Origin of the sequence: Bradyrhizobium sp. Gha, from assembly GCF_900113735.1 — a bacterium.
Taxonomy (GTDB): Bacteria; Pseudomonadota; Alphaproteobacteria; order Rhizobiales; family Xanthobacteraceae; genus Bradyrhizobium.
Map to the genome: position 1 here is coordinate 1 of NZ_FOQM01000008.1, position 109,443 is coordinate 109,443.

The 109,443-nt window shown below is 63.4% G+C and carries 116 protein-coding genes and 1 tRNA gene (1 of these 117 only partly in view); 72 read left to right on the forward strand and 45 right to left on the reverse strand.

What is annotated here, in order from left to right:
• Positions 1-200 precede the first annotated feature (200 nt).
• Entirely contained in the window at positions 201-482 is a 282-nt protein-coding gene (locus BM222_RS13020; protein WP_092228656.1) for a DUF3551 domain-containing protein, read from the forward strand.
• A gap of 94 nt (positions 483-576) precedes the next feature.
• Here the strand turns inward: BM222_RS13020 and BM222_RS13025 are convergent, their stop codons facing one another.
• Entirely contained in the window at positions 577-2,937 is a 2,361-nt protein-coding gene (locus tag BM222_RS13025) for a lytic transglycosylase domain-containing protein (RefSeq protein WP_177243184.1), read from the reverse strand.
• A gap of 295 nt (positions 2,938-3,232) precedes the next feature.
• On the opposite strand from BM222_RS13025, the gene dapA reads away from it, so the two are divergent.
• The 4 genes from dapA to BM222_RS13045 all read left to right on the forward strand — a co-directional run bounded on the left by dapA (position 3,233) and on the right by BM222_RS13045 (position 5,821).
• Positions 3,233-4,123, forward strand: coding sequence for a 4-hydroxy-tetrahydrodipicolinate synthase (dapA, locus tag BM222_RS13030; protein WP_092228658.1), 891 nt, complete (start codon positions 3,233-3,235; stop codon positions 4,121-4,123).
• A gap of 50 nt (positions 4,124-4,173) precedes the next feature.
• On the forward strand, positions 4,174-4,587 hold the full coding sequence (gene mscL, locus BM222_RS13035; RefSeq protein WP_177243206.1) for a large conductance mechanosensitive channel protein MscL: 414 nt from the start codon (positions 4,174-4,176) through the stop codon (positions 4,585-4,587).
• Between the two features lie 70 nt (positions 4,588-4,657).
• Positions 4,658-5,131, forward strand: a complete 474-nt coding sequence (gene smpB / locus BM222_RS13040) for an SsrA-binding protein SmpB (protein ID WP_092228818.1) — start codon at positions 4,658-4,660, stop codon at positions 5,129-5,131.
• Between the two features lie 108 nt (positions 5,132-5,239).
• Positions 5,240-5,821 (forward strand): peroxiredoxin, encoded by a 582-nt coding sequence (locus BM222_RS13045; RefSeq protein WP_092228660.1) that lies wholly within the window; start codon positions 5,240-5,242, stop codon positions 5,819-5,821.
• Here the strand turns inward: BM222_RS13045 and BM222_RS13050 are convergent.
• Positions 5,818-6,492, reverse strand: coding sequence for a uracil-DNA glycosylase (locus BM222_RS13050; protein WP_092228661.1), 675 nt, complete (start codon positions 6,490-6,492; stop codon positions 5,818-5,820). The two genes, BM222_RS13045 and BM222_RS13050, sit on opposite strands and share 4 nt — an antisense overlap.
• Entirely contained in the window at positions 6,473-7,117 is a 645-nt protein-coding gene (locus tag BM222_RS13055; protein WP_045008001.1) for a LabA-like NYN domain-containing protein, read from the reverse strand. The genes BM222_RS13050 and BM222_RS13055 overlap by 20 nt, the downstream gene beginning before the upstream one ends.
• Before the next feature lie 325 nt (positions 7,118-7,442).
• Between BM222_RS13055 and rpoZ the strand changes: the two genes are divergently transcribed.
• The 12 genes from rpoZ to BM222_RS13115 all read left to right on the forward strand — a co-directional run bounded on the left by rpoZ (position 7,443) and on the right by BM222_RS13115 (position 20,148).
• On the forward strand, positions 7,443-7,835 hold the full coding sequence (rpoZ, locus tag BM222_RS13060; protein WP_027522935.1) for a DNA-directed RNA polymerase subunit omega: 393 nt from the start codon (positions 7,443-7,445) through the stop codon (positions 7,833-7,835).
• Positions 7,836-8,043: 208 nt separating this feature from the next.
• A complete protein-coding gene (locus BM222_RS13065; protein WP_092228662.1) occupies positions 8,044-10,329 on the forward strand; it encodes a RelA/SpoT family protein in 2,286 nt (761 codons plus the stop codon).
• Positions 10,330-10,374: 45 nt separating this feature from the next.
• Positions 10,375-11,127 carry a pyridoxine 5'-phosphate synthase gene (locus BM222_RS13070; protein WP_092228663.1) on the forward strand — a complete coding sequence of 251 codons (753 nt, stop codon included), beginning with the start codon at positions 10,375-10,377 and terminating at the stop codon, positions 11,125-11,127.
• Positions 11,124-11,543: a holo-ACP synthase gene (acpS, locus tag BM222_RS13075; protein ID WP_092228664.1), complete on the forward strand. Its 420-nt coding sequence runs from the start codon at positions 11,124-11,126 to the stop codon at positions 11,541-11,543. The genes BM222_RS13070 and acpS overlap by 4 nt, the downstream gene beginning before the upstream one ends.
• 248 nt (positions 11,544-11,791) lie before the next feature.
• A complete protein-coding gene (gene lepB / locus BM222_RS13080) occupies positions 11,792-12,556 on the forward strand; it encodes a signal peptidase I (protein WP_092228665.1) in 765 nt (254 codons plus the stop codon).
• The gene (rnc, locus tag BM222_RS13085; RefSeq protein ID WP_092228666.1) at positions 12,553-13,443 is read left to right on the forward strand and encodes a ribonuclease III; all 891 of its coding nucleotides are present in this window, start codon (positions 12,553-12,555) and stop codon (positions 13,441-13,443) included. Before lepB ends, rnc begins: the two co-directional genes overlap by 4 nt.
• Positions 13,433-14,359 (forward strand): GTPase Era, encoded by a 927-nt coding sequence (gene era / locus BM222_RS13090; protein ID WP_092228667.1) that lies wholly within the window; start codon positions 13,433-13,435, stop codon positions 14,357-14,359. The genes rnc and era overlap by 11 nt, the downstream gene beginning before the upstream one ends.
• Positions 14,360-14,380: 21 nt before the next feature.
• Positions 14,381-14,761, forward strand: a complete 381-nt coding sequence (locus BM222_RS13095; protein WP_092228668.1) for a hypothetical protein — start codon at positions 14,381-14,383, stop codon at positions 14,759-14,761.
• Between the two features lie 134 nt (positions 14,762-14,895).
• Entirely contained in the window at positions 14,896-15,648 is a 753-nt protein-coding gene (gene recO / locus BM222_RS13100) for a DNA repair protein RecO (protein ID WP_092228669.1), read from the forward strand.
• A gap of 96 nt (positions 15,649-15,744) precedes the next feature.
• On the forward strand, positions 15,745-16,023 hold the full coding sequence (locus BM222_RS13105; RefSeq protein ID WP_092228670.1) for a hypothetical protein: 279 nt from the start codon (positions 15,745-15,747) through the stop codon (positions 16,021-16,023).
• 60 nt (positions 16,024-16,083) lie between these two features.
• On the forward strand, positions 16,084-18,342 hold the full coding sequence (parC, locus tag BM222_RS13110) for a DNA topoisomerase IV subunit A (RefSeq protein ID WP_092228671.1): 2,259 nt from the start codon (positions 16,084-16,086) through the stop codon (positions 18,340-18,342).
• Between the two features lie 261 nt (positions 18,343-18,603).
• Entirely contained in the window at positions 18,604-20,148 is a 1,545-nt protein-coding gene (locus BM222_RS13115) for a GMC family oxidoreductase (RefSeq protein ID WP_092228672.1), read from the forward strand.
• A gap of 29 nt (positions 20,149-20,177) precedes the next feature.
• On the opposite strand, the gene BM222_RS13120 is transcribed toward BM222_RS13115, so the two are convergent.
• The 4 genes from BM222_RS13120 to BM222_RS13135 all read right to left on the reverse strand — a co-directional run bounded on the left by BM222_RS13120 (position 20,178) and on the right by BM222_RS13135 (position 23,603).
• Positions 20,178-21,392: a YeeE/YedE family protein gene (locus BM222_RS13120; RefSeq protein ID WP_092228673.1), complete on the reverse strand. Its 1,215-nt coding sequence runs from the start codon at positions 21,390-21,392 to the stop codon at positions 20,178-20,180.
• A 356-nt stretch (positions 21,393-21,748) separates the two neighbouring features.
• Positions 21,749-22,135 carry a DUF3551 domain-containing protein gene (locus BM222_RS43005; RefSeq protein ID WP_143105946.1) on the reverse strand — a complete coding sequence of 129 codons (387 nt, stop codon included), beginning with the start codon at positions 22,133-22,135 and terminating at the stop codon, positions 21,749-21,751.
• 60 nt (positions 22,136-22,195) lie between these two features.
• Positions 22,196-22,552, reverse strand: coding sequence for a hypothetical protein (locus BM222_RS39980; RefSeq protein ID WP_143105947.1), 357 nt, complete (start codon positions 22,550-22,552; stop codon positions 22,196-22,198).
• 232 nt (positions 22,553-22,784) lie between these two features.
• Positions 22,785-23,603: a chromate resistance protein ChrB domain-containing protein gene (locus BM222_RS13135; RefSeq protein ID WP_143105948.1), complete on the reverse strand. Its 819-nt coding sequence runs from the start codon at positions 23,601-23,603 to the stop codon at positions 22,785-22,787.
• Between the two features lie 247 nt (positions 23,604-23,850).
• On the opposite strand from BM222_RS13135, the gene BM222_RS43290 reads away from it, so the two are divergent.
• The 3 genes from BM222_RS43290 to BM222_RS13145 all read left to right on the forward strand — a co-directional run bounded on the left by BM222_RS43290 (position 23,851) and on the right by BM222_RS13145 (position 25,637).
• Complete coding sequence (locus BM222_RS43290) at positions 23,851-24,195, forward strand: hypothetical protein (RefSeq protein ID WP_502690889.1); 345 nt, start codon at positions 23,851-23,853, stop codon at positions 24,193-24,195.
• Positions 24,147-24,674 carry an N-acyl homoserine lactonase family protein gene (locus tag BM222_RS43295; protein ID WP_502690890.1) on the forward strand — a complete coding sequence of 176 codons (528 nt, stop codon included), beginning with the start codon at positions 24,147-24,149 and terminating at the stop codon, positions 24,672-24,674. The genes BM222_RS43290 and BM222_RS43295 overlap by 49 nt, the downstream gene beginning before the upstream one ends.
• Before the next feature lie 84 nt (positions 24,675-24,758).
• Positions 24,759-25,637: a DMT family transporter gene (locus BM222_RS13145; protein ID WP_092228676.1), complete on the forward strand. Its 879-nt coding sequence runs from the start codon at positions 24,759-24,761 to the stop codon at positions 25,635-25,637.
• Here BM222_RS13145 and BM222_RS13150 read toward each other — a convergent pair.
• Positions 25,634-25,825 carry a hypothetical protein gene (locus BM222_RS13150; RefSeq protein WP_092228677.1) on the reverse strand — a complete coding sequence of 64 codons (192 nt, stop codon included), beginning with the start codon at positions 25,823-25,825 and terminating at the stop codon, positions 25,634-25,636. The two genes, BM222_RS13145 and BM222_RS13150, sit on opposite strands and share 4 nt — an antisense overlap.
• 31 nt (positions 25,826-25,856) lie before the next feature.
• Positions 25,857-27,014: an MFS transporter gene (locus BM222_RS13155; protein ID WP_092228678.1), complete on the reverse strand. Its 1,158-nt coding sequence runs from the start codon at positions 27,012-27,014 to the stop codon at positions 25,857-25,859.
• A gap of 148 nt (positions 27,015-27,162) precedes the next feature.
• Here BM222_RS13155 and BM222_RS13160 point away from each other — a divergent pair, with 148 nt between their 5' ends.
• Complete coding sequence (locus BM222_RS13160; RefSeq protein WP_092228679.1) at positions 27,163-28,422, forward strand: adenylate/guanylate cyclase domain-containing protein; 1,260 nt, start codon at positions 27,163-27,165, stop codon at positions 28,420-28,422.
• Here BM222_RS13160 and BM222_RS13165 read toward each other — a convergent pair.
• A complete protein-coding gene (locus BM222_RS13165; protein WP_092228680.1) occupies positions 28,419-29,663 on the reverse strand; it encodes an MFS transporter in 1,245 nt (414 codons plus the stop codon). The genes BM222_RS13160 and BM222_RS13165 overlap by 4 nt on opposite strands.
• Before the next feature lie 169 nt (positions 29,664-29,832).
• Between BM222_RS13165 and BM222_RS13170 the strand changes: the two genes are divergently transcribed.
• Positions 29,833-31,185: an Nramp family divalent metal transporter gene (locus tag BM222_RS13170; RefSeq protein WP_092228681.1), complete on the forward strand. Its 1,353-nt coding sequence runs from the start codon at positions 29,833-29,835 to the stop codon at positions 31,183-31,185.
• 71 nt (positions 31,186-31,256) lie between these two features.
• Here the strand turns inward: BM222_RS13170 and BM222_RS13175 are convergent, their stop codons facing one another.
• The 3 genes from BM222_RS13175 to hemB form a co-directional block, all read right to left on the reverse strand.
• Positions 31,257-32,033 (reverse strand): arginyltransferase, encoded by a 777-nt coding sequence (locus BM222_RS13175; RefSeq protein WP_092228682.1) that lies wholly within the window; start codon positions 32,031-32,033, stop codon positions 31,257-31,259.
• 133 nt (positions 32,034-32,166) lie between these two features.
• Positions 32,167-32,715, reverse strand: a complete 549-nt coding sequence (locus BM222_RS13180) for an RDD family protein (protein WP_092228683.1) — start codon at positions 32,713-32,715, stop codon at positions 32,167-32,169.
• A gap of 206 nt (positions 32,716-32,921) precedes the next feature.
• A complete protein-coding gene (gene hemB, locus BM222_RS13185) occupies positions 32,922-33,983 on the reverse strand; it encodes a porphobilinogen synthase (protein WP_092228684.1) in 1,062 nt (353 codons plus the stop codon).
• A gap of 120 nt (positions 33,984-34,103) precedes the next feature.
• On the opposite strand from hemB, the gene BM222_RS13190 reads away from it, so the two are divergent.
• The 13 genes from BM222_RS13190 to BM222_RS13245 all read left to right on the forward strand — a co-directional run bounded on the left by BM222_RS13190 (position 34,104) and on the right by BM222_RS13245 (position 44,823).
• Positions 34,104-34,601 carry a DUF6163 family protein gene (locus BM222_RS13190; protein WP_092228685.1) on the forward strand — a complete coding sequence of 166 codons (498 nt, stop codon included), beginning with the start codon at positions 34,104-34,106 and terminating at the stop codon, positions 34,599-34,601.
• A gap of 509 nt (positions 34,602-35,110) precedes the next feature.
• Complete coding sequence (gene ldtR, locus BM222_RS13195) at positions 35,111-35,629, forward strand: transcriptional regulator LdtR (RefSeq protein ID WP_027529973.1); 519 nt, start codon at positions 35,111-35,113, stop codon at positions 35,627-35,629.
• Positions 35,630-35,825: 196 nt separating this feature from the next.
• Positions 35,826-36,062: a hypothetical protein gene (locus BM222_RS13200; RefSeq protein ID WP_092228686.1), complete on the forward strand. Its 237-nt coding sequence runs from the start codon at positions 35,826-35,828 to the stop codon at positions 36,060-36,062.
• Positions 36,063-36,099: 37 nt separating this feature from the next.
• Positions 36,100-36,321 carry a hypothetical protein gene (locus tag BM222_RS13205; RefSeq protein WP_092228687.1) on the forward strand — a complete coding sequence of 74 codons (222 nt, stop codon included), beginning with the start codon at positions 36,100-36,102 and terminating at the stop codon, positions 36,319-36,321.
• A gap of 254 nt (positions 36,322-36,575) precedes the next feature.
• On the forward strand, positions 36,576-37,886 hold the full coding sequence (glyA, locus tag BM222_RS13210) for a serine hydroxymethyltransferase (RefSeq protein ID WP_092228688.1): 1,311 nt from the start codon (positions 36,576-36,578) through the stop codon (positions 37,884-37,886).
• A gap of 43 nt (positions 37,887-37,929) precedes the next feature.
• The gene (nrdR, locus tag BM222_RS13215) at positions 37,930-38,412 is read left to right on the forward strand and encodes a transcriptional regulator NrdR (RefSeq protein WP_092228689.1); all 483 of its coding nucleotides are present in this window, start codon (positions 37,930-37,932) and stop codon (positions 38,410-38,412) included.
• Positions 38,409-39,557, forward strand: a complete 1,149-nt coding sequence (gene ribD, locus BM222_RS13220; protein ID WP_092228690.1) for a bifunctional diaminohydroxyphosphoribosylaminopyrimidine deaminase/5-amino-6-(5-phosphoribosylamino)uracil reductase RibD — start codon at positions 38,409-38,411, stop codon at positions 39,555-39,557. The genes nrdR and ribD overlap by 4 nt, the downstream gene beginning before the upstream one ends.
• Positions 39,557-40,168, forward strand: a complete 612-nt coding sequence (locus tag BM222_RS13225) for a riboflavin synthase (protein WP_092228691.1) — start codon at positions 39,557-39,559, stop codon at positions 40,166-40,168. The genes ribD and BM222_RS13225 overlap by 1 nt, the downstream gene beginning before the upstream one ends.
• 149 nt (positions 40,169-40,317) lie before the next feature.
• On the forward strand, positions 40,318-40,809 hold the full coding sequence (gene ribH, locus BM222_RS13230; protein ID WP_092228692.1) for a 6,7-dimethyl-8-ribityllumazine synthase: 492 nt from the start codon (positions 40,318-40,320) through the stop codon (positions 40,807-40,809).
• Positions 40,810-40,812: 3 nt separating this feature from the next.
• Positions 40,813-41,307 carry a transcription antitermination factor NusB gene (gene nusB / locus BM222_RS13235; RefSeq protein WP_092228693.1) on the forward strand — a complete coding sequence of 165 codons (495 nt, stop codon included), beginning with the start codon at positions 40,813-40,815 and terminating at the stop codon, positions 41,305-41,307.
• Positions 41,308-41,316: 9 nt separating this feature from the next.
• The gene (locus BM222_RS41020) at positions 41,317-41,466 is read left to right on the forward strand and encodes a hypothetical protein (protein WP_177243185.1); all 150 of its coding nucleotides are present in this window, start codon (positions 41,317-41,319) and stop codon (positions 41,464-41,466) included.
• Positions 41,463-42,464, forward strand: a complete 1,002-nt coding sequence (thiL, locus tag BM222_RS13240) for a thiamine-phosphate kinase (RefSeq protein WP_092228694.1) — start codon at positions 41,463-41,465, stop codon at positions 42,462-42,464. Before BM222_RS41020 ends, thiL begins: the two co-directional genes overlap by 4 nt.
• Positions 42,465-42,702: 238 nt before the next feature.
• Positions 42,703-44,823, forward strand: coding sequence for a sodium-translocating pyrophosphatase (locus BM222_RS13245; RefSeq protein ID WP_092228695.1), 2,121 nt, complete (start codon positions 42,703-42,705; stop codon positions 44,821-44,823).
• Positions 44,824-44,997: 174 nt separating this feature from the next.
• Here BM222_RS13245 and BM222_RS13255 read toward each other — a convergent pair whose 3' ends face one another.
• Positions 44,998-46,011 carry a Bug family tripartite tricarboxylate transporter substrate binding protein gene (locus BM222_RS13255; RefSeq protein ID WP_244547113.1) on the reverse strand — a complete coding sequence of 338 codons (1,014 nt, stop codon included), beginning with the start codon at positions 46,009-46,011 and terminating at the stop codon, positions 44,998-45,000.
• 131 nt (positions 46,012-46,142) lie between these two features.
• A complete protein-coding gene (locus BM222_RS13260) occupies positions 46,143-46,628 on the reverse strand; it encodes an outer membrane protein assembly factor BamE (protein WP_177243186.1) in 486 nt (161 codons plus the stop codon).
• Positions 46,629-46,726: 98 nt separating this feature from the next.
• On the opposite strand from BM222_RS13260, the gene BM222_RS13265 reads away from it, so the two are divergent.
• From BM222_RS13265 to BM222_RS13300, 8 genes are all read left to right on the forward strand, one after another.
• A complete protein-coding gene (locus tag BM222_RS13265; RefSeq protein ID WP_092228698.1) occupies positions 46,727-47,281 on the forward strand; it encodes a ubiquinol-cytochrome C chaperone family protein in 555 nt (184 codons plus the stop codon).
• Positions 47,278-47,859: a YceD family protein gene (locus tag BM222_RS13270; RefSeq protein WP_092228699.1), complete on the forward strand. Its 582-nt coding sequence runs from the start codon at positions 47,278-47,280 to the stop codon at positions 47,857-47,859. Before BM222_RS13265 ends, BM222_RS13270 begins: the two co-directional genes overlap by 4 nt.
• A gap of 295 nt (positions 47,860-48,154) precedes the next feature.
• Positions 48,155-49,216: a phosphate acyltransferase PlsX gene (gene plsX, locus BM222_RS13275; protein ID WP_092228700.1), complete on the forward strand. Its 1,062-nt coding sequence runs from the start codon at positions 48,155-48,157 to the stop codon at positions 49,214-49,216.
• Positions 49,213-50,193: a beta-ketoacyl-ACP synthase III gene (locus BM222_RS13280; protein ID WP_092228701.1), complete on the forward strand. Its 981-nt coding sequence runs from the start codon at positions 49,213-49,215 to the stop codon at positions 50,191-50,193. The genes plsX and BM222_RS13280 overlap by 4 nt, the downstream gene beginning before the upstream one ends.
• A gap of 132 nt (positions 50,194-50,325) precedes the next feature.
• Positions 50,326-50,667 (forward strand): integration host factor subunit alpha, encoded by a 342-nt coding sequence (locus BM222_RS13285; RefSeq protein ID WP_177243187.1) that lies wholly within the window; start codon positions 50,326-50,328, stop codon positions 50,665-50,667.
• Between the two features lie 26 nt (positions 50,668-50,693).
• Positions 50,694-51,278, forward strand: coding sequence for a MerR family transcriptional regulator (locus BM222_RS13290; RefSeq protein WP_092228702.1), 585 nt, complete (start codon positions 50,694-50,696; stop codon positions 51,276-51,278).
• Between the two features lie 110 nt (positions 51,279-51,388).
• Positions 51,389-51,466, forward strand: a tRNA-Pro gene (locus BM222_RS13295).
• 179 nt (positions 51,467-51,645) lie between these two features.
• Positions 51,646-52,002, forward strand: a complete 357-nt coding sequence (locus BM222_RS13300) for a hypothetical protein (protein WP_092228703.1) — start codon at positions 51,646-51,648, stop codon at positions 52,000-52,002.
• Between the two features lie 7 nt (positions 52,003-52,009).
• Here BM222_RS13300 and BM222_RS42020 read toward each other — a convergent pair whose 3' ends face one another.
• From BM222_RS42020 to BM222_RS13315, 3 genes are all read right to left on the reverse strand, one after another.
• Positions 52,010-52,723, reverse strand: a complete 714-nt coding sequence (locus BM222_RS42020) for a tyrosine-type recombinase/integrase (RefSeq protein ID WP_244547114.1) — start codon at positions 52,721-52,723, stop codon at positions 52,010-52,012.
• A gap of 366 nt (positions 52,724-53,089) precedes the next feature.
• Entirely contained in the window at positions 53,090-53,401 is a 312-nt protein-coding gene (locus BM222_RS13310) for a hypothetical protein (protein WP_177243188.1), read from the reverse strand.
• 120 nt (positions 53,402-53,521) lie between these two features.
• Entirely contained in the window at positions 53,522-54,286 is a 765-nt protein-coding gene (locus BM222_RS13315; protein WP_092228704.1) for a hypothetical protein, read from the reverse strand.
• Positions 54,287-54,627: 341 nt separating this feature from the next.
• On the opposite strand from BM222_RS13315, the gene BM222_RS13320 reads away from it, so the two are divergent.
• From BM222_RS13320 to BM222_RS13325, 3 genes are all read left to right on the forward strand, one after another.
• Positions 54,628-54,900, forward strand: a complete 273-nt coding sequence (locus BM222_RS13320) for a helix-turn-helix transcriptional regulator (RefSeq protein WP_143105949.1) — start codon at positions 54,628-54,630, stop codon at positions 54,898-54,900.
• Between the two features lie 214 nt (positions 54,901-55,114).
• Positions 55,115-55,612, forward strand: a complete 498-nt coding sequence (locus tag BM222_RS41025; protein WP_177243189.1) for a hypothetical protein — start codon at positions 55,115-55,117, stop codon at positions 55,610-55,612.
• Positions 55,609-58,323 (forward strand): DUF3987 domain-containing protein, encoded by a 2,715-nt coding sequence (locus BM222_RS13325; RefSeq protein WP_177243190.1) that lies wholly within the window; start codon positions 55,609-55,611, stop codon positions 58,321-58,323. Before BM222_RS41025 ends, BM222_RS13325 begins: the two co-directional genes overlap by 4 nt.
• Positions 58,324-58,353: 30 nt before the next feature.
• On the opposite strand, the gene BM222_RS13330 is transcribed toward BM222_RS13325, so the two are convergent.
• The 3 genes from BM222_RS13330 to BM222_RS13340 all read right to left on the reverse strand — a co-directional run bounded on the left by BM222_RS13330 (position 58,354) and on the right by BM222_RS13340 (position 59,861).
• Positions 58,354-58,812, reverse strand: a complete 459-nt coding sequence (locus tag BM222_RS13330) for a hypothetical protein (RefSeq protein ID WP_092228706.1) — start codon at positions 58,810-58,812, stop codon at positions 58,354-58,356.
• Positions 58,809-59,288 (reverse strand): hypothetical protein, encoded by a 480-nt coding sequence (locus tag BM222_RS13335; protein ID WP_092228707.1) that lies wholly within the window; start codon positions 59,286-59,288, stop codon positions 58,809-58,811. The genes BM222_RS13330 and BM222_RS13335 overlap by 4 nt, the downstream gene beginning before the upstream one ends.
• 306 nt (positions 59,289-59,594) lie before the next feature.
• Positions 59,595-59,861 carry a hypothetical protein gene (locus tag BM222_RS13340; RefSeq protein ID WP_092228708.1) on the reverse strand — a complete coding sequence of 89 codons (267 nt, stop codon included), beginning with the start codon at positions 59,859-59,861 and terminating at the stop codon, positions 59,595-59,597.
• 830 nt (positions 59,862-60,691) lie between these two features.
• Between BM222_RS13340 and BM222_RS13345 the strand changes: the two genes are divergently transcribed.
• The 5 genes from BM222_RS13345 (at position 60,692) to BM222_RS13365 (ending at position 66,081) form a co-directional block, all read left to right on the forward strand.
• Positions 60,692-61,276 (forward strand): recombinase family protein, encoded by a 585-nt coding sequence (locus BM222_RS13345; protein ID WP_092228709.1) that lies wholly within the window; start codon positions 60,692-60,694, stop codon positions 61,274-61,276.
• Positions 61,277-61,576: 300 nt separating this feature from the next.
• The gene (locus BM222_RS13350; RefSeq protein WP_092228710.1) at positions 61,577-62,104 is read left to right on the forward strand and encodes a hypothetical protein; all 528 of its coding nucleotides are present in this window, start codon (positions 61,577-61,579) and stop codon (positions 62,102-62,104) included.
• A 124-nt stretch (positions 62,105-62,228) separates the two neighbouring features.
• Positions 62,229-63,797 carry a hypothetical protein gene (locus tag BM222_RS13355; RefSeq protein WP_092228711.1) on the forward strand — a complete coding sequence of 523 codons (1,569 nt, stop codon included), beginning with the start codon at positions 62,229-62,231 and terminating at the stop codon, positions 63,795-63,797.
• Positions 63,798-63,809: 12 nt separating this feature from the next.
• Positions 63,810-64,277: a hypothetical protein gene (locus tag BM222_RS13360; protein ID WP_092228712.1), complete on the forward strand. Its 468-nt coding sequence runs from the start codon at positions 63,810-63,812 to the stop codon at positions 64,275-64,277.
• Between the two features lie 85 nt (positions 64,278-64,362).
• Positions 64,363-66,081 (forward strand): hypothetical protein, encoded by a 1,719-nt coding sequence (locus BM222_RS13365; RefSeq protein ID WP_092228713.1) that lies wholly within the window; start codon positions 64,363-64,365, stop codon positions 66,079-66,081.
• Between the two features lie 32 nt (positions 66,082-66,113).
• Here BM222_RS13365 and BM222_RS13370 read toward each other — a convergent pair whose 3' ends face one another.
• Together BM222_RS13370 and BM222_RS13375 are read right to left on the reverse strand one after the other, a co-directional pair.
• Positions 66,114-66,818 (reverse strand): hypothetical protein, encoded by a 705-nt coding sequence (locus BM222_RS13370; protein ID WP_092228714.1) that lies wholly within the window; start codon positions 66,816-66,818, stop codon positions 66,114-66,116.
• Between the two features lie 49 nt (positions 66,819-66,867).
• Entirely contained in the window at positions 66,868-67,785 is a 918-nt protein-coding gene (locus BM222_RS13375) for a DUF4238 domain-containing protein (protein ID WP_092228715.1), read from the reverse strand.
• A gap of 218 nt (positions 67,786-68,003) precedes the next feature.
• On the opposite strand from BM222_RS13375, the gene BM222_RS13380 reads away from it, so the two are divergent.
• Positions 68,004-68,468, forward strand: a complete 465-nt coding sequence (locus tag BM222_RS13380; RefSeq protein ID WP_143105950.1) for a hypothetical protein — start codon at positions 68,004-68,006, stop codon at positions 68,466-68,468.
• 55 nt (positions 68,469-68,523) lie between these two features.
• Here the strand turns inward: BM222_RS13380 and BM222_RS13385 are convergent, their stop codons facing one another.
• From BM222_RS13385 to BM222_RS39985, 4 genes are all read right to left on the reverse strand, one after another.
• Positions 68,524-69,063, reverse strand: coding sequence for a thermonuclease family protein (locus BM222_RS13385; RefSeq protein WP_244547116.1), 540 nt, complete (start codon positions 69,061-69,063; stop codon positions 68,524-68,526).
• Positions 69,064-69,166: 103 nt separating this feature from the next.
• Positions 69,167-69,757, reverse strand: a complete 591-nt coding sequence (locus tag BM222_RS13390) for an ATP-dependent DNA ligase (RefSeq protein WP_092228717.1) — start codon at positions 69,755-69,757, stop codon at positions 69,167-69,169.
• Between the two features lie 302 nt (positions 69,758-70,059).
• Positions 70,060-70,422 carry a hypothetical protein gene (locus BM222_RS13395; RefSeq protein WP_092228718.1) on the reverse strand — a complete coding sequence of 121 codons (363 nt, stop codon included), beginning with the start codon at positions 70,420-70,422 and terminating at the stop codon, positions 70,060-70,062.
• 974 nt (positions 70,423-71,396) lie between these two features.
• Positions 71,397-71,666: a hypothetical protein gene (locus tag BM222_RS39985; protein WP_143105952.1), complete on the reverse strand. Its 270-nt coding sequence runs from the start codon at positions 71,664-71,666 to the stop codon at positions 71,397-71,399.
• A gap of 460 nt (positions 71,667-72,126) precedes the next feature.
• Between BM222_RS39985 and BM222_RS13410 the strand changes: the two genes are divergently transcribed.
• Positions 72,127-73,728: an AAA family ATPase gene (locus tag BM222_RS13410; protein WP_092228721.1), complete on the forward strand. Its 1,602-nt coding sequence runs from the start codon at positions 72,127-72,129 to the stop codon at positions 73,726-73,728.
• On the opposite strand, the gene BM222_RS13415 is transcribed toward BM222_RS13410, so the two are convergent.
• The gene (locus tag BM222_RS13415) at positions 73,725-73,955 is read right to left on the reverse strand and encodes a hypothetical protein (protein ID WP_092228722.1); all 231 of its coding nucleotides are present in this window, start codon (positions 73,953-73,955) and stop codon (positions 73,725-73,727) included. The genes BM222_RS13410 and BM222_RS13415 overlap by 4 nt on opposite strands.
• Positions 73,956-74,882: 927 nt before the next feature.
• Positions 74,883-75,512, reverse strand: a complete 630-nt coding sequence (locus tag BM222_RS13425) for a TetR/AcrR family transcriptional regulator (RefSeq protein WP_177243191.1) — start codon at positions 75,510-75,512, stop codon at positions 74,883-74,885.
• A gap of 120 nt (positions 75,513-75,632) precedes the next feature.
• Between BM222_RS13425 and BM222_RS13430 the strand changes: the two genes are divergently transcribed.
• Positions 75,633-76,604, forward strand: a complete 972-nt coding sequence (locus BM222_RS13430) for an alpha/beta fold hydrolase (RefSeq protein ID WP_092228725.1) — start codon at positions 75,633-75,635, stop codon at positions 76,602-76,604.
• Positions 76,605-76,696: 92 nt separating this feature from the next.
• On the opposite strand, the gene BM222_RS13435 is transcribed toward BM222_RS13430, so the two are convergent.
• Positions 76,697-76,936, reverse strand: coding sequence for a hypothetical protein (locus BM222_RS13435; RefSeq protein ID WP_092228726.1), 240 nt, complete (start codon positions 76,934-76,936; stop codon positions 76,697-76,699).
• A 345-nt stretch (positions 76,937-77,281) separates the two neighbouring features.
• Here BM222_RS13435 and BM222_RS13440 point away from each other — a divergent pair, with 345 nt between their 5' ends.
• Both BM222_RS13440 and BM222_RS13445 read left to right on the forward strand, forming a co-directional pair.
• Positions 77,282-78,253 (forward strand): SDR family NAD(P)-dependent oxidoreductase, encoded by a 972-nt coding sequence (locus BM222_RS13440; RefSeq protein ID WP_092228727.1) that lies wholly within the window; start codon positions 77,282-77,284, stop codon positions 78,251-78,253.
• A gap of 270 nt (positions 78,254-78,523) precedes the next feature.
• Entirely contained in the window at positions 78,524-79,639 is a 1,116-nt protein-coding gene (locus tag BM222_RS13445) for an alpha/beta hydrolase family protein (RefSeq protein ID WP_092228728.1), read from the forward strand.
• A 33-nt stretch (positions 79,640-79,672) separates the two neighbouring features.
• Here the strand turns inward: BM222_RS13445 and BM222_RS13450 are convergent, their stop codons facing one another.
• Positions 79,673-80,179 carry a MarR family winged helix-turn-helix transcriptional regulator gene (locus tag BM222_RS13450; RefSeq protein WP_177243192.1) on the reverse strand — a complete coding sequence of 169 codons (507 nt, stop codon included), beginning with the start codon at positions 80,177-80,179 and terminating at the stop codon, positions 79,673-79,675.
• A gap of 407 nt (positions 80,180-80,586) precedes the next feature.
• Here BM222_RS13450 and BM222_RS13455 point away from each other — a divergent pair, with 407 nt between their 5' ends.
• Positions 80,587-82,071, forward strand: a complete 1,485-nt coding sequence (locus tag BM222_RS13455) for a porin (RefSeq protein WP_092228730.1) — start codon at positions 80,587-80,589, stop codon at positions 82,069-82,071.
• 280 nt (positions 82,072-82,351) lie between these two features.
• Here the strand turns inward: BM222_RS13455 and BM222_RS13460 are convergent, their stop codons facing one another.
• The 3 genes from BM222_RS13460 to BM222_RS13470 all read right to left on the reverse strand — a co-directional run bounded on the left by BM222_RS13460 (position 82,352) and on the right by BM222_RS13470 (position 84,251).
• Positions 82,352-82,840, reverse strand: a complete 489-nt coding sequence (locus BM222_RS13460; RefSeq protein WP_092228731.1) for a GcrA family cell cycle regulator — start codon at positions 82,838-82,840, stop codon at positions 82,352-82,354.
• 69 nt (positions 82,841-82,909) lie between these two features.
• A complete protein-coding gene (locus BM222_RS13465) occupies positions 82,910-83,107 on the reverse strand; it encodes a hypothetical protein (RefSeq protein WP_007603456.1) in 198 nt (65 codons plus the stop codon).
• Between the two features lie 202 nt (positions 83,108-83,309).
• Positions 83,310-84,251 (reverse strand): acetamidase/formamidase family protein, encoded by a 942-nt coding sequence (locus BM222_RS13470; protein ID WP_092228732.1) that lies wholly within the window; start codon positions 84,249-84,251, stop codon positions 83,310-83,312.
• A 155-nt stretch (positions 84,252-84,406) separates the two neighbouring features.
• On the opposite strand from BM222_RS13470, the gene BM222_RS13475 reads away from it, so the two are divergent.
• Genes BM222_RS13475 through BM222_RS13485 form a run of 3 tightly spaced genes read left to right on the forward strand, consistent with a single transcriptional unit; the run spans position 84,407 to position 87,223 of the window.
• Complete coding sequence (locus tag BM222_RS13475) at positions 84,407-85,210, forward strand: YdcF family protein (protein WP_244547121.1); 804 nt, start codon at positions 84,407-84,409, stop codon at positions 85,208-85,210.
• A 42-nt stretch (positions 85,211-85,252) separates the two neighbouring features.
• Positions 85,253-86,035 carry a DUF169 domain-containing protein gene (locus BM222_RS13480; protein WP_092228734.1) on the forward strand — a complete coding sequence of 261 codons (783 nt, stop codon included), beginning with the start codon at positions 85,253-85,255 and terminating at the stop codon, positions 86,033-86,035.
• 9 nt (positions 86,036-86,044) lie between these two features.
• Positions 86,045-87,223 carry a saccharopine dehydrogenase family protein gene (locus BM222_RS13485; RefSeq protein ID WP_092228735.1) on the forward strand — a complete coding sequence of 393 codons (1,179 nt, stop codon included), beginning with the start codon at positions 86,045-86,047 and terminating at the stop codon, positions 87,221-87,223.
• A gap of 141 nt (positions 87,224-87,364) precedes the next feature.
• On the opposite strand, the gene BM222_RS13490 is transcribed toward BM222_RS13485, so the two are convergent.
• Positions 87,365-88,561, reverse strand: coding sequence for an FAD-dependent monooxygenase (locus tag BM222_RS13490; RefSeq protein ID WP_092228736.1), 1,197 nt, complete (start codon positions 88,559-88,561; stop codon positions 87,365-87,367).
• 147 nt (positions 88,562-88,708) lie between these two features.
• On the opposite strand from BM222_RS13490, the gene BM222_RS13495 reads away from it, so the two are divergent.
• On the forward strand, positions 88,709-89,191 hold the full coding sequence (locus tag BM222_RS13495; protein WP_244547117.1) for a MarR family winged helix-turn-helix transcriptional regulator: 483 nt from the start codon (positions 88,709-88,711) through the stop codon (positions 89,189-89,191).
• On the opposite strand, the gene BM222_RS13500 is transcribed toward BM222_RS13495, so the two are convergent.
• The 3 genes from BM222_RS13500 to BM222_RS13510 form a co-directional block, all read right to left on the reverse strand.
• Complete coding sequence (locus BM222_RS13500; protein WP_177243193.1) at positions 89,160-90,416, reverse strand: O-antigen ligase family protein; 1,257 nt, start codon at positions 90,414-90,416, stop codon at positions 89,160-89,162. The genes BM222_RS13495 and BM222_RS13500 overlap by 32 nt on opposite strands.
• Before the next feature lie 154 nt (positions 90,417-90,570).
• On the reverse strand, positions 90,571-92,118 hold the full coding sequence (locus tag BM222_RS13505) for an undecaprenyl-phosphate glucose phosphotransferase (protein ID WP_177243194.1): 1,548 nt from the start codon (positions 92,116-92,118) through the stop codon (positions 90,571-90,573).
• Between the two features lie 117 nt (positions 92,119-92,235).
• Positions 92,236-93,369, reverse strand: coding sequence for a glycosyltransferase family 4 protein (locus BM222_RS13510; protein WP_092228823.1), 1,134 nt, complete (start codon positions 93,367-93,369; stop codon positions 92,236-92,238).
• A gap of 198 nt (positions 93,370-93,567) precedes the next feature.
• Here BM222_RS13510 and BM222_RS13515 point away from each other — a divergent pair, with 198 nt between their 5' ends.
• Entirely contained in the window at positions 93,568-95,799 is a 2,232-nt protein-coding gene (locus tag BM222_RS13515) for a GumC family protein (protein ID WP_092228740.1), read from the forward strand.
• A gap of 45 nt (positions 95,800-95,844) precedes the next feature.
• Here BM222_RS13515 and BM222_RS13520 read toward each other — a convergent pair whose 3' ends face one another.
• On the reverse strand, positions 95,845-97,026 hold the full coding sequence (locus BM222_RS13520; protein ID WP_092228741.1) for a GNAT family N-acetyltransferase: 1,182 nt from the start codon (positions 97,024-97,026) through the stop codon (positions 95,845-95,847).
• Positions 97,027-97,152: 126 nt separating this feature from the next.
• On the opposite strand from BM222_RS13520, the gene BM222_RS13525 reads away from it, so the two are divergent.
• Positions 97,153-98,202 carry a polysaccharide deacetylase family protein gene (locus BM222_RS13525; protein WP_092228742.1) on the forward strand — a complete coding sequence of 350 codons (1,050 nt, stop codon included), beginning with the start codon at positions 97,153-97,155 and terminating at the stop codon, positions 98,200-98,202.
• On the opposite strand, the gene BM222_RS13530 is transcribed toward BM222_RS13525, so the two are convergent.
• On the reverse strand, positions 98,186-98,407 hold the full coding sequence (locus BM222_RS13530; RefSeq protein WP_018320088.1) for a DUF2842 domain-containing protein: 222 nt from the start codon (positions 98,405-98,407) through the stop codon (positions 98,186-98,188). The genes BM222_RS13525 and BM222_RS13530 overlap by 17 nt on opposite strands.
• A gap of 110 nt (positions 98,408-98,517) precedes the next feature.
• Here BM222_RS13530 and BM222_RS13535 point away from each other — a divergent pair, with 110 nt between their 5' ends.
• The gene (locus BM222_RS13535) at positions 98,518-99,600 is read left to right on the forward strand and encodes a COX15/CtaA family protein (protein WP_092228743.1); all 1,083 of its coding nucleotides are present in this window, start codon (positions 98,518-98,520) and stop codon (positions 99,598-99,600) included.
• A gap of 19 nt (positions 99,601-99,619) precedes the next feature.
• Here BM222_RS13535 and BM222_RS13540 read toward each other — a convergent pair whose 3' ends face one another.
• The 4 genes from BM222_RS13540 to BM222_RS13555 form a co-directional block, all read right to left on the reverse strand.
• Entirely contained in the window at positions 99,620-99,961 is a 342-nt protein-coding gene (locus BM222_RS13540) for a hypothetical protein (protein ID WP_092228744.1), read from the reverse strand.
• A gap of 115 nt (positions 99,962-100,076) precedes the next feature.
• Positions 100,077-101,357, reverse strand: a complete 1,281-nt coding sequence (locus tag BM222_RS13545) for an O-acetylhomoserine aminocarboxypropyltransferase (RefSeq protein WP_092228745.1) — start codon at positions 101,355-101,357, stop codon at positions 100,077-100,079.
• 138 nt (positions 101,358-101,495) lie between these two features.
• Entirely contained in the window at positions 101,496-102,080 is a 585-nt protein-coding gene (locus BM222_RS13550) for a CoA-binding protein (protein ID WP_092228746.1), read from the reverse strand.
• A 107-nt stretch (positions 102,081-102,187) separates the two neighbouring features.
• Positions 102,188-103,012: an enoyl-CoA hydratase gene (locus BM222_RS13555; protein WP_177243195.1), complete on the reverse strand. Its 825-nt coding sequence runs from the start codon at positions 103,010-103,012 to the stop codon at positions 102,188-102,190.
• 86 nt (positions 103,013-103,098) lie between these two features.
• Here BM222_RS13555 and BM222_RS13560 point away from each other — a divergent pair, with 86 nt between their 5' ends.
• The 6 genes from BM222_RS13560 (at position 103,099) to BM222_RS13585 (ending at position 106,770) form a co-directional block, all read left to right on the forward strand.
• Positions 103,099-103,527, forward strand: a complete 429-nt coding sequence (locus BM222_RS13560; RefSeq protein ID WP_092228748.1) for a PaaI family thioesterase — start codon at positions 103,099-103,101, stop codon at positions 103,525-103,527.
• Positions 103,528-103,685: 158 nt separating this feature from the next.
• Entirely contained in the window at positions 103,686-104,150 is a 465-nt protein-coding gene (gene rplM / locus BM222_RS13565; protein WP_008137961.1) for a 50S ribosomal protein L13, read from the forward strand.
• 2 nt (positions 104,151-104,152) lie between these two features.
• On the forward strand, positions 104,153-104,632 hold the full coding sequence (gene rpsI, locus BM222_RS13570) for a 30S ribosomal protein S9 (protein ID WP_092228749.1): 480 nt from the start codon (positions 104,153-104,155) through the stop codon (positions 104,630-104,632).
• Between the two features lie 228 nt (positions 104,633-104,860).
• On the forward strand, positions 104,861-106,078 hold the full coding sequence (locus BM222_RS13575; protein WP_092228750.1) for a GGDEF domain-containing protein: 1,218 nt from the start codon (positions 104,861-104,863) through the stop codon (positions 106,076-106,078).
• Between the two features lie 58 nt (positions 106,079-106,136).
• Positions 106,137-106,373: a hypothetical protein gene (locus tag BM222_RS13580; RefSeq protein WP_092228751.1), complete on the forward strand. Its 237-nt coding sequence runs from the start codon at positions 106,137-106,139 to the stop codon at positions 106,371-106,373.
• 100 nt (positions 106,374-106,473) lie between these two features.
• A complete protein-coding gene (locus BM222_RS13585) occupies positions 106,474-106,770 on the forward strand; it encodes an antibiotic biosynthesis monooxygenase family protein (RefSeq protein WP_092228752.1) in 297 nt (98 codons plus the stop codon).
• 63 nt (positions 106,771-106,833) lie between these two features.
• Here BM222_RS13585 and BM222_RS13590 read toward each other — a convergent pair whose 3' ends face one another.
• Positions 106,834-107,970, reverse strand: coding sequence for an AI-2E family transporter (locus BM222_RS13590; RefSeq protein ID WP_177243196.1), 1,137 nt, complete (start codon positions 107,968-107,970; stop codon positions 106,834-106,836).
• Positions 107,971-108,217: 247 nt separating this feature from the next.
• On the opposite strand from BM222_RS13590, the gene BM222_RS13595 reads away from it, so the two are divergent.
• The gene (locus tag BM222_RS13595) at positions 108,218-108,991 is read left to right on the forward strand and encodes a gamma-glutamyl-gamma-aminobutyrate hydrolase family protein (RefSeq protein ID WP_177243197.1); all 774 of its coding nucleotides are present in this window, start codon (positions 108,218-108,220) and stop codon (positions 108,989-108,991) included.
• 288 nt (positions 108,992-109,279) lie between these two features.
• On the forward strand, positions 109,280-109,443 hold the start of the coding sequence (locus BM222_RS13600; RefSeq protein ID WP_092228755.1) for an REP-associated tyrosine transposase. It continues 370 nt past the right edge of the window; only the first 164 of its 534 coding nucleotides appear in the window; its start codon is at positions 109,280-109,282; its stop codon lies beyond the right edge, outside the window.

Consider the following 109,443-nt stretch of genomic DNA (forward strand, 5'->3'; position numbering starts at 1 on the left):
GACCATGATGCTCCGCGCTCAGCGCAACTTCTAAGATCAATCATCCGATTGATTGGAGAGCCCCGGCAGGAAACTGCCGGGGTTTTTCTTTGTTGGTGATCCGACGTATGCTGTCCTGAAAGAATGGGCTTCGCCTCCCGGAAGAGGCGGTGCGGGAGTATTCAATCGTGAACAGTCGGATATTTCGGAGGCGGGCGGCGATGGACGCGATTGGGGCCAGCATCATCGCTGGCGCTACAATCCTCGCTATCGCGCCAGCATCGGCCCAACGGTACGATCCCAATTACCCTGTATGCCTGCAAAGATGGGAGTGGGGCGGCAGCAGCACGATCTACTGCAGCTACGCTTCCTGGCAAGCATGTAAAGACGCTGCGGTCGGCTTGCCCGCAATGTGCATGGTCAACCCATATTGGTCCCAGCCGGGTTCAGCCGGCCCCGTCCGCGCACCTCGTGGCCGGGCCGCTCCGGCCAGCACGTGGTGAACATCGAAACCGTGTCCCTGATGGGGACCGGCGCTGCGGCTGTCGCGTAAGCTTATGCGCGCTTGGAGGGGAGCGACGCTTTCGTGGAGCGCCGCTATTCCACGCTGCCAGCACCACGGTGCAAATCGGCCTCGATCTGCAACCGCGTGCCGCCGCCGAAGCGGGCGCGGTAGACCTGGAGATTCTCCATGATCCGCTGCACGTAGTTGCGGGTTTCAGAGAAGGGAATCAGCTCGACCCAATCGACCGCGTCGACCCTGGCGTCACGCGGGTCACCGTAGCGGTCGATCCACTTCTTCACGCTGCCGCGCCCGGCATTGTAGGCGGCAAACGTCATGATGTAGGAGCCGCGATAGTCCTCAAGCAGGCCGCCGAGTTCGGCCGCACCGAGCGTGGCATTGTACGAGGAATCGTTCTTTAGCCGCGACAGGTCGTAAGTCGCGCCGTGCCGCTTGCAGACATAGCGCGCCGCGTCCGGTGTCACCTGCATCAAACCGTAGGCCTGGGCAGGGGAGACCACGGCGGGGTTGAACGCGCTCTCCTGCCGCGCGATCGCGTAGACGATGCTGCGTTCGACCTCGGGTCCAATCTGTGAAAACTGCGGAATGCCGTTGACGGGGTAGGCGTAGAAATCGAACGGCAGGCCACGATTGAGTGCGGCTTTCCCGACCAGCAGCATGCCGCGCGCGTCGCCATAGCGCTGGGCCAGCTCGCCGAGGCCGGCCAGAGCCTCGGGATCGCCGTTCTCGCCCATGTCGGCGAGCAGCGGCACCGTCAGCTCGCGTTCATCGAGCTCGTAGAGCAATTGCGCGGCCCGCACGATCTCGAGCCGACCGGCGCCGCGGCTGCGCGGCTGGCTGTTGAGCTCGATCTGCGGCAGGCCGAGCTTGGCGCGTGCCAGCTGGCCGTAATAGCTGGTCGATTGCTCGGCGGCGCGGGCATAGGCGTTGCGCGCTTCCTGCTGACGTCCGGCAGCCTCCGCCGCGCGGCCCTGCCAGTAACCGGCACGCGCCAGCGTGGTCGGATTGACGCTGCCGACGCCGATGCGGGCAAAGTGCTGGCTGGCCGCCGCGGGATCGTTGAGGAAGCGCAGTGCGATCCAGCCCGCCGTGAATTCCTGCTCGGTCTTGTAGATATCGCGCGAGGGCAGGGCCCCGTCGCGCGCGATCAGATAGGCGCTGCGGAAGTCCTCGGTGTCGATCATCTTGCGAGCCAGGAGGCGCCGCTCGATCCACCATTCATCGAGATTGTAGAGCCGGTTCGGATCCTTCGGCGCCGACAGCATCAGTTGAGCAGCTTCGGGAAACTTCTCCTCGCGGCGCAGCAGCTGGATCTTGCTGAAGATGAAGCCGGGATCGCTGTGCAGCTCGCGCGGCACCTCTTCGAGCAGCGCGCGCGTGTTCGGCGCCTTCTTGAAGGAGGCGATACGGGCCTTGGCGAGGGCGACATAGCCGGCGCCAAGCCGTTTTGCCGCGCGCAGCGCCGCCTCGTGCTCACTGCCGTAGAGCAGCGTGTCCATCCGCGCCTTCTGGTCGCCCGGCGTCAGCAGGGCGCCGAACTGATCGAGCGCGTTGTTCTCGGTCTCCTCCGACATCGGATCGCTGCGCCAGGCCTCGCGCACCAGCCGTTCGGCATTGGCTCGGTCGCCGCGCGCCAGCATGGCCTTGGCCAGCACGAAGCGGCCTTTGGCCGAAACGGGGGATTCGTTCTCAAACCACGACCAGCCAACGGAATCGTCGCGCTTGTCATCCCACATCGCGGCTTCGAGCCGCCGGCGCAGGAAGGTCTGCGACGGCCAGCTCGGATTGGCGGAGAGGAAGGCGCGGTAGCGCTCAACGCTGGCACCATTGTCCTCGCTGCGCAGGATGATCCATTCCGCGAGCTTTCGCGCGACCGGATCGGAGATCGAATCTGCGTAACTGGTGGCTTCGCCCGGCTTACGCCTGCGCACCAGCTCGATGACGTTCTCCAGCGTCTCCTTGTCGGCTTGCGACGTCGATGAGGTCGCAGCGACCGCGGCTGGCGTAACCGGCTTGCGGGGGGCGGCGTGTTGGCGGGTCGCAGGCGCCAGCACGGGCGTCGCGACAGGTCTGGCGGAGGCTGGGCCCGGCGCGGAGGGTCTGACGGTGGCTGTCACCGCCGGCGCGTCCGCGGCCGGTCGTGATTTTGGCGCCCCAGCGGCGGCGGCAGGTTTCGGCTTGTCCTTCGCCGCGTCCTTGCTGGCAGGCTTCTTCGCCGCGTTCTTGGCGGGAGCGGAAGCTGCTGGCTTGCTTCCGCCCTTGGCTGTCTCTTTGGCCGATCCCTTCGTCGTATCCTTCGCGGGCTGCTTGGCGGCCGGCTTCGCGGTTCCTTTGGCCGCTGGCTTCGCGGGTTCCCTAGCGGGTTCCTTGGCGGCGTCCTCCGTTGTCTCACTGGACTTGGCCAAGGCGACACACCCGATCGACAGGCTGGCCATCAGGCACATGGCCAGACCGGCAGATCGCCATGCAACACGAGGAAAGGAGGTCACGGCGGTTCGTCGCCCCGAATCAGTCAATTGGCTCAAGACCTATCTGTACAAGATCTGGCTGTATTTGATTGAATATGCGGACAAAATACCAACAGCCCCTTACCGTCGCCGGGTTTGCACCACCACCGCGGCAAAATCGCGGCTTAAACCGTGCGTCACGCGGATGCGGCCCTTTTACCGGCCGGGGAGACCCGATATGAAAGAGGCTTGCTCTAAATCTCGCCGCGTACGGAGGAAGTCCATGGCAGCCAAGACGAAATTCCGGGGGTCGTTCACCGCCTTGGTCACGCCGTTCAAAAATGGCTCGCTGGACGAGGCTGCGTTCCGCTCCCTGGTCAACTGGCAGATCTCCGAGGGCACCAACGGCCTGGTCCCGGTCGGCACCACCGGCGAGAGCCCGACGCTCTCCCACGATGAGCACAAGAAGGTCGTCGAATGGTGCATCGAGGAGGCCAAGGGCCGCGTGCCCGTCATCGCCGGCGCCGGCTCCAATTCCACCAAGGAAGCGGTCGAGCTTGCCCAGCATGCCGAAAAGGCGGGCGCCAACGCTGTCCTGGTGGTGACGCCCTACTACAACAAGCCGACCCAGGAAGGCATGTACCAGCACTTCAAGGCGATCAACGATGCGATCGGGATTCCGATCATCATCTACAACATCCCGCCGCGATCGGTGATCGACATGTCGGTCGACACCATGAAGCGGCTATGGGAGCTGAAGAACATTGCCGGCGTCAAGGACGCCACCGCCAGCATGGTGCGCGTATCGCAGCAGCGCGCGGCACTCGGCGAGGACTTCAACCAGCTCTCCGGCGAGGATGCCACCATCATCGGCTACATGGCGCATGGTGGCCATGGCTGCATCTCGGTGACCTCGAACGTTGCGCCGCGCCTGTGCGCCGAGTTCCATGCCGCCTGGGCCAAGGGCGACGCCAAGGCTGCGCTCGCGATCCACGACAAGCTGATGCCGCTGCACAACAACCTCTTCATCGAGAGCAATCCGGCGCCCGTCAAGTACGCGATGTCGCTGCTCGGCAAGTTCGACGAGACGCTGCGGTTGCCGATGGTTCCGGTCTCCGAGCCGACCCGCGCTGCGGTGCGCAGCGCCATGGTGCACGCCGGCTTGATCAACTGATTCAGCCAAACGGAGGGTCGTTCATGAGCGTCGACGAGAAGGGTAGGAAGATGCTCACGGAGTTCCGTGAGTTCGCCATGAAAGGCAACGTCGTCGACCTCGCAGTCGGCGTGATCATCGGCGCGGCCTTCGGCGCTATCGTCACCTCGCTGGTCGGTGACATCATCATGCCGGTCATCGGCGCCGCGACCGGCGGCCTCGACTTTTCGAACTACTACGTCCCCTTGTCGAAGGCGGTGACCGCCACCAACCTGGCGGATGCGAAAAAGCAAGGCGCCGTGCTTGCTTACGGCAACTTCCTGACGCTGACGATCAACTTCATCATCATCGCCTTCGTGCTTTTCCTGGTCATTCGCGCCATAAATACGTTGAAGCGCAAGGAAGCGACCAAGCCCGCGGAGCCGCCGAAGCCGTCGGAGGAGGTGGTTCTGCTCACCGAGATCCGCGATCTCCTCAAGAAGTGACGCGCGTGCTTCATCCGATTTGTTAGCGTCGCTGCGCATCTTTCTCAGGTTTGTTGTCCAGGTTTTCGTCATGGCCGATAAGAACGAACGTCCGATCAAGGTCATGGCGGAAAATCGCAAGGCCCGCTTCAACTACGCGATCGAGGATACGGTCGAGGCGGGCATCGCGCTGACCGGCACCGAGGTGAAGTCGATCCGCAACGGCAAGAGCACGATTGCGGAGTCCTATGCCGATTCCAAGGATGGCGAGATCTGGCTCATCAACGCCACCATCCCCGAATATCTCCAGGGCAACCGCTTCAACCACGAGCCCAAGCGACCGCGAAAGCTGCTGCTGCACCGCCGCCAGATCAACAAGCTGATGGGCGCGGTCGACCGCGAGGGCATGACGCTGATCCCGCTCAAGCTTTACTTCAACGAGCGGGGGCGCGCCAAATTGCAGCTCGCGATCGCAAAGGGCAAGAAGCTGCACGACAAGCGCGAGAGCGAGAAGAAGCGCGACTGGAGCCGGGAGAAGGGCCGGCTGATGCGGGCGAGGGGATGATTTCAGGGCGAGCAGGAAATGGCGAGTGGCGCATCGGGCGAAGCGCTTTTCAGCCCGTTAGCCAGTCGCTATTCGCCACTCGCTGTTCGCAGCCTCAGGGAGCGTGACATGGCTCAACCTAGCCTGACCGACGTCGATTGGAGCCAGATACCCGCACCCGCGGACGATGGCGGTGCCGCGCATTTGAAAGGCCTGATACTGCCTGCGATCAGCCTGCGTGCGACCGATGACAATTCGGTCGATCTATCCGCGCTATCGGGCCGCACCGTGGTGTTCGCCTATCCGCGCACCGGCGAGCCCGGCAAGATCGCCCTGGTCGACGACTGGGACATGATCCCGGGCGCGCGAGGATGTACCCCGCAGACATGCGCGTTTCGCGACTTGTTTGCCGAGCTGAAGGCCGCCGGCGCTGCCCAGGTGTTTGGCCTCTCGACCCAGAGCAACGAATACCAGACCGAGATGGCGTCGCGGCTGCATCTGCCGTTCCCGGTGCTCTCGGACGAGAAGCTGGCCTTCACGCGGGCCCTCAATCTGCCGACGATGGAGGTTGCGGGCCTGACGCTGATCAAGCGCCTCGCCCTGATCGTGGACGACGCAAAGATCACCCACGTGTTCTATCCGGTGTTCCCGCCCGACCGGAACGCCGGTGACGTGCTGGACTGGCTGAAGGCCCATCCCGCCAAAGCCTAGTCGAGGTCGGCCTTCACCCTAGCGAACACGCTGCGGAACATGTCCGGCGTCAGCACGCCTGTGTTCGTGTTGTAGCGGGAGCAGTGATAGCTGTCGTAGAGCTTGAATGCGCCCGCCTGATGCACTGCGCCATGGCCGAAGGGCGCCTGCGAGGCTTTCAGCTTCAGCGGCTTGAGCACGCTGTCGTGCGCAATCCGCCCGAGCGCGATGATCGCGCGCAGCTTCGGCATCGTGCCGAGATTGGCGACGAGAAACTGCCGGCAGGTGTTGATCTCCACCGGCAGCGGCTTGTTCTGCGGTGGAACGCAATGCACGGCATTGGCGATCCGGCAGTCGACCAGCTTGAGGCCGTCGTCGGGCCGGGCCTGATAACTGCCCTTGGCGAAGCCGTATTCGAGCAGCGTGGCGTAGAGCAGGTCGCCGGCATAGTCGCCAGTGAACGGCCGGCCGGTGCGGTTGGCGCCCTGCATGCCCGGCGCGAGGCCGACGATCAGCAAGCGCGCCTTGATGTCGCCGAAAGGTGGGACCGGGGCATTGTGCCACAACGGCTCCCGTGCGCGGTTCGCCTCGCGAAAAGCGACGAGGCGCGGGCAGAGCGGACAATCACGGTCGGGGACGAGGTTGGGGACCTGGAGGCTTGACCGGGCCGCCTCACTCCTCGAAGTCGTCATCGCCCCTCGGCGCCATCGTGGTCGCGCGCTGGAGGAACTGGGGGGCGTGATGGCGCGCCTCGCGCTCGCCGCGGTCGCGCGGGGCAGGACGCTCGGACGGATCGCGGCCAAGCTTGGACTGCAGCTCGACGAGGTCGGTAAAGACGTCGGCCTGGCGGCGCAGCTCGTCGGCGATCATGGGCGGCTGGCTGGCGATGGTGGAGATCACCGTGACCCGCACGCCGCGGCGCTGCACGGCCTCGACCAGCGAGCGGAAGTCACCGTCACCCGAGAACAGCACCATCTGGTCAATGTGCTCGGCGAGCTCCATCGCGTCGACGGCGAGCTCGATGTCCATGTTGCCCTTGACCTTGCGGCGGCCGGAAGCGTCGATGAACTCCTTGGTCGCCTTGGTGACGACGGTGTAGCCGTTGTAGTCGAGCCAGTCGATCAGGGGACGGATCGAGGAATACTCCTGATCCTCGATGATCGCTGTGTAGTAGAACGCCCGCAGCAGGGTTCCGCGGCTCTGAAATTCCTTCAGAAGGCGCTTGTAATCGATGTCGAAGCCGAGAGTTTTCGCCGTCGCGTAAAGATTGGCCCCGTCGATGAAGAGCGCGATCTTGTCGGTGGAGGAAGGTGACATTCAGTTTGCTCGCGTAGTGTTCGTGATCATGCGTTATTGTTGGCGCAGCGGCAGCAAGCCGCGCAGTTCAAAGTCCTGCCGAAACCCGTCGAAACCGCAAATCCGGAGAAGTCAGGGCAATCAAGGTATAGTTATGGCGGACTCTTGTACACCGGCGCCGCCTCGACAGCAGCCCGGGACCACCAGTCTCAGCCCCCCAATGTGGGGGTAGCAGAGCCGTTTGGCGAGGCCAAATCACAATTTGGCCTTGCGAAACCTGCCCGGCCCCTATAACTAGCGCCAATCATCCACATATTTCGTCCCACCCACAACGGAGCGACAGTCTATGGCTCGCGTCACCGTAGAAGATTGTATCGACAAGGTCGACAACCGCTTTGACCTGGTCCTGCTGGCGGCCCACCGCGCCCGCATGATTTCGTCCGGTTCACAACTAACGGTTGACCGAGATAACGACAAGAACCCTGTTGTATCCTTGCGTGAAATTGCCGACCAGACCATCTCGCCGGAGGATCTCCGCGAGGAGCTGGTGCACTCCCTCCAGAAGTTCGTCGAGGTCGACGAGCCCGAGCCGGATACGGTTCCGCTGATCGGCTCCGCCGGCGCCAGCGTCGATGCGGACGACACCGAAGTTGCCGTGGAGCGCATGACCGAAGAGGAGCTCCTGAAGGGCCTCGAGGGCCTCGCGCCGCCGGAAGAGCAGCCCGAGGAGGACGAGTAATCGTCTTACTCGCGATCGTCGACTTCTTGTGATCTTATCAAAGGCCCGAACCCGCGTTCGGGCCTTTGCTTTTGTTGACGTTTTCGTGGTTACCATAGCGTTGCCCGACCGCACCGCGCGCCTGTCACCGAATTGATCGGCCGTGCCCGCGATCGGAGCTTAGGATGTACAACGGGCTGTTTCGTGGTCCGTTCGAAGGTAGGACGGAATGGTGTATCGACGCCGCAGATCCACGCAGATGCAGGCCGCAACCGAATCGGTTGCCGTGGCCCCGACTGCGCCGGTGGCACGGCCAGCGAAGCCGCGCGCGCGGATGATGCGTCAGTATGACCTCGTCGAGCGCGTCCGGTCCTACAATCCGAACACCAATGAAGACCTGCTGAACCGCGCCTATGTCTACGCCATGAAGGCGCACGGTTCGCAGACCCGCGCCTCCGGCGATCCGTATTTTTCGCACCCGCTCGAAGTGGCGGCGATTCTCACCGACCTGAAGCTCGACGATGCGACCATCGTCGCCGCCCTGCTGCACGACACCATCGAGGACACCGAGGCGACGCGTGCCGAGATCGACCAGCTCTTTGGTCCCGAGATCGGCGCGCTGGTGGAAGGCCTGACCAAGCTGAAACGCTTGGAGTTGGTGTCACGCGAAGCCAAGCAGGCCGAGAACCTGCGCAAATTGCTGCTGGCGATTGCCGACGATGTCCGCGTGCTCCTGGTCAAGCTGGCCGACCGCCTGCACAACATGCGCACGCTCGATTTCGTGCCCACGGAATCGCGGCGGCGCATTGCCGAGGAGACGCTCGACATCTATGCGCCGCTGGCCGGGCGCATGGGCATGCAGGAAATGCGCGAGGAGCTGGAGGATTTGTCCTTTCGCACTCTCGATCCCGACGCCTATTCGGTGGTGATGCAGCGGCTCGACGCGCTCGCCGAGCGCAACCGCAATCTGATCGGCGAGATCGAGGACCAGCTCTCCAACAATCTGCGCCACCGGGGTCTCGGCGCCCGGGTCTATGGCCGCCGCAAGAAGCCGTTCTCCATCTGGACCAAGATGGAGCGCAAGTCGGTGGGCTTCGAGCAATTGTCCGACATTTTCGGCTTCCGCGTCGTGGTCAACGACATCGAGGCCTGCTATCGCGCGCTCGGCATCGTCCACACCACCTGGCCGGTCGTGCCGGGACGGTTCAAGGATTACATTTCGACGCCGAAGCAGAACGACTATCGCTCGATCCACACCACGGTGATCGGTCCCGGCAACCAGCGCGTCGAGCTCCAGATTCGCACCGAGGCCATGGACCAGATCGCCGAGCGCGGCATCGCAGCGCACGTCTTCTACAAGGAGGGTGTGGGCTCGCCGACCGAATTCCTCAAGCGCGAATCGAACGCGTTCGCCTGGCTGCGCCACACCATCGGCATTCTCTCGGAGAGCGCCAACCCCGAGGAATTCCTCGAGCACACCAAGCTCGAGCTGTTCCACGACCAGGTGTTCTGCTTCACCCCGAAGGGCAAGCTCATCGCGCTGCCGCGCCATGCCAATGTGATCGACTTCGCCTATGCCGTGCATACCGACGTCGGCAACAGCGCGGTGGGCTGCAAGATCAACGGCCAGTTCGCCCCGCTGTCCTCGGAGCTTCAGAATGGAGACGAGGTCGAGGTGCTGACCTCGGAAGCGCAGTCGGCGCCGCCCTCGGCCTGGGAAACGCTGGCGGTCACCGGCAAGGCGCGCGCCGCGATCCGGCGCGCAACGCGCACCGCGGTGCGCGATCAATATGCCGGTCTTGGCCGGCGTATCGTCGAGCGCCTGTTCGAGCGCGCCAAGATCGAATACGCCGACGACAAGCTCAAGGGCGCGCTTCCGCGGCTTGCGCGCACATCGATCGAGGACGTCATGGCGGCCGTCGGCCGCGGCGAGATCAAGGCCTCCCACGTGGCGCGCGCGATGTATCCCGACTACAAGGAGGAGCGCGTCGCGCGCTACGGCATCAAGAAGGGGTTCGCCGCCAAGCTCAAGGAGAAGGTGCTCGAGCGGTCGCGTAGCCCGGTTGCGATCCCGATCGGCGGCAACAACTCCGATCTGCCGGTGAAGTTCGCGCCGAACGGCGGCGCCGTGCCGGGCGACCGCATCGTCGGCATCGTCACGCCGGGTGAGGGGATCACGATCTATCCGATCCAGTCGCCGGCCTTGAAGGATTTCGAGGAGGAGCCGGAGCGCTGGCTCGACGTCCGCTGGGACATCGAGGACTCCGCGCCGCAGCGTTTCCCGGCGCGCATCAAGGTCGAGAACGTCAACGAGCCCGGCGCGCTGGCGCAGATCGCGACCGTGATCGCCGAGCATGACGGCAATATCGACAACATCAGCATGCAGCGCCGCTCACCCGACTTCACGGAGACGACGATTGATCTCGAAGTCTACGATCTCAAGCATCTGAGCGCGATCCTGGCGCAGCTTCGCGCAAAAGCGGTCGTCGCCAAGGTCGAACGTGTTAATGGATAGGCGCCCGTTGCGTTTGCCTGTTTCTCCGATCTCGCGAGTCCTGAAATGCCTGCATCCCCGCTCCGCCTCGGCGTCAATATCGACCACGTCGCGACCGTCCGTAACGCACGCGGCGGCCGCCATCCCGACCCCGTCCGTGCTGCGCTGCTTGCGATCGAGGCCGGCGCCGACGGCATCACCGCGCATTTGCGCGAGGACCGCCGGCACATTCGTGACGAGGACATGGCGCGGCTGAAGGCCGAGATTTCCAAGCCGCTGAATTTCGAGATGGCGGCCACGGATGACATGATGAGCATCTCGCTCGCGACCAAACCGCATGCGGTGTGCCTGGTGCCGGAACGGCGCCAGGAGGTGACGACCGAGGGTGGGCTCGACGTCGTCGGCCAGCGCAATGCGCTCGCGCCCTATATCGCGCGGCTCACCGATGCCGGCATCCGCGTCTCGCTGTTCATCGCGGCGGACCCCGCGCAGATCGCGATGGCCGCGCAGTTGCGCGCGCCCGTGATCGAGATCCATACCGGCGCCTGGTGTGACGCCGTGGTCGACGGCCGTGCCGACAAGGCCGAAGCCGAGTGGCAGCGGATCGTGGCGGGCGCCAAGGTCGCGAAGGATGCGGGATTGGAGGTCCACGCCGGTCACGGGCTCGACTACGCCACGGCGGAGAAGATCGCCGTGCTGCCTGAGATCAAGGAACTCAACATCGGCTACTACATGATCGGCGAAGCCCTGTTCGTCGGGCTTGCCGAGACGGTGCGCAAAATGCGCGCAGCGATGGATCGCGGCCGGAGCCGGGCATGATCATCGGCATCGGCTCCGACCTGATCGATATCACTCGGGTGGCAAAGGTGATCGAGCGTCACGGCGAGCGTTTCCTCGACCGCATCTTCACGGCGGCCGAGCGGGCCAAGGCGGAGCGGCGGGCCAAGAACGAGAAGATGGTGGTGGCGACCTATGCCAAGCGCTTTGCCGCCAAGGAGGCTTGCTCCAAGGCGCTCGGCACCGGCATCCGGCAGGGCGTCTGGTGGCGCGACATGGGGGTGGTCAATCTGCCGGGGGGACGGCCTTCCATGCGGCTGACCGGGGGGGCGCTGGCCAGGCTCCAGGCCCTGACGCCTGATGGCTTCGAGGCTCAGATCGATCTGTCGATCACCGATGATTGGCCGTTGGCGCAGGCCTTCGTGATCATTTCCGCCGTCCCGCTGGCGAAGCCCTGAGGGGTTGTCGTCAATTTATAATTCTTATTAAATTTCAACGCCTTATTTGTTTTTGATGCGATCCTTGATTGCGTGGCCTCCGACAACCGTCTAAAAGTCCGCCAATGCAAATCACGCTGGGCGAATTCGGCTTTACGCCAGAATTGGCCCTCATTATCAGAATCAGGACAATCTCCCTGGGCCGCGAACCGGTGGGCCGTTCGCGGGAGGAGGGCGTTCTGTGATCGCCGGCCGGAATTGAGAGAGCAATGAGCGTGACGTCAGGAACGAAAACTGAGAGCGGCGTCGGCGAAACGATCCGGGTCGTGATCCACGCGCTCCTGATCGCGCTGGTGATCCGCACCTTCCTATTCCAGCCGTTCAACATCCCGTCCGGGTCGATGAAGGCGACGCTGCTCGTCGGCGACTATCTGTTCGTGTCGAAATATTCCTACGGCTACAGCCACTACTCGATCCCGTTCTCGCCGCCACTGTTCTCGGGACGGATCTGGGGCTCGGATCCGAAGCGCGGTGACATCGTCGTGTTCCGGCTGCCCAAGGACGACACCACCGACTACATCAAGCGCGTGATCGGCCTTCCCGGCGACCGCATCCAGATGAAGGACGGTCTGCTCTACATCAACGACACCCCGGTCGAACGCCAGCGCATGAGCGAATTCGTCGGCGAGGACCCGTGCGGCTCCGAGGGCGGCGGCATCTCGCGCGTGAAGCGCTGGAAGGAAACATTGCCGAACGGGGTCTCCTACGAGACGCTCGATTGCGCCGACAACGGCTACATGGACAACACCAACGTCTACACCGTGCCACCAGGCCATTTCTTCATGATGGGCGACAACCGCGACAATTCCACCGACAGCCGCTTCCTCGGTCAGGTCGGCTACGTGCCCGCGGAAAACCTGATCGGCCGCGCGCAGATGATCTTCTTCTCCATCGGCGAGGGCGAGCAGGCCTGGATGTTCTGGCGCTGGCCATGGTCGGTGCGCTGGAACCGGTTCTTCAAAATCGTCCGATGAAAGACGAAGCCAAGGACATCGCGACCCAATCGATCGACGCGCAAGCCGCTCCCGAGGGCGAAGCTGCAACCAAGACGCTTGCGAGCAGGGCTCCTGAAACCAGGGCTCCCGAAGCCAAAGCTGCTGAAACGAAGGCTCCTGCCAAGAAAAAGCGGACGCGCAGCAGCAAGGCCAAGGCGAAGGCGGCGGCCGACGCCAACGCGGCACTCGAGGCGCGCATCGGCCACAGCTTCACGGACCCGAACCTGCTGATGCAGGCGATCACGCACGTCTCGGCGCTGAAGTCGGGTCGCAAGCGCGGCGACAGCTATCAGCGGCTGGAATTCCTCGGCGATCACGTGCTCGGGCTCGTCGTCTCCGACATGCTCTACCATGCCTTCCCCAACGCCGATGAGGGCGAGTTGTCCAAGCGGCTTGCCGAGCTCGTGCGTAAGGAAAGCTGCGCCGACGTCGCCAAGTCGCTCGGTCTGCTCGACGACATCAAGCTCGGCTCGGTCGGCTCCAGCGCCGATGCCCGCCTGCGCAAATCCATCCTGGGCGACATCTGCGAAGCCGTGATCGGCGCGATCTTCCTCGACGGCGGTCATGCTGCGGCGGACGAGTTCGTCAAGCGCAACTGGACCGAGCGCATGCACAAGCCGCGGCGGCCCTTACGCGATCCCAAGACCGTGCTCCAGGAATGGGCGCAGGGGAAGGGATTGCCGACGCCCGTCTATCGCGAGGTCGAGCGCACCGGCCCGCATCACGATCCGCAATTCCGGGTCGCGGTGGAACTGCCGGGGCTCGCGCCGGCCGAAGGGATTGGCGGCAGCAAGCGGGCGGCGGAGAAGGTGGCGGCATCAGTGATGATTGAACGTGAAGGTGTTGGCGGCGGCAATGACGGCTGAAACAAGCGGCGAGGTGCCCCCTGCTACACGCTGCGGTTTTGTCGCGCTGATCGGCGCGCCGAATGTCGGCAAGTCCACGCTGGTCAATGCGCTGGTCGGGGCCAAGGTCACCATCGTCTCGCGCAAGGTGCAGACCACGCGCGCGCTGATCCGCGGCATCGTGATCGAGAACAACGCCCAGATCATTCTGGTCGACACCCCCGGCATCTTCCTGCCCAAGCGCCGGCTCGACCGGGCAATGGTCTCGACCGCCTGGAGCGGGGCGCATGATGCCGATCTCGTCTGCGTGTTGCTGGACGCCAAGACCGGGATCGACGAAGAGGCCGAGGCGATCCTCAGCAAGGCCGCGAGCGTCAATCACGACAAGATCCTGGTCATCAACAAGGTCGACCTGGTCCAGCGCGAGAAGCTGCTGGCGCTGGCACAGGCCGCCAACGAGCGTATGAAGTTCGCGAGAACCTTCATGATCGCCGCGATTTCTGGCGACGGTGTCGACGATATCCGCACGACGCTTGCCGAGATGGTGCCGGCGGGGCCATACCTCTATCCCGAGGACCAGATGTCGGATGCGCCGATGCGGCAGCTGGCGGCCGAAATCACGCGCGAAAAGATCTATCAGAAGCTGCACCAGGAATTGCCCTACCAGTCCACGGTCGAGACCGACAAGTGGGAGGAGCGCAAGGACAAGTCGGTGCGGATCGAGCAGACGATTTTCGTGGAGCGGGAAAGTCAGCGCAAGATCGTGCTCGGCAAGGGCGGCGCCACCATCAAGTCGATCGGTGCGGACTCGCGGAAGGAGCTGATGCAGATCCTTGACGTGCCGGTGCATCTGTTCCTGTTCGTGAAGGTGCGCGAGAACTGGGGTGACGATCCCGATCGCTACCGCGAGATGGGCCTGGAATTTCCCAGGGAATAGCCAAGAAAAGATCAGTCGCCGATGATGGTGCCCCGCAACGTCCAGCGTTTCGAAGCGCTGCTCTATGCCTCGCTGATGCTGGATGCGCTCTCGGTGGCGGTGCAGGACCGCACGCCCAGCATCGAGATGACCGAGCAGATGATCATGACGGCGACGCTGCTCGTCGGCGGGATGATCCTGCTGCTGGTCTATTTGGTCTGGCTGGCTGCGCATTGGCGCAAGAATTGGCCGCGCTGGGTGCTGGCGGCGGCACTCGTGCTGTCCGTGATCTCGCTCGCGCAAATCCTAGGCGAGCGGGGCCTCGAGCTCGACAGCGCGATCGAGACCGTCTCCTGCGTGCTGACGACGTTCGGGCTGTATTTCTCCTTCACCGGCGATGCACAGGGCTGGTTCAACGCGTAAGGTTTCACGCGGTGCCGTAGGGTGGATTAGCGAAGCGTAATCCGCCAACTCGAATTGCGCGCGAAACTTGGCGGATTACGCCTTCGGCTAATCCGCCCTACGATTTCAGGCTGGAATCCGCTAGACTTCACTCCATGGAATGGACCGACGAAGGCATCGTGCTGGGCGTGCGGCGGCATGGCGAGAGCAGCGCCATTGTCGAGCTCTTGACGCGCCAGCATGGTCGGCATCTCGGTCTGGTGCGCGGCGGTGCCAGCTCTCGGCTGCGGCCTCTCCTGCAGCCCGGCAATAGCGTCAGCGCAGTGTGGCGGGCGCGGCTCGACGAGCATCTCGGCACCTATGCGATCGAGGGATTGAAGCTGCGTGCAGCGACGCTGCTGGGATCGTCCCACGGCGTTTATGGCGTCACCCATCTGGCTTCGATTGCGCGGCTGCTCCCCGAGCGCGATCCGCACCAGGACATCTTTGCCCTGCTGGAGCATTCGCTCGACGATTTCGACGATATCGGCAGCGCAGCCGTTCACCTGATCCATTTCGAGCTGGCCATGCTCTCCGAGCTCGGCTTCGGGCTCGCACTCGAGAATTGCGCGGTGACCGGGGAGACCACCGATTTGATCTATGTCTCGCCAAAATCCGGCGGCGCGGTGTCGCGCGGCGCGGGCGAGCCGTGGCGCGACCGGCTGCTGCGGCTGCCGCCGTTCCTGCGCCACGGCGAGGTGCACAACGATCTCACCGACGAGGATCTCCAGGATGGATTTCGGCTGACCGGCCTGTTTCTGCTACGCCATGTGCTGGAGCCGCGCGGGCAGACCCATTCCGATGCGCGGGCCGGTTTCATTAACGCGTTGACGCGGCAGCAGGCCAAGGCAGCGTGGCCCGCGCCATGAACTGTTCTGCTGCATCGCTCGAATCTCGGGTTCCTTAGGGAACCAAATGGCCCTGTCTGCGTTTGTGGGGCTGGTTCCACAACGGGGACAGCCCAAATGTTGATCAGGGGGGTCGCGCTGACCGCGCTGCTGCTTGCCTTTGCGCCTGATGCAATGGCCGGGGAGCCGCAATCCGGCGTGTTTCGCCGGGCATCCTGCACTTTGGTCCGGTACTATGTGGCGAAATATTCGGCTGCCGCGGCAGAGGCATGGGCGAGGTCCAAGGGTGCCACGGATGCCGAAATCGAGGCGGCTCGCCATTGCCTGGCCAACACGCCGGTTACGGCTCAAGCCAAGGTCCAGCCGACCGTGACCGCCGGTTGGGCCGGGCAGTAGAAACTCACAGGGAATCAATCGATCCTTGCCCGATTCGCTTCCACGGTTTAACCGGGCGGCATGGGAAAACGAATCGTTCCGCCGGAAGAACCGGCCGAAATTCACGAGGTGCCGCTGCGTGACGCGCTGGAAGAGCGCTATCTCGCTTATGCGCTCTCCACCATCATGCACCGCGCGCTGCCCGACGCGCGCGACGGCCTGAAGCCGGTCCACCGGCGCATCCTCTATGGCATGCGCCTGCTCAGGCTTGACCCCGGCACCGCTTTCAAAAAATCCGCCAAGATCGTCGGCGACGTGATGGGCTCGTTCCATCCGCACGGCGACCAGGCGATCTACGACGCCATGGTGCGCCTCGCGCAGGATTTCTCTTCGCGCTATCCGCTGGTCGACGGCCAGGGCAATTTCGGCAACATCGACGGCGATAATCCCGCCGCCTACCGATACACAGAAGCCCGCATGACCGACGTCGCGCGGCTTCTGCTCGAGGGCATCGACGAGGACGGCGTCGAGTTTCGCGCCAACTACGACGGCCAATCGAAAGAGCCGGTCGTGCTGCCCGGCGGCTTCCCGAACCTGCTCGCCAACGGCGCACAAGGCATCGCGGTCGGCATGGCAACCTCGATCCCGCCGCACAACGCCGCGGAGCTCTGCGACGCCGCGCTGCATCTGATCGAGAAGCCCGACGCCAAGTCCAAGGCGCTGATGAAATGGGTCAAGGGACCCGATTTTCCGACCGGCGGCATCTGCGTCGATTCCAAGCAGGCCATTGCTGAAGCCTACACGACCGGCCGCGGCTCGTTCCGCGTTCGCGCGAGGTGGCAGCAGGAGGAGGGTGCCCGTGGCACCTGGGTCGTGGTGGTCACCGAGATTCCTTTCCTGGTGCAGAAGTCGCGGCTGATCGAGAAGATCGCTGAGCTGCTCGATCAGAAGAAGCTGCCGCTGGTCGGCGACATCAGGGACGAGTCGGCCGAGGACGTCCGCATCGTGATCGAGCCGAAGTCGAAGAACGTCGATCCGGCGCTGATGATGGAATCGCTGTTCCGGCTGACCGAGCTCGAGAACAAGATTCCGCTGAACCTCAACGTGCTGATCAAGGGCCGTATCCCCAAGGTCGTCGGGCTCGCGGAATGCCTGCGCGAATGGCTCGACCATTTGCGCGACGTGCTCCTCCGCCGCTCCAACTTCCGCAAAGGCCAGATCGAACATCGCCTCGAGGTCCTTGGCGGTCACCTGGTCGCCTATCTGAACCTCGACAAGGTGATCAAGATCATCCGCACAGAGGACGAGCCTAAGCCGGCCTTGATCAAGGCGTTCAAGCTCACCGAAATCCAGGCGGAAGCCATCCTCAACATGCGTCTGCGCAATCTACGCAGGCTCGAGGAAATGGAGATCCGCAACGAGGACAGGGATCTCCGCAAGGAGCTCAAAGGCATCGAAACCCTTCTCGCGTCCGAAGCCGAGCAGTGGAAGAAGGTCGGCGAGCAGGTCGGCAAGGTCCGCGACATGTTCGGACCGAAGACGCCGCTCGGCAAGCGCCGCACCACCTTTGCCGATGCGCCTGAGCACGATCTCGCCGCGATCGAGGAAGCCCTCGTCGAGCGCGAGCCGGTGACGGTCGTCGTCTCCGACAAGGGCTGGATCCGCACCATGAAGGGGCATGTCGAGGACCTCTCGGGCCTCGCCTTCAAGCAGGACGACAAGCTCGGCTTCGCCTTCTTCGCCGAGACGACCTCGAAGCTGCTGCTGTTCGCGACCAACGGCAAGTTCTACTCGCTCGATGTCGCCAAGCTGCCCGGTGGCCGCGGTCACGGCGAACCGATCCGCCTGTTCATCGACCTCGAGCAGGAGGCGGCTCCCGTTGCGCTGTTCGTCAACAAGGGCGGTCGCAAATTCCTGGTGGCGAGCCACGAAGGTCAGGGCTTTGTCGTCAACGAGGACGACTGCGTCGGCACCACCAAGAAGGGCAAGCAGGTTCTCAACGTCGACATGCCGAACGAGGCGCGCGCCGTCACCGAGGTGATCGGCGACACGGTCGCGGTCATCGGCGAGAACCGCAAGATGCTGATCTTCCCGCTCGACCAGGTGCCGGAGATGGCGCGTGGCCGCGGCGTTCGCCTGCAGAAGTACAAGGACGGCGGACTGTCCGACGTCGCTGTCTTCGAGGCCAAGGCAGGCCTGACCTGGAAGGACTCGGCGGGGCGCGAATTCTCCGCGACCATGAAGGAGCTGGCGGAGTGGCAAGGCACCCGTGCCGACGCAGGCCGCCTTCCACCGAAGGGTTTCCCGAAGTCGAACAAGTTCGGCAAGGTGATCGGGTAGGCTAGTCTTGTGTCCCCGACGCGCTGCAGCGCTCTTGCGTTGCTGAGCCGGGGCACAGGTGAATGTGTGGCGCACACCTGTTTCAGTTCGTCACGCGAGCGCAGCGAGTCCAGAATCTTTCCGCGCCGGCAGTGTGGATTGCTTGGCTGCGCGCGCAATGACGAACTGCGGCAGCGCCGCTCGTCAATTCGCATTCCGCCACTCCGCTCCGTCTGATACCGTCGGGCATCCCGGTTTTCTCGATCGTTGAGAAGTCACGTGATGTACGATGTCATTGTTGTCGGTGGCGGCTCGGCTGGCGCAGCGGTTGCGGCACGGCTGTCCGAGAATCCGTCACGGCGCGTCCTGCTGCTGGAGGCGGGTCTCGACTGGCGCGCCCATGAGGCGCCCTGGGAAGTGCGGACGCCGAACCCGATCCCGGTCATTCACAAGCGCGAGTATCAGGAGAAATGGCAGTGGCCTGATCTCCAGACGCGCCGCGTCGCAGGGCAGGAACCGCGGTTCTACTGGCGCGGCAAGGGGCTTGGCGGCTCGTCGATGATGAACGGCCAGATCGCGATCCGCGGCGTTGCCGATGCGTTCGATGAATGGGCGGCCCACGGCTGCACCGGCTGGTCGGCGAAGGAAGTGATGCCGCTGTTCTCGGTGATCGAGGATGATCTGGAATTCGGCGATGTCGCAGGTCACGGACGCGGCGGACCGTTGCCGGTCTATCGCGCGCCGCCGGAAAAATGGGGGCCGATCGATCGCGCCCTGCGCGATGCGGCACTCGCGAGCGGCTATGCCTGGTGCGCCGACCTCAACGGACCCAATGGTGAGGGCGTCGCCTGCTATCCCATCAACAGCCGCGACAGCCGCCGCATCACCACCAACGAAGGTTATCTGGAGCCCGCGCGCGGCCGCGCCAATCTGGAAATCCGGGGCAGGACGCTGGTCGATCGCGTGCTGATCAGCGACGGCCGGGCCACGGGCTTGTGCGTTCACACCGAGGGGCAGGGCCCCAGCGAGATCAGCGCGCGCCAGATCGTGCTCTGCGCCGGCGCCATCCACAGTCCGGCGATTCTGCTGCGCTCGGGCATTGGACCTGCGGATGAGTTGAAGGCGATGGGGATTGCGGTCGAGCGCGATTTGCCGGTCGGCCGCCACTTCTTCGACCACCCGCTGTTTCGCGCCACGATCCAGCTCCACGAAAATCTGCGGCCGACCGATCCGGACAGGCGCCACACCAATTGCTGCGTGACCTATTCTTCCGGCCTCGGCAATGGCGGCAAGCGCGACATGATCCTGATCGCGTTCAATCATCGCGGCATCGGCACGCCCGGGGCGATCGGCGCCGGCCTGTTCAACGCCTATTCGCGTGGCACGCTCAGGCTGGCCTCGACCGATCCGTCCATCGATCCCATCGTCGAGGAGAACATGCTCGCCGACCCCCGTGACATGCTGCGGATGATGGATGCGGTGAAGCGGCTCGCGGTGATCACCTCGCAGCCGGCGCTCGCAGGGATCGCCGACTGGATCAGATTTACCGACACCAACCTGACATTGCCGCAGGCGGCTCACCTGCCGGATCACGAGCTGGATGCGCTGCTTCGGTGCGAAACGGGCGATATCCAGCATGCCGCCGGCAGCTGCCGCATGAGCGGCCTCAATGATCCCGATGGCGTGGTCAATCCTGACGGCACGGTGAAGGGCATCTCGGGCCTGCGTGTCGCCGACGCCTCGATCATGCCCTCCGATTGCCGCGCCAACACCCACTTCACGACGGTGGTGATCGGGGAGGCGATCGCGCGGATGATGATGCGATAGAATTCGCTCCGACGCAGCGATGATGAAATCTATTTTTCGACGGCCAGGCCGAACAACGGTCGCAGGTATGTTCCCAGAATGTTGCCGATGAAGGCAGCAACCAGCCAGCACCAGCCGTGCAGACTGCCCGAAGCGATCCCGCTGAAATAGGCGCCGATGTTGCAGCCATAGGCGAGGCGCGCGCCATAGCCGAGCAGCAGGCCGCCGATGACGGCGGCGACCAGCGACTGTGCGGAAATGCGCAAGGTCGGATTGAACTTGCCGGCGAGACCCGCCGCCAGCAAGGCCCCCAGGATGATGCCGAAATCCATGACCGAGGTGATGTCAGCGAAAATGCTTTGATGGAGCGAGGCCGCGCGGGCACCTTGCCAATAGGACCATGATGCGACGTCGACGCCCAGGCTCATCAGGATTTTCGATCCCCAGAGCGCGAACGCGGAGGTGATGCCCCATGGCCGCCCTGCAAGGTAGAGCGTGGCGAAATTGCCGATCGCGAGCAGGATCGCGCCCGCGAGAAGCGGCCAAGGCCCCTGCATGAACCGGCGCGCGCCGCGCAGCTTGGTCCGCGCTCTGGGCTCGAGTTCGCCGTGCCGCCGGATTTCGGCCCTGACCGTCGCGACGTAAATGGCGGCCATCATCAGCCAGCAGAGCAGGAGCGCAGGAAGCCATCCGAGCCGCTCGATCAACGAGACTGCCCCGATATTCGGCAGCGCGCCCCACCACGGCAGATGCAATGCGCCGAGTGTCGATCCCGCGATGAAGGCCGCGAGCGTCACCAGCATGCGGGTGTTGCCGCCGCCGGCGGTGTACAGCGTTCCCGAGGCGCAGCCGCCGCCGAGCTGCATGCCAAGTCCGAACAGGAAGGCTCCGGTCAACATACCGACTCCGACGGCGCCGAGTTCGCCGTGAACGGCCTGGCCGAACAATGACCCATGCGCCAGTGCCGGGAAGAACAGAGCTGTTGCCAACGCAAGCATGACCATCTGCGCGCGCAGCCCCGCGCCTCTTTGCGCGACGATGAAGACGCGCCAGGCCGAGGTGAATCCAAACAGTGCGTGATACAGCGTCAGGCCGAGCGCGCCGCCGAGCAGGAGCAACGATCCTTGCCGCCAGGACACCGCGGCCGACAAGGCCACCGTGCCGGCGAGAAGAATGACCGTGGCGAGTGCGACGATCGCGAGATTTGCGCGATGTCGATGGTTGTCTGGAGCGAGGAGGCGTGCATCGATGGACAGATCGGTCATGCTCTGATTCCGGCAAAAGCCGGTCCTTGTGCTAGCGGGCTAACCAGAGCGAACAGCCCGCGTTCCAATCGCCGCCTCTCTGCGTTGCACGAGATCAAACGGAGGAACCGCGCATGATGCGCGTTCCCCGCGGCGAACCATTGCCAGGATGATGATGGATGCCACTCTGTTGCGCGTTTCGCGCGAGCGACGGCGTTCGCGCGGCGCATCTCGCCCGAGATTTGTTTCGCGCAAGCGCCTTCGTCAAGACGATGACGCAGGGAGGGCGGCTGCGCGATGGTCTTAGCGTGTCCTTCGTGCTCTCCCCGGGGAGCGATCGCCGGCTGTGTGTGCGAAGACGGGTCGGTCCATCATCTTCACATGAATTGTCTCACACTCTGGAGAAATCGTTCTTTCTCGCCCGGTGCATAACCCTGGGAAGCGCCGTAGTAAGGTTCGTGGTTGTTCGGTGCTGCCCGGTAGCGAATCGGCGGCTTGGGCGGCGCATATGTTTGGCGGGAATCACGCCGTTTGTTCCCTCGGGCCGTCGCACCGGCGTAATATGGGTTGAGGACGCACATCTGACCGTTGGCCGAGGCCCTGCATTGGTCCATCGTCGTGAAGCTGCACCTATAGTATGGACTGGTTCCGAACGAGACGACGTATAAGCAAACGGGAAACGCGGGATCATATCTTTGAGACCGGGCTTGCCCGGCTGCTAAGGTGATACTCACGGTCAGAATCGTCCAGGCCCATTTGCGCATTGAACTTCCTCCAAGTCCGCCGCACGAGCGGAACAACGCCCGTGACGAGGCGGTCGCCGGCTATTCGATCGTTGCATTCACGGTCATGACGGACCTTCCTGAGCCGTACGGACCTTGTCCTTCGCCGTAGATCGCAAACGTATCGGCTCCCTTGTATCCCGCAGTCGCGGTGTACGTGAACGTCGTGACATTGAGTTGCCTAAGCCTCCCGTGCGAGGGCTGCCGGGAAACGCCCGACTTATGCATCGCTCCGGGAATTCGCATCGGGAAATTGCATGTGTGCCCGGCCCTGATCGCGAAGTAGGCCGTCATGTCGACGCCGAACACCGATGGATGACCGGTCACCCGGCAGTCGGAGACGGCAAACGCCGTCGCGGGCGCTAGGCTCAGGACGGCTGCAATTGCCAACGACCGCATGCTTGTCTCCGAGGGTCACGGACATCACGGCAGTCGATCTCGAAGCATCTGGATCACCATTGATTTGAATCAACGTACCTTGGATCGCCCCCACGATCCTCAGTGCCGCACCTGCCGCGCAGCTTCCCGCCTCGCCGAAGCTCAAACAGGCGAGCCGGAGCGAGACTCGAAAAGCTTCGCCGAAGCTGATGCCGTGACCGGCATCAGCTCCTGTTTCGGCGCTACGGATCCGTCACGCCTTCACCTTGTTGGTCGGCCAGTTGTGGGTCTCGCCCGTGGCGTCGCGGCACCAGCGGTAGAAGGCGTCGTAGAGCAGCATGCCGGCCTCGAGTTGTTCGAGGTCGTCATCGTACATCCGCGACAGCCCAAGCGAAGCCGCGAGCAGGCCGGCCGCTTCCGGGGCGAGATGAGGCCGCGCGGTGTCGGCGCCGCGGACCAGCGTTGCGAGCCGGAGCAGCGCCGGCGTGGCGATGCCGAACTCCTCGATCATGACGTCGAAGGTGCAGAGCTCGCCGCGGTGGCTCCAGAACACGTTCTCGATATCGAAGGGGGCGGCGCGGAAACGCTCGCCGACGGCGACCACCTCGGATGGCGCGACAAACAGGAACACCGCAGCGGGATCGACGAAGCGGCGGATCAGCCAGGGGCACGCGATGCGGTCGACCTTCGGCCGCGCCCGCGTCACCCAAACCGTGCGCCCTTTGGCATCCCGCGGCGGCAGCTTGCTCGCGTCGACCAGGGGCAGCTTGGCCGCCTTCCAGCCTTCGAAGCCGCCTTCCAGCGTTTCGGCCTCGGCGCCGAGCTGGCGGAGCCAGGCCGCGGTGCCCTGCGCGAGTTTCTCGCCACGGAAGCACGAGATGACGGCGCGGCGACCGGCGAAGTCGCCGCCCCATTCCGCCACGGTCTCGTGGCTGAGCTTGATCGAGCCCGGGATGAGCCGCCGGTCGACGGCAAAATCCTCCGCCGTTCGAACGTCGATCAGGGCAGGAGCATTGGCTGTGCCGATCAGGCGCGCCAATTTGTCGGGTGATATGGTTGTGAACGTCGGCATGATGCGTCCTCGCATAGACGAAACGGGACGCGATACTTGGGCATGTCGCCTCGTGGGGAGATCGCTCAAATCCCCATGGCGCTGATTACAGCGAAACGACACCGGCCTGTCAATCGCCTGATACGTCCCCATCGCAGGTCAGCAAGATATGCGGCCCCGGTCTATAGTGCTTGAAAGTGGAATTCTTCGGAGGGATCGGGGTTGATGCTCGATCGCCGCAAGAAGGCGCCGCCAGGAGGGACTAAGGATGATACGCACGATCACGCTCGCTCTCGCCATCGCGGCATTCGCGCTGTCCGCCCGGTCTGCATTCGCGCAGAAGCCCGGTGTCGAACGACTTTACATCATGAATTGTGGAGAGGGCGTCGCCGGCGATATCGGGCGCTGGTCGCCCGGGGTGAACGAGGGCAAGTCCATGGACTTCGTTGACACCTGCTACCTCATCAAGCATAGCCAAGGCTGGTTCCTGTGGGACACCGGCATTCCCGACGCCGTGGCCGCGATGCCCAATGGGCTTGTGCCGGCCGATCCCAAAGCCGTGACCTGGAAGCGGCCCAAGACTCTCGCCGCGCAGCTCGAGCAGTCGGTGTGAAGCCTGCCGACATCAAGGCGATGGGCGTCTCGCACACGCATCCCGATCACATCGGCAATGTCGAGATGTTTCCGCAGGCGATGCTCTACGTCCAGAAGGCCGAATATGACTGGCCCGGTGCCAACAACGAGCCGCGGTTCAAGCCTTCGCATCCGGTCGAGCTGCTCACCGGCGACAAGGACGTGTTCGGCGACGGCAGCATCACCATCCTCTCGACGCCCGGCCACACGCCGGGACACCAGTCGTTGCTGGTGAAATTGCCGAAGACCGGTGCGGTCGTGCTCTCAGGCGATGCCGTTCACTTCAAGGACAATTGGGATAACCGCCGCGTTCCCAGCATGAACGCCAACAAGGAACTGACCGCGACCTCGATGCAGAAGATTGCCGACACGCTCGACAAGGAGAAGGCGCAGCTCTGGATCAACCACGACAAGGCCCAGCGCGACACCCAGAAGATGTCGCCGGAGTTCTACGACTAACTCCCGCCGGCGTCCCTGTTGCCATTATGGTGGCAGCAGGGATGTGTCAGGAGCGTCCAAAGGCTCCTGGATAGGAGGCGAAGCGTGGGAGAGTGGCTCGGGGTCGCGATCGCGCTGGTGTCGAGCAGCTTAGGCGGCACGGCTGCTGCGATCACCCGCTATCTCGTCGTCGGCGCTGATCCAGTCATGCTTGCGATCCTGCGCTGGGGGATCGGTTTCCTTTGCCTCTTGCCGTGCGCGCTGCTGCTCAACCTGCGCTGGCCGGAGCGTTCGGACTGGCTGGCCGTGACGGCGCTCGGCATCTGCTTCTTCGGCCTGTTCTTCATCCTCTACAATATCGCGGTGTCCTACACGACTGCCGCGCGTGCCAGTCTGGCGCTGGCGACGCTGCCGCTTCACACCATGGTCGTCGGCGCGATCCTTGGCGTCGAGCGGCTGACGGCGCGCAAGATCATCGGCGTCGGCATTGCCGTGCTCGGCGTCGCCGCGGCGTTGGCGGCCGGTCTGGCGCAGAGCCCGCCGGGTGCCTGGCGCGGCGAGTTGATCATGACCGGCGCGGTGTTCTGCATGGCGTTCTACAACGTGCTGTCGCGGCCGCTGATGCAGCGCTCCAGCGCGCTCGGCTTTCTCACACTCGGCATGGGCGCAGGCGCCGCGGTGCTGGTGCTCGCTGGGCTGGCGAAGGGAAGTTTTGCCGCACTCGCGCAGTTCACGACGGCGCAGTGGATTGCCGGCATCTATCTCGGCATCGGTGGCGGCGCGCTCGCCTTCATTCTCTGGGTTATGGCGCTGCAGCGCGCCACGCCGACCCGGGTCGCTAACACCATGACGGTCAATCCAATCGCGGCCACCTTGCTGGCGGCGCTGCTGATTGGTGAGCCGATCACGCCAAATCTCCTGATTGGCCTCGTTGCCGTGTTCGCCGGCATCTGGATCGCGACCAGCCAGCCGAAGCCGGCCTAGCTCTTCGGCGCGCTGACCGCCGGCGCGCTCGTGCCAGGCGTCGTCTTCGGCTTCAGCGTGCCGGCATAGAACGAGAGCAGCCACACCAGCAGGACGGCGAGCAGATAGACGCCCCAGGCCTGCGGCGGCGTCATGGCCCAGCGCAGGAATCCTTTGAACGTGCGGGGCGGGCGGCTGTCGTCGATCATGACGTGCTTGTGCGCGAAAGCCGCAAGCCCGTCAATCCGGCCGTGGCTTGGCGCGGATCAGGAACAGCGCGCCCAGCGCCGACAGGCTCAGCGCTGACGAGACCATCAGCACCCTGGCGCCCATCACGTCGATCAGCAGGCCGAAGGCCAGCGGAGCCACGGCCTGTGCCATCCGCGCCGGCGCTCCGATGATGCCCAGACGATAGCCGAAATCCTTCGGGCCAAAGATCGCGAGCGGCAGCGTTCCGCGGGCAATGGTCAGGATGCCGTTGCCGGAGCCGTGCAGCAGCGCAAAGGCGCTCGCCGCGGGGGCGCCGAAGATGGCGACGACGGCGGCGCCGATCGGGTGGGTGAGGCAGGCAAGCCGCGTCGACCACAGCGGATGGAAGCGGCTGAGAACGCTGGCTTCGAGGACGCGCGCGATCACCTGCGCCGGGCCGATCAACGCGCCGGCCGCGATCGCCTCGACATGGCTCGCGCCCGTGGCCTCGAGAATGCGCGGGAAATGCACGGCCATGGCTCCGGTCACGGTCCAGACCGCGGCGAATACGAAGGCGAGCAGCACCATGGTGCGGTCGAGGGGGATGCGCGGCTTCTCCGCTGTGGCCGCAGCCTGCTTGGCACCTTTGATCGCCGGCAGCATGATGAAATTGAGGGGCAGACCGATCAGGATATTGGCGGCGGCCCAGGCGAAACACGTGTCGCGCCAGCCGAAATGAGCAAGCCCCCAGGCGGTGAGGGGCCAGCCAACGGTCGAGGCAAAGCCGGCCATCAACGTGATGCCGGTGATGGGGCCGCGTGCGTCGGTGCCGTAGATGCGGCCGAGTGCGGCGAAGGCGGCATCGTAGAGTCCCATCGCCATGCCCATCCCGAGCACGAGCCAGGCGAACGCCATCACCGGAACCGATTGCGAGAAGCCGAGCAGCACGAGCCCGGCGGCAATGGTGAGGTTGGAGGCCGACAACACCTGACGGCCGCCGACGAGATCGATCTGCCGGCCGATGCGCGGCCCCAGCATCGCAGAGATCACGAGCGAGGCCGAGAACGCCCCAAAGATCCAGTTCGAGGAGACGCCGAGGTCGTGCGCCATGGGATCAGCGAGCAGGGCCGGCAAATAATAGCTGGAGGCCCAGGCCAGCGTCTGCGTCGTGCCGAGCGCGAGGATAATCGGAAGCTGGCGCTGGCTCATCTGCCCGGATTTCTGGCCATCTGTGTCATTATTTGCATTTGCGGCCCGCGGCGAGAGCGCGTCAACAGCGTCGGCGACATATGAGCGGGTTTTATGCACGGGGCGCGCGTGGCCTTTCGCTCGTCACGAATGCACGCCATAATGGCGTATGCAACTCACTTCCCGCCTTGCGTTGATGAACTGGCTGGCCGGCCAGGGGCTCACCGGCCTTCCCGAACCCGAACTGCTGCGCGGATTCTGCGAGCGCTGCCGGGCCGAGGGGCTGGAACTCTCGCGCGGGCTCGTTGTCATCGATACGCTGCACCCGATCTACGAGGGCCGCGCCTTCCGCTGGAGCGATACGCCGACCAACGAGAGCGACGTGGTCGAATACGGCTCGACGGCGGAGGGCGATGCGGCCACGAACTGGCGCCGCTCGGTGTTCTATCATCTGCTCGAGCATGGCCACGACGAGATGGTGCTCGACCTCGCCGACGCGCCCTCGCTCGACTTCTCGCAGATCGGCGACCTCGCAGAAAGCGGGCATCGTCATTTCCTGGCTTTCGTGCACCGCTTCGGCGAGACCGGGGCGCTCGGGCAGATGGACTGCCTGTATTCCTACTGGACGACGCGACGCGAGGATGGCTTCACCGAAGCCGAGCTCGCCGCGCTGCGCGATCTCGTGCCGGTGCTGGGACTGGCGATCAAGTCGGCGCAGCAGGTCGACATTGTCAGGACGCTCGGGCGCGTCTATCTCGGACGCGATGCCTCCGAGCAGGTCCTGCGCGGGCGTATCTCGCGCGGCGTCACCGAGCGCATCAATGCCGTGCTCTGGTATTCGGATCTGCGCGGCTCGACCGGGATCAGCGAGAGCATCGGGCCTGACGAGATCATCCCGTTCCTCAACGACTACGCGCAGGCCGTGATCGATGCGATCCACGAGGCCGGCGGCGACGTGCTGAAGCTGATCGGTGACGGCGTGCTTGCGATGTTCTGGGGCGAGGATATGGCCGATGCCCGGCGGGCTGCGCTGCGGGCCGAGCACCTGTTCCGCCGGAATGTCGCAACGCTGAATGCACGCCGGTCAGCGGAGGGCCGTCCTACGACGTCGGCCTATATCGGCCTGCATGTCGGCCAGGTCTTCTACGGCAATATCGGCAGCGAGGACCGGCTCGATTTCACGGTGGTCGGACCGACCGTGAATGAGGTCAGCCGCATCGCTTCGATGAGCCGTTCGGTCGATCGCGAGCTGCTGGCGTCAGCCGAGTTCTACAAGGGACTGGATGCCGCCGGACGCCGCTACCTCGTCTCCACCGGCCGCTACGCGCTGCGCGGCATCGGCCGCGCGCAGGATCTCTACACACTCGACCCTGATATCGACGTGAGCGAACCGGTGGCCGGGAGCTACGAGCGGTATCTTTCGAATTAGGCCCGGACCGCAGCGCCATCCTCGACCATGGCCGGCTGCCGGTCCAACGCCACCGCCCGTGACAGCCAGATCACCAGTGCCTGCACGCCGAATATGGCGGCGGCGAGATAGAGGCACGCTTCCGCGCTCCAGAGCCCGCCGACGATCGCGCCCAGCGCCGAGCCGAGCGGGCGGGCGCCGTAGCTCATGATGTTGATGGCGGAGACGCGGCCGAGCAGACGCGGCGGCGTCACGGACTGCCGCAGGGTTGTGGTCGAGATCACCCACAGGATCGGCCCGACGCCGAGCAGGAAGAAGCTGAGGCCAGCGAGCCAGGGCGAGGGCACCAGCACAGTCAGTGCCATCACGACAGCCGCGACGAAACCGGTCACCGGCCCGAGGCCGATCACCGTGCCGAACGCGATGCGCTTCATGACGCGCGTGGCGAACAGTGCGCCGATCACCATGCCGATTCCGTACATCGTCAGCACGATGCCGACACCGGCGGCGGTCAGGCCGAGATGACGCACGGCGTAAGGCACGAACACCGCGATCTGCAGGAACCAGCCGGTGTTGAAGATGAACTGGGTGATGAACACCGGCCGCAGCAGCTGGTGGTGGAAGACGAAGGCCGCGCCCTCGCGGATGTCCTGGATTGGATGGCGACGCGGCACCGGCGCGCGCGCCGGCTCGTAGAGGCCGGAGAGCAGGACCACGGCGACCGCCGAGAGCGCCGCCGCGAAAGCAAAAGCCGGGCTCGCGCCCCACCAGCCGACCATTGCGCCGCCGAGCGCAGGGCCGCTGGCGAAGGCGATGGTGCGCGCAAGTTCGATCCGGGCATTCGCAGCCGGCAACAGCTCCGCGCTCACCAGCGAGGGCACCAGCGCCGGCGCGGCGACGCTGTAGACCACGGTGCCGCAGACGGCGGCGAAGCCGAGTAGCGCCAGCAGCGGCAGGTTGAGCGCGCCGAGCGCGAGCAGCAGCACGATCGTCCCAAGCGCCACGGCTCGCAGCGCCTCGGCGCTCGCCATCAGCGAGCGGCGGGAGATGCGGTCGGCGAGCAGGCCGGCCGGAATGGCAAACAGCACGAAGGGCAAGGTGAGGGCGGTCTGGAGCAGGCCGGTTTGCCCTTCGGCCACACCCAGCGTCAGCACCGCCACGATCGGCGCCGCGGCCAGCGCGATCTGCTCTGCCGACTGCGCCGCGAGGTTGGACCAGGCGAGGCGGTTGAAGGTCTGGGGGAGGCGCGGTGGATTTGACATGGCTCGTTCCTGCAAAGTCGTGATGACGCCAGTATCGGCGTCCGGGGACCGCCAAACCCACCCGCTTCCCGACAGAGCGGGGCAAAACGGGGCGCCCGCGGGAACCGATCCGGCTAGATGCAGTTGCAAATGAGTTGCAATAAGACTCGATATCGGTATTGTTGCCATCATGGATGCCCGATCGCCCGATCTCACCCAGGATACAGCCTCCGGTTGGCGCATTGACGCGCCAGCCACCAAGAGCCTGGCCGAGGTCAACGCCACGGTGACCATCCCCGCTGCGGCGTGGTGGCGGCGGCTGCTCGCCTTCATCGGGCCGGGCTACATGGTGTCGGTCGGCTATATGGACCCCGGCAACTGGGCCACCGACCTCGCGGGCGGGTCGAAGTTCGGCTACACGCTGCTCTCGGTCATCCTGCTCTCGAATTTGATGGCGATCCTGCTGCAGTCCCTGGCGGCACGGCTCGGCATCGTCACCGATCGCGACCTCGCGCAGGCCTGCCGCGCCACCTATTCGCCCGCGGTCAACCTCCTGCTCTGGCTCGCCTGTGAAGCGGCCATCATCGCCTGCGACCTTGCCGAGGTCATCGGAACCGCGATTGCGCTGAAACTTCTGTTCGGCATTCCCCTGATCGGCGGCGCGCTGATCGCAGTGCTCGACGCGTTCCTGCTGCTCGTCCTCATGAACCGCGGCTTCCGTTTCCTCGAGGCGTTCGTCATGGCGCTGCTGGCGGTGATTGCGGTCTGCTTCGCGGTGCAGATCGTGGCCGCCGCGCCGCCGGTCGCCGAGGTGCTGCGCGGCTTTGCGCCGAAGACCGAGATCTTCACCAATTCCGAGATGCTCTACCTCGCGATCGGCATCGTCGGCGCGACCGTGATGCCACATAATCTCTATCTGCATTCGTCGATCGTGCAGACGCGCGCCTATGCGCGCAACGATGAGGGCCGGCGCGAAGCGATCAAATGGGCGACGACGGATTCCACCATCGCGCTGATGCTGGCGTTGTTCATCAACGCCGCGATCCTGGTCGTCGCAGCCGCTACCTTCCACAAGAGCGGCCACTCGGATGTTGCCGAGATCGGCCAGGCCTTCGAGCTGCTCTCGCCGCTGCTTGGCCTCGGCATTGCCTCGACATTGTTCGCGGTGGCGCTGCTCGCCTCGGGTCTGAACTCGACCGTCACCGCAACGCTCGCCGGCCAGATCGTCATGGAGGGCTTTCTCGATCTGCGCCTGCCGAGCTGGGCGCGGCGTCTCGTCACGCGCGGCATCGCCATCATCCCGGTGATCGTCGTCACCGCGATCTACGGCGAGCGTGGCACCGCGGATTTGCTGGTGCTGAGCCAGGTCGTGCTGTCGATGCAGCTGCCCTTCGCGGTCATCCCGCTGGTGCGTTTCGTGTCCGACCGCCGCAAGATGAGGCAGTTCGCGATATCCATGTCCGTCGCCGCGATCGCCTGGATCGTGGCGGGCGTGATCGTGATTTTGAATTTGAAATTGCTGGCCGATATGCTGTTCGGGTGAGGAGCGCGAATGGTGAGTGGCGAATAGCGAATGGAGTTCTAATCGCTATTCGCCACTCACCATTCGCCCATTCAATCCTGCGGCTCCGACGCCACGTCGCCCTGCGCATCGATGCGCAGCCAGCCTGAGGGGGCCAAGCGCTGCTGCGGCAGGAAGCGGGCCTTGTAGTCCATCTTCTTGGAACCCTCGATCCAGTATCCGAGATAGACGTAGGGTAGCCCCTGCCGGCGTGCGCGGGCGATGTGGTCGAGGATCATGAAGGTGCCCATCGAGCGGCTGACCTGGCTGGGCTCGAAGAACGAATAGACCATGGACAGGCCGTCGCTGAGCACGTCGGTCAATGCGACCGCGATCAGCTCCTCGCCGCGGCCGGTGATGCCGCTGTCGGGACCGCGCTTGCGGTACTCGATGATGCGGGTCTCGACATGGCTGTCCTCGACCATCATGGCGTAGTCGAGCACGGTCATGTCCGCCATGCCGCCATGGCGGTGACGGGCGTCGAGATAGGCGCGGAATACCGAATATTGCTCTGATGTCGGCACCGCGCTGCGCTGCTCGCCGACGATGTCGGCGTTGCGTGCCATCACCTTGCGGAAATTGCGCGACGGGCGGAACTCGTTGGCCACCACGCGGACCGAGACGCAGGCCCGGCACTGGTCGCAAGCCGGCCGGTAAGCGATCGACTGGCTGCGGCGGAACCCGCCATGGGTCAGGAGGTCGTTGAGGTCGCCGGCGCGCTCACCCACGAGGTGTGTAAACACCTTGCGCTCATGCCGGCCCGGCAGATACGGGCAGGGGGACGGCGCCGTCAGGTAAAATTGAGGGGTGTCGCGCGAGTGCTGGGTCAAGGGACGTCGTGGGCCTCCGAAGTGAGTAACAGCATCGCGCTACGAAGGCCTCCGGTCAATTGGTCCGCTCGGCAGGTCGGCAGGCCAGTCAGCTTAGCTGATCCTGGTTAGTAGGTCATTGATCGCCTGGTTCTCAATACGTCCTTGCCGTCTGGGGCACTGGCGCCCGAACGGAATTGTTGATCACGACCGTTCCGAGCACGAAATCCTGCAGCAGGCGGCGGCGGCCGTTGAACAGGCCGACCAGCACCACGAAGGGCGACAGGAACGAGACCGTGACCCAGAACAGCACGGCATGGGTGGCGCCGAGGACAAAGTAGCCCGGCGCGCCGTACCAGGTGCGCAACTCCAGATCCATGACCCGCATCCCGATCGTCGCCGACGACGGACCGCCGATGCAGGCGCCATAATAGACGATGGCCCAGATCACGGAGGCCGGCCAAGCCAGCCAGAACAGGGCCCAACCGATGCCGAGCGTCACGACGCCGAACACCGCGATGAAGAGGTAGCCGAGGATGACAGGCACCGAAATCACGACCATGTCGATCAGGAACGCAAACACCCGCCGCGTCGCGACACCGCGGAACAGTTCCGGATGCAGATAGGGATCATAGGCGTGCGCCGCGCCACCACTACGCCAGGCGCCTTGAGGACCTGTATCGCCCGAATCCGAATACGACATTGTCCGTTCTCCCAGGGAAATCCCCGCAAGGCAGGACATGGGAACAGGCTCTTCCCCTGCCAAGGGCGCAACTGCATTAACAAGCCGAAATATTCCGGCGATTCGGGGGCGGAGGAGGGCGTCACGACGCCGCCAGTCACAGCTGCCGTAGGGTGGGCAAAGGCGCGTTCGCGCCGTGCCCACGATTTGTCGCGATGGCTACCGGATTACTCTTGCGCGCGCAGCTTCTCCGCCGCCTTCGGCGCGAAATAGCTGAGCACGCCATCGGCGCCGGCGCGCTTGAAGGCGAGCAGGCTCTCCATCATGGCGCGGTCGCCGTCGAGCCAGCCGTTGTTGGCGGCGGCCGCGATCATCGCGTATTCGCCGGACACCTGATAGGCGAAGGTCGGCATCGCGAAGGTGTCCTTCACGCGACGGACCACGTCGAGATACGGCATGCCGGGCTTCACCATCACCATGTCGGCGCCCTCGGAGATGTCGAGCTCGACCTCGCGCAGCGCTTCGTCGGTGTTGGCGCTGTCCATCTGGTAGGTGCGCTTGTCGCCGGTGAGCGTCTTGGCCGAGCCGATGGCGTCGCGGAACGGACCGTAGAAAGCCGAGGCGTATTTCGCAGCATAGGCCATGATCTGCACATCAAGGAGGCCGGCGCGATCCAGCGCCTCGCGGATCGCGGCGACGCGGCCGTCCATCATGTCGGACGGGGCGATGATGTCGCAGCCCGCTTCGGCCTGCACCAGCGCCTGGCGCACCAGCACGGCGACCGTCTCGTCATTCAAAATCTTGCCGTCGGAGATCAGGCCGTCATGGCCGTGGCTGGTGAAGGGATCGAGGGCGACGTCGCAGAGCACTCCGATGTCAGGGAATTCCTTCTTGATCGCGCGTACCGCCTGGCAGACCAGATTATCCGAATTGGTGGCTTCCGAGCCTTCTTCGTCCCGCAAGGAAGGATCGGTGTAGGGAAACAGCGCCAGGCAGGGAATGGTCAGCTTCATGGCGCGCTCGGCCTCGCGCACGGCCTGGTCGACGCTGAGGCGTTCGACGCCGGGCATCGAAGTAATGGCCTCGCGCATGTTGTTGCCGTCGATCAGGAACAGCGGCCAGATCAGATCGTCGGTGGTGAGCACGTTCTCGCGCACCATGCGCCGGGCCCATTCTGCCTTGCGGTTGCGGCGCGGACGGACGGTCAGATCGAGGGCATGGGGCACTGCGGCACCGGTCCCGCGCGCGACCTCGCGCAGTTCGATCGGACGTCCGTATTTGATCGCCATTACTCTTCTCCCGGCTGGAATTATTCTTATACCAGCTCGCATGGTTCCCGTCACCGCGGCTTGAGCTCCGGGAAGTGATGGGCCGATTGATTTTGCGGGGCGAAACAGCCAGAAGAAGCCATGTCCGAGATTTCCACCCGTGATGCGGCCCGCGACAATGCCAGGGACGCCGTCAGAGACAGCGCCCGCGACAGTGCATTGTCTGTGGCGGCGATCTCGTCGGAGCGGCCCGAGTCCGACGACAACGTCTGGACCCGCCGCCTGGTGCTATTCCTGCGGGTGATGGCGCTGCTGTCGATCCTCAAGGGCCTGTATCACTGGGCACAGGTGACTGGCTTTGTCGGCGGCGAGGAGGAGGCCTTCGAAAACCAGTCGATGGCCTGGCAGGCCTCGACCATCTATTTCGCCGTCATCGAGCTCGTCGCCGCCGTCGGCCTGTGGCTCGCCACGCCCTGGGGCGCCGTGGTGTGGCTCACGACCGTGGTCTCGATGGCAGTGATCGAGCTGATGTTCCCGGGCATCTATGGCGGCAGCCTGGTCGTGGTCGGGGTCGAAGCCTTCATGCTCGCCGCTTATCTCGCACTCGCCTGGATGGCCGCGCGCGAACGGCCGCCGTAGCGTAGACGTCCTCGATATCAGAATACTCGTGGGCCCGAACGCAGCGCAGCACGCAGTGGTGCGCTGCTGAGCCGGGGCCCATGTCACCGCCATCTCGTTTGCGGCTTTCGGGGTCCCGGCTCTGCGCGCCGCTTCGCGGCGCTTGTCTGGGACATGACAGTTTCGGGCTTGGTTGACCGCTGGTTGCCTCAAATTCGAGGTAAGTTTTCGTTGACCTAGCGCAATCCGCCACAGCTGTTACGTGTGCGTTTCGAAACGTGGCGGGGCTGTTCTGGAATGTGACAGATGGTGCGGACGGACGGTGAACAGGACCTTGCCAGGGTCAACAGACGGTTGCGAAAAGTGCTTGTGGGACAGGCTTAATCCGCAATTCACTGTCTTAAATTCATGATCTCTTTATTCTCTTATTTAAGCCGATCTTCAAACGCCCCCCCTTAAGTTGCACCTATCAGACGGGACACAAGTTTCGTCGAATGAGTGTCGATAAAAACGACAACAGGGGAAGTGTCATGATGAAAGCCGTCGCAACTGCGGCAGATACCGCTGAGCGCGTTTCGGGCCCGCAGGGTTCGGTGCAGTCGCTCTATCTGGAAGCATTGACTCTGGTGGAGCGGCTGCATCGCCGGCTCCTCGACGTGATCAAGGACGAGTTCGATCGTCGTGGCCGCGCCGACATCAACTCCGTGCAGGCGCTCCTGCTCTACAACATCGGCGACAAGGAGCTGACCGCGGGCGAACTGCGCACGCGCGGTTACTATCTCGGCTCCAACGTCTCCTACAACCTGAAGAAGCTCGTCGAGCTCGGCTTCCTCGATCATCAGCGCTCGCGCGTTGACCGCCGCTCGGTGCGCATCCGCCTGACGCCGCAGGGCCAGGAAGTCCGCCGCATCGTCGACAGCCTCTACCAGAAGCACGTCAAGACCGTGGAACAGGTCGGCGGCATCTCCGGCGAGGAGTTCTCGACCCTCAACAAGTCGCTGCACCGCCTCGAGCGGTTCTGGACCGACCAGATCCTGTATCGGCTCTGAGTTTCAAAAGGGATCCAGGCCAAGCCGGCCCTCAACAAGATCGGCAGGCCTTCCCAACGTGCCTGACTTCCCCAGCGCGCCGGCCCGGCTTGTTCCGGACCGGTGCGCGTTGTGCTTTTCGCACTCGCGAAAAAAGTGCCTGATCAGCGGAACCAGTTCTACGCGTCGCGGTTGTCTTTGCGGATCGGAGGACGCGATGCTCGTCGAGCGCGGGTTGCAGGCAATGAACGTCGAACTCGTGAGCGATGCCTATGCGATCGCCGCGAATTACCTCCGCCGCTCCGGTGCGATCGCCGACACGCTCGCCACCAACGAGCGCCTGCTCGAGATTATCGTCAAGCTGCTCCAGCACGGCGAATTCAACAAGATCAGGCTCGCCAACAAGGCGATCGTGCGGTTCGAGGTGCAGGCCGAGGCCCGAGCGGTTGCCTGATCAAGATTCCCAAAACATCGATGAACCAGAGGGTGCCATGGAAGCCGCCATCGACCGCATCATGAAGACCTATGACCTGCTTGCCAACCGGACGGCCGCGGCGAGCGACGAGGCGCGGGAAAAGGTGACCAACTACCTCAACACCCTGATGGAAGCCGGCGAGAAGGACACTCACAGGTTAACCGTCTGTGGCCTGACCTATTTGCGCCAGCTCGACGGCAGCATTGACCCGGTGAAGGCCGGGTATACCGGGCTGTAGACGGCTTGCCGCAAGCGCCGGATTGTTGAGGTCCAGATCGGACCTTTCGAGGTGACGGGTGAGCGGATGGTTCTGCGGCCGTCCGATCGCCCCAATCGTTAAATCCCCACCATATCTTGCATAATTGTCAGGCCCGACCCGCAAATGCTTGGCCTGTTGCGGGCGATGTGGTAGATCGCGCTCGCCGCTTCCGATCGCCACACCAAGACCCCCGTAGCCTGCCAAAAGGCTGCGGCGGTGGAGATATTCGCAAGATGACGTCAGCCAAGAACTCTACAGCGTCCGCCTCCGCGCCCGATTCGTTTTTCACCGCCTCGCTCGAGCAGGCCGACCCGGAAATCGCCGCCGCCATCAAGGGCGAGCTCGGCCGGCAGCGCCATGAAGTCGAGCTGATCGCCTCCGAGAACATCGTCAGCCGGGCCGTGCTGGAAGCGCAGGGTTCGGTGATGACCAACAAATATGCGGAAGGTTATCCGGGCGCGCGTTACTATGGCGGTTGTGAGTGGGTCGACGTCGCCGAGAACCTCGCGATCGATCGCGCCAAGAAGCTGTTCGGCGCCAAGTTCGCCAACGTGCAGCCGAACTCCGGCAGCCAGATGAATCAGGCCGTGTTCCTGGCGCTGCTCCAGCCCGGCGACACCTTCATGGGCCTCGACCTCGCGGCCGGCGGCCATCTCACCCACGGCTCACCCGTCAACATGAGCGGCAAATGGTTCAAGGCCGCGCACTACACCGTGCGCCGCGAGGACCAGATCATCGACATGGACGCGGTCGCCAAGCAGGCGGAAGAGGTCAAGCCGAAGCTGATCGTGGCCGGCGGCTCGGCTTATTCCCGTGCGTGGGACTTCAAGCGCTTCCGTGAGATCGCGGACTCGGTCGGCGCCTATCTGCTGGTCGACATGGCGCACTTCGCGGGCCTCGTCGCCGGCGGCGTACATGCCTCGCCCGTGCCGCATGCCCACGTCACCACCACCACGACGCACAAATCGCTGCGCGGTCCGCGCGGCGGCCTCATGCTGTGGAATGACGAGGCGCTGACCAAGAAGTTCAATTCGGCGATCTTCCCGGGCCTGCAGGGCGGGCCGCTGATGCATGTGATCGCGGCAAAGGCCGTAGCCTTCGGTGAGGCGCTGCGTCCGGACTTCAAGGTTTATGCGAAGAACGTCGTCGAGAACGCCAGGGCGCTCGCCGAGGCGATGAAGAGCCATGGCTTCGATATTGTCTCCGGCGGCACCGATAACCATCTGATGCTCGTTGACCTCAGGCCGAAGGGCCTGAAGGGCAACGCCTCGGAGAAGGCGCTGGTCCGCGCCGCCATCACCTGCAACAAGAACGGCATTCCATTCGACCCGGAGTCGCCGTTCGTGACCTCCGGTATTCGTCTGGGCACGCCTGCGGCGACGACCCGCGGCTTCGGGGTCGCCGAATTCCAGCAGGTCGGCGGCATGATCGCCGAGGTCCTCAACGCGATCGCGCAATCCGACGACGGCAAGGCCCCGCTGGTGGAAGCTGCGATCAAGGAACGGGTCAAGGCGCTCACCGACCGCTTCCCGATCTATCAGTAAGAGGCCAAGACAAAGGCTGTAGTCAAAGGATCAAGGCAAACGGATGCGCTGCCCGAACTGCAACAGTCTCGACACGCAGGTAAAGGACTCGCGTCCGACCGAGGATTCTTCCGTCATCCGCAGGCGGCGCGTGTGCATCGCCTGCAATTTCCGCTTCACCACCTTCGAGCGCGTGCAGCTGCGCGAGCTCACGGTGATCAAGCGCAACGGCCGCCGCGTGCCGTTCGACCGCGACAAGCTGATGCGCTCGGTGTCGATCTCGTTGCGCAAGCGGCCGGTCGAGCCCGAAAGGGTGGAAAAGATGGTCTCCACCATCGTGCGCGAGCTCGAGACCGGCGGTGAGGCCGAGATTTCCTCGGAGGTGATCGGCGAGACCGTGATGGAGCATCTGCGCACGCTCGACGACGTCGCCTATGTGCGCTTCGCCTCGGTCTACCGCAATTTCCGCGAGGCGAAGGATTTCGCCGAGGTGCTCGGCGAGCTCTCCGGTGAGGAGGAAGCGCGGCTCGCCGCGATCCGCAAATGATCTTCCGCATCCTGGAAGATCAGTTCGCCCAGAAGATTCGCGAGTCCAAGGACGCCGATCGTCGCTTCATGCAGCTGGCGCTGGCGTTGGGACGACGCGGGCAGGGGCGTACCTGGCCCAATCCGGCCGTCGGTGCCGTCATCGTCAAGGACGGAGTGATCGTCGGCCGCGGCTGGACACAGCCGGGTGGACGGCCGCATGCCGAGGTTGAAGCGCTACGGCGGGCAGGCGAGGCCGCGCGCGGTGCGACGCTTTACGTCACGCTCGAGCCGTGCTCGCATTTCGGCAAGTCGCCGCCCTGCGCCGATGCGGTGATCGCCGCCGGCGTCAAGCGCGTAGTCGCCGCGACCGAGGATCCCAATCCTGAGGTTGCGGGGCAGGGGCACGCGCGCCTGCGCGCCGCAGGCATTACTGTGGATGTGGGCCTGTGCGCGACGGAGGCCGCGTTCGACCACGCCGGCCATTTCCGCCGCATCCGTGACAAGCGCCCGCACGTGATCCTGAAACTTGCCGTCTCGCCCGACGGCAAGATCGGCGCTGAAGGCGGCAAGCCGTTCGCCATCACCGGCGATGCCGTCCGCGACCGGGTGCATCTCTTGCGCGCACAGAGCGACGCCATCCTGGTCGGCATCGGCACGGTGCTGGCTGATGATCCGCAGCTCAATTGCCGCCTGCCCGGCATGGAAGCGCGTTCTCCGTCGCGCGTTGTCCTCGACCAGAATTTGCGGATTCCGGCTTCCAGCCAGCTCGTGCGCTCCGCGCGCGAGGCGCCGCTTTGGGTCGTGGGTTCAGAGCTTGCGGAAGCGGCCGCCGCAGCCCGCCTCGGCGCCGCCGGTGCGCAAATCATGCGCATGCCGCCGAACGGTGCAGCCGGCCTCGACCTTCCGGCCGTGCTGCATGCGCTCGCCGAGAAGGGCATCACGCGGCTGATGGTCGAGGGCGGCAGCCGGGTTGCGGCATCCTTCGTGGCCGCCGATCTCGTCGACGAGATCTGGCTGTTCCGCGGAGCGGAAGAGGTGGGGGCTGCCGGCGTCGATGCGCTCGATGCATTGCCCCTGTCGAAAATCACGCAGTCGCAGGCCTACAAGGTTCATGCTAGCGAGACATTCGGGTCCGATACTCTCACCATCTACGAGCGTGCTTAATGTTCACCGGCATTGTCACCGATATCGGCGAGATCGTCAGCGTCAAGCCGGTGGCGCAGGGGCAATTGCACCGCCTGCGCATTGCCTGCAGCTACGATCAGACCACCATCGCCGACGGCGCCTCGATCGCCAACAACGGCGTCTGCCTCACCGTGGTCGCCTCCGGCGTCGCTGACGGCAAAACCTGGTTCGACGTCGATGCCGCCGCGGAGACGCTGGCGCTGACGACGGCCAAGCACTGGAAGCTGGGCACGAAGCTCAATCTCGAGCGTGCGCTCAAGATCGGCGACGAGCTCGGCGGACACATCGTCGCCGGCCACGCCGACGGCGTCGCCACCATCGTCAGCCGCGAGGACCTGCCCGACATGGCGCGGTTCGAGCTCTCGACGACGCGGGAGCTGGCGCGCTTCATCGCCATCAAGGGCTCGATCACGCTCGATGGCGTCTCGCTGACCGTCAATACGGTTGATGACGTGACCTTTTCGGTGCTGATCATCCCGCATACGCTTGACGTTACGACCATCGGCGCCTGGAAGCCGGGCACTGAAGTTAATATCGAGGTCGATCTGATGGCCCGCTATGCGGCGCGGCTGACTGAAATGACCGCGTAGCCGTCATTCCGGGATGGTCCGAAGGACCAGACCCGGAATCTCGACATTCCGGGTTCGCTTCGCGCCCCGGAATGACAGTCTCTTTGAACTTGGCTTGGAAGCCTGCGGCGACTACATAACGCGCCGACCCCAGTAGAACGGATTGAACGATGGCAGACGCGCGGCGCGCACCCCTGAAGGACCAGACCGATATTTCCGGCGCGCGTGCGCTGGTGGTCGAGGCACGGTTCTATGACGATCTCCAGGACGCGCTTCTGGATGGCGCGGTGACCGAGTTGAAGGCGGCCGGCCTGACCCATGACGTCATCACGGTTCCCGGCGCGTTGGAGATCCCGGCGGCGGTGGCGATCGCAGTCGACGCGGCTGCGGCGAACGGCAAGCCTTATGATGCGGTGATTGCGCTCGGTTGCGTGATCCGCGGCGACACCATCCATTTCGAGATCGTCTCGCAGGAATCCTCGCGTGCGCTGATGGACCTCGCTGTGGCGCGCAAGCTGCCGCTCGGCAACGGAATCCTCACCGTCAACAATGAGGACCAGGCCTGGGCGCGGGCGCGCGCCAGCGAACTCAACAAGGGCGGCGATGCCGCGCGTGCGGCGCTCGCGATGCTTCGCATCAAGCGTCGCCTGGCGCGGGCCTGAGCCATGGCTGACATCAGGAAACCCGCGGGGCTTGCGGAGAAGAAAGCGAACCGGCGCGGTGCGGCGCGGCTCGCAGCCGTCCAGGCGCTCTACCAAATGGATATCGCCGGCGCCGGCATCAACGACATCTTTGCGGAGTTCGAAAGCCACTGGCTCGGCAACGAGGTCGAGGGCGACACTTACCTGCCGGCGGAAGCCGCATTTTTCCGCGACGTCGTCTCGGGCGTCGTGCGCGACCAGAAGAAGCTCGATCCGCTGATCGACGAGGCGCTATCCAAGGGCTGGCCCTTGAAGCGGATCGAAGCCATCCTGCGCGCGGTGTTGCGGGCAGGGGCCTACGAACTGGAGCACCGCAAGGATGTGCCGGGCCGCGTCGTGATCTCCGAATATGTCGACGTCGCCAACGCTTTCGTCGACCGCGAGGAGACCGGCATGGTCAACGCCGTGCTCGACCAGATCGGCCGCCAGTTTCGCGGCGACGAGTTCGGGCGGGGGTAGGACGCAACGATGACTTTGGCAGTAGCCGTCATCCTGAGGTGCCGTAGCGAAGCGGAGGCCTCGAAGGAGGACGGCGTGCCACTGAAGGTGCACCTCGGCCGTGCATCCTTCGAGGCTCGCAAGGGCTCGCACCTCAGGATGACGGGTTTACTGTCGTGACACAGGACAGAACACAGCCCTCCGCCGAAGACTCCCTCATCGCGCGCTATTTCAAGCCGCTGGCGACGGATCCCGGTGCGTTCGCCCTGGTCGACGACGCCGCGGTGCTGTCCTCGTCAGGCGACGACATTGTCGTCACCACCGATGCCGTGGTCGAGGGCGTGCATTATCTTTCCACCGATCCCCCCGACACCATCGCGCGCAAGGCACTGCGGGTGAACCTGTCCGATCTCGCCGCCAAGGGCGCGAGCCCGGCCGGCTTCGTGCTGACGCTGGCGCTGCGCAGCAAGGAGGACGCCTGGCTCAGGCCGTTCGCGGATGCGCTCGGCGAGGACGTGACAACCTTCGCCTGCCCACTGCTCGGCGGCGATACGGTGTCGACACCGGGGCCGCAGATGATCTCGATCACCGCCTTCGGCCGCGTGCCGGCGGGGCGGATGGTCGGCCGCACCGGAGCGCGACCGGGCGATGTTATCCTGGTGACGGGCACGATCGGTGATGCCGCGCTCGGGCTGGACGTGCTCACCGGAGGCCCGGCCGCCGCCGCGCTCGCATCCGATCCCGCAGCAAGAGAAGCTCTCGTTTCGCGCTATCGGATCCCTCAGCCGCGCAATGTGCTGGCGCAGGCTGTGCGTGACCATGCGACAGCGGCGATGGACGTCTCCGACGGGCTTGCCGGCGACCTGACCAAACTCTGTGCAGCTTCCGGCGTTTCGGCCACCGTCGATGTGGCGAGCGTGCCCCTCTCGGCCGCCGCGGCCGGCCTGCTCGGGCGCAATGCCATTTGCGTTGAGACGCTGCTTGCCGGGGGCGACGATTACGAACTGTTGTGCACGGTCCCGCCGGCACGGAGCGATGCGCTGATCGCCGCCGGGCGGGTGGCCGGCCTTGCCGTCACGGCGATCGGCACGATCGTTGCCGGCGCCGAGCGGCCACGCTTTCTGGATGGGCAGGGCCAGGAACTGGCCTTGAAGCGGTTGTCTTTTAGCCACTTCTAGGAACTGCGCCACGCCAGCGGTCGCGCGTTCGGCATTAGGTCTAATTACCTGCCGAGATCGGCCTTTTCGCACTCATCCGGCGTTGCACCATCAATTTGATTTTGGCAAGCTTGTGACCGACTAGGGCTACCTCTTCGCGCAAGGGGCAGCCCTGTTCAGCATAAGGGCGCCGCACCGCATGACGGAAAACGAAAAGGCGCCGGGGGTACGTTCATCAAGGATCTGAGGCAGAAATCAAATGACAGCATTATGGTTGATAGTGCTCTGCGGAGTGCTTTCCGTCGTCTACGCGATTTGGGCGACGTCTTCGGTGTTGAGTGCGGATGCGGGGTCACCGCGCATGCAGGAGATCGCAGGAGCGGTGCGTGAAGGCGCACAGGCCTATCTCCGGCGCCAGTACACCACGATCGGCATCGTCGGCATCGTCATCTTCGTGCTGCTTGCCTATTTCCTTGGGGTCTATGTCGCGATCGGCTTCCTGATCGGCGCTGTCCTGTCGGGGGCGGCCGGCTTCATCGGCATGAACGTCTCGGTGCGCGCCAATGTGCGCACCGCCCAGGCTGCGACGACGTCGCTCGCCGGCGGCCTCGAACTCGCCTTCAAGGCGGGCGCGATTACCGGGCTTCTGGTGGCGGGTCTCGCGCTGTTGGGCGTGACCCTCTACTTCGGCTTCCTGGTGCATTCGCTGAAGCTCGCACCTGACAGCCGCACCGTCATCGACGCCATGGTGGCGCTCGGCTTCGGCGCCTCGCTGATCTCGATCTTCGCCCGTCTCGGCGGCGGCATCTTCACCAAGGGGGCGGACGTCGGCGGCGATCTCGTCGGCAAGGTCGAGGCCGGCATCCCCGAGGATGATCCGCGGAATCCGGCCACCATCGCCGACAACGTCGGTGACAACGTCGGCGACTGCGCCGGCATGGCCGCCGACCTGTTCGAGACCTATGCGGTGACCGCGGTCGCCACCATGGTGCTTGCGGCGATCTTCTTCGCCAAGACGCCGATCCTCGCCAACATGATGACGCTGCCGCTCGCCATCGGCGGCATCTGCATCATCACCTCGATCATCGGCACCTTCTTCGTGAAGCTCGGGCCGAGCCAGTCGATCATGGGCGCGCTCTACAAGGGCCTGATCGCAACCGGCGTCCTGTCGCTGATCGGCATCGCCGGCGTGATCTATTACCTGATCGGCTTCGGCAAGCTCGACGGCGTCGACTACACCGGCATGTCGCTATTTGAATGCGGCGTCGTCGGCCTCGTCGTCACTGCGCTGATCATCTGGATCACCGAGTACTACACCGGCACCGACTACCGTCCGGTGAAGTCGATCGCCCAGGCTTCGGTCACGGGTCACGGCACCAACGTGATCCAGGGCCTCGCCGTCTCGATGGAAGCGACCGCGCTGCCCGCGATCGTCATCATCGCCGGCATCCTGGTCACCTACAGCCTGGCCGGCCTGTTCGGCATCGCCATCGCGACCGCCACCATGCTGGCCTTGGCCGGCATGGTCGTCGCGCTCGACGCCTTCGGTCCGGTGACTGACAACGCCGGCGGCATCGCCGAAATGGCGGGGCTCCCGAAGGAAGTGCGCAAGTCGACCGACGCGCTCGACGCGGTCGGCAACACCACCAAGGCGGTCACCAAAGGTTACGCGATCGGCTCCGCCGGTCTCGGTGCCCTCGTGCTGTTCGCAGCCTACAACCAGGACCTCAAGTTCTTCGTTGCGGGCTCGGCCGACCATCCCTACTTCGCCGGTGTCAACCCGGACTTCTCGCTCAACAATCCCTACGTGGTTGTCGGCCTGTTGTTCGGCGGCCTGCTGCCGTATCTGTTCGGCGCGATGGGCATGACGGCGGTCGGCCGTGCGGCCGGCGCGATCGTCGAGGAAGTGCGCCGTCAGTTCCGCGAAAAACCAGGCATCATGCAGGGCACCGACAAGCCTGATTACGGCAAGGCGGTCGACCTGCTGACCCGGGCGGCGATCAAGGAAATGATCATCCCCTCGCTGCTGCCGGTGCTGTCGCCGATCGTCGTCTACTTCCTGATCTACGCGATCGCCGGCGGCGGTGTCGCCGGCAAGTCGGCTGCGTTCTCGGCCGTCGGCGCGATGCTTCTCGGTGTGATCGTGACGGGCCTGTTCGTCGCGATCTCCATGACCTCGGGCGGCGGCGCCTGGGACAACGCTAAGAAGTACATCGAGGACGGTCATTTCGGCGGCAAGGGTTCTGATGCCCACAAGTCGGCGGTGACCGGCGACACGGTCGGCGATCCCTACAAGGACACGGCCGGCCCTGCGGTGAACCCGATGATCAAGATTACGAACATCGTGGCGCTCTTGCTGCTGGCGATCCTAGCGCACTGAGCGGCGACGACGCGACAAGACAGAACCCCGCGGCGCGAGCCGCGGGGTTTTTGTTTGACGGGGCCCAATCTCTCTCCGTGTCATTGCGAGGAGCTCTTGCGACGAAGCAATCCAGGGTCTTTCCGCGGAGAGATTCTGGATTGCTTCGCTGCGCTCGTAATGACGACAGCGCCATCACTGCACATCCATCTGCAGCCCTTCCTTCTGGATGATGCCGGCGAACTTCTTCGTCTCGGCGTCCACGAAGGATGCGAACTGCTCGGGCGTGCCGTAATCGGCGCGCGCGCCCATGGCAGCGATGTTCTTTCTGATGTCGTCGCGCTCCAGCATCGCCTTGACCTGGAGGTTGAGCGCTTCGAGAACTGCCGGCTGCACACCCTTCGGCAGGAAGACCGAGAACCAGGATGAGACGTCGAATTTGGCCAGCTCCGACGCGCTCTCGCGCATGGTCGGCAGGCCGGGTGCGAGTTCGCTGCGCTCTGTCGTGGTGACGCACAGGCCGTTGAGCGTGCCGTTCTGCACCTGCGGCAGGCTCGGATAGAGATTGTCGAACAGGACCTGGATGTCGCCGGCAAGCGCGGCCTGGAGTGCGGGGCCTGCGCCGCGGAACGGGATGTGGGTCATCTTCAGTCCGGTGAGCTGCAGAAACCAGGCGCCGGTGAGGTGAGGACTCTGGCCGACGCCCGATGAAGCGTAGCTGAGCTTGTCCGGATTGGCCTGGAGAAACGCAATCAGCTCCGCGACCGATTTGATGCCGGTCTTCGGATGCGCCGACACGATGTTCGGAATCCGGATCATGTTGCTGACAGGCTGGAGCTGATCGGGCTTGTAGCTGAGGTTCTTGAAGATGCTGTAGGCGATCGCGTTCGGACCGGGATTGCCGATCAGGATGGTGTGGCCGTTGGCCTTGGAGCGAACCACCTCGGCGGTCCCGATCGTGCCACCGCCGCCGGAGCGATTCTCGACAACCGCTGTCTGCCCCCAGGCGGATTGGAGATGGGCGGCGAGCAGCCGGCCCATCACGTCGGTTGAGCCGCCCGCCGCAGCCGGCACGATGACGCGGATGTTCTCTGTCGGCTTCCAGTCCGCAAGGCTCGATCGCGGCAGGATGGCGGCGGCGGAGAGGCCCGCGGCTCCCGCAAGCACACGGCGACGGGTCAAAAATCCGTTCGGAGGGTTCTTGGGCACAAATCCACTCCCAGCTTTCTTGTTTGCAGGGAGCGTAGGGAACGGGGCGCACAACGACAAGTCGCCTGCGACCGACAGCGTCGTGCCGAGAGCGTCACGACGCCGCAGGCAGATAGCCGCAGTTCACGATCTCAGTTGAAGCTGAGCAGCTTGAACAGCGGCGCGAGGTAGCTCATCTCCTGACCCGACGTCGGCGTGGTCCGGCTGATGGAATCGAAGATCTTGCCATCCTGGAGGCCGTAATTCGCAAGCCGGCGTACGCGCCGGTTCTTGTCGAAATAGATCGCGATCACGCGCTGGTCGACGACCTTCTGGTTCATGAAGGCGACCATGCGTTCCGAGCGCTGCGAGATGTAGTAGAACACTTCACCGTCAAGGGTCGCGACCGTGGAGGGCGTGCCCATCACGATCAGCACTTGATCCTGGCTCGCGCCGATCGGAATCTGTTCGAGTGCGCCCGGCGGCAGGATGTAGCCCTTCTGGAACTGCTCACCGGTGCAGCCTGCGAGCGCGGCGCCGACGAGCGTCACGGCCGCGAGCATGCGCAAGCCGTGCCAGCACGCATGAAGGCCGCGCCGCTTGTCTCGGCGCAGGCTGGTCTGGTTCGTTATCGTCATAGCGGAACTGATTCCGTCCCCTTGCGTCGCGCGAGGCGCTGAAGTACCGGGCAGGGCGTCTGAATGCAACTCGCGCACGCCCGCTTGCGGAAACCACAATGCTTTGGCCGTTCAATCACTTCAGGAAACCCCGGCTTGCCCCGGCCGGCACCATTGAGACCATCTATGGCATGATCGTGACGCAGGCGCGAGAACCCATATTTTACCGGGACTTGGGCGTGCCGGATACGGTTAATGGCCGTTTCGACCTGTTGCTGTTGCACCTCTGGATGGTGCTGCGGCGGTTGCGAAACGTCGCCCAGGGCGGGGTGGAGCTGTCGCAGGCCCTGTTCGACCGCTTCTGCGAAGACATGGATGACAATCTGCGCGAGATGGGCGTGGGCGACCAGACCGTCCCGAAGCGGATGCGGGCTTTCGGCGAGGCTTTTTACGGCCGCATTCAGGCGTATGACCAGGCGATCGAAACAGGCGTCGAGGCGCTGGGGCAGGCGATCTGCAAGAATATCTTGAGCGGTACCGGGATGGACCAGGCGCGACGGCTCGCCGCTTACGCGGTGGCGGCGAATGCAGAGCTCGGCCAGACCGGCGATCCCGCAGTGCTGCTCGGATCTATCAGGTTTCCCGCACCGCTCGGCGAGGATGAGACATCATGAACCGATCGTCGACCGGATTCGAAGCCGATCCCTGGCGCTCGCCTTTGATCGTGGCGCAGCTTCCCGATACGGGACTTCACCGTGAGCTCGAAGCCTCGGCGGTCGAGCGCCAGGCCATGGCCAGTGTCGCCGGAGTCCGGGAAATCCTGTCGGCTCACGCCGACTTCGTCGTTGCGCCGAAGAGCGGCGGCCGGGTCCAGGTTAGGGGCCGCGTGCGGGCTAAGGTCGGCCAGACCTGCGTGGTCACGCTCGATCCGATCGAGAGCGAGATCGATGAGGATGTCGATCTGACCTTTGCGCCTGAGGCCGAAGCGCGGCGGCTGGAGGATTTGATCGAGGAAGGGCAGGACGACGATGATCCCCCGGAGGTCGTCGATCCGCCGGAAGCCATCGTCAACGGGATCATTGATCTCGGCCGTATTGCGACCGACGCGCTGTTCCTGGCGATCGACCCTTATCCCCGCAAGCCGGGGGCCGTGTTCGAGGCCGAGGTCACCGCGCCCGACCCCGAGGACCATCCGTTCGCCGCGCTGAAGGCGCTCCAGGACAACAAGCAGGGCAAGAAGAAAGGCAAATAGAAGGGCGTTCCCGTAAGACCACCTTGCTTTGAGGGGGAGGTGTTTGCGGCAGGGGTTTCAAAGCCTGGCTTATCTATTTGATTTCCAAATGTTTCCCGCGAATTCCCGGACCCGCCAGCTGATCGCCTTCCATCCAAAAGACTGGGGGCAAGAGGTTGTTTCGGGATAACAAAACGTTATTGTCCGCCCCGGTCCGGGTGCGGCGTGGCGCTTGGCCGGTCGCCATGTCCATGGCGAGCCCATTCCGCGGCCCCGCTCGTTGACGACCGCGCCAGACCAGGTTTCCGGGATTTCGATGCCAAGCAAGGTTCGTATCGCGCTTGACGCCATGGGGGGCGACGTCGGCGCCCCTGTCGTCATTCCAGGCGCTGCCATCTCGCTCGACAGGCGCCCCGCGACCGAATTTCTGCTGGTCGGCGATCGCGCCAGGATCGAGCCTGAGCTCGAGCGCCATCCGAAGCTCAAGGCCGCCTCGAAGATCATCCATACAGACGTCGCCGTCAGCGGCGAGGACAAACCCAGCCAGGCGCTGCGCCGCGGCCGCAAGACCTCCTCGATGTGGCTTGCCATTGATGCAGTGAAGAAGGGGGAGGCGGATGTCGCCGTATCGGCGGGCAACACGGGCGCCCTGATGGCGATGGCGCGCTTCCATTTGCGGACGCTGCCCGGCATCGATCGCCCAGCAATCACTGCCGTATGGCCGACCATGCGCGGGTCGTCCGTCGTGCTCGATCTCGGCGCCACGATCGGCGGCGATGCGCGTCATCTGGTGGCGCTCGCAGTCATGGGGGCGGCCATGGCGAGCGTGGTGTTCGACAAGAAGCGTCCGACGGTCGGCCTGCTCAACATCGGGACCGAAGAGATCAAAGGGCACGAGGAGATTCGCGAGGCGGGAGAAATCCTGCGCACGATGAACCTGCCGGAACTCGACTATGTCGGCTTCGTCGAGGGCGATGGCATCGGCAAGGGAAGGGCCGATGTGATCGTGACCGAGGGGTACAGCGGCAACATTGCACTCAAGGCTGCCGAGGGAACCGCACGCCAGATGGCGGACTTGCTCCGCAACGAGATCCAGCGCAGCTGGTTGTCCAGGCTCGGTTATCTTTTTGCACGCAATGCCTTCCAGGCGCTGCGTGACAAAATGGATCCGAACAAGTCAAATGGCGGCGTGCTGCTCGGGCTGAACGGGCTCGTGGTCAAGAGCCATGGCGGAATCAACTCCGAAGGCTTTGCCTATGCGATCGATGTTGGTTATGAGATGGCCAAGTTCGATCTTCTGAACAAGATCAATCAGATGCTCAACCGCGATGGGGGTGCGCTCGGTTCCGTGCCAACCGCGCCGGAGGATGTTTCGTGACCAAGATTCGTTCGGTCGTGCTGGGCTGCGGCTCCTATTTGCCGGAGCAGGTGCTGACCAATGCCCAACTGGCGGCGCGCATCGACACGTCCGACGAGTGGATCGTACAGCGCACCGGTATTCGCGAGCGGCACATCGCGGCCGACGGCGAGTTCACCTCGCATCTTGCAATCAAGGCGGCGCAGGCGGCGCTCAGCGACGCCGGCGTGGAGGCGCAGTCGATCGAGCTGATCGTGCTCGCGACCTCGACGCCCGACAACACCTTTCCAGCGACCGCGGTCGCCGTGCAGCACGGGCTCGGCATCAATCACGGCGCAGCCTTCGACCTCCAGGCGGTGTGCTCGGGCTTCGTGTTTGCGCTTGCGACCGCCGACAATTTCCTGCGCACCGGCGCGTTCAAGCGCGCCCTGGTGATCGGTGCCGAGACCTTCTCGCGGATCCTCGACTGGAACGACCGCGGCACCTGCGTGCTGTTCGGCGACGGCGCCGGTGCGGTCGTGCTCGAGGCGCAGGAGCAGCCGGGCAACCCGGCCACCGATCGAGGCCTGGTGACGACGCATTTGCGCTCCGATGGTCGCCACCAGGGCAAGCTGTTCGTCGACGGTGGGCCGTCCTCGACCCAGACCGTCGGCCATCTTCGCATGGAGGGCCGCGAGGTCTTCAAGCATGCGGTCGGCATGATCACCGACGTCATCGTCGATGCGTTCCAGGCGACCGGGCTCAATGCCGACAGCATCGACTGGTTCGTGCCGCATCAGGCCAACAAGCGGATCATCGACGCCTCCGCCCACAAGCTCCATATCGCGCCGGAGAAGGTGGTTCTGACGGTGGACCGTCACGGCAACACCTCGGCTGCCTCGATCCCGCTGGCGCTGTCGGTGGCGCGGAAGGACGGCCGCATCAACCGCGGCGACCTGGTTTTGCTGGAGGCGATGGGCGGCGGCTTCACCTGGGGCTCGGCCCTGGTGCGCTGGTAAAGCCACATCGATAAAATTTTGCCGAATCCGCGCCTGATATCGATGCGTCTGCATTGATGAGCGGTGTTGACCGCCGGAACGTAAGCTCCTAATTTCAGACAACAATTGTTCGCCGTGATGTGGGGCAGGGCGATGACCGATACAAGCAAAACCGTAACGCGTGTTGATCTCTGTGAGGCCGTCTACCAAAAGGTGGGTCTGTCGCGCACGGAATCGTCCGCCTTCGTGGAGCTCGTGCTGAAGGAGATCACCGACTGCCTTGAAAAGGGCGAGACGGTGAAATTGTCCTCGTTCGGCTCCTTCATGGTTCGCAAGAAGGGCCAGCGTATCGGCCGTAATCCGAAGACCGGCACCGAGGTACCGATCTCGCCGCGCCGCGTGATGGTGTTCAAGCCGTCCGCGATCCTCAAGCAACGGATCAACGCCCAGCACCGCACCAATGGCGATGCCAGCAAGGCTCAACCCGAGGCGTAATCGCGCCTACGTGAAGGATTTGGCATTTGGACAAGGCGCCGGATGCGTTCCGAACCATCAGCGAAGTAGCTCAGGAACTCGACATTCCGCAGCACGTGCTGCGGTTCTGGGAGACCCGTTTTTCCCAGATCAAGCCGATGAAGCGCAGCGGCGGCCGCCGCTATTACCGCCCCGACGACGTCGATCTGCTCAAGGGCATCCGTCGTCTGCTCTATGGGGAGGGCTACACCATCCGCGGCGTGCAGCGGATCCTCAAGGAGCACGGCGTCAAATCGGTGCAGGGACTGGCCGATGGCTCGGCCGCGGTCTCGTTCGGCGCCATCGAGGACGCCATTGGGGCGAGCCTGATGGAGCCCGACGACGAGGCGCCCATCAAGGGCGTCAATGGCGCAGATTCCGACGACGACGACTACCAGGGCGATGAGGAGGAAGGCATCGACTTCCGCTTCACGGAGGTCGACGACGAGGACATCCTCACCACCTTCCGCAAGGGCGGCGCCGCGGCCGCGCCGGCCGGGCCCAGTGCGCTGGACCGGGAACGGCTGGAACGCGTGCTCGGCGATCTCGTCGCCTGCAGGGAGATGCTGGACCAGGCGCTCAAGGACGCCTGAGGGCGCTTTCGTCCTCTTTGCGGTTTGTTCCCGTGGGCTTTGGGCGAAGGCACCAAAATGGTGCGCCTCGCCTTGCGCATTGAGCCGATCCTAGCTAATGGAACGACGTTCGGAGCGTGGCGCAGCCCGGTTAGCGCACTAGTCTGGGAGACTAGGGGTCGGAGGTTCAAATCCTCTCGCTCCGACCATTTTCTTCAATAAAACCAAAGCTGTTTTTGGGCGGTCAGTTGTCACGGACCACCCAGTTGCCATTTGGTTGCCAAAACTGTTCGCCGAAAGTTCGCTGCGGTCTCTCTTCAGCACCTCCGAAATGCTAGATGGGCCGCAACGTGCAGAGTGTTTTTGCGTCCGTCACACGGAGGGGGAAATGGATGCGGGCTTAACGGCTGCTGTCTTCGGTCTAGTTGGAGCAATGATCGGTTCGGTCTCTTCGATCGCCACCATGGTGGTTCAATCCCGGTATCGGGACAAGCGAGACCGAACTAAGCAGATCCTCGATGTTTCACTGGCCGAATACAGCGCTCATCTCGAGTTGGCCAAGGCGGACCGAGCGCCTCGCGCGGTTCTCCCGATCACTGCCTATGTGCACAACAATGCCCAGTTGCTTGATGCGCTGGAAGCTGGCGACCTTACGCCTGATCGTATCACTCGGATTATGCGCAAGAACGGGGATTTCTTTAGAGCTGTTCAAGAGACAGACCAGGCTCAGCGGAAAGCAACGTGAGGCAAGCCTACCGCCGATTCGCCTCTTGGGATGCCAGGGAGTCGCCAGTGCGCTCGCGGTACTCCTCGAGCTTGGTGATGGCGTTAGCGGCCATCACGCCGCGGCGGGCCATGTAGACCTCGAACATTCGCTGCGCGCGCTCGACGGTCCAGCACAGCGCCTCTGCGACCTCCTGCGGCGTCGCCCCGGCCTCACACAGCTGCGTCGCCGCGGTGCCGCGGTTGTCGTGGAAGTTAAGGTCGGCCGTACGGACGAAGTCGGCATCAGCGCCGAGCGCCGCAGCGTTGGCGGCGTCGACCAGGTCGCAGTCCTCGCGCCAGTGCTCATTGAAATAACGGCGCTGGTAGGCCTTGCCTGATGGCGTCAACATCACCAACGCGCCCGATCGCGGCAGGCTGTCGAGGTGGTCGCGCAGCTCGCGCGTCGCTGGGATCCAGAGCAGCTTGCCGGTCTTGCTTGAGCGGATCTGCAACTGTATGCCGTTGTAGCGCGTCCATGGAAAGGTCCTGATGTCCTTGGCGCGCATGCCGGTGTTTCTGACTAGGATCATCGCCGTCTTCATCGAGAGCCGCGCCAGGCGGATGAACTGGTGCTGCAGCTCCGGCAACCACACCTTCTCGCTGCGATCGCTCTTGTAGAGCCGCTCGAACGAGGGGATGGGATGATACTTGATCCGTCGCTTTTCCTTGGCGAAGCTGAGCACGCGGCACAGCGCCGACATCAGATTGTCGGCCGAGCGATGCGAGGTCTTGCCGATCTCCTGGTGCCAGGCGAGCGCGTCGGCAGCGAAGGCGTCGGCGTCATCTGGATCGTTGAAGGTCTCCTCCGGGACAGTCCCCCATTTCTGCTCGATGCGCTTCAGCTTCCACGGATATTGATCGCGCGTCTCTTGGCTGAGCTTGGCGTAGGTCTCCGAGCTGTCGAAAAACCGTATGAGGTCCTGCAGCGTCTTCTCGCCGCTGGGCGCTTGCGCTTCTCCGCGGCCGCGTAGCTCTCGACAAGATTGCCGGGGTCGAGCGGCAGGCCGGTGGCGCGGTGATAGAGAAAGACTTTGACCGACCCGTCTGCGAGCCTCTTGGAGGTCCGCTTAATGCCGCGGAGCTTTGTGTCCGGCTTCCGTCTGAGGCGCATTCTCGGCCTTCCAGCGCTGATAGGGCGACAATTCGGCCGCCGAGTCTGTCACAAGACCGGAAGCGCGGTCCAGTGCCCGGTCGATGGCTTTCCGGTCCCATCTGTTGGTGCCGGGGATGGCGTCGGGGACAATCCCCTCGGCCCGCCAGCGGTCGAATGCCGCCAGCGTGTTGCAGCCGCAATAGGCGGCGGCCTCGTTCTTGGTGAGGCAGCGCTTCAAGATCTCAGGCCCGCCGGACCGCGCGGGGTCCTCACGTGCGGTCGGCATACTCAACTATCCTCGATTGTCCGCGATTTGCCATTGGGTGCCGTTTTAGGGCTCAACAAGGAATCAACAATCGGAATAATCAAACGCGCGAACGGTCGGATTTTCAGCAACTTAGGATAACTAATGGCGGACGTTCGTGCTGCCCTTCGGGCGCCCGCGGAGCGTCATTGCGGGCCGGCCCATTTCGGCATCATGCTTTGCCAGCTTCAACCGAACGCGCTCGTTGTTCTTTCGAGCACGCACTAAAGAGTCGCTTCGTTGTGCGATGGTTTGACGTCCGCGGTCGGCGCCGAGTGCTTTGAACGGCTCTGCCGAAACATCGATGTCGCGCCATTGTCCCGTAGTCTGATGATCATCCGCGAAAATGATCATGCCCCACTTACGATGGTCGACGAGGTTGACGCCTGACCAGGCACGCGTCGGAATCCACTCAACTTCGTCACGCTGCTTTCCTCGCGCTAGCCGTCGCGTATCGCGCGGGCGACCCCGTTTGCTCGACACGTGTTTTCGCAACATGGCCGCGGTCTCGTCCATGGCCCTGGACCAGGGATGCTCGACGCTCAGATCGCCGGGCTTCCAATTTCCGCGAATGTGCTTTCGGTACATTGCCCCCGGGGTAGCCTCATACAACGTCGCGCGACCCTCATAGGTCATGAGCCACGTTCCCATTGAAGGATGTTTTTCACCCGGATATGCGCGTCGCTCGATGATGCGACCAAAGGCCAACTTGGTCAGCTCTATATCGCCGGTGGCAACCCACACGATCGCGACCTCGAGCGGCCACCATTCCTGATCGAGAAGCTTCCCGAGACCGCGTACCGCAGCTTTCTTCGCTGCTCGCCGCGCGCGGGGCGCGCCGTCGGTATCGGGTTTGCGATTCGCCATGCTGCTAGGATAGCAGCGGGCATGCCGCGCACCGACCTAGTTTATTTGTTTTGGAGCGACCGGCCGCGTGTTGCCTTAGTTGGCGTCGTATGTGTACATTTAGGTGCCTTCAAAAATTGTCGTAGTTTGCGCGGCGCTCTCCTCCCAGCGGCGGCGTCTCCCTTCTGCTCGCGCGCCTAGCGCATTACGGGGCTACGACGAGTGCTCCATTAACGCTGCCAAGCGACTGAACTCGCGCTCGTTTTTCTGCACCATTATTGCCGTTGTTGATTCCGCTCCTCAGCGCGAATTTCAACTCTAGGCAACACGAGCACGTGTCGCGGATAGCTGAGGAAAATCGAATGACAGAAACGACTGCAGAGGGCTGCCCGCCTGCGAAGCCCCGTCGGCAGGCGACCCCGCCAGACAATCCGACCTACAAGCGGCCGCCGGAGGCTGCGGCGTATCTCGGGCTTGCCACCAGCACACTCGACAAGATGCGCGTGCGCGGCGACGGCCCGCCGTTCATCCGGCTCACCCCGCGCAGCGTGACGTACGCTGTAGAGGATCTGGACGCCTGGGCGCGTGCGCGTCAGTTCAAGTCGACCAGCGAATATCCGGACGCGTCAACTTAAAGCGCACACGGGTCTAGCCCGGTCGCTGTCGTTCTACGCCTACCTTGCTGAGCGGTGTTGCCCGATGGGCAGTCTTCCGCGGTGGTTCGCACCCACGCCCGTGGCTCCGGGCATCTTTGCCCAGGAGTTGTCGAACCCAATCGCTCGGTGTGACCGGTCAAGAAATTGCCCGGCGTCGCCGCAAACGAGCACCGGGCAAAAATGAGCTTTTCACTTGAAAATCCTACACGAAAAGGGCTCGCAGCGCAAAGGCGCTGCCGACAACATTCTTGCTGCGCTCCTGGTACCCGATAGCGGCGCCAGCTTCCACACGCTGATCGTGCCAGGCGGTTCGAAGAACATCGCCAACGTCGGTTTGTCGCCCGGTGGAGGTCTCTCAAAACGCGCACGACGCATCGCGATCGAGGCTCACGACTTCGTCCAGTTCAACATCCACGCTGAGGCCGGCACCGAGCAGGTGGCGGATTTCAACGCAAGCACGTTGCGCTGGGGCTTCGAGCGCTCGCAGCAGATCGCCATCTGGTGCGAACCGGGCAGCAGCTTCTACGACAACGTCGGCGGATGGCTGGTCAGCGCGGCGAACGCGGGCTCGAAATTTCAGACGATCATCAACACCACGCCGTCACAGGCAGAGGCCTGGCGGGCCGCAGTGGATCGTTGGAAAGGCCGCAACTGCGAGGTACGCTTGTTCGGACCGGAGGGCCTGCAATGAAGCCCTCTCGAAGCAGCGCCGCCGCCGAGAAACTTGAGACTAGGACCGACGTGGCTGTCGCCATCCTTCAGGGTCTGGATCCCGCTGGGCGCCACGATCTCGCAGCTATCGACCCTCATCTGCCAAAGAACCATCCCGACTATATCGAAGCTGCAACCTTTTCGGCATCCCAACGCGACGCAGTGATTGCGTGGATTGAGACCCGACAGGGTAAAAAGAATATCTACACGTCCGTCAATCAAGCGCGGGCCGAAGCACCCAAATCAAAGAAGCTCTTCAAAAAAGACATTGGCACCATCCGTGCGGTGGTGGTCGACCTCGATACCAAGAAGGTGAAAGGGGGCGACCCTTCGGGCGCGAACTTCCGACAGGAGCGCGCGCGGTTGCTCGAGGTCATCACTCGCGTCGCCAGCGCAGATTGCTCGCCGACGTTGGTCGTCGATAGTGGCGGCGGATATCAAGCCTGGTGGCAGTTGGCAGAGCGCCTGCCGGCAACGCCCGAAAACGTCGAGCTGGTCGAGGGCATAGGCCGAACGCTAAGGGACAGATACGGCGGCGATTCGGTTCAGAACGTCGATCGCATCATGCGCCTGCCGGGCACCATCAACGTTCCCGATGCGGATAAGGCCGCACAGGGTCGGCCCCCGGCGCTCGCCAGCGTCCTACCGCTGAGCACGGGCCTTCCGGTCACCCTCGAAGCGCTGCGCGCTTGGGCGCCTCCCACTGCCGCGCCCGCCAAGCGCGACCCTAAGCTGCCCGACATCGACCTACCCGAGGTCGACCATTACGACGACCTCCCGAGCGCGCTGCGCCAGAAGTTTGAGGCCGCGCGCAACAAAGATCCCGTGCTCGATAAGCTGTGGGCCGGGACGCCGGCGCCAGAGCAAAACGACGTCTCGCCATCCGGATACGCTTTCGCGCTGGCCGGCCGCCTCGGCCGCGCCGGCGGCTTTACCGCCACCGATTTCGGAGCCTTGCTTGCCGTATGGGCTCATCGCACCGAAAAGGAACTGGACGCGCGCTACATTGCGAGGGCCTGGGCCAACAACACAAGCACTGCCGGGGCGTCAGGTTTCGACAGCGTGACGATCGCCGAGCCCAAAGCGAAGCCCAGTGACACGGCGCCCGATGCGCCGGCGGCGGAATGGGGCGAGCCTGCCGACGTCTGGATGGACGAGACCAATCCGCCGGACCTGCCGTTGGGCGTGGTGCCTGCGATCATCGAAGCGGCCGCCCGCGATGATGCGCGCCGGCTCTGCATTGAACCGGGCGCGTCCGCGGCCGCGCGTATCGTGGCGCTGGGCTCCCTGGTGCCGGCCGGCAATCAAATGCAGATGCGCCAGCACGACACCGGATGGACAGTGAGGCCGGTGCTGTGGATGGGCCTATTCGGGCCGCCGGGCAGCAACAAATCGGCGACGCTGAAGTATGCCATGGCACCGGTGAACGAGATCGAGAGCGACGCTGCCAAGCGCTACGCGAAAGAGAAACGTGCGCACGATGCCAAGCAGGCCCAGCTCGCTAAGTCGGGACCGGCAATAGGTCAAGCCGATGGCCGCGCCGAAATTATCGCGCCCGACTTTGAGGAGACCACGCGCGAGCCGATTTTCCGTCGCAAGCTGGTGGAGGATGCGACCACCGAAAAGCTTGTGGCGCTCCTCGATCAGAACCCCGACGGCCTGCTGTATTTCGGTGATGAACTCGCCGGCCTGTTCGGTGGAATGGACGCCTACCGCGCGAAGGGCGGCAAGGATCGGCCGATCTGGCTCAAGTTCAAGGATGGTGCCGCCGTCACCGTCGACCGCATGGGCCGCGACTCGATCCACGTCCCGGTCGGCGCCGTCTCGGTCCTGGGCGGCATGCAGCCGGCCAAAATCAAGGCGCTCAGTGCCGGGCTTACCGACGACGGCATGCTGCAGCGGCTCTTGCCGGTCATCATCAAGAAACTGCCAGACGATGAAGATCCCGATATCGCACCTGATGACGATGTGGCCGACGCGGTGCATCGGGTTGCGCGTAGCCTGGTGGACTCGGGCGCTGGCAGGCGGTTCCGGTTTACGATCGAGGGTGACCGCGAACGGCGCCAACTCGAATCCTTTGTGAAGCGGGAAATGGCGCTGCCGAAAGCGTCCGCCAGTTTTGCGCAGTGGCTGGAAAAGCTCCCGAACGAGTTCGGGCGACTCGCCTTGGTGTTTCACTTCGTCGAATGGTACGCGCGGCCGGAGGCGGCTCTAGGTATTGATTCGGAGCCGGCCGAGCTGGTGTCCGGCGAGACTGCCCGGCGGGCGCGGCGATTCCTTGAGGAGTTCGCCCACCCGCATGCCGCAGTTTTCTATAATCACGTCCTGGGCGCGTCGCAGATTGAGGAGCACGCGCGCTGGGTTGCCGGCTACATCGTCGCTCGCGGGCTGGCGTCCATCACGGAACGGGACGTTTATAAAAATTACTCGGCCTTCAAGGGACAGGACACGCGTGGCGATCTCACCAACACCATGCGCGACCTCGAGCTAAACGACTGGCTCCGCCCGACGAAGTTCACCGGCGGCCGGCCGACACATTGGGCCGTCAATCCGGCGGTGCACGTAGCATTCGCCGAACGGGGCCTGAGCGAGCGGGAAAGGCGGTCCAAGGCGATGGACGCGATCGCACAAGCCGGGGCGCTGCGGCGTGGCAGAGACAAAGGCCTGTCGGGCACGGCTGCACCAAACTAAGGGGCTGGCCCCATGAAGCCAGATCAGTGCTCAGTGATCCAGCGCCAGCGTGAAGTCTGCACGCTGGCGCGGTTCGAATTCCGCTTCGTACTTCGCAAGCTGTGCTTCGTATTCGCGGCGGAAGGTCGGCGCGGCAGCGTTATCGACATAAATCATGAAGTCTGCCGCAAGGTTCATCGTCGCAAGCTGCCGAAGCACGGTCACTCCTTCCACGATGACGGGCAAATTGCGGTCCAGGCGGATTTGGATGATGCGCTGGATTTCGCCGGTGCGATATCGGTACAGCCCTTCGCCTTCGAACAAGAAGTGATCTGTTTCGACTAGCGACACGTTGAACCACCACGCCAGAAACCTGCCGAGCGTAGTTTTTCCTGAACCTGGGCGGCCGTCGATGGCGATTATCTTTGGCGGCAGGTTGTAAAGCACCGGGGCGAGCGCAGCGACGACGGGCATGTATTCTTCGTCGTGTCCGTTCTTGCTGGCGTTCATCGTTCCTCCAATCGCGCCAAATCCGCCTCATGCTTTGCGCGGCTCGGATCGTCTTGGGCAATCGCAAATCGTTTCATAGCGATTAAGTCATCACGACAGGCGACACGAACGGCCATGCCACCAAGTGTTGCCGGAACTGATTTCTCGAACATGTCTGCAAAACTGGTGGCGCGTGGCGTCAGCACATCAAGGTAATAGTGCAGATGCTTGACCGGGAGTTGAACGCCCGGCCTGGCGAGCGCCGTATCCGGATGTTGGAAATTGATGTGGCTCGCCGCAAGTACGGCAATGAATTTTCTTACGTTTTCCGTAGTGGGATCGATCACGATATCCAGATCATCCACCGCACCTGTAGGCCGGCAGCCGTGCGCCGCAACCGCCGCGCCCCCTACGATTAGGAATGCAACGCCGCTGGCGTCGAGCAGTTGGACAAATTCCGTGTTCCCGCCGTTGGCGATAATTTCTGGTAGCGACATGGGTTCGGCACCTGAATTCGGAAATCCACACGCGATGTGTCGCGCGCAAGAGACAGTGGAGACAAAGAGCCCAAGGGCGGCCTTTAGTGTGCTAAAATTTGTCTCCGGAGTCTCTTGCGCGCGCGGCTGTAGAATCGCCTTTCTCCCCTTTTTATATTCTAGTGCTGTCTCTGCCGTCCTTTCCGTCCTAACCGCGCGCGCAAGAGACAGTGGAGACAAATCCTTGCCCCTTGGGCAGAAGGACCCTCAAACGTAGAAAACCCGCCACGCTCTGGAGCGCAGCGGGTTCGCTTGAACGGGCGGAGGTTACGCCGACGCAGCGACCTTTTTGCGCGACCGGCGCTTGTTCGAATTGCCAGCGCTATCTTCCTGGAATTCAGCCATCAACTCGGCGAACCGCACGGCCAGCGCCATTGGCACGCAAGCATCGATCAGGACAAGATCGCCGCCCCCGGGCTGGATCATGTCAAAGCTGAATGGCGCCCGCGGTTCGAGCGCGCGGTTCGCTTCCTGATCTTCTGCCGGCGTTGCCGTCATGTGGTTCTTTCGGCCAAACGGAATGACGTTCGTCATCTGCTACACCTTTCCGCTTTTCAGGCGGGCTAGAGTTCTGATTCCCCGGCGTGAAAAAGACCAGGCGTAGATGGTCCGCGACGTACCTTTAGACCCCGTCGGATCCTGGACATACGTACGTGCCACCGGGACTTTTGATGTTCGAAACTACGCCTTGCAGGTTTTCAGCCTGTAGTGAGAGGATGCGCGCCAAATCGCGTATTGTCAACGTAAGCTATTGATTTTGTTGATCTTCTCTCAGTTCTCTACACGCCCCATCCAAACAAAATGCGACACAACTCAATCCGTTGCCGCCGGTTTGGCGGCCGAAAATATTTTGCCAATCTCGACAAAACTCTCAGCTGTCGCTCAGGGCTCAACAGCGGATTCATGCGGCGAAATGGCTGGCTATGCTCGAACGCGTTGAAGGAAACCGCACGTCTGTCAGGCGACAACACCCGGCGCCGCTTGTGCGGGCGCGCCGGCTTGAATTGCGAGAAACCCTATCGAATGGCCGGTTACGCTTGGCGACCATCGAGCGCAGCGCATTGCCCGAGCATCTGCGAGCGCCACAGCGTCAGCTCCAGGCCGCTATGGATGCCCGTCTCGTCGGCATAGAAGGCCCCCTGGGCAGCCTTGGGGCTTCAGACGAGTGAAAGCCCGCCCAAGGCGCATGGGCGCGCCAGGGGCCGCGATTTTGCCCATACGGAAAACCTCGAGCGAATTCCTCGGCAGGTGCCGTTGGAAGCGCTCAACAAAATCGGACGCCGCGTCCTATACCAAAAATAGTTGATTTCCGTATATGTCGGACTTAACGCTGGCGCTCAGGGTTTTCACCAGGGAGGCGGATCATGAAGAAAGTCGCGATCTATCTGCGAGTGAGTACAGACGCCCAAACGACGGACAATCAACGCCGCGAGCTGGAAGCGGTAGCGAAGCGGTCGGGCTGGCAAATCGTCCGAGTGTACGAAGATGCCGGCATCAGCGGCGCCAAGGGGCGAGACAAGCGCCCCGGACTCGACGCCATGATGAAAGCCGTGAACGCGAAAGAATTCGAGATGGTTGCTGCCTGGTCGGTCGACCGGCTGGGCAGATCCCTGACGGACCTGTTGGCTATCCTGCAGGCGCTGCGGGAAAAGAACGTCGACCTGTTTCTGCATCAACAGGGACTCGACACGTCGACCACTGCCGGCCGCGCCATGTTCCAGATGCTAGGCGTGTTTGCTGAATTCGAGCGCGGCATCATCCGGGAGCGCGTCAATGCCGGGCTTGCGCGCGCCAGGGAGCGCGGGACCGTGCTTGGCCGCCGCCGCACCGATCCTGCGGTCGAGAAGCGCATCCGCAGCCTTCGCGCGAAGGGTATGGGCATTCTCAAGATTGGCCGGACGCTTGGCGTCGGAACGAGCGTCGTGCAGCGAGTGGTCGACGCGGGGTAGACTAAGCAGTGGACGAATCGACGCATCGACCGTAGTTGCGGCGCCAATGTAGCGCCAACGGTCGCGCAACTACCTGAGCCGCTTGGATAGTTAGAGCCTACATCAGGCTACATGCCAGAAGCAGCGGCCTTGCGCGGCGCGTGGTTACTGCCTTAGCCATTGTGGCGAGGCCACGCGCTCGATGGGCTCAGCCCCAGGGGCGGCATCCCACCCCCCGGCACCCCCCCGGAAGCTCTAGGGGAAACCTCCGGCAGCCGCCTCCGCTAGTGCGCGATTTTTTGAAATTTCGGGGTCAACGCGATGGATCCGAGAATCTACGAACGCCTGTGGGACGAGACCGTCGAAGCGTACGATCCGACCGTGCTGCGCACGCGCCGACACAAGCATCCGATTGTCGAGAAGTGGCTGGCAGACGATGCGCGCGGGAGCGATCCCGCGTTCAACACGCTGTATTTCCTGTACCGGCCATATTTCCGGAAGCCGGTGCGCCGGCGGCGGCTGCGATTTCTGAACACCCTGATGTGGGTGCTCAAGAGCGAAGGTTTCACGATCGAGGCCGACGACAAAAACATCATCGTGGGGCACGGCTCGCACCGGACCAAATTCAAGGTTTTCGAAGGTGGGGAGCAAGCGAAGCGCGCAGCGTCGATGTCGTTTCAGAAACTAAACGGCCGGCTCAGTTGCCAGATCGAGGCGAAGCTACCCGAAGGCATCGAAACGAGATGGGAAGACGATTTTCCTGCTCGGCGATTGGAGGACAGCATCCCGAACATCATCGCGAGCTTCACGGTTTGGGCATTTGAACGGAAGCGCAGCGCGCGAGGTTAACCGACAACAAAGTCGGGTTGAGTTTGATGAAGGCGTTGCCGTTTGGGCTCTTTTGCGATACTCTATCCTCACTGGCTGATCACAAGTCGCTTCGCCGGCGGCGTACCTCTCTTGAGGATGCCCCGTGTCTCAGCCTCCGGCCTACAATCGATCGTTCAGCTTCTCAAATTTCCAGGCGCAGAACCCCACTGCGGCGCTGCCCGGCTCGCAAGTCGATATCGAGCTAAACAACGTCAAAGCCACCCTCGACGCGACGCGAGCAAACCTGGCGCAGATTCAGCGCGACGACGGTGGACTGAAAAATGGGACCGTCACCTTCGATGCGTTGTCGCCCGCGCTGCAGACTGCAGGGCTGGCTCCTGCGTTGCCCTGGGTGACTGCGACAGCCTACGGCGTCAATGCGAGCGTGACACACGGCAGCGCCTTCTATCGGTGCCTTGCCGCACACACTTCCGGAGTCTTCGCAACCGATCTCGCTGCGGGAAACTGGGTGCTCATCGTCGACTTCTCGACGATTGCGCTTGTAGCCGCCAGCATGATCGCCGTCACACCCTCCGGCACGCTCACCAGCAACGTTCAGACTTCGCTGCAAGCGCTTGATACCGGCAAGGCGCCGTTGTCTCACACACAGCCGTCCTCCACCATTTCCGACAGCACTGCCGCAGGGCGTGCGCTGCTGACTGCGGCCGATGCCACTGCGCAGAACGCGCTTTTGGGTACCTCGCTATTGGGTTTTCAGGCCGGCGACATCAAAGAGACCGCCTGTCTGACCCTTCAGTCCGGCTGGTACTGGTGCGACGGCTCGGCCAAGAGCCGGGTAACGGACGTCAATCTCTTCAACGCCATCACGATCCAGCAAACCGGCACGCTGGTGTCGGGATCGGCGGTTGTGACCGGGCTTACGGACACGACCAACGGCGGCTACACGCCGATCTCTCCCGGCATGCAATTGAGCGGCACCGGCATCACGAACGGGACAAGGGTTCAGTCCGTCGATTCTGCCACTCAAGTCACGTTGAGCGCGCCGGCGACCATCTCTGGTACGTCACCCCTGGTCTTTGCGCCGTACGGCATAGGCGACGGCTCCACGACGTTCAATATTCCAAATCGCGCGTACATTGGCGTCGGTCGTGACAACGCCAGCGGCAGCGCCGCGAACGTTACGCAGGTCTCGACCACCATCAGCACGACTTCGGGCAGCCAGACGGCCACCGTGACGTCTGCGGCAGGGCTGTTCGTTGGCATGTACGTGTCGACGAAGAACATCCAGTCGAACGCCAAAATTATTGGCATCAGCGGCACCACGATCACCTTTGATACCGCGGCGTCGGCAACGGCGGGCGGTGTCTCCGCACGATTTTCGCCATTGATAGACGCTCAGACCTTGGGCGCGGTCGGTGGCGAACTCAGCCACGTCAACTCCGTTGCCGAAATGGCTGCGCACAATCACGTCGCGCACAGCGTAGACTTGGGTCACGTTCACAACACTCAAATCCCGTTGCAAGGCGACACCGGCACGCATGTCGCCAACAAAGTCAGATTCGGCTCTAACGACACCGGGGCGACGGTGCTCAACGTCTCCACTGATGTCGCCTCTGCGAACCTTGTGACGAGTATCGACAACACCGGAGGCGGCCTCGCACACAACAACATGCCGAAAACGATCGTCATGAACTACATCATCAAACGCTAAGGAGGACACACAATGACAACTCGACTTGTCGAGCTGCCGGAAAAGCCAGGCAATCAAATCTCGCATCTCGAAGACGGCACAGTGTGCCTTCTCGTCTACCCCTTCACGCGCGAGTGCACGGACGCTGAACGCCAGCTGCTCGAGGTCGCCCCTCGGGCGCGAATTCTGTTCTACGCGGCTTACGACGCGCCCGTGCCGCATGGCCTGTCACGCCCCGCTTCATTCGAAGATCTACCGCAAGACACCCTTGGCTGGGCGATCCGGAAAGCGACGTTTTTTGCTCCAGCTGTTCTGGACCCGAGAAGCGAAGATTTTCCCGGCGATCTCGCGAAGGTGCTGCGCAAGATTGTCGACGCTACGGCGAAAGGCGCGGCGCAGAAGCTTCACGTCACCGTCGTCACTGATGAGCCAATCGCGCTGGGCCAATATCTGGGCAGGACGCGGCCGAACATTCCGAGCAACGGCGTCGCCGTTGCCTGACCGCAACTTTCGCTACGATTCAACTTCTCCGCTGCGCCATCCGGAATTCGCGAGCCCGGTCTTTCAAACCAATCTTGAGGACTAGATGCCGCGCATCATCAACGCATACAACGAAAACTCCGCTCTCGGAAAAACCATCGCTGACCTCGGCGAAGCGATGTTCGGCGATCAAGCGCAAAAGGAGGTCTACCGCCAAAAGGCGTTCGGCCTCAAACGCGAGAACGACAACATCCCGCTACTGGCTGACGCCGCGGCGAGCGGAGATCGCAACGCCATTGCGCGTTACGGCGTGCTCGCGGGCAAGACCGGCCAGGACGCTGCAGATTTCAATCGGCTGGCCGTCTCAAACCACGCGTCGGGAGTGGACGACCTCCGTCTCGCTCTTGCCACGATGGGCGCAGGCGGGGCCTTCTCCTCGACGGCCGCAGGCCAGGGTCGGGATCTTGCGAACCGCAGCGGCATCGCGAACATCCAAGCGGGTGCCTCGCGGGACGTCGCGCATATTCAGGCCGACAAGCAGGCTGCGAGTGACAAGTACAAGTTCGACAACACGTTCGAGCAGACCTACGACGATAATCCGTCAAGCCCCACCTATGGCCGCACCGTTCTGACGCCGCGTTCGCAGGCAGCCGGGCGCGAGGCGGCGCCAACCAAGGATAGCGTGGTCGGCGGCATGCTCCGACGTGTCGCGGATACGCAGCAGCCCGGCGCTACGCCGGCGGCGGCCGCAGACCCCTTCAGCAGCATGTCTCCGCGGTGGCAGAAGATCGCCGGCGTCGACCTGCCGGAGCAATCACTCATTGAGCCGCGTAGCGGCACCACCGGCATCTCTCGGGATGGCGGCCAAACGGTGATCCTGTCTGACGGCCGAACGGTGCCGGCGACGGGCTTTCAGCCCGTCAGCCAGGAGACCGCACTGGGCCAGGCGCGAGACAACAACGTGCGCGCCAGCGCTGCGCAGCCGTTGACGGCGCCGAACCCGGCGAGCGGTCGTGCTGCGGCTGACGCCGCCGCCACCTCCGGCCTCGGGCCGAAGCTTTCGACCTTCTTGAACGAAGACATTGGCGCAATTCCTGGTGCGACGACGGTGTTGAAGGCTGCCACCGGATCTCCGCAGATCGCTCCAGCAGTGCAGGAAGCGCGGCAAAGCCAGGAGATCCGCAACAATCTTGCGCGAACCGTGCTCCTCGGCGCGCCGGGTCGTCAGACCGTCCAAGCACAAAAGTGGGTGAACGACCTGCTGCCGCAGGGTAATGCACTGGCCAACCCGGCGACGGAGGCCGGGAAAATTCCGGTCGTCGTCAACGCCCTGAAGGCCGACCACGAACAGTACCGTCAACTGGCTCTGGACCCCAATACGGCGCCCCAGGAACGCGCCAAGGCGGTCCAGGCGATGCACCAGATCGAAAACACAGTCCGGCTCTTCACGGAGCCCGCGGCAGGCCCGCCGCCGCCCCAGGAGACCTCTACGCCGACGGCAGGCCGGCCGACAGGCCCCGCTCAGCCTGCCGCGGCCGACCCGCTGGCGCAGGCCCGAGACGCGATCGCGCGTGGCGCCGACTCGGCCGCTGTCCGCCGGCGGCTTCAGCAGAACGGGATTGATCCCTCCGGCCTCGACGTCGGCCAGGCGCCACCGCCGCCTAAGATCGGGGAGATGCGGGACGGTTACTCGTTTCAGGGCGGTGATCCTGCTGACCCGAATAACTGGTGGAAACCCCCGCAGGGAGGCGCGCGGAATAAACCGCAGCAGGTCATCCAGAATGGCCACACCTACACGCTTCAGCCGGACGGAAGCTATCAGTGAGGAGGCTGGGAGCACACGACGTTGCCGTGTGCTCAGTTCTTCGGACCCGGATCTTTGTCGGGCCAAATTTTTTCAAGCCCGTCGATCCACTCGGGCATCAGATCAGAGATATTGTTGTAGCCGAGTTCGAACGTCATCAGCCCAGAGACCAGGGCGTGCGCCAACTGGCTCGCCGCCTCCTCGTCGCGGAGCCCTCGGCCAAAATGAACAATGAAGTTCGGCTGGTCGATCTTCGAATAAAGGCCGGAGACGCCGCGCCAGTTGGGGTGAACATACTCGCTCAGCACGTCGTATGCGGCTGAAAATCCCGGCAGCTTTCGGTCGATTCTCTCGACCAAGGTCAAGACGTTGACCGGATCTGGCATGTCCTGCCAAAGCTTGGTGCCCGCAAACAATCGCATCAGTTTATCGTTGAGTTGCCCCGGCGTGTAGTTCGCTCGCTGCTCCAGAATTTCGAGGAGATACCAAACCATGGCGGCGCTCTCGGCGATGCCGCGTATCAGCATCGCGGCGACCGTGAAATCCTTCCTCTCGAGAACGTCGCACGCGTTGCGTCCGAGTTCTTCGGTTCGCCAAATTAGCGCCTCCCGAACGGAAAGAAGCTGGAACGGCGCCTTAGACAATACACCGATCGCAGCGATGTCGACGCTATCAGGCAGGCTGGCGCTCAACCGCGCGGAGATGCCCCGGGCTTCTGAGAGATCGTCTAGCCATGTCTTCTTTTCGTCGCTGCTCATTGATCGGACCACAGACCGGCGGCTCTGGCTCTCGCGGAGTCCCGAAACGCTAGGCGCCGCGCGCCACCGCTAGGATCTCTTGGCGCTGCTGATCTGACAAGATGTCGCGGTCCGGCAAACTGCCAATGTGCTTTTTTACAAACGCCGCTTGCGTGTCGTCGCTGCCCCAGACGTACTCGCGCGCCTGCCGGACCACATCAAGATTCATCGCCTTGACGACCTTGGTGTGTCCCGTATTCGGAAGCATTTTTGCGTAGCGCTTGTCTTTTGACGCGACGAAAAGCTTATACGGCGACAATGGCAACGCCATATAGCAGGCAGGATTATCCAAGCCTAACGGCATAACGAGCGGTCGATCCGAGGTGAGTAGCGAGACGCTTGACCTGCTGACATCGACAACCGTGAAGGGAAGCGCTGCAATGTCTGGCACGGCGCGGCTGTCGTGGATAATGTCGACAATCATGTTGGCGGTACTGATCCCCACCGCGCCCGGGTTACGCCGCGCCGTCTCTTCTGCCAGCGTACGGATGGGCAAACCACTCCTCGCCTGCGCCTCAGCGAAATCAACCTTCAGCGCGTCAGTAGCTTCGCGCCACATGTCGGCCATATGCGTGCTGATTGCCTTGACCCCCTCAGGATGCCGATAAAACAGCGAGAGCAGATAGCGCGCCCACGTCAGCCGGTGTTCTACGGTCAGCGGCTTGCCCGTGATGAGGCGGTCCAGCACCACGGCCGCGTCGTTGTCGAGCGGCGACATGAATTCAACTTCAAGGTCTTGCGAATTCGCCTCGGGCACGCCGTCGATGCGGTACAAGTCGTACCGCTTGCCGGTGGCGGCAGGAGGGCGGCGCTTTGCCCAGAGCTTGCCGCCATGGACAAGCTTCATCGCGCACAGCATGCCGTCGCTTCCGACCCAGCGGCTCTGCGCGAACCTAGGATTGTAATGATGGTCCCGGGGCAGGTTCATATCGGCCCCGTATATTCCGGTGTGCCGCGATCCTCAAGCTGGTTCCGCCGGTAGTGTTCTGGTAGCTTCTGGCCGCGTGACGCTGGGGAATTGCGCGCCCAGCCCGGCGCCAAAAATATTCAACCGATATTGGGCTGTTGAGCCAGAGAAGTTTTCCGTGACCTCGGGCATGACCGCGATCAGGGCGTCAGCCGGCGGCGCAGAGGTGGGAGGGTGTTGTGTCTGACATTGAAATGGCCTTCACCAACAAGGATGCGGTGAGCAACGCAAGGTACGGACTCGGCTGTGCGATTGAAGGAACCTTCGCAGTTTGGCTTTTCTCGCACGGAAATGAGTATGGGCAAGCTGGCATATGGTTGGCGTATTTTCTCCTAGCTGCAACAGCGACATGTCTGCTCGTCGGCTTCTGCTGGTACTTCTTATGGGCATCTGAGAGGCGCATTGCGCAATGGTACTTGGCGAGTATGACCTCGCTGGTAGGCATCGCTTGCTTGATCCTCGACAGACTTTTTGATTTCGGCTTTGGAAGCTGGGACGTCGCTCTCGCCTTTGGCCTTCTATATTTCGTCGCAGCATACGGCGTTTGGCGTCTTGTTCGCCGCTCTACTGCGGGATGTTTCAACCTCCTGCTGTCGGCCGTGTCGCAGCTCGGTGCCGCTTGGCGCGGGCAACAGCGCAGCTGAAAATGGCCTTCACTCTACTGACGGCAAAACCGCGAAAGGCCCACCCCCCTGGGTATCATCGGAAAGGCGCCTTGTCCGAGCACTCCGACGGACGTTCGCCGGTACGGATACAGGCCCGGTAGCGCCACGGCTCGACAAAGCTACCAGACCACATGCCGGCGCCGGCTCCTTCGGCCCGGCGCTGGGCATCTGCGTACTGGCCCGCAGAATATTGCGGCCAGTCGAGCGCATGCCCGTTCGAGACCATCCAATGCGCGATATCCGGTCCGGGGTCGCCGAGCTTACACACGGCGACGATGCGACCGTACTGGTCTCGATCCTTCGGTGCACAGATGACAGGGCGCTGGATCGCAAAGAACAGGCCAGCCAGGACGGCGGCCGCCTTCTGCCCGCATCGGTAAAGCTCGCTGTCGTCGCCCCGGCAAAGCTGATCGCTCTCCGGCGCATCGATGCCCCACAATCGAATCCTGGTGCCGTGGATCTCTATCGTGTCGCCGTCGATCACGCTGGCGCGGCCCTCGATGTTCTCGGCCGCCGCGACGCCGCCAGGCATGAGCATCGCCAAGATGGCTAACAGCGCTGACAGCCGGGTCATGACACCTTCTTTGTGCGCCGGGAGAGTGCGGCAGGTTGAGGATCGTCGACCGGCCGACTACGTACTGGGGGAGTGGTTGTTGTAAGCCATCACAGCTGAGCCATCACAGCTCCCGTTCCATCGAGGGGTGAGCCCGGTTCTTCACCTTCACCCAGTGCTTCTGCCGTCCGCCTCGGTACGGCCGATCCCGATGCTTTGAGACCAAGCCTTCGAGACCCATGCGGCACGCCGCTCGGAATAGCTCCGGCCCGATCTCGCCGCGCTCGAAAGGCGCAACGGTGATGCCGTCCGGACGGCGCGCCAAAAGCGTTTCCAGGTTGGTCTTGCGCAGGTGCAAGGGCAGGGCGCGCAGATCATCACCGCCCATGGCGAGGATATCGAAGGCGTAAAGCTGCACCTCATGCTCGTGCTTGCGGGAGTGCAGCGCGTTGAAATCGGAAATGCCGTCGAGGCCGAGGACCACGGCTTCGCCATCGATGACGAACTGCTTCTGCCGATTCTTCAGCGCGGCCTCAGCAATCCAGGGATAGCGCTTGGTCCAGTCGGTGCCATTGCGCGAGAGCAGGCGCACGCGTTCGTTCTCCCGAATAACCAGCATCCGGTAGCCATCATGCTTTACTTCGTGAATCCAGTCCGGCCCGTCGGGCACCTGCTTGCCAGCGGTAGCAAGGCACAGCTCGTACGCGATACGCATGAAAGCCCAGATATGCACTCACACGCGAATTTACCAAGCCGAGCCGACAGGGCGAGTTCCTAACCGGAACAGTGCTGAAGCGAACAGTAGGAATGCTGCAAGCTTGATAGCCTCGTTCTCGCTTGGTCCTTGCTAGCGTGAAGACCAGGTAACCTCCAGCGGCCCCGACCTCACCGCTCCCCTCTACCGGGGCCGGGGCCGTCCACGCCCTCATCGTCCCTCGCTGCCCGCGCGCAGGATGGCGCGTTGTTGGCCGCAAGCTGACAGACAATCCTCCCACGGCGTGTGTCGAGCGGATTGCCTTACGCCGTGCCTCGGAGCGGTAGAGCGAGCTGTACGTCTAGGCGCCTCGTGGCGTTGGCCTGGACGAAAGCCTCAAGCGCGGGCGAGAGATCGAGCCTTTCATGAGCAGCGCGCTCGGCGAGCGCATCGGCGATGTCCTCTGTTGCGTCGCGGGACCAGCCCTCGATGGCGTTGAAGACGACGATCCGCACTGGATAGGCATACTGGCCCGAGATCAAGTCCCGTAGCACCGTCTCGCGGTCGGTGTCCTGCTCGTCGGTCTCGCGCCAAGAGCAGCCGGCGCGCGCCCCGAAGTCCTCCAGCACCAGGTAAATGTCGCGGTCCAAACGATCCAGCGGCACAATCGAGGGCGAGGCACGCATGCGCTTACTCCGATACTCTGCGGAGAGACGGCCCCGGCTCGCAGGGGGCAAGGGGGGAGTGGGGCCGGGGCCGCTCCGCCAGCTCGTACCCGCGAGCCAGCGGGATTCACAAGCTTATGCGGCGGCCATTGTTCCTGAAACTCTAAGCGGTTGGGTGCAGTTCGCACCGCCGCTTTTTGTTCTCGTTTCTCGGATGCATGGAGTGCTGTGTGCTGATGTGTCCGAGCCCAGTGGCACCATTACAAGAAAGGGCCCCAGCCGGGGGGCTTCCCGCCAGGGCCCTCAGTTATCCGGCACGACCATTTGGATAGAAGTGCCAGCCGCCTCAAAACTGAACATCGCCCGTGCGGGCTCGGTATGGCGACATTTTGCGGAAAGCTAATCCAGGTTGTGGCGCTTAGGGCGATTGTGTGATCTGCGCTCCACTCTGCCCGCCGGGCGACGATCAGACGGTCCACCTGGTGAAGGATGATGGCAGTGTGGAACTTGACTGATGCATTATGGCCGACGCTTGCCCCGGCGCGTTGGCCGAGCGACAGAACGTGTTCTCCGCTGCGTAACGAGGTCGTCCATCAGCTTCTGCTGAAGCTCTTCGGCCTGTTCCTTTGTCAACCTCTCTGCGAAGTAACCATCTTTTCCCAACTGCGCTGGTCTCTTGAGTTCTCGATCGTAGACCATCCAGTCAACGCTACCCTTCCGAACGATGAACCTAGGGCCCGGCGGCGGTGTGTTGTTGGGCAACGTTAGCCTCCCACCTGGTGGGGCCGCTGGTTTCAAATTTGCACACCAGGCGGCCGTTTATTCTTGAACTGGGACACCGAAAGTCTCAGCACCGTCTAAACTGCAACCTCTATGCCGGTCGGTACCTCGGCGCGTTTCAGCGTGCTCAAATCTGAGCGCTGGTAGCACGATTTGGAGCAAGCCGTGCGGCACATTACCCAAGGCGAACGAAAAATCCGCTACTCACCAAAGCCTTAGGCGCCGTCGCCACCGCGCTCCGGGGTTTTCTCCGGGGATTTGCCGATCGCCTGGCGCAGCAGAGCGATGTCGCGCTCGCAAGCTTTAAGCTTACGCGCGGCCTCCGCGGGAGCCATGAGCCATGTGCCGGCCGGTGCGCGGGCGATGACGCCAAGATTGCGGGCGCGTTCTTCCCATCGCTCGAGGGTCTCGGCTAACGCCTTGACCGCCACGCGCCGCACAGCGGCACCGTGGTGCGTTATTTCGGCTTGGGGCTTGTCCGTCATGGTCGAAAGTCTCTCTGGCGCATGGGCGGGGTTGCTAGGGGGTTTCCAAAAGGCGGTAATGATCCGGCCCTTTACAACAATCTCCGCCTCGCTACCCTGCGCCGAGACTCCAGTTGGTGATGGCCAGATCGTGCGGACCTGGCCATCACCGTGCGGGTGTCGCTCCAGAGGGGCGGGGGTCGGGTTTACATCCTTGCCAAAGGGCCGGTCTCCGTCCCTCGTGTGAGCCGCAACCAGCGACTCAGCGGTTGCAATCTGCCATGCTCCGTGACTCACGCGCATCCGTGCCTGTACGGACCAGCGAGTTATTCGACCTATTCACAGCCTCTGTGAGTTTCGGGGATACCGGGGATTTATCGTCGGGCTGCGGAAGGGCGTTGACCGCCTCAACCGTCTCGCTTGAGCTGGCGCACGTTAGGGTGGTAAGCCCAACCGCAACTCTTTTGAGCCCATTACCTTCATGCCTGATATCAAACTTCCTTCCGGCCTGGTTGTCCCAGGCGATCACCCGCTTGCCATCATCGGTCCTAATGGAGTCGGCAAAACTCGATTGGGCGTATCGATTTCGCAGAACAGCGACGGGGAGCGGATCGCGGCACTCCGTAATGTCGAAATTCCTGACATTCCGATGCAGCGCTTGGCGCAGGCCAGTCAAAACGTGAGGAATGTGCTGAATGAAATGATGTCCCAGCACTGGCGGCAGTCCTATGAGCTCCAAAACCTCCTGTCTGAAATATTAGCTGAGGACCGTGAGAGAGCTGTCGGCTTTCGGACGGAAACGCTCGCTCAGAGAAAGCCGTCTGACGATCTCGTGTACACTCGCCTCGATAAGGTAGTCGGCTGCTGGAATCGTCATTTTCCCAATCGCCAAATAAAGATCGACTACGAACCTGTGGTGGAGCGGAAAATTGGATCCGAAAAGGTCACCTATCCCATCGCTCGGATGAGCGAGGGTGAGCGCACGGCTCTCTATCTTGCCGCTCGCGTAGTCAGCTGCACGAGAGCCGTGATCGTCGTCGATGAGCCCGAGTCATTCTTCCATCCGTTGCTAGCGCGCGCCCTATGGGATGATCTCGAAGACTTGGCGCCCAATACTCGGTTCGTTTACATCACTCACGATATCCCGTTCGCATTGTCACGGAGAAGGGCGCAGTTTGCGATCGCTCGCTCGGAAACAACTGCCGATCTCCTTCCCCCTGCTTCTGCCCTCCCGGCCGATTTAGTGGCCCAAGTTTTTGGCGCAGCATCTTTCTCGGTCACCGCGTCAAGACTCGTCTTCTGCGAGGGAAAGCCGGACAGCTATGACCTGGAGATCTTGAGCGCTTGGCACGACTGCCCCCGGACAGCTGTCGTTGCAACGGGCGGCTGTCATGCCGTCCGCGAGTGCGTTTCGGTTTTTCGGTCCGGTGTGGTTACAGGTGGGCTTGAGGCTGTTGGCTATATTGATCGAGATGGTCAGCCGGATTCTGTGCTGAATTCACATCCACATGTGAAAGCTCACCCGGTCTTCGAGATCGAGGGGTTCATTTGTCTCGAGGCGATTTTCAAAGCAATTGCGAAATATACCGGTATCAGCGAAGCAACAGCGGACGACCGATACCGAGACTTCATCACGACGGCGAAGGCCTCATTCAGGGGCGTGACCTTGCACAAGGAAATTCTTTCGCGCTCAAAGTTGCGTGCGGAGGTCATGCTTGTCGCCTTGATGAACCCGATCAAACCAGATCCCGATTTGGCTAAAGTGAGGACAGCTTTCGAGGTCGCCGCTCCGGTTGGTGGCTGGCAGCCGGCGTTCGCAACGATCTTCACCGAGGAAGGATCTCGTCTGCAAGCTTCACTAACTGGAGCATTCCACGATTTTATCCGCGACTTCCCTTCTAAGAGCTACTACTCCTTGGCCGCGCAACGACTGGACATGACTCCGGATGCAGTCGTCCGCCTAATGTGCCAAGCGCTGAAGATCACGGACAAGGAGTCTGCCGAAAACAAGAAGCTGGTAGAGTTGCGCGACGTGATCGTTACCGCACTGACGCCGTTTATGTGGCCGCGCAAAGTAGCCTAGAAATCTGGTCGCACGTCGGCCCCGCGGCGGCCGCATTTCGTGCAGGTGAATTGCGGCTCGAGATCCGACAGTCTGACGTCGTCGGCCCACTTTTCGACCTCGTCCGGCGCCAGGCGCACCATGTGGCCGCAGCGGTAGTCGGCGCAATAGACCAGCAAGCCGGGCGTCCCGCCTTGGCCGGCGCGCATTTCGCCCAGCGTGATCTTTTGCTCGCGGCCCTGGCTCATTCGCCACCCTCGACCAGCTTTGATCACGCCTGAGTTGACGTCCACGAACGTGTTGAGTGCCACAAACGCTGTCGCGACGATCGCACAGGCGACAAACGGTCACCTTGAACCAATTGGTCGTTCATTCCGCCTCCTGCTTTCCACTACACCTCACCCGGGCGGCAGCTTATGTCACGCGAACGCAGTGAGAACAAACCGTTGCCAATAGGAATGGAAAGCGCAACGGTTTCAACGCTGGGAATTTTCCCAGGTTGCCAAAAATGACAAGCAAAAACAAAGATTAATGCGCATCTGGGAGACTAGGGGTCGGAGGTTCAAATCCTCTCGCTCCGACCATTTTCTTCAGAGATTGACTAAATGCTTGCGTGATCGCGGGTCGGCAAGCGAGGTCCTGCTTTCGGGACGAGTCTGTGCCGGCGGCTGGCCATCCGCACGCGTGGCTCTGGCAGTGCGGCTCTGGAGCAGCCTTGCCATGAGCCCGGGTCTCGTGGGTCCAAATCTTCTTGGTCCAAGTCTCCTGGGTCCAAGTCTCCTGGGTCGGCGTCTCCTGGGGCAACGTCTCATGGGTCCACGCCCGGACGGCGAAAGCGAGCTGATGCTGCCCCATCGTGTCGACGAAGGAGGCTCCTGCGCTCTGCAGCCGTTTGACCAGTGCGCTGGCGCTCAGGTCCATGAGGGCATCGGCTGCCAAAAGGGACACTGACAGCAACGCAATCGCTGACCCAACGACAATTCCCTTCCATTCCTGTGACTGCATCAACTTACTTTATCAGGTAATTCGCCGCCCGGATAGGTGGGGTTTCTGTACGCGGTTCAACCCCTGGAGGGACCAACGCACGTATTCTTGAAGAGCGACGATTCTGTAACGGGGCCCGCCCGATCCTCGCACATGCCGGCCGGCCGCAACCCCGTCAAGGCCAGACGCCGCTACGCGGACCGCCGCAGATACCCCACCAGCATCCGCGTCGTTTCATCCACCAGCCTCCGCACAACTTTCTCCGGCAGGATCTCGGCCTGGTTCAGCACCACGTTATGCGCGACCGCCTCGGTTGCGCTGACGCAAATGAAGGTTGCGACATCGAGGTCGAGCTTGCGCATCTCCTTGCGGCGGCTGTCGAGATAGGCGCGCACGAGCGCGTGGACCTCGCGGCCATAGGCTTCGACGTCGAGCTTGCCCGCACGCGGGATCTGCTCGGCGAGGACGCGATGCAGTTCGGGCCTGATGCGGTGCGCCTCGATCGCAACGGTGACGAGGCGGCGCACGGCTTTTTCGATCGGCATCTCGGCGACTTCGACGAGCGCTGCGCGAACCAGCGCCATGATTTCCTCGTTGTGACGATCGATCACGGCGGCCACCAGCGCCTCCTTGCCCGGAAAATACTGGTAGAGCGAGCCGATGCTGACGCCGGCGACTTCGGCGATCCGGTTGGTGCTCGTCTTCTCAAAGCCTTCGCGAACCAGAATGCGAGCAGTTGCCTCGACCAGCGCATCGACCGTGGCGCGGGATCGCTCCTGCGAGGCTTTTTTCCGGGGTTTCGTCGCTGCCTTGCGCGCCATGGCCTGCCGTTTCGAATGCGAGTAGAAAAAGCGAGCGATTGCTCGCATTATGGCGGGGTCAACGATGCAAGGATAGAAGCAAAATGGTGCTAGCCGGGCGCAGAAAATGAGGGCAGGAGCATGAGCGTTGCGAAGATGCTGTCGATCGGGCGGCTTTGCGAATGCAATTTCTCGTGGGCGACACGTTCGAACGATCCTGCGCCGAGCTTGCAGAGCCGCCTCTTCAATTGGCTACTCGGCCTGCTTCCCTACAAGAAGCAGCTTGCCTCGGCCGAGGCCGTGCAGGCACATGTTCAGAGGCTCGCGCTGAAGCCGGCCTCGCACGAGCCTACGGGGCTTGGCCGCGGCGTTCAGGTGACGCTGACGAAGATGGGCGGATGGCCGGTCTATTACACGGCACCGTCGTCGGGTCACGAGGGCTGCAACCACGTCATGTTCCTGCATGGCGGCGGCTATATCAACGAGATCGTGCCGGCGCACTGGCGCTTCGTCGGCCAGATGACGCGCAAGGCGGGCGTCGTCTGCGTCGTGCCGATCTATCCGCTGGCGCCGCGCGCGACGGCCAAGGACGTCGTGCCGGCGACGGCTGAGCTGTTGCGGATGCTGATGGAGGATGCCGGGGCTGCAAAGGTCACCGTGGTCGGCAATTCAGCCGGCGCGGGCCTCGCGCTTGCCGCCTGCCAGTGGCTGCGCGATCGCGGACATCGGCAACCGGCCCGGCTCGTGCTGATCTCGCCGGGCGTCGATGCGACGGTCGGCCGCCCAGAGCAGACGGAGATCGCGGCGCGCGATCCGATGCAGGACATTCCGGGCATCATCGAGGCGGGGCGGCTCTATGCCGGTGAGCTCGATGTCGGCCATCCCTTCGTCAGCCCGCTCAACGGTGCCTTCCGTTCGCTCGCGCCCATGACGATCTTTTCGGGTACGCGCGATCTGCTCTATCCGGACAGCGTTGCACTCTCGGAGCGGGCAAGGGCGGCGGGGGTGCCGGCGGAGCTGCATCTGCTGCGCGACCAGCCACATAATTACGCACTGATGCCGACCCCGGAGGGGCGACGCGCGCGTGCGATGATTGTGCGTGCGGTGGCTTAAAGCGAAGGTGTGATCGTCCTCACGCTGGGCGCCGCCCCCTGGACAAGACGGCCCCCGGCGCGTCTCCTCGCTACGAGTCGTTTTGCAGGCCGTTAGGCGCGGCCCTTGATCTCGTAGTGACCCGGCACGCATTTGAAGCGCTCGAGGCGCCAATTGGCGTGATAGATCGGATGCTCGCCCATCCATTTCGCGAGCGGGGCTTGTGCACCGACTGCACACGCCATCATCGATATATCGGGCGTCATGTTGCTGTCGGTCACGATTTCCTCGACACAGCTACCTGAAGCAGCACCGCTAAGCCTGCAGAGCACGGCAACGACGGTAATGAACATTCCAGTCACCTCATCGGTAGCTTTGACCACGAGGGGGATGCAAGCCGAGTGCCACAGCCTGTTGTCGCCCGGCTGGGCCGACTCACCCCAGCGTCTCATTTGATGATTCGTGCCACTCAACCGAAGCCGGACAAATACGGGGAACCCGATTGGGCGGGGAGCTCTGGCGGGCAGTGCCGCGGCGACGGGCAGCAATGCGGTAGCGGCGGCGGCATAATCCGTGCCGCGAAATGAGCCGCCTCGATGGGCTTTTGCGCCCGGACGCGGCGCTGCTACATTTTGCGCGCGTCGCGGCCGCGGCGCGCCAACGAAGAAACATGCCGATAACGGGAGGGGCGACGTCCCATGAAGGAGTTTGCTGGAAAGATCGCCGTCATCACCGGCGGCGGCACGGGGATGGGGCGGGAGCTCGCCCGCCAGCTCGTTGCCGAGGGATGCAATGTCGCGATGTGCGACGTCTCAGAAGCCGCGATGGCCGAGACCAAGCGGCTCTGCGAGGTCGAGAAGCTGCCGCAGGGCCTGCGCGTCACGACCCACGCCGCCGACGTCTCGATCGAGGATCATCTCAAGCGTTTTCGCGATGAGCTCACCGAGCAGCAGGAGACCGACAAGATCCATCTGCTGTTCAACAACGCCGGCATCGGCGGCGGCGGCAGCCTGTTCACCAACACGCGCGAGCAGTGGGAGCGCACCTTCAACATCTGTTGGGGCGGCGTCTATCTCGGCGTCCGCACCTTCCTGCCGATGCTGGTCAAGGCGGACGAAGCCCACATCGTCAACACCGCCAGCGTCAACGGCTTCTGGGCCTCGGTCGGTATGAACCAGGCGCACACCGCCTACAGCGCGGCGAAGTTCGCGGTGAAGGGATTTACCGAGGCGCTGATCAACGACCTTCGCCTGCACGCGCCGCATGTCAAATGCTCGGTGGTGATGCCCGGCCATATCGGCACCTCGATCGTCTCCAATTCGCGTAAGCTGCAAAGCCCTGACGGCTCGGCGCGTCTCAATGCCGACGAGGTCGTTTTGACCCGCAAGCGCATGGTGGCGGCAGGCGTGCCAGATGCTGACAAAATGTCGGACGAGGACATCCAGGCGGTGTTCGCCGAGCGCGCCCGGAGCTTCCTCGAGGACGCACCGACGACGGCCGCGGAGGCGGCCAGGATCATTCTCGATGGCGTGAAGGCGGAGCGATGGCGCATTCTCGTTGGCGAGGACGCAAATCGCCTCGACGAGCGCGTCCGCGCGACGCCCGAGCAGGCCTATGACAGGGCATTCTTCGACAGCTTTACCCGGGACGTCGGCTGGCGGCTTGGCTGAGACTGTCAACGAGCGCGGGCATATAGGTATGACGATTATCATCGCAAGAGGTGCGACGGTCATTTTGCTCGGATAAATCTGCGCAGAGAATTTGACCTGCCTCCCGCGCGCGTCGTCCGCATGATCCGACCGAAGGTCACGCATGCGCCATGTGTGTTTTGTTCAAGCGATGGTGATCTCGAACGGGTCTCATTCGGCGCAGCCCGGCTTGGTTGGCGAACTAAAATAGTTTACTGAATCAGGGTAACGCCATCATAAAGCGTAGCTCCGATGATACCCGCATGCCTCTCCGACGATTTTGTCCTCTGCCCGGAGAGGGAGGATATCTCCGCCGAGTTCACGCGGCTGCTCACCGCGGCCCAGGAGGGCGGCGCTACCATCGCCGAATGCCTGATGATCGCGCGGCAGCTGAACCGCGGCGACGAACAGTCCTGGCATCGCGAGTGGAAGAAGCTGGCGCGGGCCAACAGGCATCGTGCCGAAGCGGCGTTTGCCGAAGGCCATATGGTGACCGCGCAACGCAACTGGCTGCGCGCAATGAACTACTACAGCGCGGCTGCGATGCCGCTCGATCCCGCCGACGAACGCCGATGGGTCGCGGTGCTTGCGATGCAGGAATGCGCCCGCCGTTTCCTCACGGCGCGCGGGCCAGCCGGCGAAGTCGCGACGATCCCATGGGTCGAAGGTCATTCGTTGCAGGGCTATTTCCTGCCTGCGCCTGCGACGAACGGCCGCGCTCCGGCCGTGATCTGCATCGGCGAGCCCGGACATCGCAAAGAGGAATTCCTGGTCAAGCTTGCGCCGCATGCGCGCGATCGCGGATTCGCGATGCTGGCGCTCGATCTGCTCGGCGAGGAGCGCGACGACTACGTGGACGTGTTGCTGCAGCGTCGGGACCTCGAGAGCTCGATCGCCAGCGCGATGGATTACCTGGAGCTGCGCAGCGACGTCGATTTCGATCGTGTTGCGATCGTGGCCGACGGGTGGGGCTCGTCGTTCGTTGCACGCGCCGTGTTGCAGGAGCCGCGGTTTGCAGCGGCCGTGTGTGATGGAGGTCTCTGGGATCTGCACGAGCGATCGTTCTTTGCCAGTCGCTTTGCAATGAGGGACCTCAGCATCGTCCCGGTGCCGCATGCGCCGCTGATGGCTTCGAGCGCCGAATGTCCGGTGCTGATCACGCTGGGCGAGGATGGTTGGCTCGAGGCAGACCGGGCGCGTCAGATCGTGCAGAAATCGCGGCTCGGCAGTTCGGACGTCGTGCTCAAGGTGTTCACGGCGGCGGAGACCGGCGCGGCGCAGGCCCATGCCGACAACCCGACCCTTGCCAACGAATACATTTTTGACTGGCTCGAATCGCAATTCGGCGCCACCGGCAGGCGGATCTGAGCGCAGCGCCGGCGTCCAAAAGGGATTTGCGCCTCAAAACTCGAGGGAGATCCTGACGCAGGCCTTTTCGAGGCGGGTCTTCAGCGTCGCGAGCTTGGCGGTGAATTCCGTCAGCTCGTTCTCATCGAACTCCTGGAAGACGAATTCGCGAATCGTCTTGTACTGCTCGTTGAGGCTCGCGATGTGCTTCTGCGTCTTTTCGACCAGCGACAGCCGCACCACGCGCGCGTCGGTCGGCGAGGGGCGGCGGCGCAGCAGGCCCTTCTTCTCCATGAGCTTGGACTGGGTGGTGACGAAGGACGGGTCGACGTGAAGCAGCTTGGAGACCACGTTGACGGGCACACCGTCGTCCTTGTCGAGGTCGGAAATCGCCATCAGGATCAGCCATTGCGGTCCGCTGATGCCGAGTGTCCTCGCCCAGTACTGCCGCAGCTCCTCGAGATACATGTTGATCGACGATATCTCCCAGGTGAATCGCCTGATGATATCGAGATTGCCCGCGGAGCGGAGGCGCGCCCCTTCTTTCCTCGTCGCTGACACGGCGTCACTCCCGCAAGCTGATTGTTCTGGCTGGTGTTCGCTGCAGGCATAGTCCACGCAACTCTGTCCTGACGCAAGTGCAGAGCAGGGTAATTATGTCACGGAAATTACAAATATGATCCGGTCAATCTTTTCGCCAAATCCGGTGTTGCGCGATAGACACAGAGTTAGTGAAACTACAAAGCTGATCTAATAAACTATTTTGCTTAATGGAACACTGCAGGCATATTGATCGGTGACGGTGGGAGTTCTCGATCGTCCCGTTGCAGGTGGTCCGCTCACGTCCCTCGCGTCTCGAGCGGGGGTGTCCGAAAGCGCGAAGCGGCCGAGCGGATTTGATGAAGAGACGGGGATCTGGGGGGCCTTGCGGTCCGGTCTCCGTAAAATGAGCAACTTGGAGGTTTTAAATGAAACTGGTGAAGAGCCTTTTGCTCGGCACTGCGGCGGGTCTGATCGCCGTCGGTGGAGCTCAGGCGGCTGATCTTCCGTTGAAGGCCAAGGCCGTCGAATACGTGAAGATCTGCTCGCTGTATGGTGCGGGTTTCTACTACATCCCTGGCACCGACACCTGCGTCAAGCTGGGTGGCTACGTCCGCGCCGACGCAATTCTCGGCGGCGCCGGCGACTATGGTTTCAACAACAGCACGAGCAGTACGAACGGCGGGTCGAACAACCGTCTGACCAACTACTACTACAGCCGCGCTCGTTTCGACCTCAACGTCGATACCCGCACCGCGACCGAATACGGCGTTGTCCGCACCTACGCCGATATGGTTTTCACCTACGATACGTCCAACGTCACCGGCAGCAATCCGTCCGCGATCTCGGCCAGTGCGCCTTCGCTCGGTCTCTTCCATGCGTTCATCCAGTTCGCCGGCTTCACTTTCGGCCGCACGGTCTCGATCTTCGATGCCCCATGGCAGAGCTATCCGGCTGGCGGTCCTGATAGCATTCCTGGCGGCTCCAACCACGTCAACGGCGTCAACCAGGTTGCCTACACGGCTGACTTCGGCCAGGGCATCACCGGTTCGCTCGCGTTGCAGGATGAGACGACGGCCTCCAACGGCCAGTCGAACCTCTGGAACGTGTCGTCCGGGACGGCAGCTCAGTTCGTGACGGGCGTTTATGGTGCGAATGATTGGGGTGGAACGCGCTCCCCCGACATCATCGGTGCAGTCCGTGTCGACCAGGCCTGGGGTCTGGCCCAGATCTCGGTCGCTGCGCATGATCTCCATACGGCCTACTATGGCTCGACGGAATCCGCCGGTCACCCGGAGGACAAGTGGGGTTGGGCTGTGCAGGGTTCGTTGTCGATCAAGAACATCCCGACGGGTGCGGGCGACAACATCAACCTGCAGGCCGTCTACACGGACGGCGCGACTCGTTACAACTTCCAGAGCCTGTTCCCGCAGAGCTTCTTCATGTTCGGCGGCAGCGGCTCCGCGTATCAGAGCATCGGATTTGCCGGCCTTGCTGACGGCGTCTTCGGAACGGGTACCGGGATCGACACCGTCAAGACCTGGGGCCTCCGTGGTGGTTATACCCACAACTGGAGCCCGAACTGGGCGAGCGCCGTCTATGGTGGTTATGCCCAGCTGAAGTATGGCACGACGGGCAAGAGCCTGATCTGCGCCAACTTCGCGACGATCGCCGTCGCCGGTTCGACCTGTAACCCCGACTTCAACTTCGGCGTCGTCGGTGTCAACACCGTCTGGACTCCGGTGAAGAACCTGGCGTTCACTGCGGACTTGAGCTGGTCGCGTCTGGACCAGAAGTACTCCGGCGCCATCACTGCTCCGGCGATTGCGACCGCCGCCAAGCCGGGCGCCGTGTATGAGCTGAAGGATCAGAACTCGGTCACCATGATGCTGCGCGCCCAGCGCAACTTCTGATCATCGATCGCGATGTCTCGATCAGAGAACCCCGGCGGGTAACCGCCGGGGCTTTTTCGTGAAGAAAACTGCTTAGGCTCCGAAATCTCCTGCGCGAGCGACGAAGACGAGCTATGCGATTCGACCGGAACCAATCTTATTTACTTACCTGAGTTGCTCAGCTATATAGGGCTCAGCCGGTTTCGAATACTCACGGCTCTTAGCTTGATGCTAAGCCTCCAGGAACCTCCGGTAGTGCCCTGCCGGAGGTTTTTCGTTGGGGGAGAGGGCAGGGCTCTCTTCAGCCGCGCATGACACGTGCCCGGGAATTCGGACGGTAGGCGAGGCGGCTGTGGCCGGCGCAATACGGCTGGCCCTCGTGCGCGGCATTGCCGCAGAAGCAGAAATCCTCCGCGCCCGGCGTCGAGATTGGCCATCGGCAACTGTACTCGCCGAGCTCCATCAGCGAGCAGCGATTGGCTTCGTCGATCGGTCCGGTCACCACAGGTGCGTCCGGCTCGCCGTAGATCGTGGCGAGCATTTCGAATTGCAGGCGCGGCACCGCTTTGGGCGCCCGGGGAGCGTTGCTCCTGTCCCGATTTCCGTCTTGCCGCCTGCGCTCGTCGGCGGTGCGGCCGCGCGTGAGATTGAGCCGGGACAATTTGCCAATCACGGCATTGCGGCTGACGCCGATGTCGGCGGCGATCTCACGGCAGGACAGGCCGGCCTCGAAATGCTGCTTCAGAAGTTCAATTCGTTCGGCGGTCCAGGTTGGTGAGAGAACAGGCATTTGTAACGGTCCCAGGTTGCGACATCTGACCATCAGTCGCTGAGATCGTCCGCTTCACGTCCGGCGCGTTCACGTCCTGCCATTGTCGCGAATCGACAAAAGCCCGTCCTTGATGGCGAGACGGATGCCTTCCTCGATCAGTGTACGTGCGACGCCGGGAACGCTGGTGCCGTGGGTGCCCTGTCTCACCAACTTCTCCAGGTAGGTGATGGTCGAGAGCGCCAAGGTTACGGGAATGCGGTCAGTCTCGGCTTTTTCGGTGGCCATGGCCCGAACGCTAGCCTCTTACTCGGGTACATAAAAGTAACGATTAAGACTCTATTTAGGTTCGGGGGTGGAAGTCAAATCCGGGTTGTGACGGTGGTTCAGGACATTGGAATCGCTGGGAAAAAGGGACGCAATCGCGCGCGCCGCGCGATGGTCCGTGACGGCGGTGTGGCGTCGGCAGGTCAGGAAGTGCGAGCCAGGCTCAGCCGTGCACGATCGTCTTTTCGATCATGCAATGGATGCCTTTGGAGCCGTTGACGGTCTGGGTCACCCGCAAATCGGCCGCGAGACTGCACAGCGTATAGGCGTCCTCGCGCGACAGGCCCCTGATCTCGCCGAGCAGCACAATCATGTCGCGCAGCGCCCGCACTGCGCATTGGTCGAGGTCGGGGTCCATTGCCATGGTCATGTAGTGGGTCGAGGTTTCCGCGCGCGGATAACCGAACCGCAAATCCTTGCGCAGCGTCAGCCGGAAGCGGCCTTGCAGCGCGGTCTCGATCGCGGTGACGCAGACCTCGCCGTCGCCCTGCACGCCGTGGCCGTCGCCGCAGGAGAACATCGCGCCCGGGACGAACACCGGCAGATACAATTTCCCGCCGGCGCCGAGCTCCTTGTTGTCGAGATTGCCGCCCATCGCGCGCGGGATCAGCGAGGAGATGCGGCCCCAGGCGCGCGGCGGGGACACGCCCATCACGCCGAAAAACGGCTTCAGCCGCAGCTCGAGACCCCAGGGCATGCGGCCGACCATTCGCGACCGGTCCAGCGGGATGTTGAGGATGCGCGTCTCGTGGAAATCGTCGGGCAGGGTGCCGGACAAGGGCTTGATGAGATTCCAGCCCCAATCCTGCCGCAGCTGGACGTCGAGAATGTCGACTTCCAGCACGTCGCCGGGTTCGGCGCCGTCGACCGCGACAGGACCGGTGAGGATGTGGCCGGGGAGCATGCGTTCGTTCCTGGCATGAACCTCGAACATTTCAGGCGGGATGTGAAACTTGCTGCGATCGGGCAGGACGTCGGGACCGCCGCTGATGGTATCGATGGTCACCTCATCACCACTGGCGACGGTGAGAACGGGCTTGAGTGCGGCTTCAAAGAAGCCCCAATGGCAGGTTTCGGGGCTCGAATGCAGGTGGTGATGGGTCATTTGCCGCGTCCATCCGGTTTCATCAGAACTCGTCATGAGAACCTGATATGCCCGGGCTTGACCCGGCAATCGATCCTCTTCCAAGAAGATTTCTGAAGACGGGCGGGCCGGTCAAGCCTGCGTGTCATCGGCACGATCATTTCAGCGAGGCTCCCCTGTTCTTCGTTCTGTCCAAGACGCTTGGCGCTGCGGTGCTGCCGATCAATCTTCTGGTCGAGCTCGGGATCATCTCGGTGGTGCTGATGGCAACGCGCTTTGCCGGGCTCGGGCGGAAAGTCGCTGCGACCACGCTCGTTCTGCTCGCGCTCGCCGCATTTTCGCCGCTCGGCAATCTCTTGCTCTATCCGCTGGAATCGCGCTTTCCGCCATGGAATCCGGCGCGCGGTACGCCCGACGGCATCATCGTGCTGGGCGGCTCCGTCGATACCGAGTTGTCGGCGGCGCATCACACGCCGGTGGTCTCACACGGAGCCGATCGCCTGTTCGCGCCGGCCGATCTAGCGCGCCGCTATCCCAATGCACGGATCGTCTTCACCGGAGGCTCTGCGAACCTGGTCTCGACCGACGCCAGGGAAGCCGATTATTCCGTGCCGGTCCTGGAAAGCATCGGCATCCCGAAAGAGCGCCTGATCGTGGAACGAGACTCGCGCAACACCTACGAGAACGCGATCTTCACGAAACGTTTGGTGGCACCGAAGCCGGGCGAACACTGGCTGCTGGTGACGTCCGCCTACCACATGCCACGTTCGATGGGCATTTTCCGCAAAGCCGGCTTCGACGTCGAAGCCTATCCCGTCGACTGGCGGATGGGCGGTCGCGACGATCTGTTCTCTTTCACCAATATCGGCGCGGACGGCCTTGGTCGAACCGATGTGGCTGTGCGCGAGTGGATCGGCCTTCTGGCCTACCGTCTCATGGGACGGACCAGTGAGTTGCTTCCCGGGCCGGCCAAGGACTAGAACAGACCGCAGAAACGCAACGATCCGCGTCGGGAGGAATCCATGCAGCAGCAAGCCGCCGGTACGATCGATCTTGCCGGCCTCGTGGCCGATCTCAACAGCCTGTTGCGGCTGAAGACGACGGTAACAGGCATGAAGCTGTTCGCGCGCGCCGCCGACATGGAGGCGATCCCGAAGATCCGGCGGCCCAATGCGGTCCACACCACCGATCAGATCGTCAGCATGGCCTCGCGGCTCGGCTGGACCGTCGGTATCACCGGTGATGACCTCGTCGGTGCGCAGTGCCGCGCGGTGATTGGCCTTGGCCCACAGGACGAGAAATGGCTCTCCGGCGAAAACTATGTCGGCGTCTGGCATGGTACGGTGGAGGATGCGCGCAAACGCCAGGAGGCGCTCGACGTCGTTCCATTCGGGCAATATCAGGCACTCGCGGTCAGTCCGCTGGCGAGCGGCCGGCTCGATCCGCCCGACATCTGCCTCGTCTATGCGACGCCCGGGCAGATGATCATCCTGATCAACGGGCTGCAATATACCGGCTACAAGAAGTTCGAATGGGGCGTGGTCGGCGAGACGGCTTGCGCAGATTCCTGGGGGCGGGCGCTGAAATCAGGCGAGCCCAGCCTGTCCTTGCCATGCTATGCCGAACGGCGCTATGGCGGCGTGCCGGACGAGGAGATGTTGATGGCCTTGAAGCCTCATCATCTCGCCAAGGCGATCGAGGGTATGAAGGCGCTGGCCAAGAACGGCCTGCGCTATCCGATCCCGCCCTATGGAATTCAAAGCGACGTCCGCGCCGGCATGGGCGTGAGTTACGCAAAGAAATAAAGGCCAGTCATGAGCTCCGCGAAGTACGACATCATTGTCTATGGCGCGACCGGTTTCACCGGTCGGCTCGTCGCCGAATATCTGGCGGCGCATTACAAGGGCGACGTCTCCCTGAAATGGGCGATGGCGGGCCGCAGCCTCGACAAGCTCAAATCCGTGCGCGACGGCATCGGTGCGCCCGCGGACACGCCGCTGATCGTGGCGGATGCGTCCGACGCGGCCTCGCTGAAGGCGATGACGGAGCGGACGATGTCCGTCATCACGACGGTCGGTCCGTATCAGCTCTACGGCGAGGAACTGCTAGCTGCCTGCGTCGCGACCGGTACGGACTATTTCGATCTGTGCGGTGAGCCGATCTGGATGCGGCAGATGATCGATAAATACGAGCCGGCCGCGAAGGAGAGCGGCGCGCGCATCGTGTTCTCCTGCGGCTTCGATTCCGTGCCGTTCGAGCTCGGTACGTTCTTCGTCCAGCAAGAGGCCAGGCGCGCGTTCGGCGCGCCCGCCGCGCGCGTAAAGGGCCGCGTCCGCGACATGCGCGGCACGCTCTCAGGCGGCACCGCTGCGAGTGCCAAGGCGACCTTTGATGCTGTCGCGAGGGACATCAGCCTCGTCGCAATCCTGAACGATCCGTTCGCGCTGACGCCCGGGTTCACCGGCCCGAAGCAGCCGAGGGGCAACAAGCCGCTGCTCGAGGAGGACCTGCAATCCTGGGCCGCGCCATTCATGATGGCGCTGATCAACACGCGTAACGTTCATCGCTCCAACATGCTGATGGGCTTTCCCTACGGCCGGGACTTCGTTTACGACGAGATGGTTCTGACCGGTCCCGGCGAGAAGGGCGAGGCCAACGCCAAGCGCGTGATGGCGGCCAATGCCGAGAAGACCGGCCCGAGCGCGCCGAAGCCGGGCGAGGGGCCGTCGAAGGAAGAGCGGGAGAACGGGCTGTTCAATTTGCTCTATGTCGCAATTGCGCCCGACGGCCGCATGGTCCGTGCCGGCGTCACCGGTGACCGTGATCCCGGCTACGGCTCGACCTCGAAGATGATCTCGGAATGCGCGATCTGCATGCTGCGCGACACAACGGACGTCGCCGCCGGATTCTGGACGCCCGGTGCAGCCATGCAGCACAAGCTGATCAGACGGCTGCGGGACAATGCCGGGCTGGCGTTCGAGGTGGAGACGTAGAACCGTCTTGCACGCCACAACCACGCTGTCATGCCCCGCGAAGGCGGGGCATCCAGTATGCCGCGGCCTCTCGGTTCGATCATTGCCGTCTCTGGAATACCGGATCGCCCGCCTTCGCGGGCGATGACAGCGAGATTGTCGTTACGCGGCCCGCGCATCATAGGCGTACATGAAATCCATGCTCTTCGATCCCAGCGGCAACAGCAACTTGATCATCTGATTGCGGATGAACGCGCCGGCGGCGCTCAACTCGCGCTTGTTGTTGCCGTTGCGGCGGGCGATGGCGACGATCTTTTCCGCGCGCGGGCGCCGCTCGGCCTCAAAGGCCTGGAAGGTAGCGGTCAGCTCCTGGCCCTCCTGCATCAGACGGGCGAGCCGCATCGCATCTTCGAGCGCCAGCGAGGCGCCCTGGCCGGCATGCGGGCTGGTTGCATGCGCGGCGTCGCCGATCAGCAGCGAGCGCTTGCGCGACCAGGTCGGCAGGGTCGCGACGTCGAGCGTATCGGTGACCACGATGTTCTCGGCGGCGTCGATGATATCAGGGATCGGATCGTGCCAACCGCGATGGAAACCACGCAGATGCTGCTTCAAGGTCTGCGCGTCCAGTGCGCGGAACATCGCGGCATCCATGCCGTGCGCCGGCTGCGTGCTCCACCACATCGCGCCGTCCTTCGGGTCCGGACTGCAATATCCGTAGCCGAAGAAGCCGCTCTGGCCGAAAGTGGTCTCGACGTGGCGGCCGATCTCCCGGCCATGGAGGACCGCATGGGGCACGAAGCCGCCAAAGCCGATCAGGCCGGTGTTGAACGGTGTGGGACCATCAGGCACCACCTGTCGCCGCGTGATCGAGTGCACGCCGTCGGCACCGATCAGGAAGTCGCCCTCGGCCGTCGTGCCGTCGGCGAAATAGGCGATGACAGGCTGATCGCCGCGATCCTCGATCTTGATCAGGCGCTTGTCGAAATAGAGCGAGACACAGGCGCACCAGGCCTTGTCGATCAGCATCTCGTTCAGCGCGGCGCGGGAGATGTTGACGGCGGGCTGACCGAAACGCCGCGCCATGTCGCGGTTCATCGAGCCGAGCCGCCGGCCTTCTTGCGAATAGAAGTCGAAGGACTCCGCGATCGAGCCGCGACTGATCAGCTCGTCAGCGAGCCCGATCTCGTCCATCACATGCATTCCGTTGGGCGCGATCTGCAGGCCGCCGCCGATGCCCTTCGAATAGGGCCAGGCTTCGTAGATTGCCGATTCGATGCCGGCACGGCGCAGCAGGATCGCGGCAACGGGTCCGGCGATGCCGGCTCCGATGATCAGGGCTTTGCGGGGACGAAATGACATTGCTTGCTCCCGAGGTTTCCGTGGTGTTAGGAGAAATTACGGTCGCTAATTCTCTTAGCGACTAAGATATATATCGACTAAGATATGAGGCCGACCTTGTCAAGGACGAAAGCGCGCGCGGCGTTGTTGGTTGAACTGGAGGAGGCAATGCGCAGGTCCTCTGCGCAGGGCGTGCTCTACGGACAAGCCGTGGCAAACGTGGCCGGGATTGCCAATTCCGATCTCGAATGCATGGACATCCTCTATCTCGAGGGACGCGTGACCGCGGGCCGGCTCGCCGAAGTCACGGGGCTGACGACCGGCGCCATCACCGGTGTCGTCGATCGGCTCGAGAAGGCCGGGCTGGTGCGCCGCGAGCGGGACGAGACTGACCGCCGCAAGGTCTATATCGCCGTCGTGCCGGAGACCGCGATGAAGATCGGCCAACTCTACGTGCCGATGCAGCAGGCGATGGAGAAGGTGTTCAATGCCTATTCGGACGAGGAACTGCGGCTGCTGCTGCGCTTCGCCAACGAGGGCTACAAGAGCATCATTGCTGCGACGGCGACGCTGAAGGGGCTGATCGACACACCGCCCGAGAAGAGGCCAGCGCTGAAACTCAAGCCGACGAAGCGTCCTCGTCAGACCTGATCTTGTAGGCCTGTGCGGCGCTGATCATGCCCCACATCGCGCCGAGCATCATCCAGAAGTGGCGCCAGTGGTCGGTGTCGATCACGAAGCTTTCGCCGACCGTGCCGACGAAAGCCGAGAACACCGCCAGATAAGCGCGCTGCCAGGGCACGCGGACGAAGATGTGGCGGAAGCCTGTGATGACGGTGGTGAAGACGAGCGCGGGATAGCACACGCCTGAGAGCCAGCCGCCGGACATGAAGGCGTTCAGATAGGAATTGTGGGTGTCTTCCGGAAAGAAGCGGTGGAATTGCAGCGGCCCGATGCCGAATGGCAGGTCCAGCGCCATCTGCGCGCCCAGGATGTGCCGGCCGAACCGGCCGAAGCGGCCTTCGTCATAGCTCTGGTCGAAGCTCGCGCGCTGCTTGAACATCTCGGCGACGGAGTCGAACGACAGCAGCACTGCGATCAGCGCCAGGCCCAGCACCACCGCGACGATGGCCATGATGATGATGCGCGAACGCTGCGCATTGGTGCGGCTGGTCAGCACCATCAGCACCAGCATGAAGGCCGAAGTCAGGATCAATCCGCCCCAGGCGGCGCGCGAGAAGGCCAGCAGGATCGCCAGCGACATGATGCCGAAGGCGATGACATTGCGGAAGGCCTTGGCGAGCTTGTCCGAAACCACGCTCTGCAGTGCAAACAGCGCCGGCAGGATCAGAAAAGCGCCGAGCACGTTCGGGTCCTTGAACGTGCCGCGCGCACGCTCATAGAGTGTCAGCAGATCGTGGCCGCCGGGAACGAGGTTGAAATAGCCCGCGATCGCCGACAGCGAGGCGACCATCGCACCGGCCACGAGGCCACGGCGCAGCATGTCGAGCCGCGCCTCCGTGTCCTCCGTGGTGACCATGGCGAAGAAGATCACGGTGATCGCCATATACCAGGAGGTCGCAATCCAGCTTGCGACCTCGGACTGGTCGAGCAGCGGGACCGCGCTCATGGTGTAGCCGACATTGAGCAGCACCAGCGCCAGCACCAGCGGCATCAGCACCAGCCGCAAGCGCAGCCCGGTGGCGAAGAAGGCGACGGCGGCGAGCAGGGTCGCGATCTCGTAGGGGCTCGGCTCGATGAAGACGATCGCGCCGGAGGCCCCGACCAGCCACACCAGCGCGCGCTGAAGGGCCAGAACGCCCGGCGCAGCCGGTGCGGCTAGTTTCATTCCACCGGCTGTTGCCGCATACGCCATCAGATGCTCACACTAATCGTATGCCAAAACACTGCTGTCATCGCCCGGCTTGACCGGGCGATCCAGTATTCCGTGGCGCGCGTTGGAGAAGTCGGCTGGCGCTACGGCGTACTGGATGCCCCGGTCAAACCGGGGCATGACGAAGAAACTCAATTCAATACGCGTTCTCGTTCTTGGTCAGCAGCGAGATCGGCGTCTTCAGGAGAATGACGAGGTCGAACAGCACCGACCAGTTCTCGATGTAATAGAGGTCGAACTCGACGCGCTTCTGTATCTTCTCTTCGTTGTCGATCTCGCCGCGCCAGCCGTTGATCTGGGCCCAGCCAGTGATGCCGGGCTTGACGCGGTGGCGCGCGAAATAGCCATCGACGGCCTCGTCGAACAGGCGGCTCTGGAGCTTGCCCTGCACCGCGTGCGGACGCGGGCCGACCAGCGAGAGATTGCCTGAAAACACCACGTTGAAGAGCTGCGGCAGCTCGTCGAGGCTGGTCTTGCGGATGAAGCGGCCGACGCGGGTGACGCGTGGATCGTTCTTGGTCACGACCTTCGAGGCGGCCGGATCGGCCTGGTGATGATACATCGAGCGGAATTTGTAGACGTCGATGCGCTCGTTGTTGAAGCCGAACCGCTTCTGGCGGAACAGCACCGGACCGGGGCTGTCCAGCTTCACCGCCAGCGCCACCACCGCCATCACGGGGAGGGCTGCGAGCAGCGCGAGACTGCCGACGATACGGTCAAACAGCCATTTCATCACCAGATCCCAGTCGGTGATCGGTGCCTCGAACACGTCGAGCGTCGGTACCTTGCCGAGATAGGAATAGGAGCGGGGGCGGAAGCGCAGCTTGTTGGTGTGTGCGGAGAGACGAATATCGACCGGCAGCACCCACAGCTTCTTCAGCATCTCCAGGATGCGCGTCTCAGCCGAGATCGGCAGCGCAAACAGCACCAGGTCGACGCGGGTGCGGCGGGCGAACTCGACGATGTCGTCGACCTTGCCCAGCTTGCGCGCGCCGGCGCAGGTATCGAGCGCGCGGCTGTCGTTGCGGTCGTCGAATACGCCGAGCACGTGAATGTCGGAATCCTCTTGCGCCTTCAGCGCCTCGACCAGCTGTTCGCCGTTGCTGTCGGAGCCGACGATGATGGTGCGGCGGTCAAGCCGGCCCTGCCGCGCCCAGCTCCGCACCAGGGAGCGGAGGATCAGTCGTTCGGCGACCAGCGCGGCGAGGCCGAGGAAGTAGAACGCAGCGAGCCACAGCCGCGAGATTTCGCTGCCGAACTTTGCGAAGAAGGAGATTCCGATGAACATCAGGAAGACGAACGACCAGGACGAGATCATCCGCGTCATCTGCCGGAGCTGCCCGCGGAACAGCTGCACCTGATAGATGTCCGCAGCCTGGAAGCAGACCACGGCGGCTGTCGCAACGGCGGCGATTTCCGTGGGGTACACCCAGCTGAAGCCGACGACCGGCACGACGTAACCGATATACACGACGATGCCGACCAGGCTCAGCAGTACGAAATCGATGACGCGCGCAAACCCGGCGATCACGATCGGCGAATAGGCGCGGGCGACCTTCTGGTTGACGACATCGAGCGCCGCCGGAGTGAGCCGACGACGGCGTTCGACGAAGGCTGACTCAGCCGGCTTCGCCGCGGCACTGGTTGCGGCGTCGAGCATCGAGCGTGCGTTGAGCGGTTCCACGCGTGTCCACGTCCATTCCGAAAACCCGTGACGCCGCTTTGCGCGCCGGGCGTGCATCCCCTGGCAGTTCGAGTATCGGACAAATCGGAAGATTCTCTAAAGCCGGCTTAAGGATGGTTAATGATTTGCAAATGCATCCCGGTAGCCCGCGAGCACGCCGTCGACCATGGCCTGCTGGGAGAAATGCGCCGAGATGCGCTCGCGCAACGCGGATGCGCGTTGCGCGGTAGCCTGATGATCCCCCAGCGCGTCGCCGATCGCCTCGGCCATGGCTTCGGCGTTGCTGGCGGCGAACAGGGACGGGCTATCGCTGCCGAAAATCTCGGGGATGCCGCCGACACGCGCCGCGATCATGGGGATGCCGGCCGCACCCGCCTCGATCACGACGTAAGGCATGGAATCACCGCGCGAGGGAACCACCAGCAGCCGTCCCTTGGAGAAGCCGTAGCGCGCCTTGACGTGGCCGATGAAGCGGATTGCCTCCGTCAGGTGGAGGCGCTCGACTTGCGCCTTCAACGACGCCGTCTCCTCGCCGTCACCGCCGAGCGTCAACGTGACCTTCTTGCCGCGCTCGTGCAGCAGCGCCACCGCATCGATCAGCAGATCAGCGCCCTTGATGTGCCTGAATTCGCCGACATAGGCGAGGTCGGTGGCGTCGTCGGCCGTGACGACGGGCTCGAACTCCTCCGGCGTGACGCCGTTGAAGACGCAGTGAACCACCCCCCCGGGCGTGCCGACGATGCGCTGGTAGGTGTCACGGGCAAAGGCGCTCTCGAACAGGAACAGGTCCGTCGCGTGAATCAGCGTGCGTTCGAGGCGCGCGTAAAACTCGCCCTTCAGGGTGTTGAGCGGGTAGTGCAGCGAGCCGCCGTGCGGCGTGTAGATGCGGATGGTGTCGTCCGCGCGGCGTCGCATCCGCACGAAGGCGCCGGCCTTGGCGCCGTGGCCGTGCATGACGTCGGGCTTGAGCGCGGCGATCAGACGCTGCATGCGCAGCCACACCAGGAAATCCTCCGGCGAGGGTTCGCGGCGGATCGCAAGCCGGTGCACGCCGAGCTTCAGCCGCGGCGCAAGCTCGGCCAGCGCCTTGTCCGCACGTTCGCCCCCGGTGAGACTGTCGGCGAGAATCCCGACATGGTGGCCGCGATCGACCTGACCGTTGGCTAGGTCGAGGATGTGCCGGAAAATGCCGCCGACCGGCGCGCGCACGGCATGCAGGATTCGGAGCGACTGGTCGGGAGAAGGGGGCATGATCACAACGAGCGGTCGACGCAGCCGAACAATGTTCTCGAAATATCGAAATGGATTAAGGGGTCTCGTGGTTAACAAAGGGTGACGAGCGCGTATGCGCTGTCCGCGCGAGGGCGTGATTAACCCAGCGGCAACCATAATGGAGTGTAATCGGCCCCGTTGAGGTGGATGGTTGGCGTTGCCCTGCGGGAGTGTTCGATGCGTTTAGCGTTCTGGCGTGCCGGCAAGGACAAGGCCCTCATCGAGCGGGCGGTTTCGAAGGCCAAGGTCGAGGCCAAGCCCGCAACGAAGCCCAAGGTTGAAGCCAGCCCCGCGCCGATCGCCGCAAAACAGGCTGCGGCCGAATCCGGTGACATCGATCTGCACGCGCTCGGCGGCGCACTTGCGCGCAAGCGCGGCTGGATCATCGTGCCGACGGTGCTGGCGCTGGTCGCATCCGTCGCCGTCGTCAATCTCATTACGCCGCGCTACAAATCGGAAGCTCGCATCCTGATCGACGGTCGCGAGAATGTCTTCCTGCGTCCAAGCAGCGATCGCAGCACTGAAGAGCGGCAAGCGCTCGACCCCGAGGCCGTCACCAGCCAGGTGCAGCTCGTGCTGTCGCGCGATCTCGCGCGCGAGATCATCAAGAAGAACAAGCTTGCCGAGCGGCCGGAATTCGATCCGGTTCTGCAAGGCATCTCGCCGCTGAAATCGCTCGCCGCGCTGCTCGGCTTCGTCCGCGACCCGTTCTCGATGACGCCGGAAGAGCGCGTGATGGACGCCTACTACGATCGCCTTCAGGCTTACGCCGTCGACAAGTCGCGCGTGATCGTGGTCGAATTCCAGTCGGCTGACCCGGATCTCGCTGCGCGCGTCGCCAACTCGATTGCGGACGGCTATCTCGTGCTCCAGCAGAACGCACGCCAGGACCAGGCCAAGAACGCCAGCCAGTGGCTCGCCGGCGAGATCGAGAATTTGCGCAAGAAGGTCTCCGATGCCGAGGCCAAGGTCGAGGATTTCCGTTCGAAATCGTCGCTGTTCGTCGGCACCAACAACACGACCCTGTCCAACCAGCAGATGGGCGAGGTCAACACCCAGCTCAACAATGCGCGTGCGCTGAAGGCGGATGCGGAGGCCAAGGCGCGGCTGATCAAGGAAATGCTTCAGAGCGGCAAACCGATCGAGGCCTCCGAGGTGCTGAATTCGGAGGCGTTGCGCACGCCATCGCAGCAGCGCGTGGCATTGCGAGCCCAATTGGCGGAACAATCGTCGACGTTGCTCGGCAATCATCCCCGCATCAAGGAATTGAAGGCGCAGCTCGCTGACCTCGACAACCAGATCCGCGACGAGGCTGCCAAGATTGCCCGTTCGCTCGAAAACGACGCGCGGGTCGCTGGCGGGCGCGTTCAGGAATTGTCGGCGAGCCTGGAACAGCTGAAGAAGCAGGCGACCTCGACCAACGGCCAGGATGTCCAGCTCCGCGCGCTCGAGCGCGAGGCCAAGGCGCAGCGCGACCTGCTCGAATCGTATCTGGCCAAATACCGCGAGGCCAACACTCGCGAGACCATCGACACGGCCCCTAGCGATGGTCGCATCATCTCGCGTGCCATCGTCTCGAACACGCCGGCCTATCCGAAGAAGCTGCCGATCGTGCTGATCGCGACGCTGGCGACCCTGTTGCTCTCGTCGGGTCTCGTCGTCACCGGTGAACTCCTGCGCCAGACCGCGCCGCGTACCGTCGCCACGCTGGCGCCGGCGGTGGTCCGTCGCGAGCCGGTGGTGGACCAAGTGGAGGTGGATCCGGCGCCGCTCCAGCCGGACATGACCGCCGATGCCGGGCTCAACGAATTTGCCGAAATCGCGCAGCTGGCCGATAGCCTGAGGGCTGCCGGCGTGAACGCGAAGAAAGTCACCGTGGTTGGGACCGCACCGGGTGACGCCATCACGTTGTCGGCCTTGACGCTCGCCCGGCATCTGGCTCGCGACGCGCGGGTTGTCGTGGTTGATCTTGCCGCGTCTTCGCCGACTATCGCGGCCATCTCCGTCGACGCCTCGGCCCCGGGGCTTGCCGAATTGATGCAGGGACAGGCTTCGTTTGCCCAGGTCATCACCCGCGACAGGCTCTCGCGGCTCCATCTGGTCATGGCCGGACGCCCCGGCTTCGATCATAGTCTGCTCCAGTCGCCCCGGGTGACGCTTGCAGTCGACGCGTTGCTGCGCGCCTATGACTACGTATTGCTCGATGCCGGCGCCGCCTCCGAATTGCCGGCGGAGCTCCTGACGACGAACGCCCGCGCCGTCGTGGTACCTGACGTCTCGATGGAGGCGGATGCACGTGCGCTGATGTGCGAGCAGCTCAAGGCCGTCGGCTTCAGCGATGTGAAGATGCTGGAGCGGCCGGTGCAGCCGTCGGATGCCGGTGAGACGCCGCGCGTGGTCGCGGCATAGGCCTAGGGAAGGCTTGCAAGACAGGCATCTGCGGACGCGAATTTGCTAGCCGAACGTTCGGCGCAACCGGCGGGCCAGGTCAAACAGCATCTGGTTCTGTTTGACCAGGCGCTTGCCGTGGTTGAGTGAGGACATCGCCATTGCCGCGAGCTTGCCGCGCAAGGTCAAGGGCAAGAAGCTGTCGAAGATGTCCTCGTCGTCCTTGCAGAACATGCGCTTGTAGTCATCGGATCCGATGCCGAGGTCGAGCGAGTGGTAGCCGCGCTCGCCGTAACGGTCGATGATGTACCGCATCAGGATCAGCCCCGGGCTGTAGCGGCCATGTTCCGACATCGTGTAGGTGTTGAACATCATCGAGAAGCGCTGGCCGTCGGCGACACCGGCGAAGATCGCGATCACCTCGTCGTCGCATTCGAGAGCATGGATGTCGATGACGCGGCCGTCGCCGCGCGGCGCGAGGCAGGCGCTGCGGATGAATTGCTCGACGCCAGGCTCAGCGAACACGTTCGGCAGCTTCTGCTCCGCCATCCGGGCCGGCTTGACGTGGAAGAACCAGTCGAGCAGGCGCGTGATGTCAGCGTCCGCTGTTGCAAGATGATAGCGATAACCGGCGAGCACCTGGAGTTTCTTCTCCTTGCTCTTGAGCCGGCGCCGCAAGGAGTTGCTGATCCGCGACGCGGGCGGGCCGCCCGGCTCCATCACCAGCACCGGGCAGCCATTGACGGCGCGCTGCTGGGTCAGGAGAGCAAAAGGATTCTGCCGATCGTGCCAGCGTCTGGGCTGCTGCGTCAGGGCGAGAACGTCGACCTGGTCACGCAAGGCGGCGATCAGCGCGTCGAGATCGGCGGCGACCGCCTGTGCCGCGAACTCGGCGTTCCACAGACCCATGTTGAAGCTCGTGTGCTTGCCGCCCATGAAGCAGACCGTGCGCACACCGGAGCCCTGGCGCAGCACGAGCGGAAGCAACGCGAGCGGCTTGTGCTCGGCGTCACGGGCAATCACGATGAAGGGGCGGGCGCCCTCGCGTTGCCCGACCGATCGCTGCCATGAGCCCAGCAGATCGAAGCGCTGATAGGGCGTGAAGAGATGACCGGGCTCTTCGAGCGCGCGCCAGACCAATTCAGCCTCGGCGAGATCCCGGATGATGTCGACATGCGCGATCCGGCTCGCTTTCGAACGCGCTGGCGATTGTGCCGTCCGGCTTTGCATCGCCGCAGCCATGGTCATTCGCGAAACCTGTCGAGAAAACGAAAATACGTATTTCGGCCTGCGGCCGACCTTTGCAAATAAATGTCAACAAAGGGTAATGACAATAGCTGAGGGAACTGGCCGCCGGCGACGCGAAGGTGGGTATTGGCATCAGACGACACATGGCTGGAGCGGTTGCGGCTCGAACTGGCCTGGTTCAGCGGCCAGCCCTTGCTGCACAGCCGCGGCGCGGGCGCAATCCTGCGCTTCCAGCACGTGCGGCCGCGGCGGAGCGGCGCATTCCAGCCACGGCGCGAAAGCGAGATCACGCCGCAATTCCTCGATCGCGCCATTCGCGCGCTGAAGCGATGGGATTACGATTTTCTCGGCATGGACGAGGTCTGCCGGCGCGCAGTGACGCTGCCGGAGAAACGGCGCTTCGTGGCGCTCACCTTCGACGGCGTGCCCAAGGACCTCATCAGCTTTGCCTATCCGGTGCTGACGCGCCACGCAGTGCCGTTCACGCTCTATGTTCCCACCGCCTTTCCTGATGGTGTCGGAGAAGCGTGGTGGCTCGGGCTCGAGCGGGTGATCGCGCGCGAGAGCCGCATCAGCCTGATGATGGGTGACCAGGAGCAGCGCTTCACGGCCACCAGCAATGCCGAAAAGCAGGTGCTGTATTCTCATCTCGAGAGCTGGCTGCGCTCGCTGCCGCCGGCCAATTTGTCAGCCGCGATCGCAGATCTTTGCGCGCGCTACAGCATCGATCTCGCCGCGCTCTCGCGCGAGGCGTCGATGGATTGGGAGGATCTGGCCAGGTTAGCTGCCGATCCGTTGGTCACGATCGGCAGTGCGACCGTAAACTATCCCGTGCTGGCGAATATGAGAGACGCGGCCGCGCTGCGCGAGATGACGATGGGCAGGGCGGTGGCGGAAGCATGTTTCGGCCGCGAGATCCGGCATCTGGCGTTTCCGTTCGGCGATCGCTCCTCGTTCCGGCGCAACCACGTCGTGATGGCGGAGGAGGCGGGCTTTGCCAGCGCGGTCTCGACCATCCCTGGCATCGTGGACGCGGAAGGGCGCACCAATCTGCGCGCACTGCCGCGGATTTCCTGGGACGGACGCGTGCGCTCGCTGCGGATCATGCGCGTTCTGGTCTCCGGTGTCGCCTTTGCGCCGGTGAAACCGACGGGCAGCGCTACGAGCCGGACTTGACGCGATCGGGCCGCTGCATCCAGCTCACGATCGGCATTGCCGGCAGCACCCAGCCCATGCCGACGACCACGTAATAGATCGCCTGACGCCAGCCGGACTCGGCAATCCACGGCATTTGTGCTGCCGCCATGCCGAGCAGGGCCCAGACAGTGGCCAGCACCAGGAGCAGGATGGCGCCGAGGAACTTGCGGGTGCGGATCGTCATGGCGGAAAAATGCGGCTTTCGCGTAACTTGCGCTGCGGGAGCGGGGGACTATAAGGGGCACGCAGTCCGGTTCAAGTCTCTTCGGTTCAAGGCTTGGTTTCACCCCTGAAATGACGATGGTTTTCGCCCCGACCAATCCGCATCGCGCCGTGCGCTGGTGGCTGATCTCGGTGGCCGCCTTGATCGCGCTGATGGTGCTGGTCGGCGGCGCGACGCGGCTGACGGAATCCGGCCTGTCGATCGTCGAGTGGAAGCCGGTCACCGGCAGTGTTCCACCGCTGTCCGAGGCGCAGTGGACCGACGCCTTCGAGGCCTACAAGAAGATTCCCCAATATCGCGAACTCAATGCCGGCATGAGTCTGTCCGAGTTCAAGCAGATATTCTGGTGGGAATGGAGCCACCGATTGCTCGGCCGCTGCATCGGCGCCGCTTATCTGCTGCCGTTCCTGTTCTTCCTGTGGCGCGGCGGTCTCTCCGGTGAGTTGAAGCGGCGACTGTGGCTGCTGTTCGCGCTCGGCGGTCTCCAGGGGGCGGTCGGCTGGTGGATGGTGGCGTCTGGCCTCTCCGAGCGGGTCGAGGTGTCGCAATATCGGCTGGCGACCCATCTGGTGCTGGCGCTGCTGATCTTTGCCGGGATCGTCTGGACGGTGCGGCGGCTTGCCGATCGGCCGCAGATTTCGGTCCCGGCGCGGTTGCGGTTCACGGGCGCGGTGCTGGTGATCGTGACCTTCATCCAGATCTATTTCGGCGCGCTGGTCGCGGGCCTGCGCGCAGGGCGCGCCTACAACACCTGGCCGCTGATCGACGGCGCGTTCATTCCGTCGGCGGAACGGCTGTGGTTCGAGACGCCGTGGTGGCGCAACATGTTCGACAGTGTGCTGACGGTGCAGTTCGAGCACCGCATGACGGCCTACCTGCTGTTCACACTGGCGGCGCTGCACGCATTCGACGCGGTGCGCTCACATGCTGGTTCAGCGGCAAGCGGCGCGCTCTGGTTGCTCGCAGCCGTCAGCGTGCAGGCGGTGCTCGGCATCCTCACGCTGCTCAATCAGGTGCCGATCGACATTGCGCTGTCGCACCAAGCCTTAGCGATCGTCGTGTTGACGTTGGCGGTGATCCAGGCGGAGCGGCTGGCGTCGCGGCAGAGCGCGCAAGAGCAGCCGCGTGCGGTTCCGCTCGGTCAGCCCGGCTGATCACCATCAGCCCGGCTCATCAGCAATAACCGTAGATGCCGCACGCGTAGGGCAGGCGCCAGAAATAATCGACCTGCTTCCCGCCGTAATACGAACCCTGATAGTCGTAGTCCCACGGGCGGCCGTAATAGCCCGGCAGTGTACGGGAGCCCGGCAACAGCGGCGTGCCTGGCAGATTACGGACGTAGCTGCCGATGCCATCGGCCGGCGAGATCAGCGCATCCGGATCGGTCTCGACGTAGACCTGCGGCGGTTCCTGCGGCGCGACGACGCGCCGCTTCGGATGGGCCGACAAGTCGGCGGCATCTGCAACTGAAACCGTCAGCATCACTGCCAGGGCAGGCACCATCCAGCGCAGCATCGTCGGCTCCGAATCAAGGGCGGTCCAAGGACGATGTATGGGGCAGGTGTGGTTAATGACGGTTAACGAGGTCGTCGTTCCGGGGCGGTTTTGAGCACCGCCCCGGAAGGCGCAGTTAGGCGCCGAGCGCCTGCTCCAGATCGGCGATCAGGTCTTCCTTGTCCTCGATGCCGATAGAGAGCCGGACCACGTCGGGGCCTGCGCCGGACTTGGTCTTGGCGGCGTCGTCGAGCTGGCTATGGGTGGTCGAGGCCGGGTGGATCACCAGAGAGCGGGTGTCGCCGACATTAGCCAGGTGCGAGAACAGCTGCAGTTTCGACACCAGGCTGACGCCGGCGTCGTAGCCGCCCTTCAGGCTGAAGGTGAACACGGCGCCCGCCCCCTTCGGCGCGTATTTGCGCGCGAGCTGGTTGTACTTGTCGCTTGCCAAGCCCGCATAGTTCACCGAAGCCACCGCCGAATGGCCGGCGAGGAATTCGGCAACCGCCTTGGCGTTGTCGCAGTGCTTCTGCATCCGCAGCGGCAGCGTCTCGATGCCGGTGAGGATCATGAACGCGTTGAATGGCGACAGCGCCGGTCCGAGGTCGCGCAGGCCCAGCACGCGGCAGGCGATGGCGAACGCGAAATTGCCAAATGTCTCCTGCAGACGGATGCCATGATACTCCGGTCGCGGCTCCGACAGCATCGGATATTTACCGCCGGTCGACCAATCGAACGTGCCGGCATCGACGATGATGCCGCCGAGCGAATTGCCGTGGCCGCCCAAAAATTTTGTCAGCGAGTGCACGACAATGTCGGCGCCGTGGTCGATCGGCCGGATCAGATAGGGCGAGGCCAACGTGTTGTCGACGATCAGCGGCACGCCCGCCTTGCGTGCGACCGTCGAGATCGCCTCGATATCGGTGATGCTGCCGGCGGGATTGGCGATGGACTCGATGAAGATCGCTCTCGTGCGCGGCGTCACCGCGCGCTCGAAGCTCGCGACATCATCAGGATCGGCCCACACCACGTTCCAGCCAAAGCTCTTGAACGCGTGCGTGAATTGGTTGATCGAACCGCCATAAAGCTTTCGCGCGGCGATGAATTCGTCGCCGGGCTGGAGCAATTGCTGCAACACCACGACCTGCGCGGCATGGCCCGAGGCCACGGCAAGCGCGGCGGTACCGCCCTCGAGCGCGGCAACGCGCTCTTCCAGCACGGCATTGGTCGGGTTGCCGATGCGGGTATAGATGTTGCCGAACGCCTGCAGGCCGAACAGCGAGGCGGCGTGGTCGGCGTCGTTGAAGACGAACGAGGTGGTTTGATAGATCGGAGTCGCGCGCGCACCGGTGGTCGGATCGGGCTGTGCACCGGCATGCACGGCGAGGGTCGAAAATCCCGGAAGGCGATCGCTCATTGAGGGCGTCCTGTTCTTGTGATCTGAAATCGGGCGGCATGCTGATCGGCGCCGCGCCCGGCGTCAAGCCGCGGCTTCACATTGCAACGACCGTGCTGCGCGTTGACGCGTTCGCGAAACGGATCCTTCGCGATTGCGTCAGCTTTGCTCGCTCTTGTTTTTGGCCGCGCGATCCGAGGCCGCGGTGTCGCCGCCGCCGACACTCATCCGATTGAGGGACAGGCGCATGCCCTGGGTCGGCGCCGGCGCGCGCTTGGAGCTCAGCGTGCGCGAATTGACGCCCATCCAGGAAATCTCCGACGACAGCCGGCCATATTCGATCTTGGGGCAGCGGTTCATCACGACCTTGATGCCCGCGGCCTCGGCCTTTTCCGCCGCCGCATCGTCACGCGCGCCAAGCTGCATCCAGATCACCTTGGGCAGCGGATCGAGCGTGAGCGCTTCGTCGACAACAGGCATGATGTGGCTGGAATTGCGGAAGATGTCGATCATGTCGACGGGGCGGCCGATGTCGCGCAGCGAGGCGACGAACGGCTTGCCGAGCAGATCCTTCCCGACATGGCCGGGGTTGACGGGAATCATGTCGTAGCCGCGCTGCGCCAGATATTTGAATGCGAAATAGCTCGGCCGCACGTTGACCGGTGAGGCGCCGACCATCGCGATCGACTTCACGCCGTTGAGGATGCTGCGGATGTAGTTGTCGGGATAGGAGTCGTGGTTCATGTGCCGCTCTTTTTGCTGTCATTGCGAGGAGCGAAGCGACGAAGCAATCCAGCCTGTTTCCGGGGAGGGATTTCTGGATTGCTTCGCTTCGCTCGCAATGACGAATGTCACTCATCCCGCCATGTCGGCGCGCGCTTCTCGATGAAAGCGCCGATGCCTTCTTCGGCGTCGCGGGCCATCATGTTCTCGGTCATCACCTCTGCCGCATAGCGATAGGCATCCGCAAGGCTCATCTCGGCCTGGCGGTAGAACGCTTCCTTGCCGAGCTTGATGGTGTAGGCGGATTTCAGCGCGACCTGTTGCGCCAACGCCATCGCCGCGTCGCGCTCGGTGCCCGCCGCGACGACGCGATTGACGAGGCCGATCTCGCGGGCGCGCGCGGCCGGGACCGGCTCGCCCGTCAGCAGCATCTCCATCGCCTGCTTGCGCGGCACGTTGCGCGACAGTGCCACCATCGGCGTCGAGCAGAACAGGCCGATGTCGACGCCGGGCGTGGCGAAGCTTGCGATTTCGGAGGCGATCGCGAGATCGCAGCTGGCCACGAGCTGGCAGCCGGCCGCGGTCGCGATGCCCTGGACGGAGGCGACCACCGGTTTGGGCAGATGCACGATCGCCTGCATCATCGCGCTACAGGCGTTCATGGTTTCCGCGAAAAAGGCGCGGCCGCGATCGGGATCGGTTCGGCGCGCGGTCAGCTCCTTGATGTCGTGACCGGCCGAGAAGGCGGGACCGTTGGCCGCAAGCACGACGCCGCGGACGGCCTTGTCGTCGCGGATCGCATCGAGCTCGGCATGCAGGCTGGCGATCATCGCGGTCGACAGGCTGTTGCGCGCGGCCGGCCGGTTGAGGGTCAGCACCGCGATGGAGCCGACCATTTCGCGCAGCAGAATTGGCTGATGCGGCGAGGGGGCGCGGGCGGCCTGGGCTGACATGGCGGCGTTTCCGGTTGGATTATTACAGTGAGATGATGCAGATAACCTAATGTAGCAGGCGACGCGAAGCGAGGGTGGGGAACAGCATGGCGGCAGCGAAAATGAGCGTGGCGGAGGTCGAGCAGTTTCTCCGCGACGAGTTTCCCCAGGCCTTCGGTGGCGACGACATCACGATCGAGAGCGCCGACGGCCAGACCTGTCTTTTGCGCCAGCGCTTCAGCGAACGGATGCTGCGGCCGGGTGGAACCGTGTCCGGCCCCACGCTGATGGCGTTGGCCGATTTCGCCATGTACGTCGTGCTGCTGTCAGCCATCGGGCCGGTCGGGCTCGCGGTGACCACCAATCTGAGCATCAATTTCCTGCGCAAGGGCCTGCCGGGACAGGATGTGCTGGCGGAGGCCCGCCTTCTGAAGCTCGGCAAGCGTCTCGCGGTCGGGGAGGTTAACCTGCTGTCCGGCACGTCGCCCGATCCGATCGCCCATGTCACCTCGACTTATTCCATTCCAAATGTTTGATCTTTTTGCAGGTAATATCGCACCATATTTTTAAGATGCTGATTTTGCTTCTATAAATTCGGTCGCGGGACGTTGACGGTTGCACGTCTCTTCTCTAGAAAGCCGCCCAGTCCGGTGCGGTGTTCGCGCCGATGCTCCCCGTCCACGGAAACTCTGACATGAAAACCTTTTCGGCAAAGCCGGCTGAGGTGACGAAGAAGTGGGTGCTGATCGACGCCAAGGGTCTGGTCGTCGGCCGCCTCGCCACCATCGTTGCCATGCGCCTGCGCGGCAAGCACCTCCCGACCTACACCCCCCACGTTGATTGTGGTGACAACGTCATCATCATCAATGCGCAGCATGCGGTCCTCACCGGTCGCAAGCGCGAGCAGAAGACCTACTACAAGCACACCGGCTATGTCGGTCACGTCAAGGAGCGCACCGCGCGCCAGATCCTTGAAGGGAAGCATCCCGAGCGCGTGCTCGAGAAGGCCGTCGAGCGCATGATCCCGCGTGGTCCGCTCGGCCGCGTCCAGATGGGCAACCTTCGTGTTTATGGCGGTGCCGATCATCCGCACGAGGCCCAGACCCCCGAGAAGATCGATATCGCCAAGTTGAACCGCAAAAACACGAGGGCCGCATAATCATGGCCGAATCCATTCAGTCGCTCGACCAGCTCTCGCAGCTCAAGACCGCCGCGGCGCCCGACGCGCCCAAGCACGAGAAGAAGGTCGACAAGTTCAACCGCGCCTACGCCACCGGCAAGCGCAAGGACGCGGTCGCCCGCGTCTGGATCAAGCCCGGCGCCGGCAAGGTTACCGTCAATTCGCGCGAGCTCGCGGTCTATTTCGCTCGTCCCGTGCTGCGCATGATGATCGAGCAGCCGTTCTCCGTGGCCGCGCGTTCCGGCCAGTATGATGTGATCTGCACCGTGGCCGGCGGCGGTCTGTCCGGTCAGGCTGGTGCCGTGCGTCATGGCATCTCCAAGGCTCTCACCTATTTCGAGCCCGAGCTGCGCAGCGTGCTCAAGAAGGGCGGCTTCCTCACCCGCGACTCCCGCGTGGTCGAGCGCAAGAAGTACGGCAAGGCCAAGGCCCGCCGGTCCTTCCAGTTCTCGAAGCGTTAATCGCTTCGGTCACATTCGCCGCGAAAGCGGCTCCAATGAGAGGCAAAAAGGCGCTGATTTCAGCGCCTTTTTTGTTGTTCGTTTGTACGCAAATTGATGGCGTGTTTCCCGAAAACTTGGCTTCGCGTGAAAACCTGAATGGAACTCGCGGGACATAGCGTCGCATCCGGAAGGGCGCGCAAATCGGATTGCCGATCGCGTAACTGCTATGTTCAACAGGGGGCCGACATGATGTCGCTCGATAGCATCACGCTCTATTTGGTCGCCACGATGATCGCCGCGTTGCTCGGCGCCATGATGGTGTTTTTCGGCAAACAGGAGAACAGCCCAGCGCTGAAATGGTGGGGCACCGCCTATCTGCTCGGCGCGGCGTCCGTGGCGCTGTGGACGGCGACCGGCGACAAGCTCGGCCCGCATCTCCATCTCGCGCTGAACGCCGTCGGGTTCGTCGCCTGCGGCATGGTGTGGAATGCGGCACGCGTCTTCCACGGCCGCAAGCCGAACTGGCCCGGTCTCGTGCTCGGCGCGCTCGCCTGGGTCGCGGCCGTGACGTTGCTCGATCCCGCTGCATCGATGCTGCGCATGATGATCGGTGCCGGCATCGTCTCGGTCTATGCGGCGCTGACCGCGAGCGAGCTCTGGGTCGAACGGCGCAAGAGCCTGCAACGGCGCTGGCCGGCTTTCGTCGTGCCGGTGATGCACGGCTGCGTGCTGATGCTGCCGATCCTGCTCGGCAGCTTGCTGCGCCCGAACGACGTGGGTTTCTCCGGCAGCATCTGGGTCACCGTGTTCGCGGTCGAGCTCGTGCTCTATGCCGTCGGCACCGTGTTCGTGATCTTCATGCTGGTGTCCGAGCGCACCGTCACCGCGCACCGCACCGCCGCGTCGACCGATCCGCTGACCGGCATGCTCAACCGTCGCGGCTTCTCGGAAGCCTGTGGGCGCGTGATCGAGCGCGAGGCCAAGGGCGGCCGCCCGGTGACGGTGATGATCTTCGACATCGACCATTTCAAGTCGATCAATGACCGCTTCGGGCATCCCGCCGGCGACGAGATGCTGAAGCTGTTCTCGACCATCGTCGTCAACAATTTGCGCATCTCGGACCTGTCGGGCCGCATCGGCGGCGAGGAGTTCGCCGCGCTGCTGCCCTGCGCGCTGGAGGAAGGCGTCTTGGTCGCCGAGCGCGTGCGCGAGGCGTTCGAGACATCGGGCATCGTGGTCGACGAGGGCGCGGTCGATACCACCGTCAGCATTGGTGTCGCGGGCGGTCCCGCCGGCACCGAGCTCGAGGTGCTGCTGGCTTCGGCCGACACCGCGCTCTACCAGGCCAAGCGCGGCGGCCGTAACCGCGTCGAGGCGGCTGAGGAGCTGCCGCTGTCGCTGGAAAACTGGCGCCGCCAGAGCGCGGCCCGGACCGCTGTTCCAAAGATGCAGCCGGCGGCCTGACGTGGTTGGGGCTTGCGGGTAATCCTCTGTTTACCGTTCGGTTCCTACCATTGCGGTCATGGAATCGATCCGTCGACAGAACCCGCAAGCTGCCCTGATGTCGCTCGAAGCCGCCGCAAGCTCGGCACGCGGCGGCTTTGCCTGTCTGTTCTCGACCGCGGACGAATACGAGAGCGCGTTGATCGCCGAACGGCGCGCCCAGGGGCGCTACGCGCAGACCCGCGGCCACTGGCCGATCGCGCTGTTCCTTGGTTGTGCGCTTGTCGTTGCCGGAACCGTGCTGCTGTTCGCCTGAGAGCGACGCATTTTCGGCCGGGCAGGGCGCCATTTCGGCGCCTTTTTCTTTGGTCCTGGGTGCGTTAGACACCCGTCACCAAACAACGGGGTGGAAACCAATGATCACCGAGATCGCGCAAATCGACGTCAAGCCGGGCAGCGAGAAGGATTTTGAGGCCGCTGTCGCCAAGGCCAAGGCCGCCTTTGGCCGCTCCAAGGGTTTTCAGGGTTTCGAGCTGCACAAGTCGATCGAGAAGCCGCAGCGCTACCGGCTGATGGTGAAGTGGGCGACGCTGGAGAACCATACTGTCGACTTCCGCGGCTCCGAGAATTTCACCGAATGGCGCGGCCTCGTCGGCCAGTATTTCGCTTCACCTCCTGATGTCGAGCACACCGAGACCGTGCTGACGACCTGAGGCGATTTATTTTGGCAGCATGATCTTTTCAGAAAAACGCTGCACACTTTTCCGGATCATGCTCTACGCCGCCTCTGCAAGGGGTGGCGCCTCATACGTCTTGAAATGGTCGATTATGACCTTGGCGATGGCGACCAGTGGCAGCGCCAGCGCGAGGCCCCAGATTCCGAAGACCACGCCGAGCAGGATCTGGAACGCGAACAGCGTGGCGGGCGGGATGTCCAGCGCCTGGCGCTGGAGGATCGGCGTCAGGACGTAGCTCTCCATCGTGTGCACGCCGAGGAACAGGATCAACGCCGACAGCGCGGGGATCCAACCCGAGGCGAGGCTCGCCAGCACCACCACGAGCCCCGCGATGATGGCGCCGACGGTCGGGACGAAGGCGAGCAGGCCGGCCTGAATTCCCAGGATGAACGAGCCGGGGATGCCGATGACGGCAAGCCCGATCCAGGTCACCGCGCCGACTGCGAGCATCACGATGATCTGCGCGATCAGCCAGCGCTCCAGCGTCTCACCGATGTGGTCGATGATCAGGGTCGCGCGCATGCGGTGCCTGGCCGGGGCGAGAAACAGCAGGCCGTCGTGATAGACGCCGGGCTGCGCGGCGAAGGCCAGCCCCAGAAACAGCACGATGAAGATGTTTCCCACACCGTGGATGGTGCCGAGCAGCAGCTTGAAAGTCTGGCTCACGATCGCTCCTCCGCTGGAGGCCAGCGCGCCGGCGCCGGATAACGGGCCGCGCGAGGGCGCTGCCGGCGAAGGTGTCGAGTCCGGCGTACTGGCCGCGGTGTCAGATCCACCGTTGCCGAACTCGAAGAAGCTGGTGTCGATGCCGTGGTTGTCCAGGAAGGACTTCGCATTGCCGATCTGCGACTTGATGGTGTTGCTCAGCAGCGAGGCCTGCTCGGCGATGGTTGCACCGCCGAGATAGGCGACACCGGACAGCATGGCGGCAAGCGCGACGCAGACGATCGCGAGCCGCACGGCATGCGGCAGCCGGACACGGCGGCCGAGCGCGTTGGTGAGTGCATTGAGCCCGACGCCGAGCAGCATGCCGGCGAAAATCAGCAGCAGGGTGGCGGCAAAATACCAGGTGAAGAGCAGCGCCGCGGTGAACAGCACCACGGCGATGCCGCCGACGGCAATGGCCCAGGCGAGATCAAAGCGGGTTTTGGCCTGTTCATCTCTGGAGACGGTCACATCATGTCCTCTGCGAAGCGCGCGGAAAGCACTCTTTCGTGAAATCTGAGCCGTGATCAAGCCGGGACCGTGCACCCGGCATGAGTCGTCCTCGGCCAAAAGCCGACGCCGCGGCCCGACGGGGGGGCCGGGACAGGCGCATTTGCGCGAAAATAGCATTGCCGTCCCGTGATCCGCTCTGTTGAATTTGTTCCATCCGGGGGGCATGTTTGGAGAATCTTCTTCGGCGGGGAGGTCGGAACGGGAGATGAGAAAACCGGTCGTCGGCGTGATCGGGAATGCCCATCGCGTTGAAAATCGATTTCAGGTCCAGATGGTCGGCGAGCGCAATTTGCGCGCCGTGGCCGAGGTCTCCGGCGGCTTGCCGGTGATGTTCGCGGGCTCCCCTGACATCACCGATATCGCGGCACTGCTTGATACCGTCGACGGCATCGTGCTGACCGGCGCCCGCGCCAACGTCCATCCGACCCGGTTCAACATGGACCCCTGCGAGAAGCACGAGCCCTACGACATTCACCGCGACGAGGTCGCGCTGGCGCTCTCGGTCGCCTGCGTCTCGCGCGGTATCCCGTTGTTTGGCATCTGCCGCGGCCTGCAGGAGATGAACGTCGCTTTCGGCGGCTCGCTGCATCCCGAGATCCGCGAGCTTCCCGGCCGCATGAACCACCGCATGCCCCGACTCGAGAATGGCGAGATCCATCCCGATCCGACCGTGGTGTTCGCCGACCGTCACGACGTCGACCTGACGCCGGGCGGCGCCTTCGCAAAGCTGCTCGGTTGCGAGAAGATCCGGGTCAATTCGCTGCACGGGCAGGGCATCCTCGATCCCGGCAAGCGCGTGTTGATCGAAGGCGTCGCCGAGGACGGCACCATCGAAGCCATCCGCATCGCGGAAGCCTCGACCTTCGCGCTCGGCGTGCAATGGCACGCCGAATACGATCCCCAGCGCAATCCCGTCAATCGCAAGCTGTTCGAGGCCTTTGGCGAAGCGATGGTGGCGAAGCAGAGGGCTGCGGCGTAGGCCGAGCGTTCGGCGGGAACCCTCGGGCGCGCTCTCGGCGCATCGTCATTGCGAGCGCAGCGCCGCAATCCAGACTTTCTCCGCGGCGGCAATCTAGATGGCTTCGATGGCATATCGCGGGCGACGTAAACCAATCAGCAAGATTCAACGCGCACCGGTTTTTGCGATTCCGATTCGTTCTTTGAGAACGAAGTGGAGTCAGATGCAGAACGAAAGTTGATGGCTTAGAATTGTCCGTAGGGCGGATTAGCCGAAGGCGTAACCTGCCGTCTCGGGTGGGCGCTCCCGATGCCAAACTACCGACGTGCATCTGTTCCGGGTGGTTGCTGGTTCTTCACCGTCAACCTGCTTGACCGCCGGCAGAGGCTGCTTGTCGACCACATCGTGGCCTTACGCAGGGCCGTAGCGGCTACACGCCAGGACTACCCTTTCACGATCAATGCCTTCGTCGT

What these genes read in the sequence shown, in the direction of transcription:
- BM222_RS13540 (WP_092228744.1), bottom strand. Translation starts at nt 99,961, where the DNA reads ATGCTGCGCTGGATGGTGCCTGCCCTGGCAGTGATGCTGACGGTTTCA.
- BM222_RS13340 (WP_092228708.1), bottom strand. Translation starts at nt 59,861, where the DNA reads ATGACGAACGTCATTCCGTTTGGCCGAAAGAACCACATGACGGCAACG.
- BM222_RS13465 (WP_007603456.1), bottom strand. Translation starts at nt 83,107, where the DNA reads ATGGCCACCGAAAAAGCCGAGACTGACCGCATTCCCGTAACCTTGGCG.
- ldtR (WP_027529973.1), top strand. Translation starts at nt 35,111, where the DNA reads ATGATGAAAGCCGTCGCAACTGCGGCAGATACCGCTGAGCGCGTTTCG.
- BM222_RS13470 (WP_092228732.1), bottom strand. Translation starts at nt 84,251, where the DNA reads ATGACCCATCACCACCTGCATTCGAGCCCCGAAACCTGCCATTGGGGC.
- BM222_RS13480 (WP_092228734.1), top strand. Translation starts at nt 85,253, where the DNA reads ATGCAGCAGCAAGCCGCCGGTACGATCGATCTTGCCGGCCTCGTGGCC.
- nusB (WP_092228693.1), top strand. Translation starts at nt 40,813, where the DNA reads ATGGCTGACATCAGGAAACCCGCGGGGCTTGCGGAGAAGAAAGCGAAC.
- BM222_RS13520 (WP_092228741.1), bottom strand. Translation starts at nt 97,026, where the DNA reads ATGACCATGGCTGCGGCGATGCAAAGCCGGACGGCACAATCGCCAGCG.
- BM222_RS13495 (WP_244547117.1), top strand. Translation starts at nt 88,709, where the DNA reads ATGCGCAGGTCCTCTGCGCAGGGCGTGCTCTACGGACAAGCCGTGGCA.
- BM222_RS13360 (WP_092228712.1), top strand. Translation starts at nt 63,810, where the DNA reads ATGACAACTCGACTTGTCGAGCTGCCGGAAAAGCCAGGCAATCAAATC.
- BM222_RS13365 (WP_092228713.1), top strand. Translation starts at nt 64,363, where the DNA reads ATGCCGCGCATCATCAACGCATACAACGAAAACTCCGCTCTCGGAAAA.
- BM222_RS13180 (WP_092228683.1), bottom strand. Translation starts at nt 32,715, where the DNA reads ATGTCGTATTCGGATTCGGGCGATACAGGTCCTCAAGGCGCCTGGCGT.
- BM222_RS13410 (WP_092228721.1), top strand. Translation starts at nt 72,127, where the DNA reads ATGCCTGATATCAAACTTCCTTCCGGCCTGGTTGTCCCAGGCGATCAC.
- BM222_RS43290 (WP_502690889.1), top strand. Translation starts at nt 23,851, where the DNA reads ATGATACGCACGATCACGCTCGCTCTCGCCATCGCGGCATTCGCGCTG.
- BM222_RS13585 (WP_092228752.1), top strand. Translation starts at nt 106,474, where the DNA reads ATGATCACCGAGATCGCGCAAATCGACGTCAAGCCGGGCAGCGAGAAG.
- BM222_RS13200 (WP_092228686.1), top strand. Translation starts at nt 35,826, where the DNA reads ATGCTCGTCGAGCGCGGGTTGCAGGCAATGAACGTCGAACTCGTGAGC.
- BM222_RS13160 (WP_092228679.1), top strand. Translation starts at nt 27,163, where the DNA reads ATGCAACTCACTTCCCGCCTTGCGTTGATGAACTGGCTGGCCGGCCAG.
- parC (WP_092228671.1), top strand. Translation starts at nt 16,084, where the DNA reads ATGGGAAAACGAATCGTTCCGCCGGAAGAACCGGCCGAAATTCACGAG.
- BM222_RS13580 (WP_092228751.1), top strand. Translation starts at nt 106,137, where the DNA reads ATGGAATCGATCCGTCGACAGAACCCGCAAGCTGCCCTGATGTCGCTC.
- BM222_RS39985 (WP_143105952.1), bottom strand. Translation starts at nt 71,666, where the DNA reads ATGACGGACAAGCCCCAAGCCGAAATAACGCACCACGGTGCCGCTGTG.
- BM222_RS13395 (WP_092228718.1), bottom strand. Translation starts at nt 70,422, where the DNA reads ATGCGTGCCTCGCCCTCGATTGTGCCGCTGGATCGTTTGGACCGCGAC.
- ribD (WP_092228690.1), top strand. Translation starts at nt 38,409, where the DNA reads ATGATCTTCCGCATCCTGGAAGATCAGTTCGCCCAGAAGATTCGCGAG.
- rnc (WP_092228666.1), top strand. Translation starts at nt 12,553, where the DNA reads ATGAAAGACGAAGCCAAGGACATCGCGACCCAATCGATCGACGCGCAA.
- BM222_RS13560 (WP_092228748.1), top strand. Translation starts at nt 103,099, where the DNA reads ATGGCGGCAGCGAAAATGAGCGTGGCGGAGGTCGAGCAGTTTCTCCGC.
- mscL (WP_177243206.1), top strand. Translation starts at nt 4,174, where the DNA reads ATGCTCACGGAGTTCCGTGAGTTCGCCATGAAAGGCAACGTCGTCGAC.
- BM222_RS13270 (WP_092228699.1), top strand. Translation starts at nt 47,278, where the DNA reads ATGAACCGATCGTCGACCGGATTCGAAGCCGATCCCTGGCGCTCGCCT.
- BM222_RS13325 (WP_177243190.1), top strand. Translation starts at nt 55,609, where the DNA reads ATGAAGCCCTCTCGAAGCAGCGCCGCCGCCGAGAAACTTGAGACTAGG.
- BM222_RS13260 (WP_177243186.1), bottom strand. Translation starts at nt 46,628, where the DNA reads ATGACGATAACGAACCAGACCAGCCTGCGCCGAGACAAGCGGCGCGGC.
- BM222_RS13105 (WP_092228670.1), top strand. Translation starts at nt 15,745, where the DNA reads ATGTTGATCAGGGGGGTCGCGCTGACCGCGCTGCTGCTTGCCTTTGCG.
- BM222_RS13335 (WP_092228707.1), bottom strand. Translation starts at nt 59,288, where the DNA reads ATGTCGCTACCAGAAATTATCGCCAACGGCGGGAACACGGAATTTGTC.
- BM222_RS43005 (WP_143105946.1), bottom strand. Translation starts at nt 22,135, where the DNA reads ATGCGCAAATGGGCCTGGACGATTCTGACCGTGAGTATCACCTTAGCA.
- BM222_RS13345 (WP_092228709.1), top strand. Translation starts at nt 60,692, where the DNA reads ATGAAGAAAGTCGCGATCTATCTGCGAGTGAGTACAGACGCCCAAACG.
- smpB (WP_092228818.1), top strand. Translation starts at nt 4,658, where the DNA reads ATGGCCGATAAGAACGAACGTCCGATCAAGGTCATGGCGGAAAATCGC.
- BM222_RS13095 (WP_092228668.1), top strand. Translation starts at nt 14,381, where the DNA reads ATGATGGTGCCCCGCAACGTCCAGCGTTTCGAAGCGCTGCTCTATGCC.
- BM222_RS13265 (WP_092228698.1), top strand. Translation starts at nt 46,727, where the DNA reads ATGCTTTGGCCGTTCAATCACTTCAGGAAACCCCGGCTTGCCCCGGCC.
- BM222_RS13440 (WP_092228727.1), top strand. Translation starts at nt 77,282, where the DNA reads ATGAAGGAGTTTGCTGGAAAGATCGCCGTCATCACCGGCGGCGGCACG.
- BM222_RS13500 (WP_177243193.1), bottom strand. Translation starts at nt 90,416, where the DNA reads ATGGCGTATGCGGCAACAGCCGGTGGAATGAAACTAGCCGCACCGGCT.
- acpS (WP_092228664.1), top strand. Translation starts at nt 11,124, where the DNA reads ATGATCATCGGCATCGGCTCCGACCTGATCGATATCACTCGGGTGGCA.
- nrdR (WP_092228689.1), top strand. Translation starts at nt 37,930, where the DNA reads ATGCGCTGCCCGAACTGCAACAGTCTCGACACGCAGGTAAAGGACTCG.
- BM222_RS13555 (WP_177243195.1), bottom strand. Translation starts at nt 103,012, where the DNA reads ATGTCAGCCCAGGCCGCCCGCGCCCCCTCGCCGCATCAGCCAATTCTG.
- BM222_RS13245 (WP_092228695.1), top strand. Translation starts at nt 42,703, where the DNA reads ATGACAGCATTATGGTTGATAGTGCTCTGCGGAGTGCTTTCCGTCGTC.
- BM222_RS13390 (WP_092228717.1), bottom strand. Translation starts at nt 69,757, where the DNA reads ATGCGTATCGCGTACGAGCTGTGCCTTGCTACCGCTGGCAAGCAGGTG.
- BM222_RS13165 (WP_092228680.1), bottom strand. Translation starts at nt 29,663, where the DNA reads ATGTCAAATCCACCGCGCCTCCCCCAGACCTTCAACCGCCTCGCCTGG.
- BM222_RS13550 (WP_092228746.1), bottom strand. Translation starts at nt 102,080, where the DNA reads ATGAACCACGACTCCTATCCCGACAACTACATCCGCAGCATCCTCAAC.
- BM222_RS13485 (WP_092228735.1), top strand. Translation starts at nt 86,045, where the DNA reads ATGAGCTCCGCGAAGTACGACATCATTGTCTATGGCGCGACCGGTTTC.
- BM222_RS13205 (WP_092228687.1), top strand. Translation starts at nt 36,100, where the DNA reads ATGGAAGCCGCCATCGACCGCATCATGAAGACCTATGACCTGCTTGCC.
- BM222_RS13055 (WP_045008001.1), bottom strand. Translation starts at nt 7,117, where the DNA reads ATGTCACCTTCCTCCACCGACAAGATCGCGCTCTTCATCGACGGGGCC.
- BM222_RS13120 (WP_092228673.1), bottom strand. Translation starts at nt 21,392, where the DNA reads ATGACCGATCTGTCCATCGATGCACGCCTCCTCGCTCCAGACAACCAT.
- rplM (WP_008137961.1), top strand. Translation starts at nt 103,686, where the DNA reads ATGAAAACCTTTTCGGCAAAGCCGGCTGAGGTGACGAAGAAGTGGGTG.
- BM222_RS13135 (WP_143105948.1), bottom strand. Translation starts at nt 23,603, where the DNA reads ATGCCGACGTTCACAACCATATCACCCGACAAATTGGCGCGCCTGATC.
- hemB (WP_092228684.1), bottom strand. Translation starts at nt 33,983, where the DNA reads ATGGCGATCAAATACGGACGTCCGATCGAACTGCGCGAGGTCGCGCGC.
- BM222_RS13535 (WP_092228743.1), top strand. Translation starts at nt 98,518, where the DNA reads ATGACGATGGTTTTCGCCCCGACCAATCCGCATCGCGCCGTGCGCTGG.
- ribH (WP_092228692.1), top strand. Translation starts at nt 40,318, where the DNA reads ATGGCAGACGCGCGGCGCGCACCCCTGAAGGACCAGACCGATATTTCC.
- BM222_RS13490 (WP_092228736.1), bottom strand. Translation starts at nt 88,561, where the DNA reads ATGTCATTTCGTCCCCGCAAAGCCCTGATCATCGGAGCCGGCATCGCC.
- BM222_RS13315 (WP_092228704.1), bottom strand. Translation starts at nt 54,286, where the DNA reads ATGGCGAATCGCAAACCCGATACCGACGGCGCGCCCCGCGCGCGGCGA.
- BM222_RS13415 (WP_092228722.1), bottom strand. Translation starts at nt 73,955, where the DNA reads ATGAGCCAGGGCCGCGAGCAAAAGATCACGCTGGGCGAAATGCGCGCC.
- BM222_RS13155 (WP_092228678.1), bottom strand. Translation starts at nt 27,014, where the DNA reads ATGAGCCAGCGCCAGCTTCCGATTATCCTCGCGCTCGGCACGACGCAG.
- BM222_RS13455 (WP_092228730.1), top strand. Translation starts at nt 80,587, where the DNA reads ATGAAACTGGTGAAGAGCCTTTTGCTCGGCACTGCGGCGGGTCTGATC.
- BM222_RS13460 (WP_092228731.1), bottom strand. Translation starts at nt 82,840, where the DNA reads ATGCCTGTTCTCTCACCAACCTGGACCGCCGAACGAATTGAACTTCTG.
- BM222_RS13530 (WP_018320088.1), bottom strand. Translation starts at nt 98,407, where the DNA reads ATGACGATCCGCACCCGCAAGTTCCTCGGCGCCATCCTGCTCCTGGTG.
- BM222_RS13425 (WP_177243191.1), bottom strand. Translation starts at nt 75,512, where the DNA reads ATGGCGCGCAAGGCAGCGACGAAACCCCGGAAAAAAGCCTCGCAGGAG.
- BM222_RS13435 (WP_092228726.1), bottom strand. Translation starts at nt 76,936, where the DNA reads ATGTTCATTACCGTCGTTGCCGTGCTCTGCAGGCTTAGCGGTGCTGCT.
- BM222_RS13350 (WP_092228710.1), top strand. Translation starts at nt 61,577, where the DNA reads ATGGATCCGAGAATCTACGAACGCCTGTGGGACGAGACCGTCGAAGCG.
- lepB (WP_092228665.1), top strand. Translation starts at nt 11,792, where the DNA reads ATGAGCGTGACGTCAGGAACGAAAACTGAGAGCGGCGTCGGCGAAACG.
- BM222_RS13190 (WP_092228685.1), top strand. Translation starts at nt 34,104, where the DNA reads ATGTCCGAGATTTCCACCCGTGATGCGGCCCGCGACAATGCCAGGGAC.
- BM222_RS13330 (WP_092228706.1), bottom strand. Translation starts at nt 58,812, where the DNA reads ATGAACGCCAGCAAGAACGGACACGACGAAGAATACATGCCCGTCGTC.
- recO (WP_092228669.1), top strand. Translation starts at nt 14,896, where the DNA reads ATGGAATGGACCGACGAAGGCATCGTGCTGGGCGTGCGGCGGCATGGC.
- BM222_RS13595 (WP_177243197.1), top strand. Translation starts at nt 108,218, where the DNA reads ATGAGAAAACCGGTCGTCGGCGTGATCGGGAATGCCCATCGCGTTGAA.
- BM222_RS13045 (WP_092228660.1), top strand. Translation starts at nt 5,240, where the DNA reads ATGGCTCAACCTAGCCTGACCGACGTCGATTGGAGCCAGATACCCGCA.
- BM222_RS13020 (WP_092228656.1), top strand. Translation starts at nt 201, where the DNA reads ATGGACGCGATTGGGGCCAGCATCATCGCTGGCGCTACAATCCTCGCT.
- BM222_RS13285 (WP_177243187.1), top strand. Translation starts at nt 50,326, where the DNA reads ATGACCGATACAAGCAAAACCGTAACGCGTGTTGATCTCTGTGAGGCC.
- BM222_RS13445 (WP_092228728.1), top strand. Translation starts at nt 78,524, where the DNA reads ATGATACCCGCATGCCTCTCCGACGATTTTGTCCTCTGCCCGGAGAGG.
- dapA (WP_092228658.1), top strand. Translation starts at nt 3,233, where the DNA reads ATGGCAGCCAAGACGAAATTCCGGGGGTCGTTCACCGCCTTGGTCACG.
- BM222_RS41020 (WP_177243185.1), top strand. Translation starts at nt 41,317, where the DNA reads ATGACTTTGGCAGTAGCCGTCATCCTGAGGTGCCGTAGCGAAGCGGAG.
- BM222_RS13385 (WP_244547116.1), bottom strand. Translation starts at nt 69,063, where the DNA reads ATGACCCGGCTGTCAGCGCTGTTAGCCATCTTGGCGATGCTCATGCCT.
- BM222_RS13115 (WP_092228672.1), top strand. Translation starts at nt 18,604, where the DNA reads ATGTACGATGTCATTGTTGTCGGTGGCGGCTCGGCTGGCGCAGCGGTT.
- BM222_RS13370 (WP_092228714.1), bottom strand. Translation starts at nt 66,818, where the DNA reads ATGAGCAGCGACGAAAAGAAGACATGGCTAGACGATCTCTCAGAAGCC.
- BM222_RS13300 (WP_092228703.1), top strand. Translation starts at nt 51,646, where the DNA reads ATGGATGCGGGCTTAACGGCTGCTGTCTTCGGTCTAGTTGGAGCAATG.
- BM222_RS13050 (WP_092228661.1), bottom strand. Translation starts at nt 6,492, where the DNA reads ATGACGACTTCGAGGAGTGAGGCGGCCCGGTCAAGCCTCCAGGTCCCC.
- BM222_RS13225 (WP_092228691.1), top strand. Translation starts at nt 39,557, where the DNA reads ATGTTCACCGGCATTGTCACCGATATCGGCGAGATCGTCAGCGTCAAG.
- BM222_RS13320 (WP_143105949.1), top strand. Translation starts at nt 54,628, where the DNA reads ATGACAGAAACGACTGCAGAGGGCTGCCCGCCTGCGAAGCCCCGTCGG.
- BM222_RS13545 (WP_092228745.1), bottom strand. Translation starts at nt 101,357, where the DNA reads ATGAGCGATCGCCTTCCGGGATTTTCGACCCTCGCCGTGCATGCCGGT.
- BM222_RS13310 (WP_177243188.1), bottom strand. Translation starts at nt 53,401, where the DNA reads ATGCCGACCGCACGTGAGGACCCCGCGCGGTCCGGCGGGCCTGAGATC.
- BM222_RS13575 (WP_092228750.1), top strand. Translation starts at nt 104,861, where the DNA reads ATGATGTCGCTCGATAGCATCACGCTCTATTTGGTCGCCACGATGATC.
- BM222_RS13065 (WP_092228662.1), top strand. Translation starts at nt 8,044, where the DNA reads ATGGTGTATCGACGCCGCAGATCCACGCAGATGCAGGCCGCAACCGAA.
- BM222_RS13375 (WP_092228715.1), bottom strand. Translation starts at nt 67,785, where the DNA reads ATGAACCTGCCCCGGGACCATCATTACAATCCTAGGTTCGCGCAGAGC.
- rpsI (WP_092228749.1), top strand. Translation starts at nt 104,153, where the DNA reads ATGGCCGAATCCATTCAGTCGCTCGACCAGCTCTCGCAGCTCAAGACC.
- BM222_RS13170 (WP_092228681.1), top strand. Translation starts at nt 29,833, where the DNA reads ATGGATGCCCGATCGCCCGATCTCACCCAGGATACAGCCTCCGGTTGG.
- BM222_RS13070 (WP_092228663.1), top strand. Translation starts at nt 10,375, where the DNA reads ATGCCTGCATCCCCGCTCCGCCTCGGCGTCAATATCGACCACGTCGCG.
- BM222_RS13515 (WP_092228740.1), top strand. Translation starts at nt 93,568, where the DNA reads ATGCGTTTAGCGTTCTGGCGTGCCGGCAAGGACAAGGCCCTCATCGAG.
- rpoZ (WP_027522935.1), top strand. Translation starts at nt 7,443, where the DNA reads ATGGCTCGCGTCACCGTAGAAGATTGTATCGACAAGGTCGACAACCGC.
- BM222_RS13150 (WP_092228677.1), bottom strand. Translation starts at nt 25,825, where the DNA reads ATGATCGACGACAGCCGCCCGCCCCGCACGTTCAAAGGATTCCTGCGC.
- BM222_RS39980 (WP_143105947.1), bottom strand. Translation starts at nt 22,552, where the DNA reads ATGCGGTCGTTGGCAATTGCAGCCGTCCTGAGCCTAGCGCCCGCGACG.
- BM222_RS13510 (WP_092228823.1), bottom strand. Translation starts at nt 93,369, where the DNA reads ATGCCCCCTTCTCCCGACCAGTCGCTCCGAATCCTGCATGCCGTGCGC.
- BM222_RS13430 (WP_092228725.1), top strand. Translation starts at nt 75,633, where the DNA reads ATGAGCGTTGCGAAGATGCTGTCGATCGGGCGGCTTTGCGAATGCAAT.
- BM222_RS42020 (WP_244547114.1), bottom strand. Translation starts at nt 52,723, where the DNA reads ATGTCGGCGCTGTGCCGCGTGCTCAGCTTCGCCAAGGAAAAGCGACGG.
- glyA (WP_092228688.1), top strand. Translation starts at nt 36,576, where the DNA reads ATGACGTCAGCCAAGAACTCTACAGCGTCCGCCTCCGCGCCCGATTCG.
- era (WP_092228667.1), top strand. Translation starts at nt 13,433, where the DNA reads ATGACGGCTGAAACAAGCGGCGAGGTGCCCCCTGCTACACGCTGCGGT.
- BM222_RS13025 (WP_177243184.1), bottom strand. Translation starts at nt 2,937, where the DNA reads ATGGCCAGCCTGTCGATCGGGTGTGTCGCCTTGGCCAAGTCCAGTGAG.
- plsX (WP_092228700.1), top strand. Translation starts at nt 48,155, where the DNA reads ATGCCAAGCAAGGTTCGTATCGCGCTTGACGCCATGGGGGGCGACGTC.